Source organism: Micromonospora marincola, assembly GCF_056150385.1.
In genome coordinates this window covers 57,510-172,852 of the sequence record NZ_JAXCFT010000008.1, presented here as the reverse complement: position 1 = coordinate 172,852, position 115,343 = coordinate 57,510, and the positions used below count along the sequence as shown (strand labels likewise).

The window sequence follows — 115,343 nt, the reverse complement described above, 5'->3', positions numbered from 1 at the left end:
GATGAACGCGTTGAGCAGACCCGCGTTGGTGGAGAGCAGCAGCACCCAGCCGACCGCGCCGGCGATCGGCGGCAGCAGGAACGGGATCATCGGCATCGAGTCGGTCAGCCCGGCCACCCGGGCGTCGGTCCGCTCGTTGAGCCAGGCCAGGATCGACCCGACGACCAGCGCGACCACGCCGCTCACCACGACCGCGACCAGGGTGTTGACGATCAGCGTCACCAGATCGGGGATGGCCAGGACGTCCCGGATCGGCTCCACGGTGAGCCGACCGTCGACGTAGACCAGCCCGACCGCGACCCGCAGGATCGGGTAGGTGGCGAGGACCGCGAGCACCGTCGCCACCGTGACCGCGATCGTGGTGAACGGGGTGATCCGGCGGCGGGCCGCCTGGGCCGGCGCGGAGCTCTCCGGCTCGGCGTCCGGCCCGGGCGGAGCGAGCATCACCATCGGCGCGCTCCCATCAGCTCAGCCCGAGGTTGGCGATGACCTGCGCCTGCTTGGTCTTGGCGCCGGCCAGGTCGGGCGAGACGTACTCGGTCGGCAGGTTGGTGGTGTCGTACGGGGAGACCGCGCCGGCCGCGTCGGCGAGGACCTTGCTGCCCTCGGCGGAGAGCGCGTACTGGATGAGCAGCCGGGCCGCGTTCGGGTGTCTGCTGTTGGCCGCCACCCCGGGGACGACCTCCGCGCCGCTGGTCAGCGGCGGGGCGACGAACTCGATCGGCGCGCCCTTGGCCTTCGGGTCCACGATGTGCGAGGCGAGACCCATCACGCAGAACGCCGCCTCGCCGGCGGCCACCGCCGCCGCGGCCGGCACCCCGCTGGCGTACTTCTTGAGGTCCTGGGCGGCGAAGCGCTGGAGGAAGTCGGGTCCGCTGGCCTCCGCCACCACCAGCCACTCCCCGATGTACGACGCGGACGACGCCGGGTCGGGAATGGCGATCCGGCCCTTCCACTTCGGGTCGAGCAGGTCCTCCCAGGTCTTCGGGGCCTCGGTGGCCGGCACCAGGTCGGTGTTGTAGGCGATCCCGGCCGGTTGGATGATCGAGATGGCGGTGCCCTCGTCGGGCAGCACGAACCGCTCGTCCAGTTTGCCGGGGAAGTCGGGCAGCCCCGCGTCGGCCAGCGGCACCAGCCAGCCGCTCTCGATCGCGTCAGCGGTGAAGCCGGTGCGCGAGATCAGCAGCGCGTCGGCGGCCGGCGCCCCGGCCTGCGCCTCGGCGGCGAACCGCTGGGCGAGCTGGGCGCTGGTCAGCCGGACGACCTGCACCTCGACGTCGTACCTGTCGGTGAAGGACTTGGCGAAAGCGGCGGTGGCGTCCTCCTCCACGGAGCTGTAGAGGGTGACGGTGCCCTCTTCCTTGGCGGCGCTCTCCAGTCCGTCGGGGGCGGCGACCTCAGCGGCCTCACCACCTCGGTCGCCGCATCCGGTGATCGCGAGCAGGACGACGGCGGCAGCCGCCAGATATCTACGACGAGGGTGTGGCATCAGCGTGGACCTCTCTATCGGTGGTGGCGGTGGGTGACGGGGAGCGGGCGGCGGCGAGCGCCACGGCGACGTCGATCAGGAGGTCCTCCTGACCACCCACGTACCGGCGTCGACCGGCCTCGCGGAGGATCTCGTGGCTGGGCACGCCGTACCGCCGGGCGGCCCGTTCGGCGTGCAGCAGGAAACTGGAGTAGACGCCGGCGTAGCCCATGACGATCGAGGCCCGGTCCATCACCGGCTCCCGGTCGACGTACCGCAGGACCACGTCCTCGGCGGCGTCCAGGATCGCGCCCAGGTCGACCCCGGTGACGATGTCCAGCCGGTCGAAGACGGCGGTGAGCACCTCGGTCGGTGAGTTGCCGGCGCCCGCGCCGAGAGCCCGGGTCGCGCCGTCGATCTGCCGGGCGCCGGCCCGGACGGCGGCCACCGAGTTGGCCACCCCCATGGCCAGGTTGTTGTGCCCGTGGAAGCCGACCTGGGCGTGGTCGCCCAGCTCGGCGTGCAGGGCGGCGACCCGGGCGGCGGCGTCGTCGGGGAGCAGCGCGCCGGCGGAGTCGACGACGTAGACGCACTGAGCGCCGGCGTCCGCCATGATCCTGGCCTGCCGGGCGAGCTGCTCCGGCCCGATCATGTGCGACATCATCAGGAAGCCGACCGTCTCGGCCCCCAGCGAGCGGGCCAGCCCGAGATGCTGGGCGGCGATGTCCGCCTCGGTGCAGTGGGTGGCCACCCGGACCAGGTCGACCCCGTGGTCGACGGCGGCGCGCAGTTCGTCGGCGGTGCCCAACCCGGGCAGCAGCAGCGCGGCGATCGTGGCCGGCCCGGCCTCGGCGACGGCGACGTCGATCAGGTCGAGTTCCGGGGTGGCGGAGAAGCCGTAGTTGAACGAGGACCCGGACAGACCGTCGCCGTGGGTGACCTCGATGACCGGCACGTGCGCCGCGCGCAGCGCCCGGACCGTCGCCCGGACGTGTGCGGGCCGGAACTGGTGGCGCATGGCGTGGCTGCCGTCGCGCAGCGTGGTGTCGGTGATCCGGATCCGGGTGCCGCTCACCACGCCACCTCCGCCCGCGCGGCGGCGATCCGCTCACCGACCCGGGTGGCGGCGGCGGTCATGATGTCGAGGTTTCCCGCGTACGGCGGCAGGTGGTCGCCGCGTCCCTCGACCTCCAGCAGGACGGTCACCCGCGCCTGCCCCTGCCAGTCGGGGCGCGGGTCATCGAACTGCGGCTCGGCGACCAGGCGGTAGCCCGGCACGTAGCCGGCGACCCGGTCCACCATCGACCGGATCGACCCGGTCACCCGGTCCCGGTCGGCGTCCGGGTCGATCGCGCAGAACACCGTGTCCCGCATGATCATCGGCGGGCTCACCGGGTTGAGGACGATGATCGCCTTACCGGCGGCCGCACCGCCGATGGTCTCGACGCCCCGGGCGGTGGTGACCGTGAACTCGTCGATGTTGGCCCGGGTGCCGGGTCCGGCCGAGCGGGACGCGATGGACGCGACGATCTCCGCGTAACTGACCGGGGTGACCGCCGAGACGGCGGCGACGATCGGAATGGTGGCCTGCCCGCCGCAGGTGATCATGTTGACGTTCGGGGCATTCAGATGCTGGTCGAGGTTGACCGAGGGGACGACGAACGGGCCCACCGCCGCCGGGGTGAGGTCCACCGCCGGGATGCCCGCCTCGGCGTACCGGGCGTGGTGGGCCAGGTGCGCCGCCGCCGACGTCGCCTCGAAGACCAGGTCCGGCAGCGGATAATGGCGCAGCAGCCAGTCCACCCCCTCGGCGGAGGCCGGCACGCCCGCCCGGCGGGCCCGGGCCAGCCCCTCGGAGGCCGGGTCCACGCCGACCATGGCGACCAGTTCCAGCCCGGCGGACCGCTGGATCTTGACCATGAGGTCGGTGCCGATGTTCCCCGACCCGACGATGGCGACGGCGAGGCTCATAGGACCAGATCCCCGTTACCGGTCACGGCCTCGTTCCCGTCGCCGGTCGTGGCCCGGTTCCCGTCGTCGAGGTTGCCCGGGATCTGGAAGGGCTCCGCCATGGCCGGGCGCATCCGCTCGTCGACCCAGGTCCGGCCATAGAGGATCTCCAGCGGCAGATCCTCGTCCTGGACGTCCTGCTTCTGCTGCTCCTCCATCCGCAGGCGGGCCTCGGCCGCCTCCGCCACCTGCTCGGCGACGCCGCGTGGGACCACCACCACGCCGTCCTCGTCGCCGACGATCACGTCGCCCGGGCTGACCACGACACCGCCGCAGGTCACCGGCACGTTGACCGAGCCGACCGAGTGCTTCACCGCCGACCGGGGCACGATGCCGACGCAGAACACCGGGAACGGGATCGCCATGATCCCGGACCGGTCCCGGACGCTGCCGTCGATCACCGCGCCGACGAACCCGACCCGGTGCGCGAAGAGCGACATGTTCCGGCCCAGCACGGTGGCGTCGTAGGTCCCGCCGGTGTCCACCACCAGCACGTCACCGGGCTCGCCGAGCTGCAGCGCCTTGTGCACCATCAGGTTGTCGCCCTCCGGGCAGTGCGCCGTGACGGCGGTGCCGACGAGCTTGCTGTCGAGGTCGAGCGGTCGCATCCGATGTGACATCGCTCCGTGACGACCCATCGCGTCGGAAAGCGTGGCCGTGTCGATCCGCCCGAGTCGGTCGCGCACGCTGGGTGACACTCGTTCCGGTACGCGGTTGATGCTCTTGAACATTCACTCCCCCTCAGGGCCTGCTTCCGGCCGCGGCGCCTGACCGGGACTATGGGCCTGAACTGGGTTCGAGGTACACGACGATGTATCGGATTACGAGATGCCTGTAGTAAATTCCGCGTTACCCGCGTCACCTCCTTCCCCAAGCCAACCACCCTCCGTAGTCGGCTCCCCCCTGAAGGAAGAGGTACGAGATGAGCACCGATCCGTCACTGACCGTGCTGAAGGCGTTCCGTGTCCTCGACCTGTTCCGGACCCACCGTCAGGTCGGAGTCAGCCAGTGCGCGGAGCTGCTCGGCCTGACCAGGGCGAACGCGCACCGACTCCTGGTCAGCCTCACCGCCGCCGGGGCGGTCGAACGGACCGACAGCGGGCAGTACCGGCTCTCGATCTGGATGTTCGAGGTGGGCGCCCAGGTGCCGCTACTGCGCGCGCTCACCGAGCAGGCACAGGTGCCGATGGAACGGCTCGTAGCGGAGACCGGTTTCCAGGCCCATCTCGCAGTACGTGACGGCATCGAGCTGATCTACCTGTTGAAGATCAGTCACGTTGACGGGCGGGTCCGGACCCGCCCCGGCACCCGCAACCCGCTCTACGCCACCAGCCTCGGCAAGGTCCTCCTGGCCGGTGCGCCCGAGTCGTTGATCGAAGAGGTCATCGCGCAGGGGCTGAAGCCGCTGACCAGGTACACCCGTACCTCACCGGCGCTGCTGCGCGCCGAGCTTGCCGACGTGCGCCGCACCGGCTTCGCGTACGACCGGGAGGAGCGGCAGATCGGGGTCTCCTGCGTCGCCACCGGCCTGCACGACCACACCGGACGGGTGATCGCGGCGATCTCCGTCCCGTCCAATTCGGAACACCGCGACCTCGACCAGGGGCGGTTGCAGGCGCCGCTGCGCAAGGCGGCGCAGACCATCGAGGCCCGACTCGACCGCCGCACCGCCAACCTCCCCTGACCGGGCGGCCCCGCCCGGCCCACAGGCGTGTCCCCGGCTGGCTGCGCGGTGTGGTCGGCGAGGCGGCGGCGATAGCCGGCGCAGGCCGTGGTCAAGCGTGCTTGACCACCAGTACGCGAAACACCTGGATTGCTGCCGGTTCCTTCCCGAGCCGCTGACCCGTCGGTGCCCAACCTCTGGCCTGCTGGTGCCACCCGGTCGACACGCCGGGCAGCCGCCCGTGACGCGCCGTGTCGGGCCGGGCGCGTGTCGCGTCGGGCTTGACAGGAGCAACAGTGCCGGCGAGGCTGTCTAACAGTCCTATTGTAGTAGGACAACAGGAGGGATCATCGCGAGTGATCGAATTCGTACTGGACAGCCGGTCGAAGGTGAATACCTACATGCAGCTCGTGCAGCAGGTGAAACAGGCTCTGCGGGTCGGCCTGCTGACGCCGGGCGACCAGTTGCCGAAAGTCCGGGACGTCGCGCAATCCCTGGCGATCAACCCGAACACGGTGCTGAAGGCGTACCGGGAACTGGAGATCGAGGGTCTGGTCGGCGGTCGCCCCGGAGTGGGCACGTTCGTCCAGCGCACCCTGGCCGGCGCGTCGCTGCCCAACCAGGCCGAGCTACGCGACGACCTGGTTGCCTGGCTGCACCGGGCGCAGGCTGCCGGCCTCACCGCCGAGGACGTCGTCGCCCTGGTGGAGACCACGCTGCGCGCCACCCTCCCCGAAGACACCCCGCAGAAGGAACCTGCGTGAGCGGAACGAGAGGACAGAGAATGGACCATGTCTTGGAGGCGGACCGGCTGGGCAAGCGGTACGGCCGGGCCTGGGCGTTGCGGGACTGCTCGCTGCGCCTGCCGGCCGGCCGGATCGCCGCGTTGGTCGGGCCCAACGGCGCGGGCAAGAGCACACTGTTACACCTGGCCGTCGGGCTACTCAAGCCCGACGCGGGCACGGTACGGGTGTTCGGTCGATCGCCGTACGGCGACACGGACGGCCTCGCCGACATCGGCTTCGTCGCCCAGGACACCCCGCTCTACCGGGACTTCACGGCGTCCGAGCTGGTCGTCGCCGGCGGCAAGCTGAACAAGCGGTGGGACGCGCACCTGGCCCGCACCCGGTTGGCGCAGCTCGGCATTCCACCGGACCGACCCGTGGGCAAGCTCTCCGGCGGGCAACGGGCCCAGGTGGCGCTGGCCCTGGCGCTGGCCAAACAGCCCCGGCTGCTGCTGCTCGACGAGCCGGTCGCCAGCCTCGACCCGCTGGCCCGGCGTGAGTTTCTCCAGTCCCTGATGGGCAGCGTCGCGGATTCCGGGACCACCGTCCTGCTCTCCTCGCACCTGCTGGCCGACCTGGAACGCGTCTGCGACTACCTGATCGTGTTGAACGCCGCCAAGGTACAGCTCACCGGCGCGGTCGACGACCTGGTCAGCGGGCACCGCCAACTGGTCGGCCCACGGCACGACGGCGGCCCGATCGGGGGCGTCGCCGCCGTCGTCCGGGCCAGCCACACCGACCGGCAGTCGACACTGCTGGTCCGCACCGACGGGCCGGTCACCGATCCGGCCTGGACGATCCGCGAGGTGAGCCTGGAGGACGTCGTCCTGGCCTACCTGGCCGAGGGCACCCCGCAGACCAGTCACAGCGAGTGGGGGGTGGCAGCATGATCTGGTTGACCTGGCGACAACACCGCAAGCAGGCCCTTTTCACAGTGCTGGCATTCGCCGTGCTCGCGGCCGTGCTGGTGCCGATCGGCCTGTCGATGCGGAACACCTTCGCCGACCTCGGGCTGGCGGACTGCGTAGGCCAGCTTGCCCGTGCCGACGTGGCCGCGTCGACCCGCGAGGCATGTGACGCGGGCTTCCACCGCTTCAGCAACCAGTACGGCAGCCTCAATCTGCTGGCCGTCCTGCTGATCACCCTGCCGGTGCTGGTCGGCCTGTTCTGGGGCGCGCCACTGGTCGCCCGTGAGGTGGAGCAGGGCACGCACCGGTTCGTCTGGACCCAGGGCGTCGGCCGCACCCGCTGGGCGCTGACGAAGTTCGGGCTGGTCGGAGCCGCTGTGCTGCTCCTGGCGATCGGTTACGGGCTGGGCATGTCGTGGTGGGTCGCGCCGCTGACCCAGGCCGCTTACGAAGGTCGCCTCGGCATGATCGTCTTCGATCTGCAGGGCATCGTCCCGATCGGCTACACGCTTTTCGCCGTGGCGTTGGGCGTCTTCGCCGGCACCGTCTGGAAGCGGATGCTGCCCGCCATGGGCATCACCCTCGCCGGGTTCATCGGCGTACGAGCGGCGGTGGCGCTCCTGGGCCGGCCGCACTACCAGCCCGCCCGTACCCAGACCTTCCCGATCGAGAGGGAGGGACCCCCGGAGATCAGCCGGGGGGACTGGATCCTCGCCCAGGGCGTCCGCAACCCGGACGGGACGATGATCGCGGAGGACACCCGCATCCAGTGCCCGCCGGGCGGCAAGGGCCCGGACGGTCGGGTCTGTGGCGCCGAGCTGGGCCTCCAACCGGGCGCGTACAACTGGCAGCTGTACCAGCCGGCGGACCGGTTCTGGCTGTTCCAGGGCATCGAGACGGGCATCTTCGTCGCCCTCGCCCTGCTGCTGCTCTACCTGGCTGTGCGCCGGGTCCGCCGGATCGCGTAGGCGGGGACCTCGGATCGTGGACAGCGACGGGTGCTCGTCGGGGCGCGGGGGCCTCGGCGATCACCTGTCAGCCACACCCTCCGGGGTCAGCGAGAGCCAGGACGCCAGGTCGCCGTGTACGGCGCGGCTCACCTGCGGGGTGAAGGGCACGTCTTCTTGGACGGCGTGCACGGTGAATGTGCCGCGCCGGCGGTCGGCCGTGGCGTCCACCTTTCCGACCAGCCGTGTCGCCACCTCGGCCAGCGCTGCCAGGGTGCGAAGTCGGACCGCTCACTCACGCTGACCGCACGGCGCCACTGGTGAGAACGACACTCAGGTAGTCGGCGTGAGCGCCGCCCCACCAGGTGACGGCAGGTCAGCCAACGGCCAGCCGGAGGCCGAGTGCGATGAACGCGACCGCGCAGAGCCGGTTGATCCGCCGCGACCACCGCCGGTCGGCCAACCGGCGGGCGAGCCGGCCGGCGCCCGCGCCGAGGGTGACGTCCACGGCGAGCTGCACGGTGACGAACAGGGCGCCGAGCAGGACGAGCTGCGCCGTGGCGTCACCGGCGGCCGGGTCGACGAACTGCGGCAGGAACGCCACGCTGAACAGGATCATCTTGGGGTTGAGCAGGTTCGTCACCAGGCCGCGCAGAAACGCCCGACGGGGCGACGCGCCACGGTCCGGACCGGTGACGGCCACCGGATCGCGGTGGCGCGCGGCCCGGACACCCAACACGATCAGGTACGCGGCGCCGGCCCATCGGATCGCCGTGAACAACGTCGGCGACGCGCTGACCACGGTGGCCAGTCCCCCGACCACCGCCGCGACGTGCACGGCCTCCCCCGCGGCGACGCCCAGCGCGGCGACGACGCCCGACCGGGCGCCGTAGCCTGTGGCGTTGGCCAGCACGAACATCATGTCCGGACCGGGGGTGACCATGAGGACGGCGATCGCGGCGAGGTAGCCGGCGAGGGTCGCCACGGACAGTCCGAGCATCGCTCAGCCCTCCCCGGCGCCGTCGAGCAACGCCCGCCGTAGCGACAGCCGGTGCTCCCGCCGGATCCGCGCCTCCCGGTAGCGCCGCCGGTCACCGTCGGTCTCCGGCAACAGCGGCGGAACGGCGCGGGGGTCGCCGTGGTCGTCGACGGCCACCATCACCAGGTGCGCCGTCGCCACGTCGACCGGCGGCACCGCCCGGTCCCACCGGTCCGCGCTGACCTTCACCGCCACCTCCATCGAGCTGCGGCCGGCCCAGGTGATCCGGGCGTCGACGTGGACCACGTCGCCCACCCGGACCGCGCGCAGGAACGCGGTCTCGTCGATGGCGGCGGTGACCGCCGGGCCATCGGAGTGGCGCGCGGCGACCACCCCGGCGACCGAGTCGATCAGGTTGAGGATCCGGCCGCCGTGCACCGTACCCATCAGGTTGGTGTGGTGCTGGTCCATGATCTGCGACAGGGTCAGGTGCGACGCCGACGGTGGTCGGCCGGCGAGCGTGATGGTGTCGGGCACTGTGCGGGTCCGTCCTCGATGCAGCGGACCGCCGACCGGAGGGCGCGCGTCGAGGACACGCCGACGGATCGCGTACGACGTGTCACCCGCCCGGCCCACCCGCGAGGTCGACGGCAGCGCGCACCGGTGGTGCGCGCGGCGCGGGCAGGTCTTCGGACTCGCGGGCATGACCGGTCTCGGTCACCTACTTGCCGTCGCTTCCCAGGCCGGTGGCCCAGTGCTTCGTTGACGGCGGTCGTTCCCACTCACCGCTGCGGGGCAGTCCCGGACTTCCACCGGGTTCCCTCTTACGACACCCGGCCGTCGCCGACCGGATGAACCAGCGCTGCCGCCATCGTAGCCAGTCGTCCGAACGCGGCCCGTGTGGCAGGTCGGGGCGGGTGACGCCAGTCTCGTCGCGTCCTGATCGGTGCCGTCGAGGTGTCCCGCGACTCGGACACGCCGCCCACCCTCCGCACCGTCGGCGTACGATCATGCGCGGTGCTGGTTCGCCTTCCCGCCTCGGCGGGTGGGCGTCGTAAGAGGGAACCCGGTGCGAGACCGGGACTGCCCCGCAGCGGTGAGTGGGAACGACCGCCGTCATCGAAGCACTGGACCGCAGGGTCCGGGAAGCGACGGCCAGTAGGCGACCTCGTGTCATGCCCGCGAGTCCGAAGACCTGCCAGCGCCGCGTGCACCGTCCGGTGCGCGCCGTCGGCGGCCTCTCGGGAGGGCCAGGGCGGAAAGCCGGTACGCCCGTCGTATCCGCTTCTCCCTCCCGAGAGGTCGCCAGGCACCTCGAGGGAAGGACCACCCGTGACAACCTCATTCGGCCAGAGCACCGTGCTCGGCTACCCGCGCATCGGCGCGCGCCGCGAGCTGAAGAAGGCGGTCGAGGCATACTGGGCCGGCACGCTCGACGCCGCCGGCCTGCACGAGACCGCCGCCGAGCTACGGGCGCAGGTGTGGCGGACGCTGCGCGACGCCCGCCTGGACGCGATCCCGTCGAACACCTTCTCCTACTACGACCAGATGCTCGACACCGCCGTCGCCCTCGGCGCCGTTCCCCACCGGTTCGCCCGCCTCGGTCTCGACGAACTCGACACCTACTTCGCGATGGCCCGCGGCGTCGACGCCGAACCGGCGCTGGAGCTGACCAAGTGGTTCGACACCAACTACCACTACCTGGTACCGGAGATCGACCCCGACACCCGCTTCGCCGCCCACCCCGCCAAGGCGCTGAGCGAGTACGCCGAGGCCCGCGCCCTCGGCATCACCACCCGCCCGGTGCTGATCGGCCCGGCCACGTTCCTGCTGCTGGCCAAGGGTGCCGACCCGTTCGCCCGGCTCGACGACCTGGTCGACACCTACGCCGGCATCCTCACCGCGCTCGCCGGGGCGGGTGTGCCGTGGGTGCAGCTCGACGAGCCCGCCTACGTCGCCGACCGCACCGCGGCCGAGATCGACGGTCTCCACCGCGCCTACCGGCGCCTCGGTGACCTGCCGAACCGGCCGCGGATCTTCGTCGCCACCTACTTCGGTGACCTCGCCGACGCCCTCCCGGCGCTGCTCGACACCCCGGTCGACGCCGTCGGGGTCGACCTCGTCGCCGGTCCGGGGAACCTCGAACGGCTGACCGGTGCCGGCCCCCTGGGCGGGAAGACGATCGTCGCCGGCCTCGTCGACGGCCGCAACATCTGGCGTACCGATCTGCGGGCCGCCGTCGCCGCCGGAGCCACCGTCGCCGCGCTGGCCGACCACGTCGCGGTGTCCACGTCCTGCTCCCTGCTGCACGTCCCGGTCGACCTGAGCGCGGAGACCCGCCTGGACCCTCGGCTGTCCGAACGGCTCGCGTTCGCCCGGCAGAAGCTCGACGAAGTCGTCCTGCTCGGGCGCGCATTGCGCGACGGCACCACCGCCGTGCCGGCACCACTGCCGGCCACACCGGCGTCCTGGCGGCGCGACGAGATCCGCGGACGCCTCGCCGCGCTGCGCCCCGAGCACCGGCGGCGCGGCGACTACTCCGACCGGGCCGCCCGCCAGCAGCGCCGCCTCGGCCTGCCCGCGCTGCCCACCACCACGATCGGCTCCTTCCCTCAGACCCCCGAGCTGCGCGCGGCACGCGCCGCCCACCGGGCCGGCACCCTCGACGACGCCGGCTACACCGCGCGGATACGCGCCGAGGTCGCCCACGTCATCCGCCTGCAGGAGAGCCTGGGCCTGGACGTCCTCGTGCACGGCGAGCCGGAACGCAACGACATGGTCCAGTACTTCGCCGAGCAGCTCGACGGGTTCGCCGCCACCGACCACGGCTGGGTGCAGTCCTACGGCACCCGCTGCGTACGCCCACCCGTCATCCACGGCGACGTCGCCCGCCGGGCGCCGATGACCGTCGCCTGGTCCACCTACGCCCAATCCCTGACCAGCAAACCGGTCAAGGGCATGCTCACCGGCCCGGTCACCATCCTCGCCTGGTCCTTCGTCCGCGACGACCAGCCGCTCGCCGACACCGCCGACCAGGTCGCCCTCGCCCTGCGCGACGAGTGCCGCGACCTGGAGACCGCCGGCATCCGCGTCATCCAGGTCGACGAACCCGCACTGCGGGAAACCCTGCCGCTACGCCGCGCCCACCAGCAGACCTACCTGGACTGGGCGGCCGGTGCGTTCCGGCTGGCCATCAGCGGCGTCGCCGACGACACGCAGATCCACACCCACCTGTGCTACTCCGAGTTCGGGGAGGTCATCGCCGCCATCGACGCCCTCGACGCCGACGTCACCAGCATCGAGGCGTCCCGCTCCAAGATGGAGATCCTCGACGACCTCGCCACCATCGGCTACCACCGAGGCATCGGACCCGGCGTCTGGGACATCCACTCTCCCCGCGTACCGCCGCACGACGAGGTCGTCGACGCGCTGCGCCGCGCCGTCGCCGCGGTCCCCGCCCAGCGGCTCTGGGTCAACCCCGACTGCGGCCTGAAGACCCGCGGCTACCCCGAGGTCGAAGCGTCCCTGCGGCACCTCGTCGCGGCGGCGGCCGAGGTACGGCAGGGCTGACGTCGTCGCCGGGTGGCCACCCGACAGCGGTCACCCGGCCCGGCCGGCGGGCGGCGTCCGGGCTCACCGCGATCCCCGTGCCCTGCCCGCACGTCCCCACGAAGCCGCGGGAACCACGATCGGGTGGCCGTCCCGACTACCGGCATGTCGGATGAGCGCCGTGCCGCGACACGGGGAAGGGCCACGCGTGGAGGTTCAGGTGAGGGGCGAAGCCCGCCACGACGCGACGGCCGGACGGGCGGGCACGCGAAGGATCTGCGGGCCACCCACCGGACACCGCGCGCCGAGGCCGGTCGAGTGAGCGCCGCCGCGGTGACATTCCGGGCCGTCACCTGCCGGTACGGCCGCAGGACCGCAGTGGACGCGGTCGATCTGGCCGTCGGCCCGGGTGAGCACGTGGCGTTGACAGGCGCCAACGGCTCCGGCAAGACGACCCTGCTGCGCGCGGCGCTCGGCCTGCACCCCCTGGCCGGCGGCGGCATCGGTGTAGACGGGTTTGCGGCGCGGCGCGGCGCGGAGTGGGCTCGACGCCGGCGGGAGGTGGCCTGGGTGCCGCAGCGCCTCACCGCGGGCCGCTTCCCGCTGCTGGTCGACGAGCTGCTCGACAGCGGCGGCGGGCCCGGGGCCGCGCGGGCCCGCCGCCGCTGACCTCGGTGTCGCGGGCTTGGGCCGCCGCCCGCTGCACAGCCTCTCCGGAGGGCAGTTGCAACGGGTGTTCCTGGCCCGTGCCCTCGGCGCGGTGGCGGCCGGCGCCCGGGTGCTGTTCACCGGCCTACTGCGCTGCCGACCATGCGGCCGAAAAATGGAGTCCCACTGGATCAACCAACGCCCCGGCTACCGATGCCGCCACGGCCGCACCAGCCCCCCACCAACCACCGGCGCGAGATCCTCTACCTCAGGGAAGACCACATCATCGCAAGACTCGCGGATCATGTGGGTTATGTGCCGGCACCAGGCGTCGTACCGATACACCTGGTAGTGATCCGGTCCGACCTCGGTCTTGGCGGTCTGGAAGCACTCCTCGATCGCCCACCGGGTCCCGGCGATGCGGATCAGGTCCTCGTCGGGCGTCCCGGCCGGGCCGAAGCACAGATAGTAGGCCAGGTCCGTGGGATCGGTGATGCCGCATCGGTGAGCGAGTTGGGTCGTTTCCGCGGCCGGCCGACGCCGCCCGGGTCGGGACACACGGATCTGGTCCTGGCATCCATCGTCAACATCCTGGCATCCGTGGTCAATGTCATTGCATTGACGATATCGCTTTCTTACTGAACTGTAGATGGAGGACGTTGACCCCAACATGGGAGGCATCACATGCTCAAACATTCCCGCACAATAGGTCGAACTGCGGCAGTCGGCGCCGGCGCGGAGCCAAACCCTTACTCGGGGCGGAGTAACGGAGGAACAGGAGGGTCGTACGGTGCTCCCGACCCAAAAGCCATCTATGGCACCTGATACGACTGCTCCGGCGGTACCGGAACTGACAGGGTCAAGATCGATGTCGCGGTGAGCGATGCGGCCACAACTAATCGGCATTCTCAATTCGTGACCGCAGATCATTCCATTGCGGACGGAACTGCCATTCCGCAACACCCGGAATGACAGTTACCGCGACCAGTGAATCTCCATTAGGAAAATCCATACGGGGAAAGGATCTATTGCGATGAAGATCAAGATGAGGGCGGCCCTCCAGGCCGTCGTAGTTGGCGGCGCCCTGGCTCTGGCCGTCGCTACGCCCGCCCAAGCCAAGCCCTCGAACTGCCAGGGCTCGTACGAAATCAACGGGTTCAACACCTGGTCGGTCGTCTGCTTCCAGGGCACTGGGCAGTATCGCGCCAAGGCGCGCTGCTACTCGGGTGACACCAACTACCGGACGACCTACGGCACGTGGAAGAACGCCAACACTGGGTTCTCCGTCGCGTACTGCAGCGGAAGCGAAGACATCGCCAGCGGAACCTGGGAACTCAAGTAACACAAGACGCCACGAAATGGCGGGGCTCCTCATAGAGCCCCGCCGTTTCGCTCACACGGCCACCGCGATCAACGCCAAAGCGCCGAACGACACCAACACACGCCAGTCGACGAGAAGACCAACACCCCTGCCGCTACACCGAGCAGCAGATCATCGCCGTCGTCGAGGAACTCGGTGACCTCGTGGCCGCTCTGCGGAACGCCGAGCCGGAACACAAGCTTGAGGTCTACCGCAGCCTCGGCTGCACCTGTCGTACGATCCGGAAACACAAACGGTGCGGGCAAGTGTTGACCTTGCCGCGCACCGTTGGGATTCAGTTGGTGTCCGAGGATCGACACGAACCGATACCCAACGCGGATTGCGCCTTGTCGGGGCTATCCCGCTCGCCTAAAAATTACCCTACCTTGATGGGTCCCGAGCCTCCGCCCGGGACCCATCTCGGCACGAGAGCGGCCTCGGCCGCACGCGCCTCATCGAGCCGATCCCGCGCACGCTCATAGCCGAGATGAGTATGCCGAAGCCCGAGCCGCAGCGATGGCAGGCAACCCGGCCAGAAACCGTGAGGCGGGATCGTCTCCGACGGCGGGCTCAGATCCGAAATCAGATTCGGCGCAGCAGCGCACTCGCCAACGCCAGGTACTCGATCGCTTCCACTTCGGAGTCGGGCAGGTCCGCACCATGCGCCCGGGGATTGCGAAGGCCAGCCATCGCCCCAGCGAATAGGAATCGGAATCCCTCGCGTTCGTCCTGCGCGTTGCGGCCGCCGTGCCGGGCGACGTCGATGATCGGGCTCTGGGGGTTGAAGGCGCGATGCATGAGCGGGACACCGGTTTCGGTCAGGCCGGATTTCGTCTGGACCTGCAGCTCCACGGCTTGAAAAGCGGCCAATACGGCCTTGCTGTAGTGGCCGTCTGCGAACAACGCGCCTGCCGCCTGGGACACGGTGGGGTGCATCCCGGGGATTTCTACCCGCCGGTCAGCGGGTGCGGGCCGAGTTGTAACGGGCTCGATTTCGGCCGTTACGCGTTGGGCGGATGCCGGTAGTCCGCGCCGGCTGTGGTAGGTCACCCGTGTCGCTCGATACAGCTTGGCCTTCCCCGAGGGAAGGCGCTGCTCGATGAGATCCCCCTCCTCAAGGTCGGTGTCGAGCGGGAATGTAGCCGTCTTGGCTGACATCAGAGCGAAGACATCGACACGTGTCTCACCCCCGGAGCTGCGGCGGACGATGGCGACTTCTTCCATGTGACGCCCGAGTGGTCCGTTCAGCCGGGCGGCACGCATCTCCCCTGCGGGGGTACTCATCTTGTTCTCCTTGCCTCATCGGGGCGCGGACGGTTCGACGACATACGAACCGCCCCGGCTCTGGCGGTGTCATGCAGGCGGGGCGGTCACCAGGAGCACGTCCGCCGGGCGCAGACCCGGCTGCGTGAGCACCTCCGGAGTGTTCCCTTCGCCGGTCAGGAACTCGCTCGCGGCCTGACCTTGAGCGAGCGCCGAGGCGAGGGATTGGCCGCTCGCGATAGCGACGTAGAACTTGATCGCGAATGCCTTCGCGGCGGCGTCGCTGATCTCGTCAACCATCGCCACGATCACCGGCACGGCCTCCAGCAATGTTTCCGCGCCATCATACGAATCGCATGCGTTGAGCACGAGCAGCGTCGGCGGGTGATCCGTACCCTTCAACAGCCGCCCCAACAGTGCGAAACCGACGTCCACACCGTCGGGGTTGTCCGTGTCAGTGCCGTCGAAGAACAGCCCTGCGGCAGACCCGTGCCCCGAGAAGTGCATGACGTGCGGCCGCTGGTCGTTGAGGGCGTTGAACAGGTCGTCGAACGTCGCCGCGGGCCAGTGGTCAATCGTCACCTGGTCCCGGTGGATGGCCCGCTTGACCGCTTCCCTGACCTCGCGTACCTCCCGGTCGACCCGTAGCCGATCCTCGCCATCGGGGCTCGCGGTGAGGTACGCGACCCGCAGCGGTTCTTCCTTTGGCTGCGCGGGTTCCGAAGACCGAGGGCGGGATGCCGCCGCCACCTCCCGAGCGTGCGCTAGTTCGCGACGCCGCCGGCGCTGGTCGTCGCGGTCGCGCGCCTTCGTCGCGGTGGTCTCGGCCTGGGTGAGCGCCTTCGAGGTCGTCGCGATCTTCTTTGCCACGGCGGCCAACTTCTTGCCGTAGTCGGCAGCCTTGTCGTCGTGCTTTACAGCATCCTGCTCGGCCCGGTTGGCCTCTTTGACTAACCGCTGGATAGACGACGCGACCTTGGTTCGCTGCGCCTGGCCGGCCTTAGTAGCAGCCTTCTCCCGGAGCTTGGCGGCGGCGGTGCGTTCCGCGCCCTGCTTCTTCGACAGATCCGCTTCTTCCTTCTTCAGCTTCGCCAGCTGATCCTTCAGGTAGTCAGGTGTCGGCACGCTGCCCTCCTCGTCACGGCGATCCGATCTCCCCCACGGATAAATCATTGAAGCGCCCACACAGGCGAACACGCGTACGACACGCCGACACATGTGGGGCAGCAGTGACGCCTTGCCCACAAGATCTTGTGGGCAAGATTGCTGAGCCGAATCCGGCACCCATGCGTCCGCATCCACCTCGGCGAAGGTAGCCGACAGCACGCCTGCCAGATCACCGGCCGCGCCGACTTCACCCGACCCGACGCCGACCTCGCACACAACAAGGTCCGGACAACCGACAATGTCGACCACTGGATCCGCGAACATCGCCCCGAACCGCGCGTACTGATCTGCCGCGCCAAGCGCGCTGGTGCTCGGCTCGACGGGTGGCGGACCGTTGGGCATGACTGCCTTTGCATGCTTCCGATCAAGCCGCTACCACCTTCGACGAGGGTGTTCTCCGTGCCTCAATGGCCACCTACCTGGGCCGCCACAGCGGTCAGGCCCGCTTGCACATCGGGTCTAGTCTCAAGATCTTCCTGACCCGGTTCGCGCGGGCCGCGTCGATAATGAGCGGAATGTGCGCTGGTTGCAGGAGATTCGCTGCTACCAGCCTCGAGCCGTCACTCGCCGGTTGTCGGTCGTCGTCGGCTTACCGAGTCTGCCGTCATCGGCCAAGTCCTGCCGTACCCACCGGCCGACTACGTACGCCAGCCACCTGCACCGGTCGATTCGCCCACGCTCGGGCTGGGACACCTGCAGTTCGAAGCGTTGATCAGCACGGCGCGGCTGTCGTCGAACCCAGCAGCAAGTGGCAGCGCGGCCGGTGAAGAGACGAGCCGCAAGGTCGATCCCCGGGCGTCCGCAAAGGAGTACCACGTTGCCGGTCAGCGCCTCTTACGGCGCCGACGGGAAGCGACGCCGCGATGTCGCACGACTCGACGATCGGATCCCACTCGGTCACGGCGTCATCATGCTGAATCCTGCGACCTACACCCAGCCTTGTTCCCGCGCGAGCAGCATCGCCTCGGTGCGCCCGCCAACGCCGAGCCTTGCATAGAGGTCCCGCAGCAGTCGGAACATCATCCGCTCGGAATAGCCAGATTGGGCCGCTACCCTTGCCACCGTCGCTCCGCCCGCGAGCATCCGCAGCCAGCCCAGCTCGCGGTCATCGAGGCGCACGTCGTCGTCCCAGCGGGCGGCGCGGCGCAGCAACTCGCGGACGGTCGCGGCGGGCAGCACGGATTCATCGCGGCGGACCGCCCGGCAGGCTTCGAGTAGACGCTCAGCAGTCACGTCACGGGGAAGCACTGCGGTGGCACCGGCCCGGACGGCGCGTGTGGCGGCGGCCGCATCCGGCAGCAGGGCGACGATCCGCGCCGCCGGACGGGACCGGCCGAGGTCGCTGAGCAACTCCCACTGTGCCGGAGTGGTCAGGCCGATAACGATCAGGACCGGTGCCTCGTCGGAGCACCAGGCCAGCACATCGGCGGGCTCGTCGACCGGATGACCGTCCCGGCGCAGGGCGGCTGCGATGCCGGTACGCAGCAGTGGAAGCGGATCGGAGATTGCTGCCCGCACCATCATCGGCAAACTGTGCCGCAGTCATCGACGGTCGCCGCGCAGGCGCGCCTGATCTGGCGTCAGACCCTGCCACGGCCGACCCGGCACGGCGCCGATGCGTCATGGACCGCATGCGAACCGCCTGTTTACCGTCGGGTCGGAGGTGGGCCGATGACCGACGAGACCAACATCCCGCCGAAGTCCAAGGTCCGCCTACCCAAAACGATCAAGAAGTTGCGCAAGCGACTGCGGAGCCGCAAGAAGAAGGGCACCTCAGTCGGCAAGAAGTGAGGCGGCCGCGGTCCTGGCGCGATCCACCACCGGCGACGACAACACCGACGCAACCTGGTCGATCAGGAGCTGCACCCGGCCCACCGCCCCGGATGCGCAGGTCAGGCGACGCGCGTTCTGGAAGGCCTCGATCATGCGTTCCTCGTAGGTGAGCGGATCGTCAATCGCGCGCACCAGCAGCACGACGCCGAGGAGGTCGTAGACCTCGAAGCTCTGCTTCTCAAGGCGCAGGTAGTCGTCCGCCAACCGATAGGCCTTGTCAAAGCTGGCGCCGGCGTTCGCGTCACCCAGGCGGTACTCGACCAGTCCCCGCAGCGTGAACGCCGGCAGCCCGGTGTGCCGCTGCTCGACCGTGGTGGCGAAGCGCGCCTCCTTGAGGGCGGGTGCCAACTCGTTGCGGCAGAGCAGTGCGAGAACGATGCGGTTTTTCGCCTCACGCAGCACGCGGTTGTCGTTGCGCAGCGCCGCGCAGTCGATCGCCCGCTGGGCTGCAATGTGAGCGTCGTCGAATCGGCGAAGGTCAAGGTCTCGGGCGGACTGGGCGCAATAGGTCCAACCTTCCAGAGTCGTGTCGCGATGCCGCCGGTCGCGGCTGATCTTCCGGGCGGCCATGTAGCAGCTCTCGGCGGCGTCGGTGTCGCCCTCAAATCCCCGCAGCCACGCCTCGTTCAGCCACAGCTCCCCGGACAGCAGGGACTTGTTGTCATGGTGCTTGATCAGCAGATCGCGGGCAGCCCGGATGTGACTTTCGGCACCCGGCAGGTCGCCCGTACGAGTGGCGCAGATGGCGAGTCCCGACCGCGCCTTGACAGCCTCGTGCCATTGGTCGTCGCGGGTGGTGTGGGCAAATGCGTCGGCATAGTGACCGGCGGCTGCCTCAACTCTTTTGTACTGATAGTTGACGCTGCCGGCCTGGAGGTGGAACTCGACGACGCGATCGACCGGCAACGACTGCACCAACTCGGCCGCGGTGCCGATGCGGCTCGCCGCCTCGGCGAACTCGCCCAGCTGAAGGTGTCCGTTAGCCAGCATGGACAGCACTGGCACCTGCATCTCGGGCTCGGTGAACTCTCCTTCTAGTCGGCGCAGCCACGGTGCGAGCAGGTAGGTTTGCCCCCATCCGAAGAGCCATCCGTCGTCTATGGCCTCGATCGACTGCACCGCGCCGCTCAGGTCACCGGCCTGGATCCGCAGCTCGACCTCGCTGAACTGCGGTCCAAGGTCCTCGACGCGCTGCGGATCCTCCCGCGCCACCGAGATTTGATACTCGGCTGCCCAGACGCTGAGATCGAGCAAAGTCCAGTGGAACGACTCCTCGTCGTAATCGTCAATGTCCCCGGCCGGAACGCCGCCCAGCACGATAGCGGCGTCGTCCGCGGATGGGATGAAGTACCGGTCGCCGTCGGCACGGATGACGCGCCGCGCACTGAGCAGCTGCAAGGTGCTGGCGCTGCGGATCTTGGGATGATAAGGGCCGAGCAGGAAGTCAACCGCCACCGCGGGGACCGGCTGGCCGAAGACAGCCAGCGCGGTGAGGACCGAGCGGTCCAGGTCCGGCAGGACGTCGAGGATCCGGTCCATCAGGTACGCCGCGGGCGTCGCGTCGCCCAGCTCGGTCTCCAGCGACTCGATCAGCGTCGCGACCGTGCAACGGGCATCACTGTGCAGCAGGGCGGTCACGAGCTCCAGCGTGCGTGGGTGACCCTGCGCGAGGTGGGAGAGGAATCGGCGATCGGCGTTCGTGGCGGTGCCGAGCCCGCGGCGGTCCCGCGCGTCCATCGCCCTGAGGAGTTCCGCGCCGAAGCTGTCGTCCAGGCCGGCACCGAGCTCAATCCGGGTGGCCGACGACCGCCGGAGCGGCAGCTCGATCGGCGACGACGAGGCGAGCACCAGGACGATGGACTGCTGTTCGCGGCGGTGGATCGTCTCGATGAGTCGTCCCAGCTCAGTGTCGGTCAGCCGTCCCTCCGTGTCGACGATTCGCTCCACGTTATCGAGTGCCAGCACCACGCGGCCGGGCCGGAGGCGGTCCAGAATCTCGCTGGCCGCGCTGCGCCAGCTGACGTCGCCGTCCCGCAGCATCTCCTGACAGCGGCCGTCCTCACGGTCGTCGTCAGCCATCCGGGCGAGCGCACCCAGCACCGTCGCGGGCGACACCTCCAGCTGACCGAACGCCGGCAGGTAGGCGAACCAACGCACCTCGTCGTTCGAACCGTCCAGAGCGTCCGCCAGCTTGGACAGCATCGCCGTCTTGCCGCTGCCGGCCTCACCTGTGAGCAGGACGACGAGCGGGCTCTTGGCGTCTCGGACGGCGTCCAGCAGCGCGGCCCGCTCGGTCACGCGATCTTGGAACTCTGTCGGCGGCACGGCCGGCGGCTTGCTCAGGAAGCGGGTGCCCGGTCCGGATGTGCTGCGTGGCCGGCGCCGGACCGCGCGTTCGACGGCCAGCTCGGTCTCGAGTTCGGCGTCGTCGTCGGCGTCGAGCTCGAGACGGCGCTGCTCGTCGGCGATCTGCCGGTCGGCGAGATCGAAGAACTCGTCGTCGCCGGGGTGGTGCCGCGCCCAGAGTTCGCGTTCCCTCAGCAGCCGGGTGCGCTGATACTCCGGCGATGAGAGCTGCAGCAGCCGCTTGCGCAGAGCGGCCCAGTCGGGTGCGCGCGGTGTGAAGAGGTCGAGCCGAGTGATCTGACTCAGTTGCAACGGCGTCTCCGCCTTCGGCGTCATCCGCAGGGGGATGACCGGCCGGTCCAGCTCCCGGGCCTTGCCGACCTCCTGCGCGCAGACGACGCTGGTATCCGCCGCATAGCCCGGAGTCATCAAGGCGAGCAGGACGTTGCACTCGCGGATCGCCCGCTGAATGACGGTGGGAAAGTGCTCGCCCGGCGGCCGCTCAGTGAAGAGGAACGGGCTCGCGTTCATCGTGGTGCGCAGCCAATGCGCCAGCCGGACGGCGTGCGGCTTGCCGTCGCGGCTGGAGAATGAGACGAAGACCTTCAGGTGGTCGACTGGTGGGGACACGGCGACCTCCCCACGCTGGAATCACTTCCTGTGCTCAGGCAGTCTCGCAGTGCAACCATGGCAGGGTCAAGACACCGATGGCGTGGTCCCGCCGGCCTTGCCGCCGAGCAGGCGAGCCTGCTCCTTCTTGAGCGTCGCGAAGCCGTCCCGCACGTACGTAACGAACGGCTCGCCCGGGTGCGCGATCAACGCCTGCCGCGGCAGCGACCCCGCCGGCCGGGCCAGATGCACCTCATACGACGCCACGTGCGCGCAGAAGTCCTGTAACGGTACGGGCATGTCATCCTCGGCGATCAGGTCGGCGTGCTTGACGATCAGGTCACGCATCTGCTTGTTCGCCGGCATCAACCCTTGCTGGAGCCAACGGATCCACTCTTCGGACTCGTCGACCGTCATCGCGCTGGCGTGCCGCTTTTCCCGCTCCGGCAGGTGTGATGTTCGCATGGTGCGCCACAGGTGCTCGTTCACCGACACGAGTGCGTGCAGCGGCCCGTACAGCTCGCGCAATTGATCGCCGACCCGGCTCAGGCGCGCTTTGCGCCGGTCGTTGCGCACAGACGCGAGCTGGTTCGCGACGAAGACGATCACCGCGATCACGACACTCGCCGAGGCGGTAATGACGGCTGGTTCGATGCTCTGTATCGCGGCGGCGGCCATGACTTGATCGTCGCCGAACGGCGAATCGCCGGTCAATCGCCGGTTCACCGCCTGTCGATCCGACCAAGGAGCGACCAGACCGGGGCGAGCGGGGGATGCGCGAGGGTGGCGCGGTCCGGCGGCTGGGTCCACACGCCGACGAGATGCACGTCGCTGCCGGTGGGGAAATCGCCCCAGCAGATCGAATCGTGTAGGAATAGTCCATCTGTACCGCTGGCGGCTGGCATCGACTTCTGCCCAAAAAAGTAGAGCGACGTCACGGCGAGCGGGTTCGCCGTAGAAGCCAGGTCCTGGACCGCCACTCAAGATCGATTTACTTTTGTGCCGCTGTCCGCGCGTTGACCCCTGCCCGGCGCAGTGCCTGTCGTGCCGACGTGCGATTAGTCTTTCTGGCTCTCGGTGGCTTGCTGCCACTGCCCAACTCAGGGCGGGCGGCGCTCTGAAACGTCTCGCGGCTCTGCTCCGGTGGAGTTCGCCATCTCCACTCTACGGCCGACGCGGAGGCATATCTGGTCGAAGAGTTTACGCAGGTGGATGGCTGTTCAAGACAGCCTGAAGGGCGGCCCGTGCAGTGGCTTCCTGCTCGATCGCGTAGCCCCGGTGCAGGCATCGTTGCGCGAAGGCGCCGACCTCATCCGGGCGTTGTGCGAGCTGCTGGAGGCGGCTGCGGCTGTGGGTGTTGAAGGGCCGGCCTTCGTCGTGCGGCACGGTGCCGACGTCCACGACGTGGATGGTGGTATCCGGCGGCAGATTGTCGTGCATGCGGGCGGTGATGCGGACGCCGCCGAGGTCGGCGTCCGCGCAAATGACGACCGCGGAGGTCTGCTGCGTCGCCTGGACGATCATCGACACGACGGCGTCGGGCGGCTGCCCGTGGCACCAGATGACCGGCAGGTCGGCCCGGGTGTCACAGACCGTTTCGGCCGCCTGCCGGTTCTCCACGACCAGCAGGACATCGCCCGGTCCGGTGACGGTCAGTCGCGGCAGCATGTGGGGGCTCAGCCGGATGTCGTGCGGCCCGGGCATCGCCGACAGGTCGAGGATGGAGCCGTCGGTCGTGTGCAGCAGGATCGGGCCGCCGAGCCCGATGTACGGGTTGCGGGCCACGCCGAGTGCGATGAGTGTCTCGTGGTCGAAGCCCATCGAGGTGAGCAGATGGTTCACGTCGTCGCGGGCTTTCGTGTCCTTGGCGTGACTCTGCACGAAGGCGCGAAGCGAATCGTGGCTGCGGCCCTCGGCCAGGTCGGTGGCGGCGCGCACCGCCCACAGCAACCGGTCGGGATGATCGGTATCACGGAGTGCCCGGCTGGCATCCGGCCAGTCGTCGGCGAGCGCCGACGCGATCTGCTCCGCCCTGGCACGAAGGGTGCTGGTGTCCTCGCGACGGCGGCTTCGGCGCTTTTGCTCGGCTGCCGTGAGGTCGGGGTGCGGGTACACCCGGCGTGGCGGCTGGGCCAGGGCGTTGCCGTTGAGGTTGTAGCCGATAGTCACGCAGCCGGATTCGGCGAGTTCCAGCATGATGCGCAGCGCGTCGGTACCGAACCTGCTGCTGACACCGGCCCAGCTGTGCTCGCTGCGGATGACCCAGCTCCAGTCGCTGTCGCTGAGCAGGCCCTCCGGTCGGCGGGGGGCATCGCTCGGTTCTGCGGTGCGGAGCCGGGCCGAGCGCGGTCTCGGTCGGCCTCGGCTGTCACGGGGGTAGCGGCCGCTGGAAGGCAGTGGTGCGTAGGCGACCAGGCCCGGATAGTCGCGGATCCAGCTCAGGGTGATCTCTGGATCCGGCTCCCCGTCAGTGGTGCCGTCGGTGTCGGTCATGTCTGCGGCTCCGGCCGGAACGAGGTCATCCAGTCGGAGAGCAGTTGCACCCGGGCGGTGTCGGCTTCGCTGCCGATGACGACCGGTGCCTGGTTGTACGGCATGACGTCGGACGGGCGGCGCAGCTTGATGTAGAGGCTGGACGCACCGATCGCGTACCTCTCCATGTCGTCCTGCAGGGCGCCGACGACACTGATCGCCCGGTCGCGGCCGATGTTCTCGAACAGGGCGACGGCGTCACGGCGGTGTGCCGCGCCGAGGTTGCGGCCGAGTTCGTCGAGGACCAACAGCAGCGGCCGGTCCTGGGCGCCGGCGAGTGCCGCCGCGCAGACGAGCTTCACTGCTTTGTCGTCCATCTGGGCGGTGTTGCCGCGCAGCCGGTACGACGACGGCGGCTTGCCCTCGCCGCGCCGCCAACGTGGGGTGATCGTCCACTGCCACGGCTTCTCCGGGTCGGCGGGGGCCTCCGGTTCCGGGAAGTCGAGGTTGCCGCCGTAGCCGCCGTAGGTCTGGTCGAGCCGGTCGAACTCGTCGGACACCTGCCGCAGCTTCGCCTTGATCGCTTTGGCGGTAGTCGACCGCAACGCCTCCGACGTTCGCCGAGCCTCGTCGAGCGCGGCCTTCGCTCCAGTCAGGGTGATCGTCTTCGCCTGCCGCTCCCGCTGGATCTGGGAGGCGTTCTCCCGGTCGACACGCTCATGATCGGTCAGGAAGTTCCCAACGATCCGCAACACATCGGGGATCAGCCGCACATATGCACCTCCGGTGCGCCGGTCGGCGCGTTGCTCGTCGACGACGCGCAGTTCCTCCGGCCGGTTCTGCTCCGGGTCACCGGGCGGAAAGCACGCGGCGCGCACCTCGTTGGCCAGCCGCGCGCACACCTCGTCCCACTCCGCCGGCGACCGCATCGCCTCGCTCTCGTCGAGCGTCAGCAGGTGCTGCTCGGCGGTACCCACCGTTCCGGTCCACTGAGCGTTCAGGCGGGGAAGATCGAGATCTGTACGCTGCTGGAGCAGTGCACTCCACTGTCTGCGGTTTTCTTCGAGTTCCTTCTTCAGGGTAGCCAGAGTGCGGCTCGCCGTGTCGATCTGCTGGGCCCGGGCGGCTTTCTCACCGAGAGCGGCCTCGTAGCCGATCTTCGCCTGCCGCAACGGTCCGTCGAGTTTGCTCAGCTCCACTTCGATGGCGGAGTTGCGATCACGGAGCTTCGTCACCTTGCCTTGAACCGCACCAGCCTCGGCCTCGGCTTTCGCGCCACGCAGGTGCGCGTCAGCGCGGCTCTTGGTCCGATCGGCCTCACGGATCCCCTCGTCAGCCTCGTCGTCCTCGCCGGCGGCTTTCTCCAGTTGATCCTGAGCAGCTCGGATTCGGCCAGCACGACCGGTCAGGGCCTCCGGGAGGCCGGCGATCCCGTGCACACCAGCCACAGGATCGATATGACCGTCAGCACCGGCGCGCTCTGCCAACGCCGCGAGGAATCGACCCACCGGCAGGTCGGGATCCGCGGCGGCCGGCAGGCCTGGCTCGAGCAGGTGGTCGGCCGGGTCTGCTTCGACCAGCAAGCTTCCAGGTAACGCGGCCAGTAGTTGGACGGCTTCCTGAGCTTGGTGGTGAGCGACGGCGACCGCGTGCCGATAGGGCAGCAGCCGAGCTTCCCATACAGGCCGCTGCTGTTCGGTCAAGGAGATCGTGTCGACCAGCGGCGCAGCGGTGATGTCGTTCGCCCGTAGCAACCGGACCTGGGCGACCGCGACATCTTCGCCCTTCTCCGCCGCCGACAGCGCCGCCTTGGCAACCCGCAGCGCGTGCTCGGTACGGCCTTTGATCCGCTCCGCTGCCTGGACCATTCTCCCGGCTTCGGCGATCTCCTCCTCGGCCTGTTCAACGGTGCGCCCGTCAGCGACGGCCGCGACGGCTTGAAGGGTCCGCAGCTGTCCACTGAGGGTTTCGATCGAGCCGACGTTCTGATTCTGCTCGACCTTCAGCGCGCTCTCGACGGCCTTCTGGTCCTCGTACGTCTTGATCCGGGTTCGGCAGCTTTCGTCGAACGCCTTGTCGTCGGACAGCCGATGGACCCTCTCACCGGCTGTCTCGATCTGCGCGTCCAGTTCCTTGCGCCGACGTTCCTTCGCCTCGACGTCTTGGCCGATCCGCTCGGATTCGTGGAAGCCGTCGACCAGGTACCGGGCGCAACGGCTTCGCCAGCTGTCACGCGCCTCAGCCAGCAACGTCCGGGCACGCTCCCGTGACGCGATGCCGTCCTCCACCACCTTCATCCGGTCGTCCCACAGCTCGTACTCCTCCTCGGCCCGCGCGGCCCGCCCGGCATGTTCGTACTCCTCGGCCCGGGACTTCTGTTCCTGTTCGATCTCGGCGGTCAGGCCGGTCAGCGCACCGATGGCCTCGAAGATCCGCTCCGGGGTCAGCTCGTTGAGCGGCTGGGCGAGCAGGTTCGCGGTCGGGCTGGCCCGTACCGAGGTAGACAGGAAAGACACGCACCTGACCGTCGAGCCGTACAGGGTGCGGGCGAGCCGGTTGGCGCGGATGTCGGTGCGGCCGTTGCTGCGCGGCAGCGCGTCCCACAGGCCGTCGGCGCCGCCGGCCCGCTCGTCCTCCGTGTCACCGAACGGCACGTGCAGCCGATGGGCCCACCGCAGCTCCACATGCGGGCTCTGCCGGTTGATCCGCAGCCACACCGTCATCGCCGACGCGTCGAGTTCCTCCATGGTGGCGGCCTGCGGCGGCACGAACACGCCGATCAGGTAGCCGCGGTCGGCGTTGGCGTGCATCGCCTCCTGACCGGCGAGCTCGGCGGTGAACAGCAACTCGGCCGCTGCCTGCGCCCCAGACTGCAACCGCCATTGCTCGTCGGCGTGCAGCAGGCTCAGCCCGGCGATGAACGACGACTTGCCGGCACCGTTGGAATCCGAGGGCCCCTGTCCTGCCACGGTGATCAGCCCACGAGCGGTGATCGGCACCGGGTGAGTCGACAGCCGCGAGATGTTGACCATCTGGATGCCAGCGAGGACGCGCGCTCCGACGATGTCCTCGACGACTCCGTCCGACGGCACGGCTACAGACGTCAACGCTGCCCTCCCCCGCGGTTGTGCCGGCGTTCCCGGATCGCTGCGGCCAGCGGATGGTCTGGTGCCGCAGCGAGAATCAACTGGTCCTGCAACTGCTCGCGGGCGGCGGGAGTCAGCCGCGACAACTGCGGGCCCGGGACGTATCCGCTGTCGTGGTCGCCGCCGCGAACCGTTCGGAGCAGCCCGCACGCGGTCAACCGGCCCAGGGCCGCTCTGACCTCGCCGACCGGCACCTTGCTGTCACGGCTGACGTCTTGCAACGTGGTTGGGCACGGGCTCTCCCAGGAGTCCGCAGCGATCTGCTCATCGCTGCGCGGGATCGCCACCGAGTAGACCAGCACCAGGACCAGAACGGCCCGGTCGGCGAGCGACAGCGGCTGCCACCCCATCTCGGTGAGCTCAGTCCGTACGGCGTCGTCGAACCCGGACGTGAAATGCAACTGATCAACCGTCACCAGTGTCCGGCCGGTTCGGCGAAGTAGCTCTTCCAGCCGCACACGGCTCGTCGCATCGCTCAGCGCGGGCAGGAACTGCCGGTGCACCGGGCCACTGCTGTGCTCCAGCAGCGCGTACGCGGCTTCGACCAGCTCCCGCTGCCGATCGGGCAACGTCCCGAGCACCTCTTCGAAGATCGAATTCGGGCGGTTCACGACCCCTCCGGCCCGTCCTCAGCGGTGTCGGGGATCAACCGCCACAGCTCCCGAAGCGTGCTCAGCTCCAGCGACCCGAAGGACGCGATCCGCGGACCAATCCGCACCGTGTCCGCTCCCTCCAGCAAAACCCAACCGGATACCGAAAGGCGCCGGAGCCCCGCGGACAGCAGTTGCTGACGACTCACCTTGTTGCGGCCCGGCACCAGCCGTTGCAACACCTGACCGACATGACCGGTCGAAGCCGGCAGCCCGGGCCATGGATCCGTCGCGGGATCAGGCCAGCAACACCGCAAAGTCGCGGCCAGCACTCGCAGAGTTCCCTTGCTGTCCATCATCGAAGAGCCCGGCACCCCGTACTCGATCAGAACAGCCGGTCCCGCGCTGTCGGGCAGGTTCGGGATCAGCCACACCGCCCTGGCGTCAGCCTCCACCAGACGACGCAGCCCGGCCGGTGTCGGTCCACCAGCGGAGACCTGCTGCGGACCGCCGGACCGGATCCGCGCCCACCACAGGGCCGCATCCCGCTCGTTCACGCCGCCTCCTGCTGGTCCCGGCGGAACCAGCCGTCGGAGACCCACGTCCGCGCGGGCGTCACATCGACACGCCACCCGTCACCCCAGGTCACCGTGTACGGCAGCTCCGGGCGTAGATGAATCGCGGTCACCTCCGATAACACACGCCGACTGGTCGGCCAGTCACCCGCGTCGGCGAGAAGCTGCGCCACCGTGACCACATCCCGCCCGGCAAGCAACTCCTCCGCGCGCTGAGCCAACAGCGTCGCCTCCGGGTCGACGTCGACCTCCGTCGGCGGAGGCTCCTCGTCGACACGCGGTCGCGGCGGCGGCACCCGGCCACTGTCGGACTGCAGCCCTTCCTCCACCGCGTCCAGCAGATCGTCGGCGGTGAAGAACGGCTCCGGCGCGTCGAACAGCAAACCGTCCAGCGCCTGCGCCAGCCCCTCGGTACTGCTGTCCCGCGCGAACGTGCGCCACCGCTCGGTCGGCAGCAACCCCAACGCACGCGTCTTACCAGCGTGCGCCAGCAGCCTCCCGGCCGCGGTGTTCAACGCGTCGCGATAGGCCGCCAACGCCATCCGGAGCTGCGTGCACTCCGGCAACAACTGCGGATGCCGGTCCGCGGCCGCATTGTGATACACCCGCGCCTTGTCGACCAGGTCGCTGTTACCCAGCAGCGGCTGCGCCTGCATCCGCAAGGACTCGACCGTCGCCGACTTCGCCAACTGCATGATCGGATTCGCCAGCAGCCGGAAAACCGTCGTCATCTCCAGCAACTGCTCGCGCACCACCTCCGGGGTCGTGTCATCGTCGTCCAGCGCCAGCCGGGCCATCGACAACATCCGGTGCAGCTCCGCCTGGCCCCCGGTCTGCGACAACCGGCGCAGAAAAAGCAACATCACGTACGGCGCGAACGTCGCCTGGTAGAACATCTCGTGCGGCCGCTCGTTGACCCGGGTCACCGCACGGTACGACCGCAGCACCTCGAACCGGCGCCGGACCACATCCGCCGGCACCGCCGGACATGCAAGCACGGCCTGTTCGATCGTCATCCCGGCCGGCCCCGCGTCAGCGAACGCCTGCAAGATCGACTCGTCGACCCCGACCGAGTCCGCGTCGTCCACCATCGCGTTGGCGTTCCGCGCCAACACCGCGAAGACCTGCCGGTAGATCCCGAGAACAGCCGATTCGGCAGCGTAGTCATCGAACGTCAAGGCCGCTGCATCACTCATAGGAGGTCGACAATATCGCGGTAAGCCAGCAAGCAGGAGAACCTACGTACGCCAGAGCTACTGGATGCTCCCCCGGCCTTCGAGGGCAAGATCATCGGACGACCTCGCCCTCCAGCCACCCGGTGACGATTAGCGACGGACGGCTCGACGGCGATGCACTGAGCCTTCCCGCGCAACTGCACGGCCGATCGGGGCGACACAGCCGGACCGGCGCTACCCGCGTCGCTCGGGATATGGTGAGTCGTTTCAGTCGGTTTGGAGGCCCAAGGGGCGGGCTTGTGGGCTGGTCGACGTGGGCGTGGAGAGCGAACTGCTGGAGGAACAGGTGGCCGACCTTGATACCCTCATGCATCAGGTATGGAGCCCGGAAGTCCGCCCCTTGGCCGAGGAAGCCCTGCGGTGCTACAACGCCGGTGCGCTCAGGGCCAGCATCGCCGCCACCTGGGCAGCCGTCACCGCGGACATCATCACCAAAGTCGCGCGTCTCGCCGACGAAGGCGACACCCTCGTCGCCGACTTCCACAAGAAGATCACCGACGCGCAGGAGAAGGGCCTCACGTCCGATGGCGTCCGGGCGATGCAGACCATCGAACGTGACCTGCTGGCCAAGGCCGTCGAGTTCGAGCTAATCGACTCGGTCGACTGCCGTGAACTCGAGCGAATCCAGCAAGACCGGAACCTGTGCGTCCACCCGTCGTTGCGCACGCACGGCGGTGCGTACACGCCGTTGCCGGAAGTCGCTCGCGGGCATCTCGCCGTCGCCATGACGATCCTTCTGGTCAATCCGCCCACCCAGGGCAGCAAGGCGTTGAAGGAGTTCTGCGACCACATCTGCGACCCGCACTTCCAGCCAGCGCTGCCGCACATTCAGGTAACCTACTTCGACCGAGTCCGGGCCGCCGGCCGGCGCAGCAACGTGCAGGTCGCTGCGAAGGCGGCGCTGCTCGAGACAGACCCAGCCGGCAGGATGCCGCCGCACGAGCACGCCGACCGGATGGCAATCGCACTGGAGGCCTTCGCCAGTCGCGACCGCGACCTCGTCCGACAAACCTTCGCCGGGCTGAGCGAACGGTTCCAGCGCAGCGACGGTCTGATCCAACGCCGTGCCCTCATCCGGCTCTGCGACACCGACTACTTCTGGGAAGCGGTCAACCCGGCGCTCGCTGGCCGGCTGGAGAGCCTGGCGGTACCGCCTGCACCGTTCAGTTCAGCAGGCCCGCTATCGACCGATTACGCATACAGTCTCGCGATCGTGCGCAGCCCCTACGTTCGCGAGCAGATGCCGAAGGTCGAGGCGTCTGTCGCGGAGCTTCCCATGCATCACAAAATGCAGGTCATCGCCATCTACCCTAACCAGTACTTCGTACCGATGACCATCCAGTTCATGCACGATGCCGGTAGCTGGGTCATGGGTGGGCAGACCGGCCAACTTTTCGTACAGCACGCCACGTTCCTCACCCTCGAAACGCTGCAGGCTGGACTAACGGAATGGGCAGAGAATCACGAATGCCGCACCGCGAACCCGATGCCGGAACTCGCCATCCGCCTCTACCAGCTCACCGCCCACCTCGGCCCGGAACGCAACCGCCTCTTCCGCGACTTCGTCACCGCAGTCCAGGCCCACGAAGAGCCGGGAAGCTTCTACACCTACCCCGGCCTGACTGCGGCCCTGGATGCCGTTGCCTGAGCGTGTAACGCAAATCGCGCAGGCGACGGCTGGACAGCGTGCACCAGCGCCGCCCCGCCGTACCCGAGGCGAACCCGGCCGGCGGAGAAGCAGGGCGTTACCGACATAAGGACCGCCTTCGCCGTGCACAACTCCTGGGATGTGTACGAATTCGCAGGGGACCGATCTCGGCGGTCGCCGAGCTCATAGGCCGCGAAGGTATTTGAGGACTTCCAGGACGAGTGTCATGGTCGCGCCGAAGGCTGCGCCGCCCGCGATCACCGCCGTGGAAGGGTCAGCTCCGCTGTGGTGGAACAGCACGGCTGCGACGACCCCGACACAGCCGGAAATCACTACGGCGGCCGCGACAGACCGGTGTTCGCGGGAGAGGTTGCGTCTCGTCATCGGGCACCGCCGAACAGCCGGCGGACTGCCATATCGCGGGTCTCGGCGACCCGGGCGGCCAGGTCGCGCGCCGCCACGACCTCCTCGTCAAATGCGCGTAGCGCTGCGACCAGCGACTGCTGCCGAGCCTGTGGCGGCAACGGGATCTCCATCGCCGCGACGTCCGCTGCGGTCACGTATGCAGTGACGGTAGCCCGTACGAACGCCTTCATCCCATCCGTGCCCGCTGCGGAGCGCAGATATGCGTACAGGTAGTAGGGGTTGAGGACGTCGGGGTCTGAGACTCGCAGACGCAGCAGGTTTGTGCTCAGGAGCCAATCCGACTCGGTCGGTCGCACGATGGCGGGTGCCGTAAGTGCCCCGGTCCGCACGCAGAGCACATCGTCGGTGCGTAGCCAGTAGTCCTTCAATGCCTTAGCGGTCGCTCGCGGGGCTCGCGGCGGTTTGTCCGCCACGATTCTCCCGTCGCGCAGGTGCCGCGGCAGGACGATGGGGACTCCCTGCTCGTCGGATCGCTCTTCAGCTCGCAGCCGCGAGTATGAATAGCCCGCTTTGACGTCGCAGACGTCGCCAAGACGGACGATCTGCGCGCCGAGCGGCTGGGAGGCAACGACCGCTGCATCCTCGGCCGCCCTGCGGCAGTGGAAGGCCCGCGAGTAAGTCGCGCCCAGGCCGGCGCGGGCGGCTTCGGCGTCGGGGGCACGGAGCCCTATCGGGCCTGGTAGGTACTCCGCCGGGTTGAGCGAGTAGGACTCCGGCCGGATGACGGCCTTGGTGACGGCCGCACTCAGACCCTCGATGCCCGGGTGTGGCCGACCGGCCGCACGGTCGGCAAGGAACGACCGCCATGCTCTCAGGATGTCGGCCTGGCCTCCCTCATCGAGCAGCGTGCGACCACCGTTTGACACACCGAGGTTTACCGCGTCGACGAACAGGATCGGCTGTTCCGACCCGGGTGCCCGCCGGACGATCCAGACGCTGGTTGCAATGGACGTGCCGGCGTACAGGCCGGGTGGAAGGGCAATGACCGCTTCCACCATGGAATCGTTGACCAGCCGGCGGCGGATTTCCCGCTCGCGGGCATTGGTCGAGACGGCGGCTATCCGTGGCATGATGATTGCAGCCCGGCCATCGTCGCTCAACTGCTCGATGCAATGCAGGAGCCAGCGAAAGGCGGATCGGGCTGGCGGTGGTGGGAATGGCTGCCAGTCGGTGTTGAGGCGCCGGTCGAGCCACGAATCGCTCCCGAACGGCGGATTGGCAAGGACGTGCGTGACCGTTGCGCGCCGAGCTTGTGCCGCCGGACGCAGGTCGGCTGGTTCGCCTAGAGCCAGCAGGGTGAGTCCAGAGAGGCTTAGAGCAGCGGCATCGGGGCCGAGCCCGTGTAGCCGTAGGCTCCCCGGCCGTGCCGCCACGTCGGCCGCAGCGATGAGCAACTCGCCAGCTCGCAAGTACGGGTCGTAAACGGACTCGGCAGAATCGTCGATCACCGCCTTGGCAAGGAGGGTCGCAACCGTGCGCGGGGTGAGGAAGCCGCCCGGGGGCAGGGCGGCTTCGTACGCGTCGACGAGGGTGTGCACGTTCGCAGCGCCGAGTTCCGAGCTGCCGGACATGAGTCCCCGGACCTCAGGGACGCTTTCCGGGGTCAGCCGCCGCAATGCGGCGAAGACCTCGGGCGAGACGCTGTGACGCCGCGCCGCCTTCCCGGCGGTTGTCGCGATGCGGTCGATGAGCCATCGCGCCCCTTCGGCCCCTGCATTCGGTGTGATCAGATCGTTCAGCCCGGCCCAACCCTGCGGGTCCCGCTCGCGCAGAAAGATCAACGTGAGGCGCAGAATGAGGTTGTCGATCTCGACGGTCATGGGATCGCCGGGCAGGTTCATGCCAGGCATGTGGCTGGGCGTCGCCGCGGCGAGGCTCCGCCGGATCCGGTCGGCGTAGCTGCACTCGGTCCCGTCGTCGGCCGCGCGAATCGAGCCGTGTACCTGGCGGGACTCGAGCCACTCCAGCACCTCGGGAAGCGCAAAGCGGTTCTCCCCGACGGGACGTGGGAAGTCGCGGCGCTTGGCCCATGAGGTCACCGCCGCGCGGCTGACCCCGGCCAGCCTGGCAATCTCCGAACGTGTGACTTGCTGCATCTCTCTCCCCGGCCGTCGCTAGTGGACTTGATCGAAGGTAGAGGACACCGGGGACACCGGCAACCATGAGCACCCGCTGATGCTCACATGCCTCCTGGTCGACAGAAAGCCACGACCAGGGGCTTCGTAGGGCATTTACCGCAGAGAACGGGCACCAAAAAACTTTGTTAACTCCCCAGGTGTTAACCCGCCAAGGGGCGGGTTGCCGAAACGGTAGGTGACGCTTCGCCGCATTCAGCCCGCTTCGTCGCAGTGGGGCCGGCCGGCCCCGCCCATGCGGAGCGGCTAAAGACCGTTCCCGGCCGCTCGACATCCGGCTGTCGGAGGTACGGCCTCGGCTTGGAACCACCGGCGGCGAGCCAGGTCGCCGGGCTCAGGTTGGCGGCTGGCGAGTCGCGTCACGCGGAGACGGTTTCGTGGGGTTGGATTCAGGGCGTCGCCGTGTGTCTGGGAGCGCCGCCGTGAATCCGTATGATCAGCTTGCTGGCCTTGACCTGCCGACCCTTCAGGTGTTGGAGGCGGCTCTGGCGCTGGGTGGCCTGGTCACCGAGGCGGAGGTGTCGGCGTTGGTCGGCGCCGACGCGACGCCGTACCTGCAGCGCGCCGCCGATGCGGGGCTTGTCGCGCGGCTGCGGAGCCGGCTCACGGTGAGCGGCATCATGCGAGAGGTCTTCGCCCGTCCGCTGGGTGTCGGCCCGGCCGCTGGTCAGCTCGCCGCCGTGTTGAACGTCGATGATCTGAAGGTGGTGGCGAGCAACCTGGGGCTGCCCACGAAGGGCCGCAAGGCGGACCTGCTGGAGGCGGTGGCGGAGTTCTTCCTCGACCCGGACAACGTGCACGCTCTGGTCAAGCGGATGCCGGCCGCGACGCGGACGGTGTTGCAGGAGGCTGACCGCGACGGTGGACAGATCCGCCGCTACGGCGGCAGCGGCATCGCACACCGTGGCCGGTATCCGAACCGCTACCGGCAGGTGCATCCGCTGGACTGGGCCGAGGAGCACGGGCTGGTCTACCGCGTGACCTGGGAGGACTTTCAGCTGGCGGGTCAGGTCGCGCTCGCTGTGCGAGAAGTGGACTACCGGGCTCCGTTCCAGCCGCAGGAGCCGCCGGTTGCCTGGCACACGCCGGATCCCGCGACAGTGCGCCGCGACGCCCAGGCGCAGGGCATTGCCGTGGTCGGGCTGTTGTCAGCGCTGCTGGACGGGGCTGGACGTGAGCCGCTGGCAACGGTCAAGGCCGGCGGCGTGGGCGTGCGCGAGCTGACCCGGACGGCGAAGACGCTGGGCGTGACGGTTCCGACCGTGCGGCTGCTACTGGCGGTCGCCCATGAGGCCAGGCTGGCCGACCTCGACGAACGGGTGATCCCGACGGCCGCGTACGACCGCTGGCTCAATCTCGGTCTGGACCGGCGGGTCGCGGTGATGCTGAAGGCGTGGCACGAGCTGGAGTATCTGCCGTCGTCGCAGACTGGGCCGTGGGTTCCGGAGCACCGCCAAAGCTGGTCTCCGCAAGCCCGGATCGCCGCACTGCGCGCGTTGGGCGACCGGGCGACGACGAACCTCGAGCAGGCCGCCCAGTGGATGTGGTGGCAGCAGCCGCTGACCTTCGGCGGCACCACGACCGTGCGCGGCCTGCTGGACGAGGCCTCAACCCTGGGGATCCTCGGCGCGGGCGCTGTCAGCCCTGCCGGGCAGGCGCTGCTGGCCGACACGGACATCGCCGAGGCAGTCGGCGACCTGGGTGAAGTCGCCCGTACCGCCCGGCTACAGGCCGACCTGACCGCGGTCGTGGCGGGAACACCGAGCCCAGAGCTAGCTGAACTCCTCGGTTCGACCGCCGTCGTCGAGTCCCGCGGCATAGCCACCACCTGGCGCTTCAGCCCCGCGACGGTACGCGGCGCGTACGACGCAGGCTGGACCCAGCAGCGCCTGACCAAAGCCCTGGCGAAGATCGCCGAAGGAGAGCTGCCGCAGCCGCTGGTCTACCTGCTCGCAGACGTCGCCCGCCAACACGGGTCGGTCCGGGTCGCGCCCTCGGCAAGCACCCTGGTCAGCGACGACACCGCGCTGCTGGCGCAGATCTGCGCCGACAAGCGGCTGGACAGGCTCAAACTGCGTCTGCTCGCCCCGACCGTGCTGGCCAGCCAAGCCACCACGGCTGACACGATGGCCGCCCTGCGCAAAGCCGGCTACGCGCCCCGCCAGCAGAACGCCGACGGCCGCGACGTCATCGAGAAGGCCCGCCGCCACCGCGCCTGACGGGCTGGAGAGCACCATGCTGATCGTACGCGCGACCAAGAAACTCCTCGATCACACTCACCCGCCTCGGGCTGTCGAAGGAGACCACGACACGACCCTGCTGGGCCCGTGGTACGCCACCGCGCTGTTCTGGCGGCCCCGGCTGGCGCTGCTGGTCAACGAGCGAACCCTGCTACCGGTCCTGCTGCCCCTGGCACCAGGGCGCAGCCTTCCCGCCCGCGTCCCCGACGAGATCGCGACGGTCCTCGACGCCCACCAGGTGCCCAGGGCCTTCATCGCCGACGAGCTACGGCACATGCAGGACTGCCGATTCGGCACGACGGCCAACCGCAGCGTCGTCGGGATCATGAACGAATTTACCAAGATCGCCGAGAACTACACCGACGATTCCGCTCACCCCAACCTCGTCACACTGTCGCTCCGGCTGGCCACGACGCCTTGCAGCCCCCTGTACGCCACGAACGTCAGCCCCGATCGCGAACTGGCAGCACTGGTGGGCGCTGCCGGATCAGGGAAGGGGGTCGACGGCGTGCAACATAGCGAGTAGACCGTCGATCGCCCCCCCACTCGTTCGGGATGGGGTCCGGCGAGAAATGCATCATCTTGTTACGGATGCCGGCGACATCCTTGACCTGCTGAACGAACTGGGCGTGGTCGAGCGGCCAGTCGAGGAGCAGGAAGTGCTTCTCGTCCTTGAAGACGTGGACGTAGGCTCCGAAGGTCAAGCTGTCAGCGTCCTTGTGTCTCTTGTTCGTGGCGGTCTCGATGATGTCCGGGGCGATCCTGGACTTCACCCTACGGTGCAGTCGGCGCTCACATTCCTCGATCATCGTGAAGGGCCTGGCGATCTCACCAAACCGGTTGGTCAGGTCGGCAGCTGTCACGATCCCCGCGATCGTCTTGCCGTCTCTCGACCGGATGAAGACGAAGCCACGGCTGGAGATCTCGTCGATGCGTGGCAACACCAGCTCGTCGTAGGCGGCGTCTGGCACGGTCTGCTTCGCCTGATCGACCGTCGGCACTGCCTGATGTGCCATCTGCGCCTTTGCGATCGACTCCCAGCTGAGGGCCCCCTGGAACGTGCCGTCATCGTCGATCACTGCGAGTTGCGAGTAGTTGTACCGCAGCATCAGTGTCCGGGCCAACACGATCGAATCCGTGGGGCGCACCGATACCACTGCGGTGTCCGTCCGCAGCAGGTTACCGAACCGCAGGGTGAACGGCTTGTCCGGGACGAGTTCGTCGTCGGCAGGCTCGTCAGACTCGGTTTGAGCACTGTCCTCATCGTCGATCAGCTTTTCGGCTGCAGTCTCGTCTGTGGAGTCGTCGGCCTCGGCGCCAGACTTGAAGACGCGGATGCTGCTGCCGATCCAGCCCTCAGTGAAGGGCGGAACCGTGGTGAGACCGTTCTCGCTGAGATCGCGTTGGATGATAGCTACAGCGGAGCTTGTCCGTCGCCCGGCGTCCCACTGTCGAAGGAGCTCCCGGATGGTTAACTCCAGGCCGTCCTCAGCTGCGACGGCGCGGGCGATGAAGTCGTCCGGGGTCACCCACTCGTTGCTGGACATCTCCTCAGCGGTCGGACCGGGGTCGACGCCAGTCTCGGCGAGTGCAGCGATCCGTCTCGCGGCTCCGTTACGCCGAAGCTGACAGATGGTCAGCAGTGACCCCAGGCTGTAGAGCAGATCCTGCCCGATCGCCGATCGCGGCAGCGCCCGTTGAATCCAGATGACCGGGCGCACGTGGCGCCGATCCGCTGCGGCATCCTGGCGGTAACGGTATCCGCCGGCGATCCGGCCGATGGCGACGTGGTCCGGCACGGTCTTCAGTGGCAGCACTACGTAATCGTCGACCTCCATGACCTGGATGAGACGCCACAGCTGCCCGGTCCAGTTCGCCACCACCGTTCGGGAGCGGTTCGGGTATGCAGCGCGAACAACCGCGTGTAGTTCTCTGCGCGTCGCCACCTGGCTGAGGTCGCCCACCTCCGGCCAGCCGGCAATGACGAGGGACTGTTCAAGGGCGTCCGCCTCGCGCTCGCGGGTAGGAAATATCAGCAGCGTGCGCTATTCGTGGCCGGTAGCCTGGCTCGGTGATCGACAGCGAGGGGATGTTCCTCGGCTCGGAGGCTGCGAGGCGGCTCGCTGAGCAACGCCGTGTCGAGTTGGAGCCTGGTTTGACGGCAGCGGAGTTTGACCGTGTCGAGGAGCGGTTTGGGTTCGAGTTCGCCGATGATCACCGGGCGTTTCTCTCGGCTGGACTGCCGGTGGGCCAGGGTTGGCCGGACTGGCGTGACGGCGAGGTCGAGCAGCTACGTGGTCGCCTCGCCTGGCCGGTAGAGGGCGTGCTGTTCGATGTCGAGCACAATTCTTTCTGGCACGACGAGTGGGGAGCGCGGCCAGCTGATCGTGGTGAGGCGCTCGCGGTGGCGGGCAAGCGGTTGGTCTCGGTGCCGCAGATGGTCCCGGTGTACTCGCACCGCTATGTGCCGGCCGGGCGCGGGACGTTCGGCCACCCGGTGTTGTCCATGTACCAGACGGACATCATCTTCTACGGCGTCGACTTGGTGGACTACGTCCATCAGGAGTTCGGCGCCGACGACGGCCTCGATCGAAACGATCCGCGTTGGCAGCCACACGCGACGGTGGCGTTCTGGCGGGAGCTGGCCGGGTGATCGCCGGTGCCTGAGTACCGCGGCGACGCTGACGATCCTCGGTATGACGGGTGGTCGTACCTCGGCGACAGGTACCGCTGTCCGCTCGCTGACGCCGAATTGAGCTGTCATCACCGCGCGGGCCGGTTACTGGCCGAGCAGCGAGACAGCGAGTTGCGGCAGATGGCGGCCGAGGGACACCGGTGTGCGTTCGTCCGGTTGATGGAGCTGCTGGTCGAGGCCGAGCGGGTGGAGGATCTGCGCGAGCTTGCGCTCAGTGGGGATGAGCGTGCCGCAGTGACGTTGGCGGAGTACTGGGTGCGCCGAGATGACGAGGCGGCGCTGCGCCGAGAGACAGCGGTCCTGCCCCGCACCGGGTTGTGGCTGGCCAGCCTGCTGAAGGATCGCGACCGGAAGCGTGAGGCGGTGCAGGTGCTGACCGCGCTGGCCGCCGACGTCGGCACCGACGAGCGTCACCGCCAGGAGGCTCGGGGCATGCTCCAACGGTGGACGAGGCGGGATGCGTCGTGATGGCCGCGTCAGAGCTGGCCGACACCGTCCGCGCGGCGTGGCAGCAACGGTGGCCGCAGTGTCCTGCGCTCGCGCACCAGCTGCGGGGGTGCTATCCCGAGCGGTGGGTGCGCTTCCACAGCCTCCCCGCGTCGAAGCGATATGCCGACGACGCCAGCGAGTACGCGATCATTCTTGATCGCCACAACACGGTGCTGACCGAGCTGTCACCCGGCGTCTCGCTGATCGTCATCACCTGTGACTGGACCGGCCAGAACGGCCCTCCGCTGCAGCGTTCCCCGTTGCTGGCGCGACTCGACCCGGACGGCGTGTACTGGGCCACGGTCCAGCCAGATCCGGACGACGAACCCGACTTTCAGGTGTACTGGCATCTGTTCGCCAGCCGTCGAACGTGGCATCCGGGCGTCCTGGACGATCTGCTTCGCGCGGTAGCGGACGACGAACTGATTAATGTGATCATCGGCCCGTCGGACCTCCGGTGGCTCTATCACCCGTACGACGGCGGCGCCGACGTGATCCTTCCAAGCCCAGCTGACCGAGATGAGCTGCGGAATCGGCATCCGGAGTGGTTGTCTGGGCATCCGGCCGGACTGTGACGCCCCACCTTGCGGTTTGAGGAGTAACGGCTCAGGTCTGCCCTCAACCCGCCCACGGGTTGGGTCCCTGCCTGACCACCACGAAACCTGCTGGTTCGGGCGCTGGCCACATCTCCACGCAGTAGCGGAAATAATCACCGGGCTCGTCCGGATTCGGGCTACCACTCGGGCTGACGGCTACCGCCCGCGCCCGGAGAAACAGCACCCAACATTACGTTGCATCTGTTGCAACATCGCTCGGTTCGCCCAGTAGCCCATCGGCTCCCCGCATAGCGAGCACCTCCGTTCGACCGCGAGGCGGGTCGAGGTGGTGGTGTTGATCGTGGTGAAGTCCACGTGTGACCCGTCGCCGGTCGGGTTGGGGTGGATGTTGACCGGCAGATGGGCAGGCCGCGCCGCGCGTCGTGAGGACGCGCGGCCAGCGCGGGCGGCAGCTCTGGCACGTCGCCGGGCGGGTACGGCATGACTTGCCGCCTACGGTGCCGGGACGGCTGTCCCTGATGGCGAGGCCCGGATTGACCGCGCGCACGAGACCGGCGCTGTCCGCGTCGTCGAACACGATCAGGAGGTTCGTGCCGAGGATCGCGTACACCCGACCGTGATCGGGTGGCCAGGACAGCGAGGCGGCGCACCGGTGCGCGGCGAGCCACCGGCCGATGAGGTCGGCCGGGTCACCGTCCGGGGCGTCGGTGTCATACCCCTCGCCGTCGAGCCACGCCAGGTGATCAGTGACGGTCCAATCGGGGTGAGCGAGCCATGTCTGCCAGACGGCCTGCCGTAGGGTCAGCCGGGCCGGTACGCCCAACGGGTCGGCCGGTTGCGACCCGTGCGGGCCGGGCACCGGGCACAGCGGCGTGCCGTCGGTGTGTGACGCGGCCGGGCGCGCGGCGAACCCGTTCAGGGGCCATCACGCGGCGGCACCAGCAGAGCCGCTTGCTCGCATTCGGGGCAGCGCAGCGACCCCGGGCCGGTTGTCCGCCCGTGGTCGGGGTGATGGTGTGTGGTAGCCATCAGTCGTCGTCCCTTCCGGTTGTGGGTGGGCGTGCGGATGCCGGGGCCGGGCGTCGTGCCCGGCCCCGGCGGGGCGGTAGGTCAGGCAGCTACCGGCGCGGCGGCGGCCTCGTCGGTGCCGGCCTCGTCGCCGGTGGCGGTGTCGTCACCGGTGGCGGTGTCGTCACCGGTGGCGGTGTCGTCACCGGTGGGCGCGGCGGGAGTCTGCGGCCGGGTGAGGAACGCGCGCACCTCGGCGGTCGGGGCGGGCGCGTCGTCAGCGAGGGCGTAGGTTTCCGGGGCCTCGCGGGTCAGTACCAGCACCCCGGCCGTGGCCAGCTTCCGCATGCCGTTGCCGACCGCGCCGGGGCTGCGTCCGCCGATCTCACGGGCGACGGTGCCGGGGGTCACGTCGTGGCCGGGGCCGAGGTCGCGCATGAACGCCTCGACCCGGTTGCGCAACTCGTTCTTGCCCAACTTGACCGACCCGTCGCCGTTGATCTCCCCATTAGGGCGGCCGGTACCGGCAGCCCGGCGCACGGAGGGCCGGCGGATCTTGCGGGTGTGCCCGCACGTCGGGCACGTGGTGTGGGTCGGCGCGTTGGCCGGGTCCACCGTCGCGAGGTCACCGTCACCGATGATCCACAGCCCGGTGCCGCAGACCAGGCAGGGCCACGCCGACCGCGCCGACCACCCACCGGTCCTCGCCGGTGCGGGCTCGGATGACCAGAAGCCTCCACACGGCATCCTGTGCCGCGGCGTTGCAGGAGGGGTGCATGAGGATCGCCGACAGCTCGGTCAGCGCGATCCGGCGACACGGCAGGCCGTGACCGAGCTGCCGGCCGTCGACGGCTTGCGGCTGCGGGCCTTCGCCGCACAGCCGGAACCGGTAGTCGATCGCGTCAAGCAGTGCCCCGCCGGGCCGTGATCCCGGGTGACCGGCGAGCGTCCCGGTGGAGGAGCGAGTGTTCGCAGACATGGGGGTACTCCCTGGTGGTGTTTGTGATTGCCGGGCCGGCGATCGAAGGCCGGTCGGCGGTGCAGCACCCACGCCACCAGGGCGCTTGAACACAACTTGAACGCTGATGATCTTGTTCTAGGTTGAACTGAGCGTGATCAGCTGGAACGACGATGACAGCTCCCGATGCGATGCCTGGCAGCGGCTTCGCCGGACTCACGGCCGTGTGCAACCGACTCGCTGCCCGTTCAAGCCGCCGCCCGACGGGGACACCGGTCGCCTCGTCAAGGGCTCGGACAACCGCGTACGCACCCGAAGGCATCGACGCGAAAAAGCCCGCGCCGAAGGACTCGGGCCGGAGGTGTTCATGGTCGGTGGCAGTCCGCGAGCTACGACAGAGCGTGTTCACGGCACTCCGTTGCCGAGACGACCGTGTTCGAGGTGAAAGTTTGATCTTGTTCATGGCATCGCGAGAAGCGATGGGTCATCGCAGGACGCTGCCGGCTCAGCCGTTACACATCTCGGTCGCAGCCTGTCACGGTGGTGTTCAGCCACTGACCTGCGCGTTCAACCTCGTCACGATCTTGTTCATCCCGCTTGAACACGCCGGCCGCGTCGGACTCAGCGGCCGGCGGTCGGGCGCTGTCCTCCAAATCGAGGCCCTGATCTGTATTCCCTTAGTGTCAGCGCTTGTCGGCGGACGTGGCCCACCACCCATGCCGCAGACCCACTCGCACAATCCCGAGCCCCACACCGAACGCCCACCCGTCGGGCTGTTCCTCGTCCCCACCCACCGCCGCGACGCGCCGCTAGCCGATCCGGCCGCCTGGCACGGACTCGACCCGCAACGCCTCGCCTGGCTGATCCGGCACTACACCCGCGACGGCGACCTCGTGGCCGACCTCGACAACCACCCCACCGTCGCCAGCGCCGCCCGGTACCTGCACCGCCACTCGGGCACCATCACTCCCGACGGTGGTGACCTCCTAGCCACCGACGGACGGCCCGTCCGCGCCCGGCGCGTCGCCGAGGACGGCGTTGCGCTGTTGCTGGCTGGGCTCCCCCGCCCCGATCACGATGACCTCGGATTACGCGACACCGCCGCAGCGATGCACCGGTGGCACCGGCTACTGCGCCCCGGCGGCTTCGTCCTCGTCGCGCTGCCCATCCACGGCATTGAGTCGGGTCAGATCTCGCGGCGCAGCATCGTCATCAGCGCCGCCCGCATCGCCGGGCTGAACTACCACCAGCACATCCCGGTGCTGGTGTTCCCCCTCCCGGGCCGCGACCCGCGCACCGACGCGGCAACCGCCGCGAGCACCGTCCCCGCGCTGCTGCACGGGCGGCATGTGCGCACCCACATGGACGTTCTGGCGTTCACGGCGCCCACCCTCGACCAGGAGGACACCGATGCGTGAGCCCATCCCCACCGCCGCCTCCACCACCGACCACGACGCCAGGGACGTCGGGCGGCTGTTCGCTCTCATCGCTGCCGGGACGCAGGGCTCGGTCCTGCTGACCGGACAGACCGCCTCCCGAGACCTACGGCGCGGCCGGTACACCCCGGCCTCCATGGAGCACCCGGGCAAGATGCTGCCCACCATCCCCCGCTACCTCACCGCCACTTACACCCGGCCCGGCGATCTGGTGGTCGACCCCATGGCCGGCATCGGCACCACCCTCGTGGAAGCCATGCACCTCGGCCGACACGGCATCGGCGTCGAGTACGAGAACCGCTGGGCACAACACGCCGCCGACAACATCCACCTCGCCATCAGCCAAGGCGCGACCGGCACCGGCGAGATCTACATCGGGGATGCCCGGCGGCTCCCCGCCCTGCTGCCCGTCCGACGTTCATGGCCGGGTCTCGCTGGTCATCACCTCACCGCCGTACGGGCCGTCCACCCACGGCCACGTCCGCACCCCCGGCCCCCGCCGAGGCAAGGTCCGCAAGATCCACCACCGGTACGGTGCCGACGCCGGCAACCTCGCCTACACCGAACACGCGGAACTGGCCGAAGGATTCACCCAGATCCTCACCGGCTGCGCCGCCGTGCTGCGGCCCGGCGGGTACGTCGCCGTCACCGCCCGCCCCTACCGCCGACGCGGCGAACTCATCGACATCCCCGGCATGGTCGCCGCCGCCGGACTCGCCGCCGGACTGACCCTGGTCGAAGAACTCGTCGCGCTCATCGCCGGAGTCCGCGACGGCGTGCTGGTGCCGCGGGCCTCGTTCTTCCAGATGAAGAACGTCCGCGACGCCATCAACACCGGCGATCCGCAATGGCTCATCCAGCACGAAGATCTTCTGCTGTTTCAGCTACGCAGATGAGTGACCACCCGTCGGAGAAGCTGGCCACAACTTCCGGGACGAGACCGGCGCCGAGCGTCGAGTTTTGTACCGAACTAGAGCTGACCGATGCCGTGGCCCGCGCGCTGCTGACGCTGCTGCAACACTCGTCCACCAGCAGTCGTCAGGGTTCGGTCGAGTCCACTGACGCTTGATCCCTTCATGCCGGTATGCGTGGATCTGGCTAATGACGCGTCCGCCGGCCACCCCATGCGCGCGGTGGTCGGGGGATGCCCGCCCACAACCCCCGGAAGGCTCGTTCCGTGACCATCGACGTACGCCGCATCGAAGAAACTGCCGCTGCCCTGCTCGCTGACCATGCAGACCAGTGCTTTGCGTTCTACGGCCGCGTCTCCACTGAGGACCAGCAGGACCCCGTAGCGTCAAGGAACTGGCAGCGCACACGCGCTACCGGCCTCATCGAACCGGCTGGCGGCATCATCGTCGCCGAGTTCTTCGATATCGGTCTGTCCCGCTCCCTGCCATGGAAGCGGCGGCCCCAAGCGGCCAGGCTGCTCGACGCACTCGCCGACCCGAACCGCGGCTTCGACGCCGTCGTGATCGGCGAGCCCCAGCGCGCGTTCTACGGCAACCAGTACAGCCTGACCATGCCCGTCTTCTCGCACTACGGCGTCGGCCTGTGGGTGCCGGAGGTGGGCGGCGCGATCGATCCCGAGTCCGAAGCGCATGACCTGATCATGAGCGTGTTCGGCGGCATGTCCAAGGGCGAACGAACCCGGGTGAAGGTCCGCGTCCGCACGGCGATGACCTCCCAGGCGAAGATCGAAGGCCGGTTCCTCGGCGGGCGCCCACCCTACGGATACCACCTCGCCGACGCCGGACCTCACCCGAACCCGGGCAAGGCCGCCGACGGCCGCCGCCTACACAAACTCGAACCTGACCCGGCCACCGCGCCCGTCGTGGGCCGAATCTTCGCCATGTACCTCGCCAACAACGGCTACTTCGCCATCGCCGAGGCCCTCACCCACGACGGCATCCCGTCACCATCAGCCGCCGACCCCGCCCGCAACCCCCACCGCACCGGCGAAGGCTGGGCCAAGAGCGCCGTCAAGAACATCCTGTCCAACCCCCGCTACACCGGCCGGCAAGTGTGGAACAAACAGCGCAAGGACGAGGTACTCCTCGACGTCAACGACGTCGCCCTCGGCTACGAGACCCGGATGCGCTGGAACGACAAGACCTCGTGGGTGTGGTCCGACACGATCGCGCATCCGCCGCTCGTCACCGTCAACGACTTCGAGCTTGTTCAGACGATCATGGCGGCCAGCGGTCGGGGTCGCACCGGCACCCGGCAACGAAAGACGCGCCGCCCCTACATCCTTCGCGGTCTCATGCTCTGCGGGCTGTGCGGACGCAAGATGCAAAGCCACCAGGCACATGAGACCGCCTACTACCGGTGCCGCTACCCCAACGAGTACGCCCTGGCCAACCATGTCCAGCACCCCCGCAACGTCTACGTCGCAGAACGCGACATCGTCCCCGCACTCGACAACTGGCTCCTCAAGGCGTTCGCCCCGCACCGGCTCACCGACACGATCCGCCGACTCCACGCCGCCCAGCCCGACACCGGACCCCGCACCGTCGTTCCCGAGATCGCCGCCGCCAACAAGATCATCGCGGCATGCGACGCCAAACTCTCCCAGTACCGCGCCGTCGCCGACGCCGGAGGCGACCCGGCCACCGTCGCCGCCTGGATAGTCGAGATCAACGCCCAACGCGCCGCCGCCCTCACCCAACGCGACAAAGCCACAGCACAGGAACACGCTCCCCGTCGCCTCACCGAGGACGACATCCGACGCCTCGTCGGCAGCTTCGACAACGTCCGCAACACCCTGCGCGACGCCCGCAGCGAGGACAAGAGCACCGTCTACCGCGAGCTACGGCTCGCCCTCACCTACAACCCCGTTGAAAGCAAAATCAGCGTCGAGGCTAAGCCCGACGCTGATTACTGTGGGGTAAATGTACGTGTCCGAGGGGGGACTTGAACCCCCACGCCCTATACGGGCACTAGCACCTCAAGCTAGCGCGTCTGCCATTCCGCCACCCGGACTTGCCTATCCAGCCTACCTGGTCGGCCACGGTGACCTTCGCACCGGATCGGCCGGCCCGGCGGGCCGCACGGGGCATTACTGTACACGGCTCGAAACGATCATGCACATCACCATGAGCGCCCCACGTTTCCGCAGCTCAGGACCCACAGCTTCCGGGCGGGTAGCGCGCAACCGGCGATTCCGGGCAGCATTGCTCCCGTGTCCCACCCCGCCCCGCTGACCGCCGCGCAACACCAGGCCCTCGCCCTCCGTGCCGCGGGCGACCTGACAGGCGCCCGTCGCCTGCTCGCCGACGCGATCACCGCGGCCCGACCGGCGTACGGCGAGGATCACCAGGACGTCCTGACCACCAGTCACCTGCTCGCCCGGCTGCACCGGGAGGCCGACGACCCGGCCGCCGCCCGCCGGGTCCTGGAAGAGGCGTACGCGGCCAGCGAGCGCCGTCGCGGTGACGCCGACCCGCTGATGCTCGCACTCAGCTTCGACCTCGCCGGGGTGGCGGAGGAGCTGGGCAACCGGCACGAGGCCCGCCGCAACTACGGCCGGGTGGCCACCGCCGGCCCCGCCGTGCTCGGTCCGGACCACCCGGCGGTACGCGCAGCCCGCCAGTACCTCGGCGGCTCCGCCGCCGCTCCCACCGGTTACGGACCACCTCCCGGTGGCTTCGCCCCCGCTGCCGGCGGGCACTCCGATCCGGCGCTGTCCGGGCCCACCGTGTCGCTGCCGGCGGTCCCGCCGTCGTACCCTCCGCAGCCCACCGTGCCGCCACCCGTTGCCTCCACGACGCCCGTCGCCGCGCCGGTGCCCGGTGCCGAATGGGCGCCGCAGCCGAGGCCGGCCTCCCGAGCGCCGTGGCCCGGGACCGCATCCGACCCGGGAGCCCATTCCGCCCCGCCCCCGCCGTCCCGAAACGCCTCGGCGCCGCTGCCGCCTCCTCCGGTGATCCCCACCTCGGCGCCGCAGGCCCGGCCCCCCGGTTCGGACCGGCCGGCCAGTCCCTGGGCGCCCCCTCCGCCGCCGGCCGGGGACGCGGCCAGCCGTTTTTCGGCACCGCCCGGGCAGTCCACCGCACGTTTCCCGGCACCGCCCGCGACCGGCCCCGGCCACCCGCAGCCGGTGCCGACTCCCGGCGTGACGCCGGTGCCGCCCCGGCCCTTGGTCGTGCCACCGTCACCTCCCGGTCCGCCGGCGTCAGTCGTCGGGGCGGGTCCCCTATCGCCCGCGCCGATCATTCCGCCGCCCCGTCGACCGTCGCCGCACAACGGCGACGGTGCACCTCCCCGGGCTGCTGCCCCGCCCTCGCCATCCACCGTGCCGCCCGCGCCGCGCATCCCGACGCCTATCTCCGGCCCGCCGGGGAGTGAAGTCCTGCCGCCTCCCCCGCCCGCTCCGGCCGCCCGGCCGTTCCCAAACCCACCAATCCCAGGCGCGCCGATCTCAGGGCCGCCGATCTCCGGTCCGCCGGGGAGTGGAGTCCTGCCGCCACCGCCACCCGCCCCACCGGTTTCCACTCCGCCCGCCCCGGCACCGGCATCGGGCCCGCCGGCTGATCGGACCAACGCGCTGCCCGCGCCGGAGACCCCGACGGGGCAGCGGCCCACGGTTCCGGCCGCCACGCCGCCGTCCCGTCCGTCCGACCAACCCGCCGGACCAGCGGTGGATGGCCCCGGGCCCGGTTCGGCAACGCCCGCCCCGGGCTGGGACAAGCCGACCATTCAGGTGCAGCAGATCGGCCCGTTGCTGCGCGAGGAAGCGGAGCGGCAGGCCGCCGCCTCCGCCTCGCCCACGGTCGCCGCGACAAGCGACGCGCACGCCGCCGACGGACCGCCTGTCAGCGCGCCGCCGGTGAGCGGACGCCCGATTCCGGTCAGCGGACCGCCCGTGAGCGGAACGCCGAGCAGCGCACCTGCCGCAGACGGGCCGCCGGTGGTTGGCCCGCCTCCGAGCGCACCGCCCGCCGGCGGCCCGGAGCGGGATCACCAGCCCGATGGCCCGCATCCGCCGGCGAGCGACGCCCCGCCCGGTACTCCGACGCGTCCGGCCGCCGGACCGCATGCCGCCGCGTATCCGCCGGTTGGCTCCGCGAGCGCACCACCGCACCCCGTGAGCGGGCCGCCCGGACGAACCATCCCCGGATTCCCCGTCAGCGCACCGCCCGGACCGCCTGGAGGCGGCCCCCCGGGATACCCCGCGAGCGGACCACCCGGACCGCCCGTGAGCGGGCCACCAGTCAGCGGCCCCCCCGGATATCCCGCGAGCGGACCATCCGGACCACCCGGACCGCCGGTGAACGGGCCGGGCGGGCCGGGCGGGTATCCGGTCGGCGGCTACCCGCCGCCGGTCAGCGGACCACCCGCCGCGCCGGTCAGCGCCGCGCCGGTCAGCGGTACGTCCGCGCCGCCGTGGAGCATGGTCGCGCCGCCGTGGAGCAGCGTGGCACCGTCGCAGCCGGTCGCGGCCGAGCCGTCGTCGGATTCCAACCTGACCGCGGGCGAGGACCGGAGCCCCACCGAGGAGGACCGGCACGCCGCCGAGGAGGACCCGAGCGCCACCGGGTGGGACCGCACCATCGGGCCGAACCGTGGCGACACCGACCAGCACCGGAGCACCGAGGCGGACCGGCACCCCGCCGGGGACGTGCCGGACGAGGGTCGGCCGTTGCCGGTCTACGACGGGTTGCTGGACTTTCCCGGGCCGGCGCGGCCGGAACCGGCGGCGTACCCGGAGCAGGGCTCCTGGCCGGCGGTGCCGCAGGCGTTCCACCAGAGCGCCGCGTACCCGGTGGCGGAGGAGCCGGAGCGGCGCGGTGGTCGCAACCGGACGATGCTTGCCGTGGTGGTGGGTGGCGCGGCGGTCGCGTTGGTGGCCGTGGTCGCCGGTGGCGCGGTGTGGCTGGGCCGGGACGCGCCGCCGCCCACTCCGGCGCCGAGCGTGGCCAAGCCGAAGGTGACCGGGCCGCCCCCGGGTGACCTGCGGTTGCGGGACGACACCACCACGATCACGGTGACCTGGACCGATCCGACGGACGGCGGGGTGCCGTTCGTGGTCGCCGGTGGGCGGGCCGGGCAGAAGCTCGGGGTGATGGCCACCGTGGACGCCGGGCAGACCCGCTACACGGTGAACGGGTTGAGCGCGAAGCTGGACTACTGCTTCACGGTGCTTGCGGTCTATTCGACCGACTCGTACGCCACCTCGGGCCAGGTGTGCACGGACCGCGAGGGCGGTGGCACGCCGAACTGACCGGCCACCGGCGACACGCTCGGTGTCCACCGGAGGACGGTGCGGGTTTCACCGGCCCCGGCCGGCACCTATGATGGCTCCCGGCTCTGGGGAGGGTCGACCACGTGCGGCGCCCTCCCCCACCGACGCGGGGAGGCAGCCGGCTGTGACCACCATTGAGGACGTCACGAGCACCGCCGGGCCGGAGACGGCCCGCCCCCGCAAGCGGATGCGCGGCGGGCTGGTCACCATCGGCACCGTGGCGGCGTTGCTCGCCGCGATGGGGTTAACGGTGCTCGGGCTGGGCGCCGCCGACAACGCGGTGGCCAACTTCGACTCCTCGTCCTGGCTGTGGAGCACCACGCGCAGCGAGCTGGCCCGGGTCAACGGCATCACCGCGCGGGTGGACACCCGGATGGAGGTGCCCGGCGGGCGGCGGCACCAGATGCAGGTGGCGCAGACCGACCGGCTGCTGATCCTGCGTGACCTCAACACCGGCCAGGTCAGCTCGCTTGACCTGGCGACGCTCCAGATCACCGCGACCACGCCGACCGCGCCGGGGCTCGGGGTCAGCGTGGCGCTGCACGAGGACGCGGCGTTCGTGGTGGACGCGGTGCAGGGCATCGTCCGGCAGCTCGACCCGAGGGCGTTGACGCCTGTGGGCGAGCCGGTCCGCTATCCGCCGGGCATCACCGGCGGGGCGTTCGACGGCGACGGGAAGCTGTGGATCGCGGTGCCGAGCGAGGGCACCGTCTCGGCGGTCACGGCCGCCGACCTGCCGGCCACGCCGGGTGACGCGCCGCCCGCCGGGCTCAGCCCGAAGCGGGTCGAGACGTACGACGTGGCCGAGCCGGCGCACGAGCTTGTGGTGTCCACGCTCGACGAGGGTGTGGCGGTGCTGGATCGCACGTCGGCGTCGCTGGTGACGGTCGTCGGCGGCCGGACGCAGCGGGCCGACCTGACGGTGACCGCCCCCGGCACGCTGCCGACCCGGAGCAGCGGCCCGCAGGTGCCGGTCACCGTGGCCGGTGACCGGTCGGTGCACGTGGTCGACGACGGCCGCGAGGTGAAGACGTTCACGGTGCCGGGCGCCGGCGTCCGGCTCAGCCCGGCCGTGGCCTGGGCGGGGCGGTTCTACTGCGCCGACGAGGACACCGGGGCGGTCTACTCGTTCGACGCCGCCGGCCAACTGGTGGAGACCATCAAGGGTTCCGGCCGACCCGGGCCGATGGAGCTTGAGGTACGCGAGAACCACCTGTTCATCAACCCGCCGGACTCGTCCACGGCGCAGGTGGTCGACGACCGGAACCGGGTCCGTGAGGTCAACAAGTACGCGAACGACGTGCTCGGCGGCGACCCGCCGCCGGCTCCCCCGCCGCCGCCTCCGCCGAAGAAGCCGAAGGTCAGCAAGCCGGGCGCGCCGAAGTCGGTTCGCGCCGCCGCCGGCAACGCCTCGGCGCGGGTGAGCTGGCAGCCCGCCGCGTCGAACGGCGCCGAGATCACCAGGTACGTGGTGGAGGGCGGCGGTCAGACCCACCAGGTGGGCGCGAACCAGCGTGCGCTTGAGGTCACCGGCCTGACCAACGGCGAGTCGTACACGTTCTCGGTGCACGCGGTGAACGCGAAGGGTGACGGGCCGGAGCGGCGCAGCAACCCGGTCGTGCCGACGGCCGAGGTGCCGGATCCGCCGGCGTCGGTGACCGCCGAGGCGCGGCCGGACGGCACCGTCGTGGTGAGCTGGCCGGAGGCCGACGGGCAGGGCAACAAGGTGGCGCGGTACGCGGTGACCGCGACCTCGGCCGGGGCGAGCGCACCGGCCGGCGAGTCGCCGAAGACCGAGCTGGTGGTGCCGGCCGGGCAGTTGGAGTACGGCACGCAGTACGCGTTCACGGTGACCGCGGTCAGCGACAAGGGCGCCGGGTCGAAGGCGTCGCCGGTGAGCAACACGGTGGTGCCGTTCACGACGCCGAAGGCGCCGACCGAGCTGCGCGCGTCCACCGTGGCCGACCAGCCCGGCACCGTCGCGGTGCAGTGGTCGCCGGCGGTGGAGAACGGCCGCCCGGTGACGAAGTACGTGGTGGAGGCGGCCGGGAAGACGGTCGAGGTGACAGACGTCCAGGCCACCGTGGGCGGGCTCGGCGACGGCCAGAACGTCACGGTGAAGGTGAAGGCGGTGAACGAGGCCGGTCCCGGCGCGGAGGCCACCACCACCGCCCGTACGGTGGCCGCGCCGCGGGTCACGGTGACCGGTTCGTCGGCGGACGCCACCTCGGTGACGGTGACGTTCACCGTGGACGCCGGCGGCGGGCGGGCCACCTGCACGGCGGCCACCGGCGGCAGGACGGCAAGCGGCGGCTGTGCCAGCCTGCGGGTGACCGGGTTGTCGCCGGGTACGGCGTACACGGTGACGGTGACCGCGAGCAACGCGGCCGGCAAGGGCACGGCCACCCGAGCCCAGACCACCGACCCGGTCTATGGCGTCGCCACCTGCAAGAACGGCCCGGACGGCGACCAGCGGACGTACTGCGACAAGGATGTGCCGGGCCGCAACGGCAACGAGATCTTCGAGGTCGCCCGGCAGGACAACGACCGGCAGGCGGGCTGGGTGCCGGACGGCCACCGGCTGCGCACCTACTGCAAGGCCAAGGGCGAGAACGTCGACGCCTGGATCTACAACGACAACAAGCAGAGCACCTGGTGGATCCAGGTCGACTACAAGGGCAAGACCTACATACCGTGGGCCTGGCTCAACCTGGAGGGCGGCGACGACCTCAACGTCCTGCCCACCTGCTGACCGCGCCGGAGTCGAAAGGCACACCCGTGAACACGCACGAACCGCTGAGCCAGCCGGAGGTGCAGGGCTTCGCCGCCCTGGCCGCCCGGCTGGCCGACAACGTCAACGCGGTCGTGCTGGGCAAGCCGCAGGTGGTCCGGCTGGCGCTCACCGCGCTGTTCGCCCAGGGGCACGTGCTGCTGGAGGACGTGCCCGGGGTCGGCAAGACCACCCTCGCGCGGGCGGTGGCGGCCACCGTCAAGGGTGAGTGGCGGCGGATCCAGTTCACCCCGGACCTGCTTCCCTCGGACGTGTCCGGGGTGACCATCTTCAACCAGGCCAGCCGCGGTTTCGAGTTCCACCCGGGGCCGGTGTTCGCGAACATCGTGATCGCCGACGAGATCAACCGGGCGTCGCCGAAGACCCAGTCGGCGCTGCTGGAGGTGATGGAGGAGCGGACCGTCACCGTGGACGGCGTCCGCCATCCGGTGCCGCAGCCGTTCCTGGTGGTGGCCACGCAGAACCCGGTGGAGATGGACGGCACCTACCGGCTGCCGGAGGCGCAGCTCGACCGGTTCCTGGTGAAGCTCTCCGTCGGCTATCCGGACGAGGCGGTCGAGGTGGAGGTGCTGCGCGGCGCCACGGTCCGCTCCCCCGACTCGCTGACCGCGGTCACCGACACCGCCACGGTCGGCGAGATGGTGAAGATGGCCCGGCGGGTGCACATCGCCGAGCCGCTGTACGCGTACGCGGTGCGGCTGGCCACGGCGACCCGGACCCATCCGCAGGTGCGGGTGGGGGTGAGCCCGCGCGGGGTGATCGCGCTGACCCGGGCGGCGTGCGCGTACGCGCTCATCGACGGGCGGGGCTGGATCATGCCGGAGGACCTGAAGGCGCTTGTCGAGCCGGTCTTCGCGCACCGGCTGCTGCTGACGCCCGACGCGCAGGTGCGGGGCGTCACGCCGGCCGAGGTGCTGCGCCAGGCGGTCGCCTCGGTGCCGGTGCCGCTGCCGTCGGGCCAGCCCGCCCCGGTGCACGGCTGAGCGTGGGGATCACCGCCCGTGGCGTCGGGCTGCTCGTCGCCGCCCTGGTGCTGCTCGGGGCGGGTTTCCGGTACGCGTACCCGGAGCTGACCGTGCTCGGCGCGGCGGCCGGGGTGGCCGTCGCCTACGCCGGGGTGACCGCCGCCTGGCGGCCCCGGTTGGCCGTCGAGCGTCGGGCCGAGCCGGACCGGGTGGCCCGGGGCGAGCCGGCGGCGATGGAGTTGGAGGTGCGCAACACGGGCCGGCTGCGGGCGGCGAACCTGGTGGCCGAGGACCGCTGCGCCGGTGCGCCGGTGCCGGTGCCGCTGCTGCGGTTGCGCCCGGGGCGGGACACGCGGGTGCGCTACCCGGTGCCGACCCACCGCCGGGGCGTGGTGCCGGTCGGGCCGTTGCGGGTGGTCCGCCGGGACCCGCTCGGGCTTGTGGCGTTGACCCGCGGCTACGGCGGCACGGTCCCGGTGTGGGTGTATCCGCGGATCCATCCGCTGTCCGCGGTGCCCACCGGGGCGGGGCGCAGCCTGGACGGGCGCGTCGACAGCGTGCCGCACGGGTCGATCACGTTCGACTCGTTGCGCGAGTACGTGGTCGGCGACGAGTTGCGCCGGGTGCACTGGCGGACCAGCGCCCGGGTGGGTGAGTTGATGGTGCGGGAGAACGTGGACACCAGCCTGCCGCGTCTCGTGGTGGTGCTCGACAACCGGTCGGCGGCGCATCCGGGGCGGGTGGCGGGGGTGGCGGAGTCGTTCGAGTCGGCGTGTGAGGCGGCGGCGTCGGTGGTGGCCGCGGCGGTGCGGGAGGACCTGCCGGTGCACCTGCTGCTTGTCGCGCCGGCCGAGGTCGAGCCGGTGGGGGTGGCCGGGCCGCTGGACCGGCTCGCCGCGGTCGAGTTGGCCGGCGGCGGGGCGGAGGTGCTGTCGGCGGCGACGGGCCGGCTGCGTCAGGACCGGCTCGGCGACACGCTTGTCTTCCTCACCGGGCCGGGCGCCGCCGAGGAGTTGGGGCACGTGGGCGCGCTGCGCGGGGCGTACCCGTCGGTGGTGGTGGGGATGTTCGGCGGGTCCGCGCCGACGGCGGCCGGAGCGACGGGCCTGGTGGTGCTTGACGCGGCCGACGGCGCGGCGTTCGCCGCCGAGTGGGACGGGATCCGCAGGTGGTGACCGTGTCGCCGCCGCGCCCGGCCGCCGGGCCGCCGACCCCGACGCGGGGGCCGGGGTGGGCGGTCCGGGCGCTGCGGGCGGCGCCGGTGCCGGTGGCGCTCGTCGTGCTCGTCTCGCTGGCCGCCGTGGTGCTGGGCCGGGTGTACGCGGACCCGCTGCTGACCCGGCTGATGGTCGGCGCGGCGGCCGGTTCGGTGCTGGTGAGCGTGGCCGCCCGGCGGTTGCCGTCGTGGCAGGTGGCGCCGCTGTCGGTGGCCGCCCTGGCCGGTTGGACGCTGCTGTCGCTGCGGCTGGCGGCCAGCCACGCGGCGCTGCCCGGCGGGCTCGGCGAGGTGGCCGCGGACGCCGCCCGCAACGCGATCCCCCGGCTGCTGACCGCGATGATCCCGGTGCAGCCGGCCCCGGACACCGTGCTGGTCCCGGTGGTGGCCGCCTGGTTGGCCGGGCTGACCGCCGCCGAGGTGGCGCTGCGGGCCGGCCGGGTGTTGCTTGGTTGTCTGCCGCCGGCGCTGCTCTTCGCCGGCGCGCTCTACGTGGTCGGGCCGAACGCGGAGCCGGCGGTCGGCCCGACGGTGCTGTTCGCGGCCGTCGCGGCGGCCGGCCTGGCGGCGACCGGCCGACCGTCCGGTCCGGACGCCGCCGACCCGGTCGCCGGGCTCACCCCGGCGGTACGCGCGGCGGTGCGGCTGCGGCTGGCGGTGGCGAGCGCGGGCGGGCTGGCCGTGGTGGTGGCGCTCGCCGCGCTGCTCGCCCCGGTGGTCGCCGGTCTGGTCGACGACCACCCGGTCGACCCGCGCCGCTATGTGGAGCCGCCACGGGTGGAGTCGCTTGACGAGAATCCGCTGATCCGCATCTCGGGTTGGGCGTTGAACCCGGATCAGCGGCTGCTCGACGTGCGTACGGTCGCCGGCTCGACCGGGAGCGGGCCGCCGCGGATCCGGCTGGCGGTGCTCAGCGACTACGACGGGGTGACGTGGCGGGTGGGCGCCACGTACCGCAACGCGGGGCGGATCCTGCCGGCCGTCGAGCCGGCGCCGGGTGCCACGACCGACGCGGTGCGCCAGGAGATCACGGTGGCGGACCTGACCGGGCGGCTGCTGCCGGCCGTGCCGACGCCGCGTGAGGTGGGTGGCGCGCGGGTGGCGTACGACCCGGCGAGCGGGACGCTGATCCGGCCGGAGGGACTCGCCCCGGGGCTGCGGTACGACGTGTCCTCGGTGCGGGAGCGCCCGGACCCGAACCTGGTCGTCACCGCGAACGTGCCGGCCGGGGACGCGGTGGCCCGGGTGCTGCGGGTGCCGGACGGGGCGCCGGAGCAGTTGCGCCGGCTGGCCACCCAGCTCGCCGAGGAGAACGGGGCGCCGTACGCGCGGGCGGACGCGATCGCCACGTTCCTCGCCGAGCACTACCGGTTGACCGCCGACGCGCCGAGCGGGCACGCCTACCCGAACCTGACGTTCTTCCTGTTCGGGCCGCGCAACGGCGGCGGGCAGCGGGGCACCTCGGAGCAGTTCGCGGCGTCGTTCGCGGTGCTCGGCCGGCTCGCCGGGCTGCCCACCCGGGTGGTGGTCGGGTTCGAGCCGAAGGCGGACGGGCCGGTGCGGGCCGCCGACGCGTACGCCTGGCCCGAGGTGCTGTTCGAGGGTGTCGGCTGGGTGCCGTTCGACCCGATGCCGCGCCCGGACTCCGAGCCCCGGCCGGTGGAGGAGGACTTCCGGCCGCAGCCGGAGGATCCGCCGCCGTCTGAGGTGCCGGCGCCGACCGGGGAACCCACTGCCACTCCCCCGGCCGCGGCGTCCGCGCCGGACCGGGCCCGTGGCGGTCCGGGTACGCCGGTGCTTGTGGGCGGCGGCGTCGGCGCCCTGCTGGTGCTTGTGGGCGCGGTGCTGGCGGCGTTGGCCGCGATGCGCCGCCGGTTGAGCCGGTCCCGGTTGGAGCGGGGTGACCCCGGCGGGCGGGTCGCCGGCGCCTGGCGGGAGCTGACCGACGCGTTGCGCCTGGCGGGCCGCCCGGTGGGCGACGACCTGGCGGCGGCGGAGGTGGCCGAGCGGGCCCGTCACGCGCTCACCGAGGCCCGCGCCGCGGCACGCGGGACGTCGGCGGGTGGCCCTGGCCCGGAGGGTGGCCCTGGCCCGGCGGGCGGGGACGTGGCGGAACTGGCCGGGCTGGTCAACCAGGTGGCCTTCGCTCCGAGCACCACCACCGGCGGTCAGGCGGACCGGGCGGCGACGCTGGTCACCTCGTATGGCGACGCGCTACGCGACGCCCGGCCCCGGTGGCGGCGGCTGTGGTGGCGGATCCATCCCGGCCCACTGCGCTGGCGGCGCTGATCCCCGGACGCCGGACACGAGCGTCCGCTGCCCGGCGTGCCGTCGGTTCGCGACACCCTCGCTGGCGACGGCCGTGGTGACGGCTTCATCCGGGCCGCTGCTGCCTCGCACCTGAGGGGCGAGTGGTGGCTCCACCAACGGTCCGCCCGCCGGTCACCCGGCGGCGAGCAGATCTCCGTCGCGCGCCTTCAGAGCTGATATCACCAACGACTCAACCGTCGGCCGTGACGGGCCGGAAGCGGCCGGGCACACCGGCGCGCGATCCGCGCGGGCGATGAGCCAGCATGGCCGACGGCGATATCGCCAACGACTCAGCTCCAAAGGCGCGCGACGGAGATGGGGCCGACACGGTTGGAGATCGGCGGCGCGCAGACCCACGTTGACCCGCCAGGCCCGGTCCCAGTCGGCGTCGGGCGCGTCGTCACCCGGTCGATCGTGCCCGCCCGGCCCGGCCCGGAGCAAGATCGGAGGCGATAACGCGCGATCCGCACCGCGATGACCGGAAAGAGTGTTACGACTGCCGGGTGGACGCGACCGAGGGCGGGAGACGGCGGTGAGGATCGCCGAGCCCGCCGCGCTGCGCTCGGACGACGGCGACGGCGAGCGGGCCACGTTCCTGGAGCTGTTCTTCGACCTGGTCTACGTGTTCGCGCTGACCCGGATCTCCGCGCGCGCGTTCGAGGACCTGGCGTTGCAGGGGAACCAGAGCAACTGGTCGGCGGTGACCGGCGCCGGCAAGACGCTGCTGTTGCTGATCGCGCTCTGGATGCTCTGGCAGGGCACCGCGTGGACCACCAGCCGCTACGACCCGTACCACCTCTGGCTCCAGGTCATCGTGATCACCGCGTTGGTGGCGGCGATGGTGATGGGGGTGGCCATCCCGCGCGCGTTCACCGGCGGGGCCGGCCTGACCTTCGCCGTCGCCTACGTGGTGGCGCATGTGGGCCGCTCGGCGATCCTCATGGTGGTGCTGCGCCGGTTGCAGTACCGCCGGCTGAAGCTGCGGATGCTGCTCACGTACTGCGTGTCCGGGGTGCTCTGGCTGGCCGGCGCGGGGGTGTCCACGAACGCCCGGGTGGTGCTCTGGAGCACCGCGCTGGTGATCGAGTATCTCGGCAACCGGTTCGGCTGGCCGGTGCCGGGGCTCGGTCGCTCGACCATCTCCCGCTGGGACATCCACGGCAAGCATCTGGCCGAGCGGTACCAACAGATCTACCTCGTGGCGATCGGCGAGACGATTCTGGTCGCCGGGCTGACCTACACCCGCTCCACGGGTGGCTGGCCCAGCACCGTGGCGTTCGCCGCCGCCCTGGCCACGTCCGTGCTGATGTGGCGGATCTACGTGCAACGGGCCGGGCAGATCCTGGGCGAGGCGGTGACCGGGGCCGAGCACCCGGCCACCATCGGCCGCTCCGCCGCCGACACCCACATGGTCATGGTGATCGGCTTGGTGGCCACCGCGATCGGTTACGAGCTGACCATCGAGCACCCCACCGGGCACAACGAGCTGCCGTGGCTGGCCACGGTGCTGGGCGGCCCGGCGCTGTTCCTGGCCGGCCGGGCCCGCTTCGAGTACGAGGTGTTCGGCCGGGTCTCCCCGTCCCGGCTGCTGGCGATCGCCGCGCTGCTGCTGCCGGTGCCGCTGCTGGCGCACGTCGCGCCGCTGCTCGCGACGAGCTGGGCGGTCGTGGTGCTGGCGGCGGTGGCCGTGGCCGACCAGCGCCGGGCCTGGGGCCGCCCACCGGAGGCCCACGCGACCCCGTTCTAAGCCCCGACGACGGCCCCGTGGCCGGGCTACGATCCGCGCGTGACCTTCTCGCTCGTCGCCCGCTCCGCCGACGGGCACCTGCACGGCGTGGCCGTGGCCAGCCGGTTCCTCGCCGCCGGGGCGCTGGTGCCGGCCGCCGAGGCGCGGGTCGGGGCGGTCGCCACCCAGGCGCACGCCAACCTCGCCTACCGGGCGCAGGCGCTCACGCTGCTGCGCACCGGCGTCACCGCCGCCGACGCGGTGGCCGGCCTGGTCGCCGCCGACCCCGGGCGCGACGACCGGCAGCTCGCCGTGGTCGGCGCCGCCGGCCCCGGGGCCACCTGGACCGGGCCGCGCTGCCATCCCTGGGCCGGCGGCCAGGCCGGCGACGGCTGGGCCGCGCAGGGCAACATCCTGACCGGCCCGCAGGTGATCGACGCGCTGCGCGACGCCTGGCTCACCAGCACCGACCTGCCGTTCCCGCAGCGGATGCTCGCCGCGCTCGCCGCCGGCGACCGGGCCGGCGGCGACCGGCGCGGCCGGCAGAGCGCCGCGCTGCTCGTGGTGCAACGCCACGGCGGCTACGCCGGCACCGGCGACGAGCTTGTGGACCTGCGGGTGGACGACCATGCCGACCCGGTCGCCGAGCTGCGCCGCCTGCTCGGCCTGCACACCATGATCTTCGGCCGCCCCGACCCGGCCACCCTGCGCGACCTGACCGGCCCGCTCGCCGTCGAGGTGGCGGAGCTGCTCGCCGCCGCCGGGCACCCGGTCGGCCCGGCCGGCCTGGACGACGCGCTCGCCGCCTGGTCCGGTCTGGAGAACCTGGAGGAACGCTTCGTGCCCGGCCGGATCGACCCGATCGTGCTGGACCACCTGCGACGGGCCGCGGCGGGCTGACTCCGGCTCAGCCGCCGAAGGCGAGCCGGCGGATGCCGGCCGCCGCCAGCGCCGCCCGCTCCGCGCCGGTAAGCGGCACCCGCTCCAGCCGCTCGCACTCGGCGCGGAACGCCGCCCGTACCGGCTCCGCCGTCAGCCCTTCCAGCGGGGTACCAGCCGGTGCACCACGGCGAGGACAAGCGCGGCCACCACGGCGATCGTGCCGACGATGCCGGCCGCGCTGCCGGCGTACCCGATGAAGAGCGGACGGCGGCTGAGCTCGTCGACGGCGAACGTGGAGCGGTCGACGAGCCAGGACAGTGCCAGGGCGGAGACCAGCAGGGCCAGCGCGCCGCCGACGCCGAGCACGGCGGCGGCCAGCCGGTGCGCGTCGCCCGGCTCCACCACGGCCCGCTCCCGCTGGAAGACGAGCAGCACCAGCCCGGCGGCGGCGGCCCAGGCGCCGACCAGCAGGTACGCGGCGACCGCGTCACTGGGCCGGTGCCACCCGGCGGAGAGCGTGGCCACGCCGGCGGCGGCGGCGTAGCCGGCGCCGAGGAACGCGCCCGCCACCCGCACCTGCCGGGGCAGCACCAGGATCAGCGCGATCGCCACCGAGGCCGCCACGGTGGTGTGGCCGCTGGGCAGGCTGTTGCCGGCGGCGGCCCGTTCCGGGTCGATGCCGAAGTCAGGTCGGGTCAGGAAATGCTTGAGCACCTGGGTGCTGACGTTCGCGCCGGCGATCAGCAGCGTCGCGGTGACGGCGAGCGCCTTGCGGCCCCGGATCAGCGCGATGAAGCCGATCACGGCGGTCGCGGCCAGCAGCGACACCGCCGACATGGCGTTGAGGAGCGTGTCCACCGGACCGTCGACCCGGTCCTGCCCGATCTGGTTTCCGGTCAACGCGACCGTGTCCAGCCACTGGCCCAGGTCGGTGTGCACGGCGAAGCGCCACACCATCAGGAACGCGGCCGTCTGGGCCAGGGCCAGTACGACCAACCAGACTGCCGTCCACCCTCTTGCCGTCTCCCGCACCCGGACAACTTAGCGGTCGGGCCGGTGCGGCGCGCGTCGGAGCGCCTCGGATCTGGCGGACGGCTGGGAAAAAATAGTGGAGAGGCCGCCACGGGGGGAGCGGCCTCTCCGTCAATTACGTTACTCCGTCCGCGCCACGGATGTGATCCCGTGGAGCGCTGAATTTTCCGTGCCTTTTCGCGTCATGGGTCGCCCCGGGCGGAGTGGTGGGCCGGTCCGTCCGCTGCGTCGGCCGGACGGCCGGCCCACCCGGCCTGACCGTGGGTGTCAGACCGTCCGCCGGCCCGGCCGCTCCGTTCCCCCATCGGCCGGGTCGACCTCCTCCGTGGACGGGCACTCACCCGCCCACGGAGGAGTTGTCACCTCACCCCTGCGGGAAGTAGGTGCCGTAGTCGGCGTACGCCATGGCGACGTCCGCCTGTGCCCAGAACCGGTGGTAGTTGAAGACCGGCTCGGCGCCGCCGTTCAGGTACGCCTGAACCTTCGGCCACTCCGGGTCGTTCTTGTAGAAGGACCGGATGTCCAGGAAGCTCTTGCCCGGGGCGATCACGTCGCCGTTGGGCATCTTCCCGGTCCAGCCCTGCGGGACGTAGAGACCCTGACCGTCGGCGGCGTTGTAGACGTCGTCGAACCGCTTGTAGTCGCCACGGGTCTCCGGCATCGAGACGCCCTTGCTGTCGGCCGCCGCCGAGAGCGCGTCCAGCAGGCCCTTGGCGGTGGTCTTCGCAGCGGTGTTGCCGGACTTGGCCGCGTACGCGATGAGGGTGCGGGCGTAGGCGGCGGCGACGCCGACGTCCTGGCCCTTGACCGTCACCTCGACGTGCAGGTTGGTGTTCGGCTGCGGGCTGCTCGGGTTCCAGTTGGCCGGCTGGCCGGTCCACTTCATGTCCGACGGGATGGACCAGTTGGTGCCGGTGGTGGTGTTGGCGATCGCCCACGGCACCCACTTGTCGAGCAGGGCCTTGGCCTTGGCGTTGCCGGTCTGCAGGTACAGCTCGGCGATGCGCTCCATCGACCACGCCTGCATGCCGAACCACTGGTTCGACGGCGGGTCGTTGTAGACCGGGTCGACGTCGTAGAACATGCCGTAGAAGGTGGCGGTGCCGGACGGCGGGGTGCCGTAGTTGCCGTCCCAGCTGTTGGTGGCGCCACCGGCGATGCCGCCCTCGGCGGACTGCAGCCAGGTGTAGAACTCCAACTGCCGGTCCATGCTCTTCTGCCAGTCCGAGACCGCGGTCGGGGACTTCGGCTTCAGCTCCGAGATGTTCGTCATCGCCCAGGCCGCGAACGGGTTCTGGTAGCCGAAGTGGCTGTGGCTGGAGCCGATCCGCCACGACCAGTTCTGCGACGTGTCGTACGCGCCGCCCCAGGCGTAGTACCAGGAGAGCAGGTAGTGCGCCGAGTCACGGCCGCTGCCGGCCGGGCAGGAGGACGCGCCGACGCAGTTGCCGATCTTCTTGAAGTACTTGTCGAACAGCGCGTAGCGCAGGTAGTCGCCCATCTTGGCGGCCTTCGCCACGGTGGCCGCCACGTCGGCCTCCTTGCCCTGCGCCTTGGCCCAGGTCAGCGCCCAGTAGGCGGCCTGCACGGCACGCGCGTCGGCGTCCGGCGCGTTCGTGTACTTCCACTGCTTGGCCGGAGCGCTGGACTCCTTGACGAACAGGTCGAGGTAGCCGTTCGGGCCGCCGTGCTTGAACGTGTCGCAGGACGGCTGCGGCACGGTCTCCCACACCGACTCCTGGGTGCCCCGCTGGAACGTGTTGATGTAGGCCGGCTTGGTGGTGCCGTCGCCGCAGCGGCCAAAGCCGTAGGTGTTGTCGACGTCCATCAGCCAGTGCATGCCGTAGATGTCGCCGGTGCCGTAGGTGGACTGCAACTCCGAGCGCAGCGGGTCCTGGCCGACCGGGACGCTCGCCTCCAGGGCGGACGGGTACTGGCTGGGCAGGTTGTGCTCGGCCGCGTACTGCGGGGTGCCCGGAGCGCCCGCGGTGGGCTGATCCGCGTGGCTGGGGATGATGTACTTCTCCATCACCGTCCAGGAGTTGTTGAACGGGCTCCAGTTCTGGGTGATCCGGCCGTACTGGGCCTCCAGCCAGATCCAGAAGCTGAACGCCTCCGAGGTGGTCTCGTGCCCGTGGTCGGGCGCCTCGACGATGAGCGTCTCGATCGAGTGGTACGGCACGCCCTCGGGGCTGAAGTAGCCCGAGTTCTTGATCTTGCCGTACTGGTCGAGGAACTTCTTGATGTAGGCGTTGTCGCCGCCCGGGGTGTCGTTGTCGACCTCGGTGGCGACGACCGAGACCGGCGCGTAGCCGGTGGCCGAAGCGGTGATCGTCGCGGTGCCGCTGACGGTGTCGGAGTCCTCCGCGGCGGAGACGGTGGCGGTGACGCCGGTGCTCCAGTTGCTCGGGGTGAGCGTCAGCGTGGACGGCGAGACGGTGATGTCGCTGTCACCGGTGACGGCGAGGCTCACCGGGACGTTGCCGCTGGGCGCCGCGCTGAGCGTGTACCGGACCGTCGCGCTGCCGCCCTCGTCGACGCTCACCGCCGACGGCGTGGCGACAAGCTTCGGCCCGGTGGCCGCGGTCACCGTGAACGACTTCTCCGCGGTCGCGGTGCCGCCGGCGTTGTCGTACGCCTTGGCCTGCACCGTGTAGCTGCCGGCCGGCAGGCTCAGCAGGTCGTAGCCGTACGGGGCGGTGGTGTCGGTGTTGACGAGCATCCCGTTGCGGTAGAACTCGACCTTGCTGATGGTGCCGTCGGGGTCGCTCGCGGTCGCGGTGAGCGGCACGTCCGCCGGGGCGGTGAACGGGCCGGCCGGCACGCCGAGGGAGACCGTCGGCGGCTGGTTGGTGGACGCGCCGTTGCAGGCGACGCCGTTGAGCGTGAACGCGGTGGGCTTCGGGTTGCTGCCGCTGAACGTGCCGTTGAAGCCGATGTTCGTGGACGCGCCGCTGGGCAGGCTGCCGTTCCACGACTCGTTCGTCGCGGTCACGTCACTGCCGGACTGGCTCCACTTGGCCGACCAGCCCTGGGTCACCCGCTGGCTGCTGTTGGGGAAGGCGAACTTCAGCGACCAGTTGTTCAGCGCGTCACCCAGGTTCTTGATGGTGACGTTGGCGGTGAACCCGTTGCTCCAGTCGCTTGTCGCGTAGGTCACGTCGCAGGCGGTGGCGGCCTGTGCGGCGCTCGCGGGCAGGCTCACCCCGCCGATGGCGAGGGCGGTGGCGGCGAGCATCGCTATGCGGCGACGCCTGGCCATGAGTCTCATCTGGGCGGTGTCTCCTCGGACCGGGCCGGGACTCTGGGGTCCCGGCTGGGCGCCTCCACGCGCCGACAGGCGTACGCGGGGGGACGGAGGCGTCCGGAAAGGTGGTCGTCCCGGCCGTGCCGGGGATCGGGCGCCGCACCGGTTGTCACCGGGTGCCCTCGGCGGCCCGCGCTCGCGCGAACTGGCTCCGCTTCGCGTATCGAAAGTCTGCCATGGAAGCGCTCCCACCACAATGCCCAGGGCGGACACCCACTTCCATGTTTCGATCTCGTTTAGGGGCTTTCACAAAGCCGTGACGGGCGTTACAGTCGCAGCATCGCCGATGGGAGCGCTTCCATCGACGGAGATTGTAAGTACTGAATCGCCGGGGACACCCGTGCTCGGCGTATCGGCCCAGTGGCCGACGGCGATACCAGCCCGGACGCCGCCGCCGGCCATCACCCGCCATACGGAGGGAGGTGGAACCAGAGCCACTCGCGTGGCCCGGCTCCCGCGCGACACACACGACGGACGCCAATTCCATGTCGTGTGTGTGTGCATCTCGGTGGGGACGGGGGTTGCCCTCCCCCGTCCCCACACTAAACCCCCGTTGTCGACGGCAAAAGAGGCCGACGGGACAGGCGTGTGACGCCACCCGGACGGCCTTTCTCGTTATCCGCTCCACCTCGCCGCTCGCCCCCCGCCCCCCGAGCGACACCCGCCCACCCACTCCGGCCGCCCGCCGGCCGCGCCGCGCCCTGCGCCGCGACCGCCGGAATCGAGGCCGGCCGCCTCCGGCCTATGCTGGGAGCGCTCCCGGCCCCCCGGGCGGCCCGTCACTCCGAGGAGAGACCCCATGTCGTTACTCACCCGACGGCGCCTGCTCCGCCGCGCCGCCCTGTCCGCGACCGCCGCCGGCGCGGTCCGGACCGGGCTCGCCGGCGCCACCGCGGCCGGGATCGCGGCCTCCGCCACCGCCCTCGGCGGCTGCGAGTCGCCGCCCGAGCGTCGCACCGACCAGGACTCGGACCGGGGGCTGAGCTTCCCGCCCGACTTCGGTTGGGGCGCGGCGACCTCGGCGTACCAGATCGAGGGGGCCGCCAAGGAGGACGGACGGGGCGAGTCCGTCTGGGACACCTTCAGCCGCACCCCGGGTCGCACCCGCAACGGCGACACCGGCGACGTCGCGGCCGACCACTACCACAGGTACGCCGAGGACCTCGACCTGATGCGCGAGCTGGGGCTGCGCAGCTACCGGTTCTCCATCGCCTGGCCGCGGATCCAGGCCGACGGCTCCGGCCGCCCCAACCAGCGTGGCCTGGACTTCTACCGCCGGCTGGTGGACGGCCTGCACGAGCGGGGCATCGCGCCGATGGCCACCCTGTTCCACTGGGATCTCCCCCAGGCCCTCCAGGACGACGGCGGCTGGGAGAACCGCGACACCGCCGAACGGTTCGCCGACTACGCCGACATCGTGTTCCGCGCCCTCGGCGGGCAGGTGCCGGTGTGGCTGACCGTCAACGAGCCGAAGACCGTGGTGCAGAACGGGTACATCTGGGGTCATCACGCGCCCGGCCACCAGGACGAGGCGGCGGCGTACCTGGTGGCCCACCACCTTCAGCTCGGCCACGGCCTCGCCGTGCAGGCGCTACGCGCCTCGGGGGTGCCCGGCCGCATCGGCCCGGCGCTCAACCTGCACCCCTGCTATCCCGCCGACGACACCGCCGAGGCCGCCGCCGCGACCCGCCTCTACGACGGCTACGAGAACCGCCTCTACCTCGACTCCATCTTCAAGGGCGCGTACCCGCAGGACGTGCTCGCCGACCTGGGCGCGGACAGCCGGATGGTCCGTGGCGTCCGGGACGGCGACCTGAAGATCATCGCCAGCCCGGTGGACCTGCTCGCGGTGCAGTACTACACCCCGATCTACGTCACCGGCGGCGGTGACACAATCCGCAAGTTGCCCACCACCGAGGCGGAGTGGCAGCAGATCTACCCCGAGGGCATGTACGACATCCTGACCCGGGTCACCCGCGACTACGGCCCGGTGCCGATCACCATCACCGAGAACGGCCTGCCCTGCCCGGACGTCCCCGGACCGGACGGCACCATCGACGACGCCGGCCGGGTCACCTTCCTGCGCGACCACTTCGCCGCCGCGCACCGCGCGATCCGCGACGGGGTGCCGCTGGAGAGCTACCACGTCTGGTCGCTGCTCGACAACTTCGAGTGGGACCAGGGCTTCGAGCAGCGCTGGGGCCTGGTCTACGTGGACTACCGGACCCAGCGGCGGGTGTTCAAGCGCAGCGCCCACTGGTACCGCGACGTGATCCGCCGCAACGGACTTTGAGGATCTGTCCCGGCCGGCGGCGCCGCCGGCCGGGCACCCGTCAGCGGGGCAGCGCCTGTTGCAGTTCGGCCCGCAGCGCCGGGGTGAGCATCTCGCCGGTCTGCTTGGCCAGCCGCGCCATCTCGTAGCCGACCACGCCGATGTCGGCGTCCGCGCCGGCAAGCGTGGCCAGGATCGAGCCGTCCCGGATCTGCATGACCAGGAAGTAGCCCCGGCCCATCTCGACCACGGTCTGCTTGACGATGTCGCCGTCGAACATCTGCGCCGCGCCCGCGGTGATGCTCATCAGGCCCGAGGTGACCGCGGCCAGCTTGTCGGCGTGGTCGCGGGGCAGGTGCGCGGAGATCGCCACCAGCAGCCCGTCGGAGGACACCACCACGGCGTGCGCCACGCCGGGAACCCGCTCGGCGAACCCGTTCACCAGCCAGCTCAGGTCCCGTGCCTCCTGACTCAACGTCGTCACTGTCGTCGTCCCCCTTCGTCGCGCGGCAGGTACATCTCCGTGGTCTCCTCGATCTCGGCCCGCCGCACGCCACCGTAGAAACGGGAGAGCATGCCGCCGACCGCCTCCGGGTCCGGGTCGTGCCGCGCCGCCGCCCGCTGCGGCCGGTCCGCCGAGGAGACGGCGCTGAGCTGGGCCATCGGCACGCGAACCGGCAGGCCCCGCTCGTTCGTCCCTCCGGTCACCGGCGTCCGTGCCGGCGGGGGTGTCACACCGAGCACCGACGACGTGGGTCCCTGCCGCGAGAACCAGCCGCCGCCGGCGGCCGGTCCGGCGGCCGGGGCGAGCACGTCCTCGGCCCGGCCGGGCACCGGCCGGGGGCGCGGGACGACCCCGGGCGGGCCGGCGGGCGGCGGCGGGCCGGCCGGGACGGCCTCCGGCGCGTCGCCGAGCGGCCGACCGGTCAGCGGCGACACCGGCAACGCCGGCGGACCCGGCGGCGCCATCCGCGCGGTCGTCTGCGGCGTCATCTGCGGCCGGACCGGGTGTCGGCCGGCCACCGGCAGCTCGGCGGTGGCCGCGCCGAGCGCCCGGGACCCCGCGGCGGCATGACCGGTCAGCATCCGCGCCGGCACCGGTGGGTCCAGGCCCGGCGCGGACGCCTCCGCCAGCAGGCCGGCCGGGATCCGGACCCGGGTGACCAGGCCCTCCCGGCCGGGGCGCAACTGCACCCGCACCCCGTGCCGGGCGCCCAGGTGGCTCACCACGAACAGGCCCATCCGCTCGGAGGCGCCCACGTCGGCCGCCGGCGGCTCGGCCAGCACCGCGTTCGCCTCGGCCAGCGCGGCCTGGCTCATGCCGAGGCCCCGGTCCATGATCTCCACAAGCGCGCCCGGCCCGTCCGCCTCGACCACCACCCGCACCGCCGTCTCCGGCCGGGAGAACGCGGTGGCGTTCTCCAGCAGTTCCGCGAACAGGTGCACCAGGTCGCCCACGGCGTGCCCCACCACGTACAGGTCGGCGCGGTTCTCGTGGCGTATCCGCTGATATTGCTCGATCTCCGCGCTGGCCGCGAGCAGCACCGCGCCCAGCCCCACCGGGCGGTTCCACCGCCGGGTGGACTCGGTGCCGGCGAGCACCAGCAGGCTCTCGTCGTTGCGGCGCATGCGGGCGGCGAGGTGGTCCAGCTTGAACAGGTTCTCCAACTGGTCCGGGTCGCTCTCCTCGCGTTCCAGGTCGTCGAGGAGTTCCAACTGCCGCTCGACAAGCACCTGGCTGCGCCGGGCCAGGTTGACGAACATGGCGTTGACGGTGTGGCGCATCGTCGCCTGCTCGACCGCGACGCCGACGGCGCTGCGGTGCACCGCCACGAACGCCTCCGCCAGCTCGCCGATCTCGTCCTGCGAGTTGATCACCGCAGGGGGCACGGCGATCGCGCTCACCGGGCGGTCCACCGCGCGCAGCCGTTCCAGCGTCATCGGCAGCTCCACCTGCGCGATGCGCAGTGCCTGGCCACGTAGCTGACGCATGGCGCGGGCCACCGACCGACCCACGAGCAGCGAGATGAGCACCGCCACCAGGAGCACCGTGACGATGCCGCCGGCCACCAGCAACGTCTCGCGCAACTGCCGGGCGCTCGCGTCGTCGGCCCGGCTCACCGCGTCGTCGACAATCTCGCCCTCGAGCTGGCCGAACAGCTTTTGCCGCTGCTCGGTGGCGGCCCACCACTGCGACGCGGAGGGCAGCACCGGTTCCGCGTCGCCGGCGGGCAGGGTCCGCTCCTCCAGCCGGGTGGCCGCGACGAACGCCGGGTCCACCGACGTGCGGTCGTAGCGGCGGACCTGCTCGTCGGTGGCCGCCACCCGGAACGCGCCGAGCGCGGTGAGCTGCTGGGCGCGCAGGTCGCTCAGGGTCACCTGGGTGTCCGAGGTGTACCGGCCGGACCGGGCGGCGGCGTAGAGCTCGCCGCGGATCCGCGAGGACAGCTCCTTGACCCGGGACAGCTGCACGTACCGCAGCACCGCCTCGGTCAGCTCCTGCCGGCCGCCGCCGGGCGACGGCTCGGCCAGCAGGCTGATCAACGCCGCGACCGAACGGTGGTAGTTGCTGAGGATGGTGTCGCTGGAGAGCACCGCGGGCGGCACCGCGGCCCGGATGATCACCACCTGGTCGTACGCCTCAAGCGCCTCCGAGTAGGAGATCCGCCAGGCGGCGTCGGCGTCGGCCAACGGCGCCGCCGCGGTCCGCAGCTCGTTCACCGCCCGGTCGGTGGCCTCCTGGAACGGCCGCAGCGCGGCCACCGCGGCATCCCGGTCGGCGCCGGTGCCGGCCCGGCGGAGCGCGGCCAGCTCGCCGGCGGAGCGGTCCCGCTCCTGCTGGAGCCGATCGATCACGGTGGTGATCTGGCGGCCGATGCCGACCTGCTCGGCGAAGTCGCTCAGGGTGGTGGTCCTACCCACGAGACTCCGGGTCTGCACGCCGGCGAGAACCAGGAACGCCAGCGTGGGAATCACCAGCACGGTGGCGAGTTTGGTCCCCATCCGCCAGTCCCGCAGCCGGAACCCCGAGCGCCGCCGGTGCGGCGCTGGGGCCGCGCCGCGGGCCGGGTCGGGACCTGCGCCCACACTCGCCTCCTCGGTCCGCTCCACCACGTCGGGGAGCGGGCTCCATCCAACCAGGTCAGCGGGCCGTGTCAACGGCCGCCCGGACGGCATGAGCAGGACGGTCAGCGTTCACACGTCCGTCGCCGCGTCCCCGTCGGTCGGGCCGACGCCGACGATGCCGGCCGCCTCCGGGACCCGGCCGAGAGCCACGAACGCGGCCCCGGTCGCCCCGATCTCCGGGTTGCGCTGCCACCGCACCGTACGCGGGACGAGCGCGTCGGCGAAGGCCGCGCGCCACCACGGCGAGGCGGTCAACGCCCCGCCGCCGAGCACCACCTCCACCGGGTCGCCGCCGCCCGACTCGAGCAGCGTCAGGTCGTCGGCGACGAACCGGCACAGCCCGTCCATCAGCCCGGCCAGGATCTCGACCGCGGTGGTGCCGAAGCTCAACCCGCGCAGCTCGCCCGAGCCGGCCGGGGCGGTGCCCGGGGGCCGGTCGCCGCCGAAGCGGGGATCGGCCCGCACCCGCCGGGAGCCGGTGGCCCGGTGCAGCGCGGCCTCCAGCTCCGCGTCCTTCGGCAGCCGCAACTCGCGGACGGCCCAGGCGAACAGGTTCCCGCCGCTGGAGTACGACGCCCCGGTGACCACGTGGTCGTGGTCGACCCGATAGCGCCAGAGCTGGTCCGGCAGCGGCGGCAGCTCCGCGCCGGCCGGAACCGCGTGGATCACGCGGACCGCGGCGGAGGTGCCGATGGTGACCGCGGCCCGGGACTCGTCGACGCAGCCGGAACCCACGTTGGACGCTGCTCCGTCGCCGACCGGCGCCGCCCAGCGCGCGTCGGCGAGCGCCGGCCAGCGCCTGGCGTGTTCGGCGTTCAGCCGGCCGTGCCAACCCGCCGGGGCCAGCGGTGGCAGCCGCCGCGGGGACAGACCGGCAAGCGCCAGCGCCTCCGCGTCCCAGTCGAGGCGACGCAGGTCGAGCAGCCCGGTGCCGGAGGCCAGCGACGTCGACATCGGCGCGTCGTCGAGCAGCGCGCCGAGGACGTACTCGGCCAGGCCGGCGAAGCGGGCGGCCGAGTCGCCGCCGCGCTCCCGCAGCCAGGGCAGCCGCGTCGACCAGTAGCAGCGGTGCCACCAGGTGCCGGTACGCCTGTGGTAGTCGTCCGGGTCGGCCGGACCGGCCACCCCGGCGGGCGGCGCCGCCCGGGTGTCCAGCCAGGTCAGCACCGGACCGGACGGGGTCCCGTCGAGGGTCAGCGGCAGCACCGAGTGCCACTGCGCGGACGTCGCCACCAGCCCGACCCGCCGCAGGTGCCCGCCGGCGGCCAGCTCGTCCAGGCACTCGACCAGGCACGCCAGGTAGCCGGGGCCGTCGAGCGTCCCGGCGCCGTCGTCGCCGGTGACGAGGTGCACCTTCCGGCGGGCCAGCGCGCCCGGACGCGGCACCGCGTCCGCGTCCAGCACCAGCCCGCGTACCGAGGAGGTGCCCAGGTCCAGAGCGAGAATGTCCATCGCCGGTCAACCTACCCGGCGCGGGCGGCGACTCCGATCGGGTTCCGCGGCACCGGACGATCGCGTAGGGTGATCGTCATGCTCGCGCACCTGTCCTCCTGGTGGCCCGCCGACCCGGCGGCCCACCCCCGCGCGTAGCTCTTCCCACGCGGCCGTCCGACGAGGCGGCCGCCGGTCTCTCCCGGGATCCTCAGGTCGCCTCACCGGCGGCCACCGGCCCACCGAGGAGACCCGATGACCCGCCCGTCAGACCCGCTCGCCGCCGTCGCCGCCGGCCGCGACCCCGGCCCCTTCGCGCTCGTCCGCCGCGAGGGCGCCGACCACGTCGACCTCTACGCCGGTCCGGTACGCCGCGCCGACCGGCTGGCCGACCTGCCGCTGCCCGACGGCCCGGCCGGCCCGCGCACGTTGGCCCTGGTGCCGTACCGGCAGATCGCCGAACGCGGCTTCGCCTGCGTGGACGACGGCCTGCCGCTGGAGTTCCTGGAGGTCGAGCGACACCGGCGGATCCCCCTGGCGGACGTGCTGGACGCGCTGCCCGACGCGCCGGTGCGCACCCGCGACGCCGGCTTCGACCGCACCGACGACGAGTACGCGGCGGTCGTCGAACGGGTGCTGACCGACGAGATCGGCCGCGGTGAGGGGGCGAACTTCGTCATCCACCGCACCCTGCGCGCGACCGTGCGGGGTGAGCCGCTTGTCGCGGCCCTGGCCGCGCTGCGCCGGCTGCTGCTGGGCGAGCGCGGCGCGTACTGGACGTTCCTGGTGCACACCGGCACCCGGATCCTGGTCGGCGCCAGCCCGGAGCGACACGTGAGCGTCGCCGACGGACTTGTGGAGATGAACCCGATCAGCGGCACCTTCCGGCACCGGGGCGAGACGGCCGACCGGTCCGCGCTGCTGCGCTTCCTGCACGAGGAGAAGGAGGTGGAGGAGCTCTACATGGTGCTCGACGAGGAGCTGAAGATGATGGCCGTGGTCGCCGAGCACGGCGGCCAGGTGGTCGGGCCGTACCTGAAGGAGATGGCGCACCTGACGCACACCGAGTACCTGCTGGCCGGGCGGTGTTCCCGGGACGTGCGGGAGGTGCTGCGGGAGACCATGTTCGCGCCCACCGTGACCGGCAGTCCGATGGAGAACGCCTGCCGGGTGATCGCCCGGCACGAGCGCGCCGGCCGGCGCTACTACGCCGGCGTGCTCGCCCTGCTCGGCCGCGACGAGCAGGGCCGGCAGACGCTTGACGCCCCGATCCTGATCCGCACCGCGGAGATCACCCCCGACGGCGAGCTGCGGGTGCCGGTCGGCGCCACCCTGGTCCGGCACTCCACCACCGCCGGCGAGGTGGCCGAGACGCACGCCAAGGCCGCCGGCGTGCTGGCCGCGCTCGGCCTCGGCCCGGAGGCCCCACGGCCGAACGCCGAGGCCACGGTCCGGTACGCCGACGATCCCGAGGTACGCGCCGCGCTCGCCGCCCGCAACGCCCCGCTGGCCCGGTTCTGGCTGCGGCAGCGGGAGCCGGGGGCGCTCACGCTGCGCGGCCTGGCCGGGCGCCGGGCGCTCATCGTCGACGGCGAGGACACGTTCACCGGGATGCTCGCCCATCAGCTCGGCGCGCTGGGCCTGGCGGTCGACCGCCGGGACTGGTCACGCCCGGGCCCGCTCGACGGGTACGACCTGGTGGTGGTCGGCCCCGGGCCGGGCGACCCGCGCGACGCGGGCGCGCCGAAGATGGCGGCGCTGCGGGCGCTGCTGACCGAGCTGCTCGTGTCGGGCCGGCCGACCCTGGCGGTGTGCCTCGGTCACCAGTTGCTCGCCGGGCTGCTCGGCCTGCCGCTGCACCGCCGGGACGCGCCCTACCAGGGGTTGCCCCGGGACGTGCCGGTGTTCGGGGTGACCCGGCGGGTGGGCTTCTACGCCACCTTCACCGCCCGGGCCGACGCCGACCGGCTCACCGGCCCGTACGGCACTGTCGAGTTGTCCCGCGACCCGGCGGACGGCGCGGTGCACGCGATGCGCGGGGCGGGCTTCGCCGGGGTGCAGTTCCATCCGGAGTCGGTGCTCAGCCGGGACGGCACGGCGGTCCTGGCCGACCTGCTCGGGCATCTGCTCGACCGGCCGGCGCTGAACGCGCACGGCGCGGCGGATCGGGGGTAGGGCAACGGTGGGCCGGGCGGGTTCGAGAGCCGCGTCCGGCCCACCACCGGGCCGGGTCAGCCGGCCATGCCCCGCTTGAGCGCGGCGCCCGTCAGCACCGCCCGCTTGGCGGTGAGCGCGGTGGCGGCAAGCGCGACGTGGTCCGGGGCGATCTCCCCGTTGTTGCTTGTGTGCGACGCGCCGTACGGGTTGCCGGCGACGAACTGGCTGGAGTCGGTGTAGCCGGGGGTCACCACGATGCCGCCCCAGTGGTAGAAGACCGTGTACAGCGACAGCAGCGTGGCCTCCTGGCCGCCGTGCGAGGTCGCGGTCGAGGTGAAGCCGGTGTAGACCTTGTCGGCGAGCAGGCCGTTGGCCCAGAGCGGGCCGGTGGTGTCGATGAACTGCTTGAGCTGCGCGGCGATCATGCCGTACCGGGTGGGCGATCCCATGATCACGACGTCGGCCCAGGACAGGTCGTCCGGCTCGGCCTCCATCACGTCCTGGGTCTCCAGCCGGTGCGCCTGCCAGCCCGAGTTGGAGCGGATCGCCTCGTCGGGCGCCAGCTCACGTACCTTGCGCAGGCGGACCTCGGCGCCGGCCTCCCCCGCCGCCTCGGCCGCCGACTGCGCCATCTGGTAGGTGATACCGGTCGCGCTGTAATAGATCACCGCGACCTTGACCTGGCCATCCATCAGACGTTCTCCTCCTCGAATCGGGGTAAGCTCCGGCGACTACCCGTTAGTTGCCTGGTCAAACGCCGCTCAAGATTTGCGCAAGTTCCGCGGGGAACCGCTCGCCCGGCCGCGCGCACCGAGGATCCTGTTCACACCGGCGCCGGCCGATCGCCGCCCCTGCGCCGGGAACCTGAACGGGGGATCGCGCTCCGTCGGCACCGGTGCCGGCGTAGCGCGATCAGGGGTCCACTCCCGCCCGGCGCTGTCGGAGCCCGGCCCTATGCTGACCGTCCAGCCGCTGACGGGAGGCCGCCGTGACCGTACGCCTCGATCGCGCCGAGGCGCTCGCGCTCCGCATGACAAGCCTGCTGCTGCGCCCGCATCCGGCCATCCGGCCGGAGAGCGTGTCCGATGTGGTGGAGTGGTTCGGCGCCATGCAGTCGCAGGACGCGGCAAGCGGCCTGTGGTCGCTCGGCGTACGCCTGCCCGGCCGCACCCGGGGCGACGTCCACGCGGCGCTGGAACGACGTGAGGCGCTGCGGACCTGGCCGATGCGGGGCACGGTGCACCTGGTGCCCCCGCGCGACGCGCACTGGATGCTCGCCGTGACCGGGGTCCGCGCGCTGGGCGGGCTGGCGGCCAGGTGGCGGCAGCTCGGGCTCACCCTCACCGACGGCGACCGCGCCGGTGACGTGCTCGGGGCGGCGCTGAGCGGCGGTGGCCGGCTCACCCGGGCCGAGTGCCTGGCCGCGCTGCGGGCCGCCGGGCTGGACACCGCCGGCCAGCGTGGCTACCACCTGCTCTGGTATGCCAGCCAGCGCGGCATCACCTGCATCGCCCCGCAGGTGGGCAACGAGCAGACGTTCGCGCTGCTCGACGAATGGGTGCCCGACCCGCACCGCCCGGAGCGCGACGAGGCGTTGGCGATGCTCGCCCACCGCTACGTGCGCGGCCACGGCCCGGTGACCCGGCACGAGCTGGCCCGGTGGAGCGGGCTGACCGTCACCGACGCGACCCGGGCGCTCACCCTGGCCGGTGACCTCCTCGCCCCGGTCGAGGTCGACGGCGAGCCGGCGACTGTCGACGCCGCGCTGCTCGACGCGCCCCGCGCGCCTGTCGACGACCTGCACACGCTGCCCGGCTTCGACGAATACCTGCTGGGCTTCAAGGACCGCGCGCTGATGCTCGACCCGGCGCACGCCGCCGCCGTGGTGCCCGGCAACAACGGAATGTTCCAGGCCACCGTGGTGCGCGGCGGCCGGGTGGTCGGCACCTGGAAGCGGACGCTCACGGCGAAGACGGCGACGGTGACCGTGCGGCAGCTCGTGCCGTTCGACGCCGGGCTGCGGGCCCGCGTCGACGCGGCCCTGACCGGTTACGCCGCCTTCCTCGGGCTGGAGCTGCGTCACTCCTGGTGACCCGGCAGGGCCGGTGGCCGGCCGGCCGCCGGCCCTGCCGGGCGCGGGTTCGCTCAGTCGGCGAGCGCGCCGGCCGACCGCCCCTCGTGCAGGGTCAGGTTGCGACCGCTGCCCGGGTCGAACAGGTGGATCTTCTCCAGGTTGAACCACACCCGGCGCGACTCGCCCTCCCGCACCGGCGACTCCGCCGACAGCCGGGTGACCAGGCTGGACCCGCCGCCGGCGAAGTCGGCGGCCCCCGCGTCGGCGGCCAGCTCCTCCAGCTCGGCGGCGGTGGCCCGCTCGCCCTCGACGGTGAAGTAGACGTACTTGTCCGAGCCCATCGACTCGACGATGTCGACAGGCGCCTCGAACTCCACCCCCCGGCGCCGGGTCTCGTCGTCGATCAGCGCGGCGTCCTCGAAGTGCTCCGGACGCACGCCGAGGATCAGCTCGCGCGGCGCGTCGCCGGCCTCCAACTCGCGGCGGATCCGCTCGCCGATCGGCACGTCGCCCAACGCGGTCCGCAGCTTCCCCTCCTCCACCTTGGCGTGCAGGAAGTTCATCGACGGCGAGCCGATGAACCCGGCGACGAAGAGGTTGCGCGGGTGGTCGTACAGCTCCTGCGGCGGGCCGACCTGCTGCACCGCGCCGCCGCGCATGATGACCACCCGGTCGCCGAGCGTCATCGCCTCCGTCTGGTCGTGGGTGACGTAGACGGTGGTGGTGCCGAGCTGCTTCTGCAACCGGGACACCACCGTGCGCATCTGCACCCGCAGCTTGGCGTCCAGGTTGGACAGCGGCTCGTCCATCAGGAACGCCTTGGGCTGGCGGACGATCGCCCGGCCCATCGCCACCCGCTGCCGCTGGCCGCCGGAGAGGTTGGCCGGCTTGCGGTCCAGCAGCGCGGTCAGCTCCAGCACCTTGGCGGCCTCGTCCACCTTCTGGTTGATGGTCTCCTTGTCCATCTTCGCCAGCCGCAGCGGGAAGGCCATGTTCTCCCGCACCGTCATGTTCGGGTAGAGCGCGTACGACTGGAAGACCATGGCGATGTCCCGGTCCCGGGGCGCCTTGTCGTTGACCCGCTCCCCCGCGATGCGCAGCTCACCGGAGCTGATGTCCTCCAGCCCGGCGATCATGTTGAGGGTGGTGGACTTCCCGCAGCCCGAGGGGCCGACCAGGATGACGAACTCGCCGTCGGCGATCTCCAGGTCGACGTCCTGCACGGCGGTGGTCCCGTCCGGGAACCGCTTGCTCACCTTGTCCAGCACGATGTCAGCCACTGTTACCACCTATCCCTTGACTGCGCCGGAGGTCAGGCCGGAGACGATGCGGCGCTGGAAGAAGAGCACGAACAGGATGATCGGTACGGTGATCACCACCGCGGCGGCGCAGATCGCCCCGGTGGGGTCCTCGAACTGCGACTCGCCGGTGAAGAACTGCAACGCCACCGGGACCGTGCGGGAGCGCTCGGTCGAGGTGAGCGTGATCGCGAACAGGAAGTCGTTCCAGCAGAAGATGAAGACCAGGATGGCCGTGGTGAACACGCCCGGCGCGGCCAGCGGGGCGATCACCCGCCGGAACGCCTGGCCCTGGGTGGCGCCGTCCATCTTCGCCGCCTTCTCCAGATCCCACGGGATCTGCTTGAAGAACGCCGACAGCGTGTAGATCGCCAGCGGCAGCGCGAACGTGATGTACGGCAGGATCAGGCCCGGCCAGGTGTCGAAGAGGCCGAGCTGCCGCTCGATCTCGAACAGCGGCGACACAAGCGACACCTGGGGAAACATCGCGATCAGCAGGGAGACCCCGACCAGCAGCTTCTTGCCGGGGAAGTCCAGCCGGGAGATCGCGTACGCGGCCATCGTGCCGAGCACCACCGCGATCGCGGTGGCGATCAACGCGATGCCGATCGAGTTGATCAGGGCCCGGACGAACTGGTCGGTGTCGAAGATCGTCCGGTAGTTCTCAAGCGTCCACTCCCGCGGCCAGAACTTGCCGTCGGTGAGCGTGGCCGGGGTCTTGAACGACAGCGAGGCGATCCAGAGCACCGGGACGAGCGCGAAGACGACGACCACGACGTCCAACACGCCCCAGCGCAGCTTCGCCCGTGTGGTGGTTTCCACGGCCATGTCAGCGCCTCTCCCCATCGTCGCTGCCGGGGGCAGCGGTGCCGAACAGCTTCACGAAGACGAAGGCGATGATCGCCACGGTGATGAAGATCAGCACCGACATCGTGGAGCCGATGCCGAGGTTCAGGCCCCGGATCAGGTTGTTGTAGGCGAGCATCGACACCGACGAGGTCTCGTTGCCGCCGTTGGTGAGCACGAAGATGTTGTCGAAGACCCGGAACGCGTCGAGCGTGCGGAACAGCAGCGCGACCAGAATCGCCGGCTTCATCACCGGCAGCATCACCTTGGTGAACCGCTGCCACGCCGTGGCGCCGTCAGTGGAGGCCGCCTTGAGCAGGTCCTCCGGCACCAGCGCCAGCCCGGCCATCAGCAGCAGCGCCATGAACGGGGTGGTCTTCCAGATCTCCGCCAGCATGATGATCGCCAGCGAGCTGGCCCGCTCGGTGAGCGGCGCGCTGCCGTCGAACAGGTTCGCCAGGTAGCCGGTGCCCGGCGTCCAGGCGTACCGCCAGGAGAACGCCGCGACCACGGTGACGATGCCGTACGGGATGAGCGCCGCGGTGCGGACGATGCCCCGGCCGACGAGCGTCCGGTGCATGACAAGCGCCAGGCCCATGCCGAGCACCAGCTCGACCGCGACGGTGACCACCGTGATCAGCACGGTCACCCCGAACGCGGTCCACCAGAACTGGTTGCTCAGCACGGTGATGTAGTTCTCCAACCCGACGAACTTCCGCTCGTCGGGAAAGCGCAGGTCGAACCGCTGGAGGGAGAGCCAGATCGAATACAGGATCGGGTACGCGGTGACAAGCACCATGACAAGCGCGGCGGGCGCGCACAGCAGCCAGCCGAGGCGACGCTCGGCGCGCTTGTTGTCGCTCAGCGGGGCGGCGGAGCCGCGGCGGGACCGCTGGGCGGGGACCGCGGCGTGCCCGCCGGTCGGCTGCTCCGCCTCGGCGGCGGCCTCCGCGCCGGCCGGAGTGGCGTTCACGCTCATGGCAGGACCCCCTTCGACTCCAGCGCGTCGGCGATGGCCTTGCGCAGCTCGTCCGCGGTCTTCTCGGGGTTGATGCCCGACGGCGGCGAGAGGATCGCCGACATCACCGTGGAGATGCTCTGGTAGGCCGGGGTCAGCGGGCGCACCGCCGGCTCCTTCAGCTCATCCAGGATGGTTTCCTTCATCGGGTACGCCTCGGCCATCTCCGGGTCGTCGTAGACCGACTCGATGGTCGGCGGCACGCCGTCGTTGACCGCGGAGAACTTCTGGTGCTCCGCGTCGCGCAGGCACCGGGCCACCTCGAACGCCTCGGTCGGGTGCTTCGAGTACGTGCTCACCGCCAGGTTGACCCCGCCGATGGTGACCTTGCTCGGGGTGTTCGCGTCGATGCCCGGCACCCGCGCCCACTTCACGTCCTTGGCCAGCTCCGGGCTGGCCTCCTGCATGGCCGGGTAGACGAACGGCCAGTTCACCTGGAACGCGCCGCCGCCGGACTGGAACTCCAACCGGACCGGGTCCTCGGTCGCGTTGCTGAACGACGGCGAGGTCACGCCCGACGTGGCGAACGTCTTGAGCTGTTCCAGCGCGCGTACGGTGCCGGCGTCCATCACCGCCTTCTTGCCGTCGTCGCTCAGGATCTTGCCGCCGGCGCTCTCGGCAAGCGTGTTGTAGAGCACCACCAGGCCCTCGTACTGCGCGCCCATGGTGAGCACCCGGTAGGGCTTGTTCTGCTCCTTGAGCCGCTGGGCCGCCGAGATCATCTCGTCCCAGGTCTTCGGCGGCTCCTGCACCAGGTCGGCGCGGTACCACAGCAACTGCACGTTCGTGTTCTTCGGCGCGGCGTAGAGCTTGTCCTCGTACCGGGCGGTGTCCAGCGGCCCGGCGAGCGTGCCCTGCTCCGCCTCGGCCTTGTCCTGGCCGGTCCACTCCCGGATCCAGTCCGCGCTCGCGAACTCCTGGGTCCAGGTGACGTCCAGGCCGAGCACGTCCATGCCGCTGTCCTGCGCCGCCAGCCGCCGGACCATCTGCACCCGCTGCTCGTCGGCCTCACGCGGCAGCACCCGGTAGGTGATCCGGTACCGCCCCTGCGCCTGCGCGTTGCAGTCGTCGACCACCTTCTGCAGGTTCTGCTCCGGCGGGTAGTACAGGTTGATCGTCGGCGGGCCACCGTCGCCGCCGGACCCGCAGGCGGCCAGCGGGGCCACAAGCGCGAGCACGGCGGCTGCCGCCACCGCGCGTCCGGCCGGCCGCCGTGCGGCCGTGTCGGGGACTGTCGTCATCACCCTCCCCCTCTCTTCGGCGAGAGCCGGGGAGTTCACCCGTGCCCCGGCGCACGGCGATACGGCGAGGCACCGGCCCGTGCGCCCGACGCCTCGGGCGTTTCGTGCGGCTGAACGTGCCCGACCTGCCACGACGCGAAACATCACGGTCACGTGACGGTCACGCCGCGCTGCGCGCCGCCGCGACCGCGCCCCCCGGCGCACGGCGATACGGCGAGGCACCGGCCCGTGCGCCCGACGCCTCGGGCGTTTCGTGCGGCTGAACGTGCCCGACCTGCCACGACGCGAAACATCACGGTCACGTGACGGTCACGCCGCGCTGCGCGCCGCCGCGACCGCGCCTAGGTTGGGGGGATGGACGCCACCTTCTTCTTCGACCCCGTCTGCCCCTGGACCTGGCGGACCTCCCGCTGGCTGGTCGCCGTCGCGCAGGCGCGCGGGCTGCGCGTGCAGTGGCGGGCGTTCAGCCTGGCGATCCTCAACGACGGGCAGGTTCCCCCGGAGTTCGCCGAGCCGATGGCGGCCTCCCACCGGGTGCTGCGGCTGGTGGAGGCGCTGCGCGCGCAGGACCGGCACGACGACGCGGGCCGGCTCTACACCGAGGTGGGGGCGCGCAGCCACGACGCGGGCAACCCGCTCGGCGACAAGATCGTCGCGGCGGCGGTGGAGGCGGCCGGGCTGACGGACGCGGCGCCGGCGCTCGACGACGAACGCTGGGACGCGGCGGTGCACGAGTCGCACGCGCTGGCGTACGGCTCGGCCGGACCGGACATCGGCTCGCCGGTGCTGATGGTGCCGGACGCCTCCCGGGGCATCCACGGTCCGATCATCACCGAGGTCCCGGGCACCGAGGACGCGCTGACGATCTGGGACTCGATGCTGCCGCTGATGCGCCTGGACACGTTCCACGAACTCAAGCGCGCCCGCCGCTGACCACTGGCGTTTTACGCGTTGTACGCTGCCCTCGTGATAGAGCGTGAGTACGCGTGGACCGACGCCGGCAAGGCAAGCGCCGCCCGCCACGACGTCTCGGAACAGGAGGCGGTCGAAGCGCTCTACTCACCGCAACGGATCGAGACCCACATCGGAACCTTGCTGCTGGCCGTGGCGGGCTTGGCGGACACCGCCCGAGTGATCATGGTTCTCTGCGAGCGGATCGGGAAGGTCAACAGCTACGGGATCCTCGCCGTACGGTTGGCCACCCCCGATGAGGTCAAGCAGTGGATGGAGGGAACGCGATGAGCGCTGACCGTGATCCGCGGACGATGAGCCGCGAGGAGTTGGTGGCCTACTTCGACCGGGGCGGCGACATCTCCGTGCTGCTGCGGGACGCGACCCGCGGACCCGACCTCGGGCCGGCGCCCGCGCCGGAGAGCGTGCCGATGGTGGTGACCGGAGTCAGGCTTCCCTCGACGATCGTCCGGCGGCTCGACGAACTTGCCGGCAACGACAAGGGTGGCCGTTCCGGCCTGATCCGCAGGGCGATCGACGAGTACCTGGCCCGGCACGCCGGAGAGGCGGCGTGAGCGTCGTCCCATCAGGTGAACGGTGAGACTACCCAGCGTCAACGGACTGGACTAGCGTTTCCCTTACTCCGTGGCCAGCGCGTCGCCGTCGATGTCGACCCGCCGCCGGCTGTCCCCCACAGCCCGCCCGATCGGTTGGTTCTCCCCCGAACCTCCGCCTGCGCGCGTACCGGTTGGGCAGGATTCTCCCCAGGAGGAGGTGCCGTCGTGCAGGACACCCGCGTTCTCACCCTGACGTTCGAGGTGAGCGGCCTGCCCCCGGTCAAGACCGAGGCCCTGTCCATCTTCGCCGCCGGGCACCGACAGGCGACGAGGGTCCGCACCCTGCTCCAGGCCGCCTGCACGGCGGCCCAGCGCACCGGGTGGACCCCGCTCGCCGGGCCGATCGAGGTGGACCTGACCCTGCGTTGCCCGCCCGGGCACCGCACCTCCGACGCCAGCACCCTGCTCGGCGGCGTGTGCGCGGTGCTCCAGGACAAGAAGCGAGTCGCGAACATCGGCCTGGCCCACCTCGGGGTGCTCGTCGACGTCGCCCTCTGGTCCGACGACAGGCAGATCCGCCGACTGTCGTACGCGGAGGAGCCGGCGGAGGAATTCTCGTACCTGGTCCGGTTGGCGGCCGTACCGACGATGGTTTGACCGACGTCCGCGGTGGGGTACCGCGGACGCCGACGAAGGGAGCGCCGATGTCGGAGCCACATGTCACGCTCGATCCGAGCGGGCTCGATCCGGTGCAGCAGAAGCTGCGCGGCCCGCTTGAGGATCAGCTGACCTCGGCCCTGCAGGCGGCCACAGAACGGGTCCGCGCCAGCTACGCGGGCGAGCCCGTGGAGGACGTCTGCCGTCGGCTGCTCGACGAGACCCGCTCCGGCCTGCACCCGGACATCGCCGCCGGCTTCACGCCGGACATGGACGAGTTCTGCCGGGTGGCGGTGGCGATCGTCCGAGGCGAGATCAACTGAGTTCGTCCGCACCGGGCGGTGGTCAACTCCGTCGGACGTCGACGGAGACGACGTGGGCGCCGTCCGGGCGGGTGGACTCACCCAACCGCACCGGCACCGGCCCGCCCTCCGGCATCCGCAGGCCGAGCCCGAAGCTGAGGTGCCCCTCGAAGTCGCCGGCCGCGGCCCAGCCGAGCAGGGTCGGATAGTCGATGACCGCCGGCGGTACGTGCGCGGTCCCGCCACCGCGCGCGTCGTGCGCCTGCGCCGGGGAGAACCGCACCGACAGGAACGCCGTGCCGGGCAGCTCGACGGGCGCGCCCCGCCCCTCGGTCACCACCTGCGCCACGTATCCGACCTGGTAGGACGGGGTGGGGCCGCGGAAGGCGAAGGTGATCCGGCTGAACCCCTCCGCCGGATGGTCCCCGGCCTCAACCGCCACCAGGACGGGCAGCGGCTTCCCCGGGGTGACCGGCGCCCGCACCTGGTGCGTCACCCGGGCGGGGCGGTCGGGCACCGCCCAGCCCCAGGTCACCCGCGGGGACGCGGCGGGCGCGGCGGCGTCGGTCGGCACCGGCGGGGCGGCGGCGGAGGGCGGCGCGACGGTTGTCGTGGCCGGCGCCGAGGTCGCCGGCGGTGCGCCGTCGTGGCCGGTCGTCGTGCAGGCCGCCGCGAGCAGCACGACCAGGCCGGCGAGCAGCGGTACGCGCGGAAGTGCCATGACTCAGTGTCGCTCCGTGACGACCAACGCACCAGAGGGTGACGCCCGACGTCGGCCGGACGGGTCAGGGCCGGGTCCGCAACTCCCCGGCCCTGACCCCGGCCGTCCGACGTGGTATCGGTCTTCGCCGTGAAGAGACGCGGCGGGCGGGGCACGCCGCGCACGCCGGGCCCTCACGGCGAGCCGGTCTGCCCGCACTCAGCTCCACGGTGCTGTCACCACCGGACTCCGGTGCGCCCCCGACTCACCCCGACGAGGCGTGGACGCCGGCCCAGGTTAAGCAGGTCCGGGTAGGTCGGACAAGCGTCGGCAGGCATCGCACGACTGTGATTGATATCTATGCCGAAGTGCGGCATGTCGACGTAACGGGGTCAGCAGACGGGGCGCTGTTCGTTGTCGAGAAGGTGGTCCCGGTCGGTCTCCCGGTGCGGCGCGGACCGCGCCGCGGCGGCGCCGGCGATGAGCGCCAACGCGCCGAGATGCAGCACGCGTACGCCGGCCGGCGCGGGGACGGTGGCCGACGGCAACCCCGGCAGCAGCAGCGCCCCGAGGCCGGTGACCGCAAGCGTCACCCGCCAGAACACGAGCGGGTTCGCCGCCGGGGCGGGTGGGCGGGGCCCGTCGAGGACCGCGCCGCGCCGGGCCGCGTCCAGCGCCAGGGCGAGCACCAGCAGCCCGCCGCCGAGACTTGTGAACACGTCCGCGAACAGCCACCAGTACAGCCCGGTCAGGGCGTGGAAGTCGGCGATGCCGAGCAGCCGCGGCAGGCGCTCGCTGTGGCTGATCCGGTCCCAACCGACGTGGCTGAACGCGCCGATCAGCGCCGAGCAGACGGTGACCTGCCACGGGTGCCGCACCCCGGCCAACGCGGCGTACCGCGGCCAGCCGAACAGACGCGGCGCGGGCAGGTGCACGGCGATGCCGGCGACCACCCGGCGGACGAGCCAGGCGTACCCGAGCGCGACCGGCAGGCACCACCACAGCAGCCCGCCGAGCGTGTGCGTCCGCATCCCCACGTCGAAGCGGGTGCCGCTGAACAGGTAGCCGACGTCCGGCGCCACCGCGCCGGTGGCCAGTGCCACCCCGTCGAACCAGTGCGGTCGCCACCGCTTCAGCGGCAGCACCGGCGCCAGGTGCGAGGGAAACGTGAGCGGCACATTCCGGACGGTACCGGTCGACTCAGAAGTGCCGGAGCAGGTCGGGAAACGCGGCGAGCCGGATCACCCCGCCGTCGGTCGGGTCCAGTTCCTCGTGCTCCAGCACCCAGGTGTTCTCATTGGGGATGAAGACCGCGTTCATGCCGGCGGCCCGGGCGGGCAGGATGTCCGAACGCGGGGAGTTGCCGATCATCCAGGCGTCGGCCGGGTCGAAGGCGTGCTCGCGGGCCAGCCAGCGGTAGGTGTCCGCGTCCTTCTCCGGCACGATGTGCGCCGCGCGGAAGTGGTGCAGCAGCCCACAGGCGTCGAGCTTGCGCTGCTGCTCCTCGCGCTCACCCTTGGTGAGCAGCAGCAGGTCGTGGCGGGTGCCGAGGTCGTCGAGCGTCTCCGCGACCCCCGGCATCAGCTCGACCTGGTGCCCGGCCAACGCCGCCGCGAGTCGCTCGATGTCGGCGCGTTCCGCCTCGGTGGCAGGACGCTCGCGCAGCTTCTCCAGGCACTCGCCCAGGCTGCGCAGGAAGATCTTGCTGCCGTAGCCGTGCGCCACGGCGTTGGCGCGCTCGACGTCGTCGAGCACGGCCCGGATCTGCGCCCGGTCCAGCGTCGGATGATCGAGCCAGGTGAGGAAGTCCTCGATCACCCGCTCGAAGAGGACGTTGTTCTCCCAGAGCGTGTCGTCGGCGTCGAAGACAAGCACGGATCGCATCGGACTCCTCCCCCAGAACCCCGCACACCCTACGTGTAAGGCGGGGGCCCCGCTTAACGCTTTTGGTAGAGGAACGGCACCCGCTTACCGCGAGGTGTTAAGCGGGGGCCCCGCCTAACCGCCGGACGGACCGCGCGGACCAGCCGATCGTCGGGCGGCGGAAGGCGGCTACCCGACTGTGAAATCCCTGGTCAGGCGGGATTCTTTGGCCATGACTCCCGCATCCGCCCCACCACCTCCGAAGCGGGCCCGGCATCGGCGACGCGCGGCCATCGCCGTGGCCGCCGCGCTCGCCACCACCGCCGGCGCGCTCTCCGCGTCCCCGGCCCTCGCCGTCAACGCCACCCACGCCACAGTGGTAAGCGCGAAACCCGTGGCCTGGACCCCGCACGCCCTCGACGGCACGGTCTACCGGATCCTCCAGGTCGGCAACCGGGTCTACGTCGCCGGCTCGTTCACCAAGGTGCGCAACGCGAACACCACCGCGCAGCTCGCGATGCCCCGGCTGGTGGCGTTCGACGCCACCACGGGCCGGATCGACACCACGTTCAAGCCGGCGGTCAACGGCACGGTGAAGGCGCTCGCCGCCGCCGCGGACGGCCGCTCGATCTATCTCGGCGGCGCGTTCACCACGGTCAACGGCGTCGCCGCGCCCCGGGTGGCCCGGATCGACGCGGCCACCGGCGCCCGCGTCGCCGGGTTCGCCCCCGCCGCGCTCAACAACCAGGTGAACGACATGCGCCTGGTCGGCACGCGGTTACTCGTGGGAGGGGCGTTCCAGACCGTCGGCGGGGTGACCCGCCGTGCCCTGGCCGCCCTGAACGCGACCACCGGAGCCGCCGACGCGTCGGTGAACCTGCGCCTGGAAGGCGCCCGGGTCACCGCCACCGGGGTCACCGCGCCGGTCAAGATCGAGGCGCTGGACGTCTCGGCCGACGGCACGCGGCTGGTCTTCGTGGGCAACTTCAGCTCGGTCGCCGGGCAGGCCCGGCACCAGCTCGCGGTGGCGAACCTGAGCGCCACGGGCGCCACGCTGTCCGGCTGGTCGACGACCCGTTACCAGCCGCAGTGCGCCCGGACCATGCCCACCTACATGCGCGGGGTGGACATCTCCGCGGACGGCGCCTGGTTCGTGGTCGTCACCACAGGCGCGGCGTTCCCGGGGACGCTGTGCGACTCCGCGTCCCGCTTCGAGTTCGGCACGGAGACCGCCGGCAAGCAGCCGACCTGGGCGAACTACACCGGCGGGGACACCCTGCTGTCGGTGGCGATCACCGGGGCGGCGGTCTACGTGGGTGGCCACCAGCGCTGGCTGGACAACCCGCTGGGCCGGGACTCGGCAGGCGCCGGGGCGGTGTCCCGACCCGGCATCGGGGCGATCCACCCGACCACCGGCAAGGCGCTGGCCTGGAACCCGACCAAGGACCGTGGGGTCGGCACCGGCGAGCTGTACGCCACCGACCGTGGCCTGTGGGTCGGCAGCGACACCGTGACGGTGGCCGGCGAGTATCACGCCCGGCTGGCGTTCCTGCCGCTGCCCTGACCGGAGCGGGGCACGGCGGCGACCCGTCGTGCCCCGCGACCGGCGGCGCGGGACAAGAGCGGCCGGGGACAAGAACGGCCGGGGACAAGAACGGCCGGGGACAAGAACGGCCGGGGACAAGGACGGCCGGGACAAGAACGGCCCGGGGCTCAGCGACGCCGGGTGAGGATCAGGTCGGCGACCAGGGCCGTCCAGCCGGTCTGGTGCCAGGCGCCCAGCCCGGCGCCGTTGTCACCGTGGAAATACTCCGGGAAGCAGATCAGGTCCCGCCAGTCCGGGTGGGTCTGGAACAGTTGCGCCGCGCCGTAGATCGGTCGCCGTCCCCACCCGTCCCGGGTGAACAGCGAGATCAGCCGGGCGGAGAGGTCGTCGGCGATCTCGTCCAGGGTGCGCTTGACCCCGGAGCGGGTCGGATACTCGACCTGGAGGTCGTCGCCGAAGAACGCGGCGTGGTCGCGCAGCGCGTTGATCAGCAGGAAGTTCGTCGGCATCCAGATCGGACCGCGCCAGTTGGAGTTGCCGCCGAACAGGCCGCTCGTCGACTCGGCCGGTTCGTAGCCGACGCTGAACTCCTGCCCGCCGAACGTGACAGTGAACGGCTTGTCCAGGTGGGCGCGGGACAGCGTCCGCAGGCCGTACTCGGAGAGGAACTCGTCGGTGTCGAGCATCCGGGCCAGCAGCCGCACCACCTGCTCCGGGCCGACCATGGACAGCAGCCGCTGCTGGCGGCCGTCGGGGCCGAGCCGCCGGGCGCCGATCACCTCGGCGTACTCGGGACGGTTGGTGAGGAACCAGCGCAGCCGGGCGCCCAACTCCGGCAGCCGGCGCAGCGTCCGCGCGGTGAGCCGGGTGACCGCGGCCAGCGGCAGCAGCCCGACCACCGAGCGGACCTTCAACGGCACCTTCGTGCCGTCGGCCAGCCGCAGCACGTCGTAGAAGAAGGCGTCCTCGGCGTCCCACAACCCCTGGGAGTACGCCGCCGCGGCGATGTACGCGAAGTGCTCGAAGAACTTCGTCGCGGTGTCCACGTACGCGTGGTCGTGCTCGGCCAGCACGATGGCCATGTCGAGCATGTTCAACGCGTACATGGCCATCCAGCCGGTGCCGTCGGACTGTTCGAGCGTCCCGGCCACCGGCAGCGCGGCCGAACGGTCGAACGGGCCGACGTTGTCCAGCCCGAGGAAACCGCCCTCGAAGACGTTGTTGCCGCCGGTGTCCTTGCGGTTGACCCACCAGGTGAAGTTGAGCAGCAGCTTGTGCATCACCCGGGCGAGGAACTCGTGGTCGCGGGCGCCGTCGATCTCGAAGACCTTCAACGCGGCCCAGGCGTGCACCGGCGGGTTCACGTCCCCGAACGCCCACTCGTACGCCGGGATCTGCCCGTTCGGGTGCAGGTACCACTCGCGGAGCAGGAGCAGCAGTTGCTCCTTGGCGAACCCCGGGTCGACCCGGGCGATGGTCACGCAGTGGAAGGCCAGGTCCCAGGCGGCGTACCAGGGATATTCCCACGGGTCCGGCATGGAGAACACGTCGAAGCTGGTCATGTGCCACCAGGCGCTGTTGCGCCCGTGCCGCCGCCCGGCCGGCGGCGGCGCCGAACCGGGATCGCCCTCCAGCCAGCGTTTGACGTCGAAGTGGTAGAACTGCTTGCCCCACATCAGCCCGGCGATCGCCTGCCGGGCGACCAGGGCCTCGTCGGCGGTGGCCGTGGCCGGGATGACGCTGTCGAAGAACCGGTTCGCCTCGGCGCGGCGGGCCCAGAGCACGGTGTCGAATCCGTCACCGAGGTCGGCCGGCGCGGGCGGGCCGGCGGCCGGCGGCGGCGCGGTGCGGGTCAGCCGCAGCCGGATCCGCCGCTGCCCGCCGGCCGGCACGTCGAGCACATAGTGCAGCGCGCCCTTGGTGCCGGTGCGGTCCGGGTTGACGGTGGCGGCGCCGGCCACCACGTGGTCGTTGATCCCGTCCTTCGGGTACGCGGACCGGCCGGGCAGCCCCCACAGCCGCTCGGCGTTCGTCTCGTTGTCGCACAGCAGCGGCGTCGGGTCGCCGTCGCCCTCCAGCAGCAGTTGACCGAGCACCCAGTGGTCACCGACCAGCCGGGAGCCCGCGCCGTGGATGGTGGGGACCCGGTCGGCGCCGGGCAGCCCCCACGCCCACGTGTTGCGGAACCACAGCGTGGGCAGCACGTGCAGGGTGGCGTCCCGGTCACCCCGGTTGGCCACGGTGACGAGCACGCACATGTCGGTCGGGGACGCCTTGGCGTAGTCGACTGTCACCGCCCAGTAGCGGTCGTCGTCGAAGATGCCGGTGTCCACCAGCTCGTACTCGGTGTCGTCCCGGCCACGCAGCGCGTTGACCGCGACCAGTTCGTCGTACGGGAAGGCGGCCTGCGGGTAGTGGTAACGCCAGCGCATCCAGGAGTGCGTCGGCGTGCTGTCGAGATACCACCAGTATTCCTTGACGTCCTCGCCGTGGTTGCCGCCGTCGCCGCCGAGGCCGAACATGCGCTCCTTGAGGATCGGGTCCCGCCCGTTCCACAGTGCCAGCGCGAAGCAGAACGTCTGCCGGTCGTCGCAGACGCCCGCCATGCCGTCGTCGTTCCACCGGTAGGCTCGGGACCGCGCGTGATCGTGGGGGAAGTAGTCCCACGCCGTGCCGTGTTCGCTGTAGTCCTCCCGTACCGTCCCCCATGCCCGCTCGGACAGATAGGGGCCCCATGCGCGCCAGTCCTGCTCCCCGGCATCGGCCTGGGCGAGCCGGTGCCGTTCGGGGTCGGAGGCCACGGAGGTCGGGCGGTCGGTGATCACCGGAACATCTTCGACGCCGCCGCGGTACTTCTCCACAGCGACCATTGTCGTCGTGGCATGTCACACCTCGCTGCCGGTGGAGGAAAGTTGATCGACATCCGTTTCGGTCCGCTGTTCTGCGCGGACCTGTCCACCGCCGCCGAGCGGGAATGGCTGGTCACGGACGGGCGCGGTGGTTACGCCATGGGCACCGTGGCCGGGCTGCGCACCCGCCGCTACCACGGGTTGCTCGTGGTGTCCGGCGAGACACCGGCGTCCCGCAAGGTGGGACTCGCGAGTCTCGACCCGGCGGTGACCCTGCCGTCGGGCGCGCGGGTCCGGCTCGGCGCGCACGAGTGGTCCTCGGGTGTCGTCGACCCGCGCGGCTTCGAGCTGCTGGAGCGCTTCGACCTGACCGACGGGGTGCCGCGCTGGCGGTGGCGGATCGGCGACGTGGTGATCGAACGGGAGATCGCCATGGCGTACGGCCGTTCGTGCGTCGCCGTGGTCCACCGGCTGGTCTCCGGCGGCCCGGTCCGGCTGGACCTGGCCGCGGCCTGCACCTGGCGGGACGCGCACGGCGAGCGGCGGGCCGACGGACCCGCGCCCCGGCTGGAGCCGGTGGCCGGCGGCGCGGTCGTCGACGGCGCGTACCGGCTCGCCGGGCCGGGCTGGACCCCGGAGGGCCAGTGGTGGCTCGGGGTCCGCCACCGCGCGGAGGCGGACCGCGGCCTGAACCCGGACGAGGATCTCTGGTACGCGGGCCGGTTCTCCGGCGCGCTCGACGAGCCGGGCGCGACGGTGGCGGTGCTGGCCTGGGCGGACGACCTGGGTGCGGAGCCACCGCCGGCGACGGCGGTGGTCGAGGCCGCCCGTCGGCGCAACCGGGCGGTGGTGGCCGCGGCCGAGCCGGACGACGCGGTCTCCTCGACGCTCGCGCTTGCCGCCGACGCGTTCGTGGTCCGCACCCCCACCGGCCCGGACGTGGTGGCCGGCTACCCCTGGTTCGGCGCCTGGTCGCGGGACACCATGATCTCCTACGAGGGGCTGTTCCTCTGCGCCAACCGGGCCGACGAGGGCCGGGAGCTGCTGCGGGCGTACGCGGGCACGCTGTCCGAGGGCATGCTTGCGAACACCGCCGACACCGGCCGGGTCGAGCACAACACGGTCGATGCCACGCTGTGGTTCCTGCACGCGGTGTCCCGACACGTCACGGTCACCGGCGACACCGACCTCGGCGACGAGCTGCTGCCGGCGCTGCACGGCGTGGTCGAGGCGCACGTGGCCGGCACCCGGTACGGCATCGGCGTCGACCCGGCCGACGGGCTGCTCACCCAGGGCGGCCCGCCGGACGTGGCACTGACCTGGATGGACGCCCGGGTGTACGGGGTGCCGGTGACCCCGCGTACCGGCAAGCCGGTCGAGGTGAACGCGTTGTGGATCAACGGGTTGGCCGGGCTTGCCGAGCTGACCGAGCTGGCCGGCCGGGACGCCACCGCGCTGTGGGGCCTGCACGGCCGGGCCACCACCGCGTTCCGCGACCGGTTCCCGTCACCGGCCGGCTGGCTGCACGACGTGGTGGACGCCCCGGCGCCCACGTACCCGCTCGGCGGCGCCCCGCACCACGACGACGACCTGCTGCGCCCCAACCAACTGCTCGCCTGGTCCCTGCCGTACGCCCCGCTGGAGCCGGACGAGGTCACGCTGCGCCGGCTCACCGAGGCGTTGTTCACCCCGCTGGGCCCGCGCAGCCTCGCCCCGGGCTCCGCCGGCTTCACCGGCCGGCACCGGGGCGGCCCGGCCGAGCGGGACTCCGCCTACCACCAGGGCACGGTGTGGCCCTGGCTGACCGGGCCGCTGCTCGACGCGTACCGCCGGGCCGGCCTGCCCACCGACGACCTGCTTGTGGGGTTGGTGGGCCACCTCGTCGAGGACGGCCTCGGCTCGGTGAGCGAGACCGCCGACGGGGCCGCCCCGCACGCCGCCACCGGCTGCCCGTTCCAGGCCTGGTCGGTGGCCGAGCTGCTGCGGGCGCGGCGAGCCCGCCGGTAACGCGTTACAGACCGGCAACCGGCGTGTCGCCGCCGGTTATCGACACCTGGGCAGGATGGGTGGCGAACCCCGGTGGTGACATCGGGCGGGACGACCACAACTCAAAGGGGGCCGCGTGCCAGCTGACGCCGAAGTGATCGACATCCAGCCCGCCCGGCGCCTGCGGGTGCTGCTGCTCTCCTGGGAATACCCGCCCGTGCTCGTCGGTGGCCTCGGCCGCCACGTGCACGCGCTCTCCGTCGCCCTGGCCGCCGCCGGGCACGAGGTCACCGTCGTCACCAGGCACGCCGAGGGCGCGCCCCTGGAGGAGTACGCCGACGGCGTGCGCGTGCTGCGCGCCGCCGAGGATCCGGTGCGCTTCCCCCTCGCCACCGACTCCCTGCTCGCCTGGACCATGGCGTTCAACCACACCCTCACCCGCGCCGCCCTACGCGCCGCCCAGTCCGGCGCGTACGACGTGATCCACGCCCACGACTGGCTCGTCGCGCACACCGCGGTCACCCTGGCCGAGCACCTGGACGTGCCGCTCGTCACCACCATCCACGCCACCGAGGCCGGGCGGCACCAGGGCTGGCTGCCGGCGGAGATGAACCGCACCATCCACGGCGTCGAGCACTGGCTGAGCAACGCCTCGTCCCGGGTGATCGCCTGCTCCGGCTACATGCGGGACCAGGTGGCCCGGCTGTTCGACGTGCCGGCCGGGCGCGTCGACGTGGTCGCGAACGGCGTGGACGACCGGGCCTGGCGGGCCCGTCCGCACGCGGTCGCCTCCGCCCGCGCCCGCTTCGCCGGGGACGGGCCGCTTATCGGGTACGCCGGCCGGCTGGTCTACGAGAAGGGCGTGCAGCACCTGGTGCACGCCGTGCCGCGCCTGGCCGACCGGCACCCGGGCCTGCGCGTGGTGATCGCCGGCGACGGCCCGTACAAGGACGAGTTGGTGGACCAGGCGCACCGGCTGCGCCTGCACGACACCGTCCGGTTCGCCGGCTTCATGGACGCCACCCAGCTCCCCGCGGTGCTGGCCGCCACCGACGCCACCGTGATCCCCAGCCTCTACGAGCCGTTCGGCATGATCGCCCTGGAGGCCGCCGCCGCCGGAGCGCCGCTCGCGGTGGCCCGCACCGGTGGGCTGGCCGAGATCGTCGAGACCGGGGTGACCGGGGTGACCTTCCCGCACGGCGACCCGGACGCGCTCGCCGGCGCCGTCGACCGGCTGCTCGACGACGAGGTCTTCGCCCGCCGGGTGGCGCGGAAGGCGCGCGCCATGGTGACCCGGCGGTACGCCTGGTCCGCGATCGCGGCCCGCACCGCCGTCAGCTACGCCGCCGCCCGCCGGGAGCACCACTCGTTCCAGGCCCGGCGGGCCGCCGCCATGCTGGCCGGAGGTCGGCCGGCCGTCACCATTCCGGAGGGAAATCTGCTGGCCGGCGCGGCAAGCTGAGGTCTGCCGCCCCGAGAGGATAGGTACCGTCCGATCCGTTGGCTATTGTGGACCACGACCAGCGGTGAGGAGTGCGGTGCGTAAGGTTGTGATCGCCGGACGGTACCGCCTGATCGAGCTGGTCGGCCGCGGTGGGATGGGCCAGGTATGGCTCGCCCGGGACGAGGAGCTCGAACGCGAGGTCGCGGTCAAGCAGGTGCTGCCGCCCAACTGGCTCGCCGAGAACGAGCGGGACGAGCTGCGCGCCCGCACGCTGCGCGAGGCGCGGACGGCCGCGCGGCTCAACCACCCCAACGTGGTACGGGTCTACGACGTGGTCCGGGTCCAGGGCGACCCGTGGCTGATCATGGAGTACGTCCCGTCCCGTTCGCTCCAGGAGATCATCGAGGCCGACGGTCCGCTGCCGCCCCGGCGGGCCGCCGAGATCGGGCGGGCGGTGCACGCCGCGCTGCGCGCCGCCCACGTGGCCGGTGTGCTGCACCGGGACGTGAAACCCGCGAACGTGCTGCTGGCCCGGGACGGACGGGTGCTGCTCACCGACTTCGGGCTGGCCGTGTTCGAGGGCGGCGACGGCGCGATGACCCGTCCCGGGCTGGTCCTCGGCTCCCCGCAGTACGTCGCGCCGGAGCGCGCCGCCGAGGGGGTGTCAAGCGTCGAGGCGGACCTGTGGTCGCTCGGCGCCACGCTGCACGCCGCCGTGGAGGGGCGCTCGCCGTACGCCCGCAGCACCGCCATGGCCACGCTCGCCGCGCTGGCCAGCCAGCCACCGGACCCGGCGCCGCACGCCGGCCCGCTGATGCCGGTGCTGGTCGGGCTGCTGCGCCGCGACCCGCGCAACCGGCTCGGCCACGACGACATCGCCCGGCTGCTCGCCTCCGCCGCCGCGCCGGCCGCCGACGTACCGGCCGCCGACGCGCCGGACCGGCCGGCGTCCGACACCGCCGGGCCGGGCCGGGCCGGCCGGAACGCTCCGCCCAGGCACGCGGCCGGATCCAGCGTCGCACCGGTGAGCGGCGACCACCCTCCGGTCCCCCGGCCCACGCCCACCGTCCCGCCGCTGAGCGGCTCCCACATCGCCGTCCCACCGGTCCCCCGGTCGGCACCCGGCGTCGTGCCGCCGGGCGGCTCCGGCATCGCCGTCCCACCGGTCCCCCGCCCCGGATCCGCCGTCCCGCCCGGAACCCGGGCCGGGCCCGGCGACCCGCCCGGAACCGGATCGGGCGTCCCGCCCAGGACGGCGACCGGACGCGCCGTGGTGTCGGGCGGCGGTTCCGGCGGGATGCTCGCACACCCGACCCCGGACGCACCGGCCCGGCCCGGCTCGGCCGACCGACCGGGCTCGGCCGACCGGCCCGGGTCAGCCGACCGGCGCGGCTGGGACGACTGGGACGGCACGCGCGGCTGGGACGGCGGCGACCGCACGCAAGGCTGGGACGGCGGCGACGACACGGATGGCGGGGCCGGCCCGGGCGCGGCGGACCGGCCGACCGTCGGCTACCCGGACATGATGCCGCCGGCCGCCGCCGCCCGGGCGTGGAGTCGGGCGGCGCGGCGCAGCGAGTGGGCGCGGCCGGCCGAGGACGATCCGACCCCGCCGGCCAAGCCGGCGGACGAGCGCCACCCCGACGAGCCGGACCAGCCGGAGCACGACCCGGTCCGAGGGACCCCCGACCGTCCGGTCGGCGTGTTCGGCCCGACGGTCCTGACCAGCTTCGTCGACCCGGGTAGCCCCACCGGTCCCGAGGGCCCGGCCCACCGGGCCGACGCCGTCAGCCCGGTGCACCTTCCCGGGTCCGGCGGCGCCGCCCCCGCCGCGAGCCCACCGCCCGTCACCGCCAGCAGTCCGGTCGACACCGGTTCGCTGCGCGGCGCGACGGGCAGCGGCGCGCTCCACGACCTGCGCGCCCCGCACGGCGACGCCCGCGAGAAGGCCGCCGACGGCGGCGCCACCGGCGACCCACCTGCCGACGCCACCGACGACGAGCGGAGGCGGGCGGCGCTGCGGCGCTGGGGCCTCGCCGCGACGGTCGCGCTGCTGGCCCTGGCGGCCGGCGTCGGCACCGCCCTCGCCGTCGACAGCGACCCGCCATCGGACGGTGACGGTGACGGGCACGGCACGGCCATCGGCCAGCCCTGGGATCATCCGCCCGGCCCGCCCGGCGGCGTGCCACCGCCGCCGTTCCCCTGCATCCGGCCGGACGTGGCCGGCACGCCGGTGCAGAAGGGCCCGCCACCGGCCGACCCGGCGGTGACCGTGCCCGCCGACTGGGTTTGGCCCGCCGACACCGGCGGGTTCCACATCGCCCTGCCCGCCGGCTGGCTCCAGCTCCGCTCCGGCGACACCACCTGCTTCCAGGACCCGGCCACCCGGCGCATCCTGGGCGTCGAGCCGTACCCCGGCGGGGACCCGGTCGGCCGGCTGAAGTCCGCCGAGCGGGACCTCCGCTACGCCGGCCGGCTGCCCGCGTACGACAAGGTACGGCTCGCCGCCGCCGGTGACGGCGCCGAATGGGAATGCCGCTGGACGGCACCGAACGGCGAACGGATGCACGCCCTGCGGGTGCTCCCAGGGGAGAAGGCCGGGTGGACGCTGGGCTGGACCACCTCGGACGCCGACTGGGCCGCCGCCGACGGGCAGTTCGCTCTGATCCGGGACAGCGTCCGTCCGATCCGGCCCACCCGCACGGCGGGCTGACGGCGCCACCGTCCCATCGCCGACAGACCGCACCGCCGTGCCCGCCTGGGCCGACATACTTCCTCATGCCCCACCGTCGCACCGACTGACTACAGTGGCGTAGTTTCGTCGATCAAGATCTTTGGGGAGGGCGAGCCGAGATGATGGGACCGTCCCATGCGTTGTCCGGTGCGGCCGTGTGGCTGACCGGCTCCTGGGCGCTGGACCAGTTCGCCGACTATCACCAGACGCCGCTGGCGCTGGCCGTCGGCACCGCGGTCTGCGCGGGCGGGGCGCTCTTCCCCGACCTCGACCTCTCCGGAAAGGTCACCCGGAACCAGGGTGGCGCCACCGTGGCCCGGACCTTCGGCGTGTTCAGCCTCTTCGCCGCCGAGGTGATGGAGAAGATCTCGCTCGGCGTCTACTACGCGACCAAGCTGAGCAAGGATCCACGCCGCAACAACGGGCACCGCACGCTCACCCACACCGTCCCGTTCACCGTGCTCGTCGGGTGGGGCACCACCGCGCTCTGCGGCCACTACGGCAAGTGGGCGGTGGTGAGCATCCTGTTCTTCATGATCGGGCTGGCGCTGCGCGGCCTGTTCGACGAGTGGGCCGAACGGGCCGGCTGGGTCGTGGTCACGCTGGTGTCCGCCGCCGCGGCCTGGTTCACCTTCGCCAACCTGCCCGGCGACCGGGGCTATCCGATGCTCGGGCTCGCCGTCGGCGTGGGCTGCTTCGTACACATCCTCGGTGACATGATCACCCGAGCCGGCGTCCCCATCCTCTGGCCGATTCCGATCAAACGGCGGATGTGGACGATGATCGGGCTGCCCGACAGCATCGCGCTGCGCACCGGCAGCAAGGCGGAGACGGTCGTGCTGCGGACCGTGCTGACCGTGCTGACCGCGCTGGCCACGCTGGGTCTGGTCGCGCCCTCGGTGCTGCAACGCTTCGACATCCAGGTGTGACTGCGGCCGGGGCGCGGTCGGCGTGCTTCCGGAGCTGACCCGGAAGGTGTTCAGCAGGCGCCGACAAACGTGATGGTGTGGAAGGCTCACGCCGCTGTCGGCCTGAGCCGTCCACACCGCGCTTCCTGGGACGACGTCAATCTTGGTACGGGAGCGCCCCTGTGGGGGCTGTTCCGTACCAAGATTCAGGCGGCGTCCGCCGGCGCACGGGACCGTCAGCGGGGCGTCAGGACGCAGAACTCGGTGCCGTCGGGGTCGGCAAGCACCACGTCGTCGGCGGTGTGCCGGCCCGCGCCGACCCGGGTCGCCCCGAGCGCGAGCAGCCGGTCGATCTCCGCCTCCCGGTCCGCGCCGACCGGTGGCGCGAGGTCCAGGTGTACGCGGTCCCGGCCGTGCCTCGGCATCAGCGGCGGGCCGCTCCAGGTGACCTTCGCCCCGCCGCGCGGGGACTGGATCGCCGTCTCCTCGTCCTGGTCCCAGACCAGCGGCCAGCCCAGCGCCTCGCTCCAGAAATAGCCGGCGGCCTGCGTACCGTCGCAGTTGACCGCGCCGACGAACCCGCAGCCGGCGAGGAACCTGTTGCCCGCCTCGACGACGCAGAACTCGTTGCCCTCCGGGTCGGCGAGCACCACGTGCCCCTCGTCGGGGCCCTGGCCGACGTCGGCGTGCCGCCCGCCCCGCTCGATCACCCGGGCCACCGTCTCCCGCTGGCCCTGCGGCGTGGCGCTGGTCAGGTCGAAGTGGATCCGGTTCTGCCCGACCTTGGGCGCCTCGGTCGGAAGGAACCGGATGCGGAAGCCGGAGTCACCGTCGGGTCGGAGTGCGATCCCCTCGTGCGGGTCGTCGACCACCTCCCGGCCCAGCACCGCCGCCCAGAAGCGCGCGAGCCGCAGCGGCTCCCGCGCGTCGACGCTGATCGCGAAGAGGTCGATCGTCATCGCGGCGTTCGTCTCCCATCCGCTGCCCGGCCCGAGGACGGCCCGGCCCCGAAGGCGGCCCGGCCGGCCACGCGAGCAGCGACCCGGCCGGCTGGGTGCAGACCCTAGGACCCAGCGGCCGGCGGCGCAGCCGATTAACCGGGCGGATCACTTCGCCGGCAGTGCGCCCGCGAAACGCACCCCGCGCTCGACCCAGCGGGCCAGGTCGGCGTCCTGCTCGCAGGCCGCGGAATCCACCGTGATCCAGCCACGCATCGGCCGCCCGCGCATCACCGTCGGCTCGGCGCCGGGCTCGGCAAGCGCCCGCTCGGACTCCGCCGGGTCGACGCGAACCATCAGGCCCCCCGCGCCGCGGATCACCACGGCCATGTTGCCGCGCAGCATCATCGCCAGGCCGCCGAACATGCGTCGCTCGGCGATGCCGGGCTCGCGCCCGACCAGCTCACGCACCCGGTTCGCCAGCTCCTCGTCATACGCCACGACGGCATCCTGACATCCGGGTACGACAGCCACCGTGACGGCCCGGCCTCACGCCGACGCGGTGTGTCGAAACCACCTACGGCTTCCGGACGAGCTTCATGCGGAGCCGCCACTCAAGCAGATCGGGGGCCAGCCGAGGAGGACGCGCCCTAACTCCCCGACTCGACCCTGAACCCGGCCACGAAGGTGGCCCAGGATCGGCTGTCGAAGGCGAGCGTCGGGCCGGTGCGGTCCTTCGTGTCGCGGACGTCCACCGCGCCACCGGCGAACCGCACCTCGACGCAGTTGGCGTTGTTGGAGCTGCGGGAGGACTTGAACCAGCCCTGCCCGGGGAGGCGGTGCGACGAGGTCACGTCATCTCCTTGGCGATCCGGCGGATCAGGTCGAGCGAGTCGTCCGAGCCTAACGCGCGTTCCCGCGCCTCGGCGAACGTCACCTGATAGTCGGTGACCCGGATGGACTGGTCGATGATGTCGATCGACGTCAGCACCTCCTGCCACACCAGGTCGGGCAGTCGCGGCGACGGGAACGACAGGATCTGGAACGACCCACCAAGCGCCGGATGCGCCCCGGCGGCGAACGGCAGCACGCGGATCTCGACCTGCTCCGGCCGCCCGGTCGCCAGCCGGACGAGGTGATCGAGTTGGGCCCGCATCACCGCCGGCCCACCGACCTGCTGGCGCAGCGCGCTCTCGGCGAGCAACGCCGTCAGCCGGATCGGCTCGGCGTCGTCGAGTCGCGCCTGGCGGGCCATCCGGGCGGCGACCCGCCGCTCGACCTCGGTGAGCCGGATCGTCGTCGTGCCGCCGGCGATGACCGCCCGCGCATAGTCCTCGGTCTGCATCAGACCGGGCACCAGCTCGCTGTCGTAGAAGCGGATGTGTCCGGCGCCTGCCTCGTAGCCGAGGAACCGGATGAACTCGGCCGGGAAGAGCTGGGCGTACTCGTGCCACCAGCCGCGCCGACTGGCGCCGACGCGCAGTTGTTCAAGCTCGGCCGCCTCGTCGGGCTCCAGCTCGTAGACCTTGACGATCTGTGCCAGCCGGGCGGCGGGAAGCTTGACCTTGCCGGTCTCCACCCCGGTGACGTACGCCTGGATGATGCCGATCGCGCGGCCGGCCGCCGTCGCGGTGAAGCCGATCTCCTCGCGGCGCTGGCGCAGCCGCATTCCAAGTTCCCACGCCTGCACGACAGGTGAGCCCTCCACCGGTGCTGGAGATCGAGATGGTACAGACATGGACACTCCTCCGACTCGTCGCGACAACCACGAGTATCCATGTCGGCACCCTTGATATCAAGTACGACCTGATGCATCCTCTCAGGAGCGAGCCACTTCAGTAATGAGCTTGGAGGCACCATGCGCAGACAGGTCACGTGGATCGACTCGGAGCCGCCGGTGCGGCACGCGTTCTCACTCTGCCGGGTGGTCGACGCCGGCACGGTCGACGAGTGGTACGACCTGCTCGGCGTCGTCCGGGTGCCGGTCGACCGACGTGCGCCGGACAAGCTGCGCGACCAGTTGCGGCCGTGGGCGCTGGCCACGCTGAAGGCCGGCGGGTACGGCTTCGGCCGCTACCTCGCGGACTACTCCACCCTGGACGAGGAGGACGAGCCCGACAAGGCGATCTCACACGAGGACATCAACTGGTCCGGCAGCGGCGTCCTGGTCCCGGCCGAGCAGTCGCCACTGTCGTTGTTCTGACGCCGGCCGGTACGGAAGTTGCGCCCCCGGCGAGGCCGAAGAAGACTGCTCGTGCCGCGCTGCCACGGTGGGCAGTCGGATGTTACGTGTCGGTCGGGCGAAGTGGAGGGGGCTGCGGGTGCAGGCAGGGCAGGGGCGGGTGGCGCGGGTCGAGTCCGGCGGGACCGAGTTCTTCGTCAAACTCGCCGACGGCGGTGGCCCGCAGACCGTCGCTCTGGACCGGGCGTTGTCGTTCGACGGCGTACGGGACACCGTGGAAGCCGTCGCCAGCGAGTTGGGGCAGGTGTGGGAGCAGGTCAAGCCGTCGGAGGCGACCGTCGCGTTCGGACTGGCGTTGACCGCGAAGGCCGGCAAGCTGACCGGCCTGCTCGTCGAGGCCGACGGTCAGGCGAGCCTGACGGTCACCCTCACCTGGAAGCGGCCCGAGTCGACCTGAGACCCGGGGCAGGCGGATGCGCACACGAGTCGACTCGCGGCAACTACGCCGCCACGTCGTACGCGTCGAGCAGGCGGACGATCGGGCGGTGCTGGGCACGGGTTTCTTCGTCGCGCCCGGTTGGGTCCTCACCGCGGCGCACGTCGTCCACGACGCCGCCGAGGGTGTGGCGCTCGGCAGGGTGATGGTGGTGCCCGCCGACGCGGGGGTCGGCGTCGACGCGGTGGTCGCGGATGTGCTGGCCCGATCGGTGCCTCCGGTCGACACGGCGTTGTGGCCGTACCCGGATCTGGCACTGCTGCGTCTGCGGCACACGGCCGGATGGGTCGACACCCATCCGTGTGTGTGGCTGGCCGGGGCCCAGCCGCAGGCCGGGCAGTGTCACGCGTACGGATTCCCACCCCGCGAGGAGGGTGCGGTCCCGGTGGGGGCACCGGCGTCGTTCGTGTTCGAGGGCGTCACCGGTGACGAGTTCTTCCAGTTGAAGGCGGGGCAGGCCGCGCCGGGGCTGTCGGGAGCGCCGTTGGTGTGTCCGGCGCGCAGGGCGGTGGTGGGTGTCGTCACCGCCACCCGTGACCGCGGCAGCGACCTCGGCGGCTGGGCCGCGCCGGTCGCCGCCCTGTTGTCAGGCGGGCCGGGTGTGCCCGAGGACCTGACCGCGTACGGCGAGCAGGTCGCCGCGGCGGGTGCCGCGGCGGTGTTGGCCGACCGAACCGGCTGGCACGCCGTTCTGCCTGTCGACGGTGCCGACGATCTGGTCGAACAGCCCTGGACCGATGCGCGCGTGCAGCCCGGCACGGGCCAGCCCTCGACGATGCTGCGCCCCGAGTTCGCCGTGGTGGACTACCTGTTCCGGGACGGCATCCTGGCGACCGTCAGCGACTGGTGCGACCGGCCGGAACGATTGTCGATGCGCTATGTCGAAGCCGGTGGCGGCGCCGGCAAGACCCGCTTCGCGGTCGAGGCGTGCCGGGCACAGCGGGCACGCGGATGGGTGGCGGGGCTGCTGCCTGCCGACGACAGTGGCGTCGACAGGCTGCCCGTACCCCGGCTGCTTGTGGTGGATTACGTCGAGGAACGCGACGCCGTGGTGTTGGCCGCCCGGCTCGCCGCGCTGACCCGTTCGGCGTCGCCGCTGGCGCCGGTACGCGTGTTGCTGCTCGGCCGTCCCTCCGCCACCGCGCTGGCCGGGCAGGCATTGGCGCCGTTGGCCGAGGCCGCTACCGGTGCCACGCTCAGCGCGTTGGACAGCGCGGTGGACACCGCTACCGCCGTGGCCGACCTGACCGGCCCGCAGCGGGACACACTGTTCAACGCCGCGCTGGCCGCGTTCGGCCGTACCTGGAATGGTCCGGATTGGGCTGCCCCACCTGCGGAGGTGGACCTGTCCGACCCCCGCTACCGCCGGCCGCTGGATGTGCTGCTGGAGGCGTTCGACGCGGCGCTGTCCGGGCCGGACTGGCGATCCGGGGAGCGGCCTCCGGTGGATCGGGCCCTCGACCACGAGGCGCGGCGCTGGTATCGCCGCATGCCGGACATCGACCAGGCGACGGTGCGTCTGTGCGTGGCCCTGTCCACCCTCGCGGGAGCCCGGGACGACGCCGAAACCGCAGCGTTGCTGGATTTGGTGGCCGACGCCACCGCTGCGCCCGTACGCGCTCGGGTCGATCGATGGCTGCGCGACCTGTACGACGGGCCGGACCGATGGAATCCGCTGCGCCCCGACCGTCTTGGTGAAGCCCTCGTGGCCAGAGTCCTGGACGAGCACGACGACCACGGTTTGGCACTGCTGAACCGCGTGTTGGCCATGCGCTCCGACGCGCAGGTCGAACGGGTCCTCGACGTGCTGATCCGGCTGGCCGGCACCCCGGCCGTCACCGATGTCGCCGCGGTCGCTCTCGCCGGCAGCTATGCCGGCCTGGCGCGACGCTGCGCTGGCCGGTCGCCCGCCGTTGACCAGCCGTCGCAGGGGGTGCGGGTCAGCCTCCTCGACAGCCTGTGCCGCGCCCACACCGCGCTGCTGACCGCCGACCGCGTCGCCGGCCTGCCGCTCGCTGTCCAGGCTGAGCTGAGCGCCGCCGGCGACACGCTCGGCGCACTCGCCCGCGATCACGGCCGCTCGGCCGACGCCCGCAGCATCTTCACCACCTGCCTAATTGTCGATCAACGCAGGCACGAACGGGAACCGGACAACGCCGACTGTGTCCGTAACCTGTCAATCTCCTACAACAAGTTGGGTGATCTGGCCCGCGACAGTGGGCAGGGTGAGACGGCCCGACAGCTCTACCAACAGGCCCTGACCATCCGCGAACGGCTGGTCACCGCCCAACCGAACAACATCAACTACGCCCGTGACCTCTCGATCTCCTACGAACGGTTGGGTGAGCTGGCCCGCGACAGTGGGCAGGGTGAGACGGCCCGACAGCTCTACCAACAGGCCCTGACCATCCGCGAACGGCTGGTCACCGCCCAACCGAACAACATCAACTACGCCCGTGACCTCTCGATCGCCTATGAACTGTTGGGTGAGCTGGCCCGCGACAGCGGACAGAGTGAGACGGCCCGACAGCTCCACCAACAGGCCCTGAGCATCCGCGAACGGCTGGTCACCGCCCAACCGAACAACACCAACTACGCCCGTGACCTCTCGGTCTCCTACAACAGGTTGGGGGACCTGGCCAGTGCCAGCGGGCAGAGTGAGACGGCCCGACAGCTCTACCAACAGGCCCTAAGCATCCGCGAACGGTTGGCCGCCGCCGAACCGGACAACACCAACTACGCCCGTGACCTGTCGATCTCCTACGAACGGTTGGGGGACCTGGCCAGTGCCAGCGGGCAGAGTGAGACGGCCCGACAGCTCTACCAACAGTCATTGGCCATCGTTGAACTGTTGGCCGCCGCTGAACCGAACAACACCAACTACGCCCGTGACCTCTCGGTCTCCTACAACAGGTTGGGGGACCTGGCCAGTGCCAGCGGGCAGAGTGAGACGGCCCGACAGCTCTACCAACAGGCGCTGACCATCGTCGAACGGTTGGCCGCCGCCGAGCCGGACACCACAATCTACGCCCGTGACCTGTCGATCTCCTATGAACGGCTGGGCTACCTTGCGCAGCGAGCTGAAGACATCGAGACAGCCGAGACCCTACTCGGCGCTGCGGCCAGCATCCGCCGGGCGCTTCACCGCCAAGAGCCGAATCGCATTGACCTCGCCGAGGAGTTGGGCGTCACGCTCACCCAGCTGAGCGTGGTCAACGACGGCCTTCAGGTTGTCTTGATGGCGGAGATCGTAGAACTGCTCGAACCGTTCGAACGGGCCGGCACCATGACACCGCAGAGCGCCGCAGTGCTCCGTTGGGCCCGGCAGTAGCAAAACTGACTTCCGCCGGACCGGCTTGTTCGCTTCCCCGCCCGGCCTCAGGCGCCGATGCGCTGCTCGGGCACCGACAGGCCGTAGAGCGCCATCAGTTCCGGGCTGTCGATCCGGCTGCCGTCGGCCACCGAGTCGCAGGAGATGTCGACGATCTGGTCCTTGTGCGCCAGCAGGTAGGGCCGGGCGCCGACGTCGGCGCTTGCCAGCGTGGCGATGCCGGGCCAGTGCCGGCGGCCGAAGAGCATCGGGTAGTTGCGCAGGCCGTCGTAGGTGGCGCAGACGAGCGCGTCCGGATAGGGCAGGGCGGCCACCCGGCGTACCGCAGCCGCGGTGAGCCCGGGCATGTCCACCGGCACCACGACGACCGCCTCGACGGTGTCGTCGGTGAGCGCGGCGAGCCCGGCCCGGATCGACGAGCCCACCCCGGTCCCCCAGGCCCGGTTGACCACGACTGTGGCGCCGGTCAGGTCGGTGGTCCGCCGCACCTGCTCGGCCGCCGCGCCCAGCACGACCACGACCTGCGCGCAGCCCGCGTCGGCCATCGTGTCGATCATCCGGCTCACCAGCGGCTTCTCGCCCAGGTGCAGCAGCGCCTCGGGTCCGCCGATGCGGCGGCCCCCACCAGCGGCGATGATCATTGCAGCGATCCGGTTCAGCGGTGCCCCCTCGACCAGGGGGACGGACCGGGCACAGCAGCGCCCGGTCCGTCCCGTCGTACGCACACCGGGCCCAACGAGCGCGCTCGGGGCCGGGTAGCGGGGCAAAACGGAAAATTGTGTGACTATGCCGCATCCGCGTAGCAGTCCACCGTGGACAGGTCGAGCGGGAAGCGGACCGGAGTGTCGCCGAACAACAGCCGGGAGGCCCGCTCCCCGGCGGCGGTGACCGCCTCGGCGACCGCGCCGGCCCGACCGACCGGGCAGTGCACCACCACCTCGTCGTGCTGGAAGAAGACCAGCTCGGCCTCGGTGCAGGCCAGCTCGGTGCGGAGCGTGGCCAGCAGCGTCGACGCCCACTCGGCGGCGGTGGCCTGGATGACGAAGTTGCGCGTGAACCGCCCACGCGAACGGGCCGCGCGCGCCGACGGGCTACGCGGATCCGCCTCGCCGTCCGGCGTCACCTCGTCCGCGTCGGCGAACCCGACCGCGCCCGGCGGGCAGGTACGCCCCAGCCACGACCGGACCAGCCCACCCACCTCACCGGTGCGGGCCGCCGCCTCGACGTAGCCGAACGCGGTCGGATAGCTCTTCCGCAGCACCGCAAGCGCCGGCACCGCCGCGCCGCCGGTCTGCCCGTACATCGCGCCGAGCAACGCCACCTTGGCCCGGGACCGGTCACCGGCGAACGCGTCCCGGGCCAGCGCGGCGTACAGGTCGCCGGCGCCACCGGCCGCCGCCAGCCGCTCGTCGCCGGAAACCGCGGCGAGCACCCGCGGTTCGAGCTGGCCGGCGTCGGCCACCACGAACGTCCAGCCCGGATCGGCCACCACCGCACGCCGGATCACCTTCGGGATCTGCAACGCCCCGCCGCCCCGGGTCGCCCAGCGGCCGGAAACCACGCCGCCGGGCACGTACTCCGGGCGGAACCGGCCGCCGGACACCCAGGCGTCGCGCCAGGCCCAGCCGTGCGCCGTCCAGATCCGGTAGAGCTCCTTGTATTCCAGGACCAGCGGCACCGCCGGGTGCTCCACCCCGCGCAGCACCCACGCCCGGGTGTTCGGCAGCTCCACCCCCGCCCGGGCGAACGCCCGCAACAGCTCCGCGGGCGACTCGGCGTGCAACAGGCGTACGCCGAACGCGGTGGCGATCCGCGCCTGGAGGTCGGCCAGCCGGCGGGGTGGCCCGCCCACCGGGGACGCCTCCCCGAGCAGCTCGGCCAGGATCGCGTCGTGCACGTCGACGCGCCAGGGCAGGCCGGCCGCGCCCATCTCGGTGGCGACCAGGACGCCTGCCGACTCGGCGGCCACCAGCAGCCGGAACCGGCCGGGGTGGGTCGTCGCCGCGATCCGGGCGAGTTGGTCTTCGTACACCCGGGTCAACGCCGTGAGGCCCGGGCCCGGCGGGCCGGACGGCGGGTCGAAGAGCGCGCCCTGGCCGTGGCCGGGCGGCTCCGGCGGGCGGGGCGGCGGATCCGGTGGGACCGGCGCCCCGGTCAGCCGGGCCCAGGCGGCGGGCAGCGCACGTGGCTCGCCCCAGCGGCCGGCGTGCCCGAGCAGCAACGCCTCGGTCAGCTCGACGTCGTGGCAGCGGTCGAGCCGGACCCCGGCGCGCAGCAGCGCCGGGTAGACGCCGGCGCCGGCGGCCCACACCCAGCGGGGCCGCTCGGCCGCCTCGCGGGCACCCACGGCGGCGGCCAGGTCCGCCACCTCCTCGGCCGGCCCCGCCGGGCGCCCGTCGACGTCGAGCGGTTGCAGCACCCCGCCGCCCCGCTCCCCCGCCACCACCGCCACCACCCGCACAAACGCGATTCTGCCTCCCCCCACCGACAGGGTGAGGTGTAAGGCGGGGGCCCCGCTTAACAGCGCGGTGTTAAGCGGGGCCCCCGCCTATGCAGAAAACGTTAAGCGGGGCCCCCGCCTTACTTGCTGACGCCTGCGGTGAGGCCGGACTGGACCTGGCGCTGGAAGACGATGTACACGATCAGCACCGGCAGCATCGCCATGGTCACGCCGGCGAACAGCCCGGACCAGTCGGACTTGTAGCCCTGGTTGACCGACAGCTCGATCAGCCCCTGCGCGATGACCTGGCGCTTCGGCTCACCGGCGACCGACTGCATGAGCAGGGTCGGCAGGTACCACTGGTTCCACTGGCCGAGCACGTTGAAGATGCCGATGCTGATCAGGCCCGGCTTGGCCATCGGCAGCATCACGCTGAAGAACGTGCGGGTGTGCGAGGCCCCGTCGACCGAGGCCGCCTCCGCGATCGTGTCGGGCAGCGTCCGGAAGAACGAGTGCATGAAGAAGACCGTGAACGACAGCGACCAGGCCACGTAGACCAGGATCAGCATGACGTGCTTGTTCGGGCCGAGCAGCGGGAAGGTGACCCCGGTGTTGTAGACGCCCTTGAACAGCGGCACCGCGGCCAGGTAGATCGGCAACGTCAGCCCGGACAGGAACATGTAGTAGATCAGCCGGTTGCCGCGGAACTCGAACCGCGCCAGCGCGTACGCGGCCATCGAACCGAGCAGCATGGTCAGCGTGACGCTGCCGGCCAGCACCAGGAGGGTGTTCAGGAAGAACGACCCGAGGTGCCCCTCGGTCCAGGCCCGGCCGAAGTTCTCGAAGTGCAGCTTGTCCGGGATCAGGGAGAGCGGCTCGCGGATGACCTCCGAGTCGTCCTTGAGCGCGGACATCACCACCCACAGCAGCGGGTAGATGACCATCACGGCCCAGACCACCAGGAAGATGTGGGAGAAGCCGTTGAAGATCCGGGAGCCGACCCCGGCCCGGTGCCGCTCCCTCCGGGGTACGGGGGCGGCGCCCGATCCGGTGGCGGCCTGTCCGGCCCGGTCGAGACCGTGTGTCGCCGTGCTCATCGCCGCGCCTCCTTCAGTACTCGATACGGTCACGACGGGTGATCCTCAGCTGCACCGCGGCGAGCAGGATCGTGAAGATGGCGAGCGCGACACCCATCGCGCAGGCGTATCCGAACTGGCCCTTCTGGAACGCGGTGAAGTTGAGCACCGACGCGAAGATCTCGCTTGCGTGGTTCGGCCCGCCCTGGCTCGGCGTCATGACGAAGACCAGGGCGTACATGTCCAGCGCGATGAAGCCGAGGTAGACCCAGGCCACCGAGATGCTGTCCCGCAGCAGCGGCAGGGTCACCCGGAAGAAGGTGTGGAACCGGCCCGCGCCGTCGAGGATCGCGGCCTCGTAGATGTCCTTCGGGATCGACTGCATGGCGGCGGAGAAGAGCACCATGTAGAAGCCGGCGCCGCTCCAGACCGCGATGAGCAGCAGCCACCACAGCACCGCCGGCACGCCGAGGAACGGCTCCGGGTCGGCGGTGAAGGCGATCGGGTTGTCCGCGTCCACCAGACCGATCTTGATCAGCAGGCCGTTGATCAGGCCCTGCCCGTCGGTGCGGTAGATCTGCTGCCACATCACGGCGATGACCACGAGCGACAGCACCTGCGGGAAGAAGAAGATCACCTTATAGAGCGCGGAGCCGAACACCCCGCGGATGCCGGCCCTGTCCTCGCGTCCGCCCACGTTGAGCAGGAACGCGAGGAACAGGGCCAGCGCGATCGTGAACAGCGGCACGGTGACCAGGAAGAACACGTTGTGCCAGAACGCCTTCCGGATCAGTTCGTCGGAGAACAGCCGGACGTAGTTGTCCAGCCCGACGAAGCGCTGGGAATCCGAGTACCCACCCCAGTCGGTAAGCGAGTAACCCGCCGCCTGGGCGAACGGCCACACCACGTAGAACAGGTACAGCGCGACGGGCAGGGCCAGGAAGCCCGTGACGAAACGCGCGACTCCGTGCCGCATTGAACTCACTTCCTCGACAACGTCAGGCGGTGCGGGTCTGCTTCTTGATCGACGAGTCCTTGGCGACCTTGTCGGCGGCAGTCTGCATCTTGTCGACGAACTGCTGCGCGGTCAGCCGGCCGGCCATCAGCTCCTCGGAGAGGTTCTGGCTCTCCTTGTCCAGGTCGGCGTAGAAGTCCGGGAACTTCACCGAGATCAGCTCCCCGCTACCGCCCTTGACCAGGGCGTTCGCGCTGGCCAGCGCGGTGTCCTGGACCTTGTCGCCGGAGCCCTTGGTGGACGCCAGCGACTTGGTCAGCTCGGCGAACTTCGCCGACCCGGCCTTGGACAGGATGGCCCGCAGGAACTCCTTCGCGGCCTCCTTGTTCGGCGCCTTGCTGGGCACCACGAAGCCCTCGCCGGAGGAGGCGAAGACGTCCTTGGCGGCCTTGTCGCCCGGCTTGCTCCAGTAGTCCGAGATGGTCAGCTCGAAGCCCGGCGGGATGGTCGACGCCATCTCGTTCTTCAGCCACGTGCCGACCTGGATGAACGCCGCCTTGCCGTCCAGCCACGCCTGCTGCGACTGGGTGTGGTCGAGCTTGCCCGGCAGCAGCAGCTTGTCCTTGACCAGCTTCTCCCACGGCTCCAGCGCCCCGACGATGCCGTCGGCCTTCCAGGCGCCGTCCTTGAGGTTGTCGATGTCGACGACGGCCTGCTTGCCGACCGCCTTCCAGATGCTGGCGAACAGCGCCCAGCGCGGGTAGTAGCCGTGCGCCGCGTCGTGCACGTACGGCGCCATGCCCTTGGCCTTGATCTTCGGCGCCAGGGCGAAGAACTCGTCCCAGGTGGTCGGCGCCGTCCACCCCTCCTTCTTGAACAGGGCGGCGTTGTACCAGTTGCCCCAGACCGTGTAGGCGACGTTCACCACGTAGAACTTGCCGTTCTGGGTGCCGTCGGCGACGGTGCCCGGCAGCAGCGAGTCGGCGACCGTTCCCTCACCGTCCCACGCGGGCGCGGTGAGCAGGTCGTCCAGCGGCTCGATGGCGCCCTCGTTGATCAGGGTGCTGCGGTCCATCATGTCGGCGCCCGAGTTCATCACCAGGTCGCTCGGCTGCGTCGCCATCTTGGGCTGCTCTTCGGTCTTGATCTTCTGGGTGGAAGACATGTTGACCGTGACGTTCGGGTGCTTGGCGTTGAAGACGACCTTGTCCTCCTTCGCCCACTGGTCGCCCAGGCCGCCGTTGAAGACGACCACCTTGACGGCGCTGCCGTCCTTGACACCGAACGGGTTGTCGTTGCTCTTGGCCGCGCCGCCGCCGTTGTCGGACTTGCTCGGCTCACTGCCGGCGCAGGCGCTGAGCAGACCGGCCGCCGGGATGGCCAGCAAACCGGCCGCGCCGGCGCGCTGGAGCAGGGTCCGACGGCTGAGGTCGGACTTCTCGGGGGTAACCGACATCTTGTCTCTCCTTGTGGTGTCGGGTCAGGCGGTCCGCCGGAGGCGCCCGGCGTACCGCGACTCGAGGGCGAGGTTGTGCTCGTCCCCACCGGGGACGTTGGCGGAGAGGTAGATAGGGGGCACCTCTCCGGCCTGGTGGAACCGTCGTACGACCTCGGCGGTCAGCAGCTGCGCCAGCAGCGCCGCGGTGACCGATGAGACCGCACAGACCGCGCCGCCGCCCTCGAGCGGCAGCAGTGCGTCGCCGTACGGCGCGCCGTTGTCCAGCACGACGTCGGCGAGGTCGACGAGCCGGCGCCCGGAGGGATGCCGAGGGGCGACCCGGGCCGTGTGCTCGACCGACGTGACCGCGATCAGGGGGTGGCCGCCCCGCTTGACGAGCGTCGCCAGCTCGACCACCGAGCCGTTGATGCCTGACTGCGAGGCGACCACGAACACGTCCGCCGGCTGCGGCGCCGCCAGGGCGAGGAGATCATGCGCCACCGCCGGGTCGCGTTCCAGCTTGGGATCGGCGAGCACGTCGCGGGGCGCGTCGCCGTGCAGCACGAGGTCGTGCAGGGAGAGTCGGTTGGCGGGGACCAGGCCGCCGGCCCGGGCCACCAGCTCGGCGGCGAACGCCTCCGAGTGGCCGGCGCCGAACGCCTGGAGCACGCCACCGGCGCGCAGGCCGCCGGCGATCAGGTCCGCCGCCCGGTCCACCGCCGTCGCCTGGCTGTCCACGAGCCGGTCGAGGACCGGGCGGACGGCGTCCGCGTACCCCTGGGCACTGATCATGAGAGGGCCCCCTTCGCGGCCTTGTGCCCGTCGACGGCCTGGGCGGTACGCCGGAAGGCCGCGTGGGCGCGGTCGTGGGTGCGCTGCGCCACCGCGATGTAGAGCAGGTCGAGTACGACGAGCTGCGGGTGCCGGGCGGAGAGCGCGTCCGGCCGGAACGTGGTGGCCTGGCTGGCGGTGACCAGGACGATGTCGGCCAGCTCGGCCAGCGGCGAGCGAGGGAAGCCGGTCAGCGCGACGGTGGTGGCCCCGCGGCTGCCCGCCTCGGCGAGCAGTTCGATGGTCTCCCGGGTCTGCCCGCTGTGTGAGATGCCGAGCGCGACGTCGCCGGTGCTCAGCAGCGCGGCGCTGGACAAGCCCTCGTGCACGTCGTTCCACGCCCAGGCGGCCACCCCGATGCGGTGCAGGCTGAACTGCATCTCCTCGCCGACCAGGGCGCTACCGCTGGCGCCGAAGATGTTCACCCGGTTGGCTCCGGCGATGGCCACCGCGGCGCGTTCCACCTCGGCCAGGTCCAGCAGCGCGGCGGTGTCGTGCATGGCCCGGGTGTCGGCGGCCATGATCTGGTCGAGCACCCGGGACAGCGGGTCGCCTGGTTGGATCTCACGGCCGATGTCGACGGTCCAGCCCGCGGAGCGGGCTCGGCCGGTCTCGGCGGCGATGCCGAGTCGCAGGTCGGCGTAGCCCTCGAAGCCCATCGCCCGGCAGAACCGGGTGATGGTCGCGGGTGAGGTGCCGCTCCGCTCGGCCAGCTCGACGATCGTCGCGCGGGCCGCTGCCTCCGGGTCGCTGAGCACGTGCTCAGCGACCCGGCGCAGGGCTCCCGTCAGCTCCGCCGCGCCGGCCCGGACCCTGGCCAGCACCCCGTCGACGCCCCGCCGGTCGGCCGGAGCGGCGTCGACCACCGCGGTCCCCGCGGACGTCTCGACTTCGTGCTCGGCCATCGGCGGGCGCCTTTCGGAAAGGAGTGTTAACTGTTAGTGGTAAAAGTTCTTACTGAAGGCCCCTCCGTGTCAAGTCTGTGGGCGAAGTTTTCAAACTGTTACCTGACGCCGGGCCGCGATCTTGCGCCGGGCGGACCGGCCCGACCAGCATGGTGACCATGTCGGACACCGTCGTGGTCGGCCTCGACATCGGGGGTACGTCCACCCGCGCCACCGCCCTGAGCCTCGACGGCGTACGCCTGGGCACCGGTCGCGCGGGCGGCGGCAACCCGACCAGCCACGGCGCCGAGCGGGCCGCCGCCGAGCTGCTGGCCGCCCTGCGCGCGGCGCTCACCGGCGTCGACCCGACCCGGGTACGCGCCGGCGTGATCGGCCTCGCCGGCGCCGGCCGCCTCCTCGCCGACCCGACCGGCCGCGCCGCCTTCGACCGGGCGTGGGCCGAGGCGGGGCTCCGGTGCCCGTACACGGTGCACGGCGACGCCCTGGTCGCCTACGCCTCCGGCACCGCCGCCCCGGACGGCACGGTGCTCATCGCCGGCACCGGCGCGATCGCCGCCCAGGTGCGCGAAATGCGCCTGGACCGCACCGCCGACGGTCACGGCTGGCTGCTCGGTGACGCGGGCTCCGGGTTCTGGCTCGGCCGGGAGGCGGTCCGCCGGCTGCTGGCCGACCTGGACCGGGCCGACGCGCCAGGGGAACTGGCCCGCCGCGTCCTGGCGGAAGTGACCGGTAGCAGCGAGGTGGCCGCACGTCCCAGGGCGACCGTCGACGCCGTGGTGCAGGCGGTGACCCGGCGCCCACCGGTGGAGCTGGCCCGATTCGCGCCACTTGTCGTCACGGCGGCCCGCGCGGGTGAGCCGACCGCCGCCGCCCTGATCGCCGAGGCCGCCGCGCTGCTGGCCGGGAGCGTCGCCCGCATCCGCCCCACCGGCGCGACCGACCCGCTGGTGCTCGGTGGCGGCCTGCTCACCGGCGACACCCCGCTCGCCGACGCGGTCCGGGCCGAACTGGCCCGCCGCTGGCCGGCCGCCCCGGTGCGCACCGCCGGTGACGGCGCCGCCGCCGCGGCCTGGCTCGCCGCCCGCGACCTGCCCGAGGTGGCCGATCCGACCGCGCTGCACGCCCGGCTCGTCCCGCCGCCCGCCTGACCCGAGCGCTGGTCCCCGCGCTCTGCCCTCCGCGCCCTGCCCTCCGCGCCACGCCCTCCGCACCGACGGATGGTGACTCCCACGCTCCCTTTGGAGCTGAGAGCAACCACGACTCACCACCATCGAAAGTGACGGCCGGTGACGCGAGTCGTTCCTGCGCTCAGCTCGAAAGGCACCCGTGAGCGACCGGCCGCCTCGTCAAGCGCCCGCGCGCGGGAACGCCCCCGGGCGCCTACAAACTTGATGACATGGATGATTCACCGACGGTCGGCTGCCACGAGTCGTCCGTGTCATCAAGTTTCTAGCCGCCGATCGGCCGTTGCCGCCGCCTCGCTTCAGCCGCGTCAGGCGCGAGGCCGCTGTCGGTCGGCGGGGCCGCTGTGGTCGGCGACTCCCGGGAGATCTCCGCGACGACCCGGAGACCGTGGCGCAGGGACCGCCGAGCCGGGCCCGCCGAACCGTTCGGCGCGCCCGGCGGCAGCAGACAGCACGGCGGGCCACCGGCCAAGACCAGGCCAGGCCAGGCCAGGACGGATCAGGGCAGCGCGGCCAGTGTGTCGGCGAGACGGGTCCAGACCGTGGTGCGCCAGCCGCCGTCCAGCAGCGTGAACGTCCGCCGCTGGAGCGGGTCGTCCGGGTCGAAGCCGGCGTGTTCCAGGAACAGGCGGGTGCCCCGGCCCTCCGGCGCCAGCGTCCAGGTGACCACCGTGTCGAGCGGGCCGCCGCGCCAGGCCCACCGCATCCGGCGTGGCTCGTCGAGCTCCAGCACCTCGCAGTGGACCGTCCCGTCGAAACCCTGCCCGGGGCGCGGGACGGTCCGCAGGGTGAACCGGTGCCCACGGGCCGGCCGGAAGTCGTTCGGCATGAGCCAACGGCCGATCAGATCAGAATCGGTCAGCGCGCGCCACACCTTTGCCGGCGGATGAGGCAGGAACTGGTCCACCGCGATGCGGGCCGGCTCACCCATCCGGCATCCCGTCCAACACGTCGCGCAGGCCCGCCAGGCGGGACCGCCAGAACCGCTCGTACGGGGTGAGCCAGTCGGCCACCTCGCGCAGCGGCTCGGGGCGCAGCGCGTAGAAGCGCTGCCGGCCGACCGGCTGCTCGGTGACCAGGCCGGCGTCCTTCAGCACCCGCAGGTGCTCCGACAGGCTGGGCCGCCGCATGTCGAAGCGGTCGGCGAGTCGCTGCACCGGCTGCTCCCCCTCCTCGCGGAGCAGCCGGAGCAGCTCCCGTCGGGTGGGGTTGGCGAGGGCCGCGAACACGTCCGGCTCAGACACGGGTCTCCTGGAGCACGATGCCGTTGCCGTCCGGATCGGCGAACGTGACGTAGCGGCCCCAGGGCGCGACCTGGACGCCGTCCTCGGCGAACACCAGGCCCCGCTCGCGCAGCCGGGTGACGTCGGTGTCGAGGTCGTCGGTCTCCAGGACCAGGCCACGCAGCGAACCGGGCGGCATGCTGTCGAACCAGGTGACGAGCGTCAGCGTGGTCGCGGCGCCCTTCGGGGCCACCTGGACCCAGCGGCCACCGGGCCCCATCGGGTTGTCCCGGACCAGGTCGAGGCCGAGGACGTCGACGTAGAAGTCACGGGCCCGGTCCTGGTCGCGGACGGGCACGGAAACGATCTGCACATGGGTGACGGACATGACCGCCAGCATAGGTAGGAGATTCCCTACCGGTCAAGCAATTCCGTTATCCGTATCGGTCGTGGTCGGCTGCAATAGCCTGAGACCATGCGCCGCCTGCGGCAGCTCGCCGAACGTACGCCGCCGGGGCGGGAGCGCTACGTCGACCTGCTCCGGGCGCTGGCGATCACCCTGGTCGTGCTCGGCCACTGGGGCGTGACCGTGATCGGGTACGACCACGGCCGTCCGGCCGGTCACTCGGCGCTCACCGACCTGCCCTGGGCCTGGCCGCTGACCTGGCTGGCCCAGGTGATGCCGGTGTTCTTCCTGGTCGGCGGCTATGCCAACGCCGCCTCTCTCACCGCCCGCCGAAGCCGGGGCGGGACCCCCACCGGTTGGCTTGTGGACCGCAGCGCCCGGCTGGTCCGACCGACCACCATGCTGCTGCTGGTGCTGACCGCCGGCGCCGCGGTCGCCACCGTACGCGACGCCGAGCCGGCCCAGATCCGTACCGTGGTCTGGTTCGCCACCATCCCGCTCTGGTTCCTGGTCGCCTATCTCGTGGCGGTGGCGCTGACCCCGCCGATGTACGCGCTGCACCGCCGGTTCGGGCTGGCCGTGCCGGCGGTTCTCGTCGGTCTCGTCGCACTCGGTGACCTGGGCCGGCTGCTCGGTCCGGCCGGGCGGGCCGACGGCAACTACCTGTTCGCCTGGCTGGCCCTGCACCAGCTCGGCTTCGCCTGGTACGACGCCCGCGTACCCGAGCTTCCCCGCCGCCGCCGGCTGCCGCTGTCCCGCCGGGCCGGCGCGGTCCTGCTCGCCGGCGGCCTGGTCGCGCTGGTCCTGCTGACCGTCGTCGGGCCGTATCCGGTGGCGATGCTGCACGTGCCGGGCGAGCGGCTGGACAACGCCGCGCCGCCGAGCCTGGCGCTGCTCGCCGCAGCCACCACCCAGCTCGGGCTGATCCTGCTGCTGCGCCGCCCGGCCGCGCGCTGGCTGCGCCGGCCCGGCCCGTGGCAGGCGGTGATCGCGGTCAACGCGGTGGTGCTCACCGTCTTCCTGTGGCACCTGACCGCCGCGATCCTGCTTGTCGGCCTGCTGGACGCGCTCGGTGTGCTGCCCACTCCCCCGGTCGGGTCGCCGGCGTGGTGGGCCTGGCGGATTCCGTGGCTGCTGGCCCTGGCCGTGGTGCTCTCGGCCCTGATCGCCGTCTTCGGCCCGGTCGAGGCCCGCACCCGCCGCCCGGCCGGCTCCCGGGCGGGGCGGCCCGACGGCGAGCACGGCGCGGTGTGGACCGTGCTTGCCGTCGCCGGGTACGCCGGACTGGTCGCCGGACTGCTGCTGAACAGTGTCGCGCCGAAGAGCGCGCCGGAACCGCTCGGCCTACCCGTACCGGCGCTTGTGGCGTACCTGGCCGGCGCGGGACTGCTGCGGCTGCTCAGATCCGGATGGGGCAGCCGTGGTCGGCCCCCGCCGCGACGCGGGTCCGGGGCGCGGGGCGGGGCCGGTGCCCGGCGAACCGCCGGGCACCGGCCGTGAGCCCGGCGGTCAGTTGACGTAGACGCCCGGGCTGCCGGTCTTGCTGGTGTCCCGCACCGGCGAGTAGGTGGCGGTGAAGTAGGCGGTGCCGAAGCAGAGCGACGGCCCGGAGAACTTGGTCAGGGCCTGGTTGGTGAAGGCGATCGAGTTGGTGGCGTTCGCGGCCACGCCGGTGAGCTTGTTCGCGCTGGTCCGGTAGACGCAGGTGATCGCGCCGAGCAGCGAGTTCAGCACGACGGTGCTCTGGATCGGCGCGGCTGCGGTGCCGGAGATGGTGACCACGCCGGCGCTGGTGACCGCGGTGGTGTACGGCAGGTTGTTGACGGTCACGCTCTGCACGCCTGTGGTGCCGAGGACGTTCGTGGTGCAACTGGTGAACGTCTGCGCGGTGAGGCTCTCGGTGGCGGTGCCGGACGCCGTCGGGTTGGTCAGCACCTTCGCGCTGAAGCTTGACGCGGCGCACTTGATGCCTGTGGTTCCGCTGGCCGAGGAGTAGAACGTGGCGTTGGTGCCACTCTTCAGGCTGGCCTGGATCACGTCACCCACCGAGACGGCGGTGCCGGCGGGGGCGGGATAGGTGAGCACGGCGCTGGCGAGCGCGGTGGCGGGGGCGGCGGTGGCGGGGGAGGCGCCGACCAGACCGGTCAGCAGCGCCAGGGCGGCGAGGCCCGCGCCGATACGTCCGTACCTGGGCATGGTTGTTCCTTCCGGCGGTGGGACGGAGTGGTGGATGGAGCCGGGAGGGCGGGGACGGGCGGCGATAATGACAGCCGTTCGGGCCCTCGGTGGAGATCACCAATGGTGACGGTGGGCGAACTAAGCGTGTCGAAAGTTATAAACCTCAGAGGGTCGTAAAG

At 71.4% G+C, this 115,343-nt stretch carries 95 protein-coding genes, 1 tRNA gene, 4 pseudogenes and 2 riboswitches (1 of these 102 only partly in view); of the genes and pseudogenes, 44 read left to right on the top strand and 56 right to left on the bottom strand.

Features of this window, described 5'->3' with window-relative positions; genetic code table 11:
- The 5 genes in view from SM450_RS19170 to SM450_RS19150 are tightly spaced (at most 13 nt apart) and all read right to left on the bottom strand, a layout consistent with a single transcriptional unit that may run on beyond the window.
- On the bottom strand, nucleotides 1-450 hold the start of the coding sequence (locus SM450_RS19170) for an ABC transporter permease (RefSeq protein WP_474621108.1). 1,332 nt of this gene lie to the left of the window's left edge; only the first 450 of its 1,782 coding nucleotides appear in the window; it begins with the start codon at nucleotides 448-450; its stop codon lies beyond the left edge, outside the window.
- A gap of 13 nt (nucleotides 451-463) precedes the next feature.
- The gene (locus SM450_RS19165) at nucleotides 464-1,489 is read right to left on the bottom strand and encodes an ABC transporter substrate-binding protein (protein WP_474621107.1); all 1,026 of its coding nucleotides are present in this window, start codon (nucleotides 1,487-1,489) and stop codon (nucleotides 464-466) included.
- Nucleotides 1,470-2,543: a 4-hydroxy-2-oxovalerate aldolase gene (gene dmpG / locus SM450_RS19160; protein ID WP_474621106.1), complete on the bottom strand. Its 1,074-nt coding sequence runs from the start codon at nucleotides 2,541-2,543 to the stop codon at nucleotides 1,470-1,472. The genes SM450_RS19165 and dmpG overlap by 20 nt, the downstream gene beginning before the upstream one ends.
- Nucleotides 2,540-3,439 carry an acetaldehyde dehydrogenase (acetylating) gene (locus SM450_RS19155; RefSeq protein ID WP_474621105.1) on the bottom strand — a complete coding sequence of 300 codons (900 nt, stop codon included), beginning with the start codon at nucleotides 3,437-3,439 and terminating at the stop codon, nucleotides 2,540-2,542. The genes dmpG and SM450_RS19155 overlap by 4 nt, the downstream gene beginning before the upstream one ends.
- Nucleotides 3,436-4,209 (bottom strand): RraA family protein, encoded by a 774-nt coding sequence (locus SM450_RS19150; RefSeq protein ID WP_474621104.1) that lies wholly within the window; start codon nucleotides 4,207-4,209, stop codon nucleotides 3,436-3,438. The genes SM450_RS19155 and SM450_RS19150 overlap by 4 nt, the downstream gene beginning before the upstream one ends.
- 191 nt (nucleotides 4,210-4,400) lie before the next feature.
- Here SM450_RS19150 and SM450_RS19145 point away from each other — a divergent pair, with 191 nt between their 5' ends.
- The 4 genes from SM450_RS19145 (at nucleotide 4,401) to SM450_RS19130 (ending at nucleotide 7,802) form a co-directional block, all read left to right on the top strand.
- Nucleotides 4,401-5,162, top strand: coding sequence for an IclR family transcriptional regulator (locus SM450_RS19145; RefSeq protein ID WP_474621103.1), 762 nt, complete (start codon nucleotides 4,401-4,403; stop codon nucleotides 5,160-5,162).
- 335 nt (nucleotides 5,163-5,497) lie between these two features.
- Complete coding sequence (locus SM450_RS19140; RefSeq protein WP_474621102.1) at nucleotides 5,498-5,905, top strand: GntR family transcriptional regulator; 408 nt, start codon at nucleotides 5,498-5,500, stop codon at nucleotides 5,903-5,905.
- A gap of 20 nt (nucleotides 5,906-5,925) precedes the next feature.
- Complete coding sequence (locus SM450_RS19135) at nucleotides 5,926-6,816, top strand: ABC transporter ATP-binding protein (RefSeq protein ID WP_474621101.1); 891 nt, start codon at nucleotides 5,926-5,928, stop codon at nucleotides 6,814-6,816.
- Entirely contained in the window at nucleotides 6,813-7,802 is a 990-nt protein-coding gene (locus tag SM450_RS19130; protein ID WP_474621100.1) for an ABC transporter permease, read from the top strand. Before SM450_RS19135 ends, SM450_RS19130 begins: the two co-directional genes overlap by 4 nt.
- Before the next feature lie 60 nt (nucleotides 7,803-7,862).
- Here the strand turns inward: SM450_RS19130 and SM450_RS19125 are convergent, their stop codons facing one another.
- The 3 genes from SM450_RS19125 to SM450_RS19115 all read right to left on the bottom strand — a co-directional run bounded on the left by SM450_RS19125 (nucleotide 7,863) and on the right by SM450_RS19115 (nucleotide 9,297).
- Nucleotides 7,863-8,036 carry a hypothetical protein gene (locus tag SM450_RS19125; RefSeq protein ID WP_474621099.1) on the bottom strand — a complete coding sequence of 58 codons (174 nt, stop codon included), beginning with the start codon at nucleotides 8,034-8,036 and terminating at the stop codon, nucleotides 7,863-7,865.
- A 121-nt stretch (nucleotides 8,037-8,157) separates the two neighbouring features.
- Nucleotides 8,158-8,781 carry a LysE family translocator gene (locus SM450_RS19120; protein ID WP_474621098.1) on the bottom strand — a complete coding sequence of 208 codons (624 nt, stop codon included), beginning with the start codon at nucleotides 8,779-8,781 and terminating at the stop codon, nucleotides 8,158-8,160.
- A 3-nt stretch (nucleotides 8,782-8,784) separates the two neighbouring features.
- Entirely contained in the window at nucleotides 8,785-9,297 is a 513-nt protein-coding gene (locus SM450_RS19115; RefSeq protein ID WP_474621159.1) for an acyl-CoA thioesterase, read from the bottom strand.
- A 126-nt stretch (nucleotides 9,298-9,423) separates the two neighbouring features.
- A riboswitch (cobalamin riboswitch) is annotated at nucleotides 9,424-9,636 on the bottom strand.
- A gap of 128 nt (nucleotides 9,637-9,764) precedes the next feature.
- A riboswitch (cobalamin riboswitch) is annotated at nucleotides 9,765-9,977 on the top strand.
- 115 nt (nucleotides 9,978-10,092) lie between these two features.
- Here SM450_RS19115 and metE point away from each other — a divergent pair.
- The 3 genes from metE to SM450_RS19100 all read left to right on the top strand — a co-directional run bounded on the left by metE (nucleotide 10,093) and on the right by SM450_RS19100 (nucleotide 13,309).
- Nucleotides 10,093-12,330 (top strand): 5-methyltetrahydropteroyltriglutamate--homocysteine S-methyltransferase, encoded by a 2,238-nt coding sequence (gene metE, locus SM450_RS19110; RefSeq protein ID WP_474621097.1) that lies wholly within the window; start codon nucleotides 10,093-10,095, stop codon nucleotides 12,328-12,330.
- 297 nt (nucleotides 12,331-12,627) lie between these two features.
- Complete coding sequence (locus SM450_RS19105; RefSeq protein WP_474621096.1) at nucleotides 12,628-12,978, top strand: ATP-binding cassette domain-containing protein; 351 nt, start codon at nucleotides 12,628-12,630, stop codon at nucleotides 12,976-12,978.
- Nucleotides 12,979-13,132: 154 nt separating this feature from the next.
- A complete protein-coding gene (locus tag SM450_RS19100) occupies nucleotides 13,133-13,309 on the top strand; it encodes a hypothetical protein (protein ID WP_474621158.1) in 177 nt (58 codons plus the stop codon).
- Here SM450_RS19100 and SM450_RS19095 read toward each other — a convergent pair.
- Nucleotides 13,267-13,437: pseudogene (locus SM450_RS19095) on the bottom strand (IS701 family transposase); the annotation flags it as partial. The gene SM450_RS19100 and the pseudogene SM450_RS19095 overlap by 43 nt on opposite strands.
- A 553-nt stretch (nucleotides 13,438-13,990) precedes the next feature.
- Between SM450_RS19095 and SM450_RS19090 the strand changes: the two are divergent.
- Nucleotides 13,991-14,299, top strand: a complete 309-nt coding sequence (locus SM450_RS19090) for a hypothetical protein (RefSeq protein WP_474621095.1) — start codon at nucleotides 13,991-13,993, stop codon at nucleotides 14,297-14,299.
- 68 nt (nucleotides 14,300-14,367) lie between these two features.
- On the opposite strand, the gene SM450_RS19085 is transcribed toward SM450_RS19090, so the two are convergent.
- From SM450_RS19085 to SM450_RS19030, 12 genes are all read right to left on the bottom strand, one after another.
- A complete protein-coding gene (locus SM450_RS19085) occupies nucleotides 14,368-14,637 on the bottom strand; it encodes a hypothetical protein (RefSeq protein ID WP_474621094.1) in 270 nt (89 codons plus the stop codon).
- 262 nt (nucleotides 14,638-14,899) lie between these two features.
- On the bottom strand, nucleotides 14,900-15,601 hold the full coding sequence (locus tag SM450_RS19080) for a TIGR02391 family protein (RefSeq protein WP_474621093.1): 702 nt from the start codon (nucleotides 15,599-15,601) through the stop codon (nucleotides 14,900-14,902).
- Nucleotides 15,602-15,670: 69 nt separating this feature from the next.
- Entirely contained in the window at nucleotides 15,671-17,089 is a 1,419-nt protein-coding gene (locus SM450_RS19075; RefSeq protein ID WP_474621092.1) for a CHAT domain-containing protein, read from the bottom strand.
- 585 nt (nucleotides 17,090-17,674) lie between these two features.
- Nucleotides 17,675-18,271 carry a helix-turn-helix domain-containing protein gene (locus SM450_RS19070; protein ID WP_167944527.1) on the bottom strand — a complete coding sequence of 199 codons (597 nt, stop codon included), beginning with the start codon at nucleotides 18,269-18,271 and terminating at the stop codon, nucleotides 17,675-17,677.
- A gap of 249 nt (nucleotides 18,272-18,520) precedes the next feature.
- Nucleotides 18,521-21,556 (bottom strand): TIR domain-containing protein, encoded by a 3,036-nt coding sequence (locus SM450_RS19065; protein WP_474621091.1) that lies wholly within the window; start codon nucleotides 21,554-21,556, stop codon nucleotides 18,521-18,523.
- 66 nt (nucleotides 21,557-21,622) lie between these two features.
- Nucleotides 21,623-22,261, bottom strand: a complete 639-nt coding sequence (locus SM450_RS19060) for a hypothetical protein (protein WP_474621090.1) — start codon at nucleotides 22,259-22,261, stop codon at nucleotides 21,623-21,625.
- Nucleotides 22,258-22,515 (bottom strand): hypothetical protein, encoded by a 258-nt coding sequence (locus SM450_RS19055; protein WP_474621089.1) that lies wholly within the window; start codon nucleotides 22,513-22,515, stop codon nucleotides 22,258-22,260. The genes SM450_RS19060 and SM450_RS19055 overlap by 4 nt, the downstream gene beginning before the upstream one ends.
- 220 nt (nucleotides 22,516-22,735) lie before the next feature.
- The gene (locus SM450_RS19050; protein ID WP_474621088.1) at nucleotides 22,736-24,028 is read right to left on the bottom strand and encodes a Wadjet anti-phage system protein JetD domain-containing protein; all 1,293 of its coding nucleotides are present in this window, start codon (nucleotides 24,026-24,028) and stop codon (nucleotides 22,736-22,738) included.
- Entirely contained in the window at nucleotides 24,025-27,114 is a 3,090-nt protein-coding gene (locus SM450_RS19045; RefSeq protein WP_474621087.1) for a coiled-coil domain-containing protein, read from the bottom strand. The genes SM450_RS19050 and SM450_RS19045 overlap by 4 nt, the downstream gene beginning before the upstream one ends.
- The gene (locus SM450_RS19040; protein WP_474621086.1) at nucleotides 27,111-27,764 is read right to left on the bottom strand and encodes a hypothetical protein; all 654 of its coding nucleotides are present in this window, start codon (nucleotides 27,762-27,764) and stop codon (nucleotides 27,111-27,113) included. The genes SM450_RS19045 and SM450_RS19040 overlap by 4 nt, the downstream gene beginning before the upstream one ends.
- Complete coding sequence (locus tag SM450_RS19035) at nucleotides 27,761-28,300, bottom strand: hypothetical protein (RefSeq protein ID WP_474621085.1); 540 nt, start codon at nucleotides 28,298-28,300, stop codon at nucleotides 27,761-27,763. The genes SM450_RS19040 and SM450_RS19035 overlap by 4 nt, the downstream gene beginning before the upstream one ends.
- The gene (locus tag SM450_RS19030) at nucleotides 28,297-29,496 is read right to left on the bottom strand and encodes a hypothetical protein (RefSeq protein ID WP_474621084.1); all 1,200 of its coding nucleotides are present in this window, start codon (nucleotides 29,494-29,496) and stop codon (nucleotides 28,297-28,299) included. Before SM450_RS19030 ends, SM450_RS19035 begins: the two co-directional genes overlap by 4 nt.
- Before the next feature lie 310 nt (nucleotides 29,497-29,806).
- Here SM450_RS19030 and SM450_RS19025 point away from each other — a divergent pair, with 310 nt between their 5' ends.
- Nucleotides 29,807-31,201 (top strand): hypothetical protein, encoded by a 1,395-nt coding sequence (locus SM450_RS19025; protein WP_474621083.1) that lies wholly within the window; start codon nucleotides 29,807-29,809, stop codon nucleotides 31,199-31,201.
- A 183-nt stretch (nucleotides 31,202-31,384) separates the two neighbouring features.
- Here the strand turns inward: SM450_RS19025 and SM450_RS19020 are convergent, their stop codons facing one another.
- Together SM450_RS19020 and SM450_RS19015 are read right to left on the bottom strand one after the other, a co-directional pair.
- On the bottom strand, nucleotides 31,385-31,585 hold the full coding sequence (locus SM450_RS19020; RefSeq protein ID WP_474621082.1) for a hypothetical protein: 201 nt from the start codon (nucleotides 31,583-31,585) through the stop codon (nucleotides 31,385-31,387).
- Nucleotides 31,582-33,723, bottom strand: coding sequence for an N-6 DNA methylase (locus SM450_RS19015; protein ID WP_474621081.1), 2,142 nt, complete (start codon nucleotides 33,721-33,723; stop codon nucleotides 31,582-31,584). The genes SM450_RS19020 and SM450_RS19015 overlap by 4 nt, the downstream gene beginning before the upstream one ends.
- A gap of 461 nt (nucleotides 33,724-34,184) precedes the next feature.
- Here SM450_RS19015 and SM450_RS19010 point away from each other — a divergent pair, with 461 nt between their 5' ends.
- Nucleotides 34,185-35,981 (top strand): helicase-associated domain-containing protein, encoded by a 1,797-nt coding sequence (locus tag SM450_RS19010; RefSeq protein ID WP_474621080.1) that lies wholly within the window; start codon nucleotides 34,185-34,187, stop codon nucleotides 35,979-35,981.
- A 16-nt stretch (nucleotides 35,982-35,997) separates the two neighbouring features.
- Entirely contained in the window at nucleotides 35,998-36,528 is a 531-nt protein-coding gene (locus SM450_RS19005; protein ID WP_474621079.1) for a DUF6933 domain-containing protein, read from the top strand.
- Here the strand turns inward: SM450_RS19005 and SM450_RS19000 are convergent.
- The gene (locus SM450_RS19000; protein ID WP_474621078.1) at nucleotides 36,446-37,840 is read right to left on the bottom strand and encodes a CBS domain-containing protein; all 1,395 of its coding nucleotides are present in this window, start codon (nucleotides 37,838-37,840) and stop codon (nucleotides 36,446-36,448) included. The genes SM450_RS19005 and SM450_RS19000 overlap by 83 nt on opposite strands.
- A 233-nt stretch (nucleotides 37,841-38,073) precedes the next feature.
- On the opposite strand from SM450_RS19000, the gene SM450_RS18995 reads away from it, so the two are divergent.
- Genes SM450_RS18995 through SM450_RS18985 form a run of 3 tightly spaced genes read left to right on the top strand, consistent with a single transcriptional unit; the run spans nucleotide 38,074 to nucleotide 39,761 of the window.
- Nucleotides 38,074-38,655, top strand: coding sequence for a hypothetical protein (locus SM450_RS18995; protein ID WP_474621077.1), 582 nt, complete (start codon nucleotides 38,074-38,076; stop codon nucleotides 38,653-38,655).
- A gap of 6 nt (nucleotides 38,656-38,661) precedes the next feature.
- Nucleotides 38,662-39,165: a hypothetical protein gene (locus SM450_RS18990; protein WP_474621076.1), complete on the top strand. Its 504-nt coding sequence runs from the start codon at nucleotides 38,662-38,664 to the stop codon at nucleotides 39,163-39,165.
- The gene (locus SM450_RS18985; protein WP_474621157.1) at nucleotides 39,162-39,761 is read left to right on the top strand and encodes a DUF3885 domain-containing protein; all 600 of its coding nucleotides are present in this window, start codon (nucleotides 39,162-39,164) and stop codon (nucleotides 39,759-39,761) included. The genes SM450_RS18990 and SM450_RS18985 overlap by 4 nt, the downstream gene beginning before the upstream one ends.
- Before the next feature lie 1,092 nt (nucleotides 39,762-40,853).
- Here SM450_RS18985 and SM450_RS18980 read toward each other — a convergent pair.
- Both SM450_RS18980 and SM450_RS18975 read right to left on the bottom strand, forming a co-directional pair.
- On the bottom strand, nucleotides 40,854-41,366 hold the full coding sequence (locus SM450_RS18980; protein ID WP_474621075.1) for a hypothetical protein: 513 nt from the start codon (nucleotides 41,364-41,366) through the stop codon (nucleotides 40,854-40,856).
- A gap of 31 nt (nucleotides 41,367-41,397) precedes the next feature.
- Nucleotides 41,398-41,730, bottom strand: a pseudogene (locus SM450_RS18975) (hypothetical protein); the annotation flags it as partial.
- 428 nt (nucleotides 41,731-42,158) lie between these two features.
- Here SM450_RS18975 and SM450_RS18970 point away from each other — a divergent pair.
- The 4 genes and pseudogenes from SM450_RS18970 (at nucleotide 42,159) to SM450_RS18955 (ending at nucleotide 46,065) form a co-directional block, all read left to right on the top strand.
- Nucleotides 42,159-43,127, top strand: coding sequence for a hypothetical protein (locus SM450_RS18970; protein WP_474621074.1), 969 nt, complete (start codon nucleotides 42,159-42,161; stop codon nucleotides 43,125-43,127).
- Nucleotides 43,120-44,032, top strand: a pseudogene (locus SM450_RS18965) (TRM11 family SAM-dependent methyltransferase); the annotation flags it as partial. The gene SM450_RS18970 and the pseudogene SM450_RS18965, both read left to right, overlap by 8 nt.
- A 5-nt stretch (nucleotides 44,033-44,037) precedes the next feature.
- Nucleotides 44,038-44,214: a hypothetical protein gene (locus tag SM450_RS18960; protein WP_474621073.1), complete on the top strand. Its 177-nt coding sequence runs from the start codon at nucleotides 44,038-44,040 to the stop codon at nucleotides 44,212-44,214.
- Between the two features lie 108 nt (nucleotides 44,215-44,322).
- On the top strand, nucleotides 44,323-46,065 hold the full coding sequence (locus tag SM450_RS18955) for a recombinase family protein (RefSeq protein ID WP_474621072.1): 1,743 nt from the start codon (nucleotides 44,323-44,325) through the stop codon (nucleotides 46,063-46,065).
- Here the strand turns inward: SM450_RS18955 and SM450_RS18950 are convergent.
- Nucleotides 46,047-46,130 (bottom strand) — tRNA-Leu (locus SM450_RS18950). The genes SM450_RS18955 and SM450_RS18950 overlap by 19 nt on opposite strands.
- Before the next feature lie 199 nt (nucleotides 46,131-46,329).
- Here SM450_RS18950 and SM450_RS18945 point away from each other — a divergent pair.
- The 8 genes and pseudogenes from SM450_RS18945 to SM450_RS18910 all read left to right on the top strand — a co-directional run.
- Nucleotides 46,330-46,747, top strand: a pseudogene (locus tag SM450_RS18945) (tetratricopeptide repeat protein); the annotation flags it as partial.
- A gap of 1,670 nt (nucleotides 46,748-48,417) precedes the next feature.
- A complete protein-coding gene (locus SM450_RS18940; RefSeq protein ID WP_474621160.1) occupies nucleotides 48,418-49,371 on the top strand; it encodes a hypothetical protein in 954 nt (317 codons plus the stop codon).
- A 145-nt stretch (nucleotides 49,372-49,516) separates the two neighbouring features.
- Nucleotides 49,517-52,144, top strand: a complete 2,628-nt coding sequence (locus tag SM450_RS18935; protein WP_474621071.1) for a fibronectin type III domain-containing protein — start codon at nucleotides 49,517-49,519, stop codon at nucleotides 52,142-52,144.
- A gap of 26 nt (nucleotides 52,145-52,170) precedes the next feature.
- A complete protein-coding gene (locus tag SM450_RS18930; RefSeq protein WP_474621070.1) occupies nucleotides 52,171-53,166 on the top strand; it encodes an AAA family ATPase in 996 nt (331 codons plus the stop codon).
- Nucleotides 53,167-53,168: 2 nt separating this feature from the next.
- Nucleotides 53,169-54,323, top strand: a complete 1,155-nt coding sequence (locus SM450_RS18925) for a DUF58 domain-containing protein (RefSeq protein WP_474621069.1) — start codon at nucleotides 53,169-53,171, stop codon at nucleotides 54,321-54,323.
- Nucleotides 54,299-56,653: a transglutaminase TgpA family protein gene (locus SM450_RS18920; protein ID WP_474621068.1), complete on the top strand. Its 2,355-nt coding sequence runs from the start codon at nucleotides 54,299-54,301 to the stop codon at nucleotides 56,651-56,653. The genes SM450_RS18925 and SM450_RS18920 overlap by 25 nt, the downstream gene beginning before the upstream one ends.
- A 553-nt stretch (nucleotides 56,654-57,206) precedes the next feature.
- On the top strand, nucleotides 57,207-58,421 hold the full coding sequence (locus tag SM450_RS18915) for a low temperature requirement protein A (RefSeq protein ID WP_474621067.1): 1,215 nt from the start codon (nucleotides 57,207-57,209) through the stop codon (nucleotides 58,419-58,421).
- A 39-nt stretch (nucleotides 58,422-58,460) separates the two neighbouring features.
- On the top strand, nucleotides 58,461-59,300 hold the full coding sequence (locus SM450_RS18910; protein ID WP_474621066.1) for a DUF1028 domain-containing protein: 840 nt from the start codon (nucleotides 58,461-58,463) through the stop codon (nucleotides 59,298-59,300).
- A 132-nt stretch (nucleotides 59,301-59,432) separates the two neighbouring features.
- Here SM450_RS18910 and SM450_RS18905 read toward each other — a convergent pair whose 3' ends face one another.
- Together SM450_RS18905 and SM450_RS18900 are read right to left on the bottom strand one after the other, a co-directional pair.
- On the bottom strand, nucleotides 59,433-60,314 hold the full coding sequence (locus tag SM450_RS18905) for a phosphatase PAP2 family protein (protein WP_474621065.1): 882 nt from the start codon (nucleotides 60,312-60,314) through the stop codon (nucleotides 59,433-59,435).
- Between the two features lie 364 nt (nucleotides 60,315-60,678).
- Complete coding sequence (locus SM450_RS18900; RefSeq protein ID WP_474621156.1) at nucleotides 60,679-63,576, bottom strand: glycoside hydrolase family 48 protein; 2,898 nt, start codon at nucleotides 63,574-63,576, stop codon at nucleotides 60,679-60,681.
- A gap of 844 nt (nucleotides 63,577-64,420) precedes the next feature.
- On the opposite strand from SM450_RS18900, the gene SM450_RS18895 reads away from it, so the two are divergent.
- Nucleotides 64,421-65,914: a GH1 family beta-glucosidase gene (locus tag SM450_RS18895; RefSeq protein ID WP_474621064.1), complete on the top strand. Its 1,494-nt coding sequence runs from the start codon at nucleotides 64,421-64,423 to the stop codon at nucleotides 65,912-65,914.
- Between the two features lie 40 nt (nucleotides 65,915-65,954).
- Here SM450_RS18895 and SM450_RS18890 read toward each other — a convergent pair whose 3' ends face one another.
- The 3 genes from SM450_RS18890 to SM450_RS18880 all read right to left on the bottom strand — a co-directional run bounded on the left by SM450_RS18890 (nucleotide 65,955) and on the right by SM450_RS18880 (nucleotide 70,471).
- Nucleotides 65,955-66,377, bottom strand: coding sequence for a roadblock/LC7 domain-containing protein (locus SM450_RS18890; protein WP_281587778.1), 423 nt, complete (start codon nucleotides 66,375-66,377; stop codon nucleotides 65,955-65,957).
- The gene (locus tag SM450_RS18885) at nucleotides 66,374-68,980 is read right to left on the bottom strand and encodes a sensor histidine kinase (protein ID WP_474621063.1); all 2,607 of its coding nucleotides are present in this window, start codon (nucleotides 68,978-68,980) and stop codon (nucleotides 66,374-66,376) included. Before SM450_RS18885 ends, SM450_RS18890 begins: the two co-directional genes overlap by 4 nt.
- A 108-nt stretch (nucleotides 68,981-69,088) precedes the next feature.
- Nucleotides 69,089-70,471, bottom strand: coding sequence for an FGGY family carbohydrate kinase (locus tag SM450_RS18880; protein WP_474621062.1), 1,383 nt, complete (start codon nucleotides 70,469-70,471; stop codon nucleotides 69,089-69,091).
- 234 nt (nucleotides 70,472-70,705) lie between these two features.
- Here SM450_RS18880 and SM450_RS18875 point away from each other — a divergent pair, with 234 nt between their 5' ends.
- Complete coding sequence (locus SM450_RS18875) at nucleotides 70,706-72,625, top strand: chorismate-binding protein (RefSeq protein ID WP_474621061.1); 1,920 nt, start codon at nucleotides 70,706-70,708, stop codon at nucleotides 72,623-72,625.
- A 56-nt stretch (nucleotides 72,626-72,681) separates the two neighbouring features.
- On the opposite strand, the gene wrbA is transcribed toward SM450_RS18875, so the two are convergent.
- On the bottom strand, nucleotides 72,682-73,299 hold the full coding sequence (wrbA, locus tag SM450_RS18870) for an NAD(P)H:quinone oxidoreductase (protein WP_474621060.1): 618 nt from the start codon (nucleotides 73,297-73,299) through the stop codon (nucleotides 72,682-72,684).
- Between the two features lie 296 nt (nucleotides 73,300-73,595).
- Here wrbA and SM450_RS18865 point away from each other — a divergent pair, with 296 nt between their 5' ends.
- Nucleotides 73,596-74,699 carry a winged helix DNA-binding domain-containing protein gene (locus SM450_RS18865; RefSeq protein WP_474621059.1) on the top strand — a complete coding sequence of 368 codons (1,104 nt, stop codon included), beginning with the start codon at nucleotides 73,596-73,598 and terminating at the stop codon, nucleotides 74,697-74,699.
- 53 nt (nucleotides 74,700-74,752) lie between these two features.
- On the opposite strand, the gene SM450_RS18860 is transcribed toward SM450_RS18865, so the two are convergent.
- Genes SM450_RS18860 through SM450_RS18845 form a run of 4 tightly spaced genes read right to left on the bottom strand, consistent with a single transcriptional unit; the run spans nucleotide 74,753 to nucleotide 79,084 of the window.
- Nucleotides 74,753-75,961 carry an ABC transporter ATP-binding protein gene (locus SM450_RS18860; RefSeq protein ID WP_474621058.1) on the bottom strand — a complete coding sequence of 403 codons (1,209 nt, stop codon included), beginning with the start codon at nucleotides 75,959-75,961 and terminating at the stop codon, nucleotides 74,753-74,755.
- Between the two features lie 9 nt (nucleotides 75,962-75,970).
- The gene (locus tag SM450_RS18855) at nucleotides 75,971-76,807 is read right to left on the bottom strand and encodes a carbohydrate ABC transporter permease (protein WP_091066581.1); all 837 of its coding nucleotides are present in this window, start codon (nucleotides 76,805-76,807) and stop codon (nucleotides 75,971-75,973) included.
- A gap of 1 nt (nucleotide 76,808) precedes the next feature.
- Complete coding sequence (locus SM450_RS18850; protein WP_474621057.1) at nucleotides 76,809-77,804, bottom strand: carbohydrate ABC transporter permease; 996 nt, start codon at nucleotides 77,802-77,804, stop codon at nucleotides 76,809-76,811.
- Nucleotides 77,801-79,084, bottom strand: a complete 1,284-nt coding sequence (locus tag SM450_RS18845) for an ABC transporter substrate-binding protein (protein ID WP_474621056.1) — start codon at nucleotides 79,082-79,084, stop codon at nucleotides 77,801-77,803. Before SM450_RS18845 ends, SM450_RS18850 begins: the two co-directional genes overlap by 4 nt.
- A gap of 354 nt (nucleotides 79,085-79,438) precedes the next feature.
- Between SM450_RS18845 and SM450_RS18840 the strand changes: the two genes are divergently transcribed.
- From SM450_RS18840 to SM450_RS18820, 5 genes are all read left to right on the top strand, one after another.
- Nucleotides 79,439-80,017: a DsbA family protein gene (locus SM450_RS18840; protein ID WP_474621055.1), complete on the top strand. Its 579-nt coding sequence runs from the start codon at nucleotides 79,439-79,441 to the stop codon at nucleotides 80,015-80,017.
- 33 nt (nucleotides 80,018-80,050) lie between these two features.
- Nucleotides 80,051-80,326 carry a hypothetical protein gene (locus SM450_RS18835; protein ID WP_474621054.1) on the top strand — a complete coding sequence of 92 codons (276 nt, stop codon included), beginning with the start codon at nucleotides 80,051-80,053 and terminating at the stop codon, nucleotides 80,324-80,326.
- On the top strand, nucleotides 80,323-80,610 hold the full coding sequence (locus SM450_RS18830; RefSeq protein WP_474621053.1) for a ribbon-helix-helix protein, CopG family: 288 nt from the start codon (nucleotides 80,323-80,325) through the stop codon (nucleotides 80,608-80,610). The genes SM450_RS18835 and SM450_RS18830 overlap by 4 nt, the downstream gene beginning before the upstream one ends.
- Nucleotides 80,611-80,817: 207 nt before the next feature.
- Nucleotides 80,818-81,249: a RusA family crossover junction endodeoxyribonuclease gene (locus tag SM450_RS18825; protein ID WP_474621052.1), complete on the top strand. Its 432-nt coding sequence runs from the start codon at nucleotides 80,818-80,820 to the stop codon at nucleotides 81,247-81,249.
- Between the two features lie 47 nt (nucleotides 81,250-81,296).
- The gene (locus SM450_RS18820; RefSeq protein ID WP_474621051.1) at nucleotides 81,297-81,572 is read left to right on the top strand and encodes a hypothetical protein; all 276 of its coding nucleotides are present in this window, start codon (nucleotides 81,297-81,299) and stop codon (nucleotides 81,570-81,572) included.
- A 22-nt stretch (nucleotides 81,573-81,594) separates the two neighbouring features.
- Here the strand turns inward: SM450_RS18820 and SM450_RS18815 are convergent, their stop codons facing one another.
- From SM450_RS18815 to SM450_RS18805, 3 genes are all read right to left on the bottom strand, one after another.
- Nucleotides 81,595-82,272: an AMIN-like domain-containing (lipo)protein gene (locus tag SM450_RS18815; RefSeq protein WP_474621050.1), complete on the bottom strand. Its 678-nt coding sequence runs from the start codon at nucleotides 82,270-82,272 to the stop codon at nucleotides 81,595-81,597.
- Nucleotides 82,273-82,643: 371 nt separating this feature from the next.
- A complete protein-coding gene (locus SM450_RS18810) occupies nucleotides 82,644-83,429 on the bottom strand; it encodes a DUF4184 family protein (protein ID WP_474621049.1) in 786 nt (261 codons plus the stop codon).
- A gap of 22 nt (nucleotides 83,430-83,451) precedes the next feature.
- A complete protein-coding gene (locus tag SM450_RS18805; protein ID WP_474621048.1) occupies nucleotides 83,452-84,135 on the bottom strand; it encodes an HAD family hydrolase in 684 nt (227 codons plus the stop codon).
- A gap of 211 nt (nucleotides 84,136-84,346) precedes the next feature.
- Between SM450_RS18805 and SM450_RS18800 the strand changes: the two genes are divergently transcribed.
- A complete protein-coding gene (locus tag SM450_RS18800; protein ID WP_474621047.1) occupies nucleotides 84,347-85,678 on the top strand; it encodes a hypothetical protein in 1,332 nt (443 codons plus the stop codon).
- Between the two features lie 149 nt (nucleotides 85,679-85,827).
- On the opposite strand, the gene SM450_RS18795 is transcribed toward SM450_RS18800, so the two are convergent.
- A complete protein-coding gene (locus tag SM450_RS18795; RefSeq protein ID WP_474621046.1) occupies nucleotides 85,828-88,530 on the bottom strand; it encodes an MGH1-like glycoside hydrolase domain-containing protein in 2,703 nt (900 codons plus the stop codon).
- Nucleotides 88,531-88,572: 42 nt separating this feature from the next.
- On the opposite strand from SM450_RS18795, the gene SM450_RS18790 reads away from it, so the two are divergent.
- The 4 genes from SM450_RS18790 to SM450_RS18775 all read left to right on the top strand — a co-directional run bounded on the left by SM450_RS18790 (nucleotide 88,573) and on the right by SM450_RS18775 (nucleotide 95,602).
- Nucleotides 88,573-90,516, top strand: coding sequence for an amylo-alpha-1,6-glucosidase (locus SM450_RS18790; protein ID WP_474621045.1), 1,944 nt, complete (start codon nucleotides 88,573-88,575; stop codon nucleotides 90,514-90,516).
- A 115-nt stretch (nucleotides 90,517-90,631) separates the two neighbouring features.
- A complete protein-coding gene (locus tag SM450_RS18785) occupies nucleotides 90,632-91,957 on the top strand; it encodes a glycosyltransferase family 4 protein (RefSeq protein WP_474621044.1) in 1,326 nt (441 codons plus the stop codon).
- Nucleotides 91,958-92,033: 76 nt separating this feature from the next.
- A complete protein-coding gene (locus tag SM450_RS18780) occupies nucleotides 92,034-94,652 on the top strand; it encodes a serine/threonine-protein kinase (RefSeq protein ID WP_474621043.1) in 2,619 nt (872 codons plus the stop codon).
- Between the two features lie 140 nt (nucleotides 94,653-94,792).
- Nucleotides 94,793-95,602: a metal-dependent hydrolase gene (locus tag SM450_RS18775; protein ID WP_474621042.1), complete on the top strand. Its 810-nt coding sequence runs from the start codon at nucleotides 94,793-94,795 to the stop codon at nucleotides 95,600-95,602.
- A gap of 215 nt (nucleotides 95,603-95,817) precedes the next feature.
- On the opposite strand, the gene SM450_RS18770 is transcribed toward SM450_RS18775, so the two are convergent.
- From SM450_RS18770 to SM450_RS18755, 4 genes are all read right to left on the bottom strand, one after another.
- Nucleotides 95,818-96,540 (bottom strand): VOC family protein, encoded by a 723-nt coding sequence (locus SM450_RS18770; RefSeq protein ID WP_474621041.1) that lies wholly within the window; start codon nucleotides 96,538-96,540, stop codon nucleotides 95,818-95,820.
- 147 nt (nucleotides 96,541-96,687) lie between these two features.
- Nucleotides 96,688-97,020, bottom strand: a complete 333-nt coding sequence (locus SM450_RS18765) for a TfoX/Sxy family protein (protein ID WP_474621040.1) — start codon at nucleotides 97,018-97,020, stop codon at nucleotides 96,688-96,690.
- A gap of 149 nt (nucleotides 97,021-97,169) precedes the next feature.
- Nucleotides 97,170-97,373, bottom strand: a complete 204-nt coding sequence (locus tag SM450_RS18760; protein ID WP_474621039.1) for a DUF397 domain-containing protein — start codon at nucleotides 97,371-97,373, stop codon at nucleotides 97,170-97,172.
- Nucleotides 97,370-98,257 (bottom strand): helix-turn-helix domain-containing protein, encoded by an 888-nt coding sequence (locus SM450_RS18755; RefSeq protein ID WP_474621038.1) that lies wholly within the window; start codon nucleotides 98,255-98,257, stop codon nucleotides 97,370-97,372. The genes SM450_RS18760 and SM450_RS18755 overlap by 4 nt, the downstream gene beginning before the upstream one ends.
- 120 nt (nucleotides 98,258-98,377) lie before the next feature.
- On the opposite strand from SM450_RS18755, the gene SM450_RS18750 reads away from it, so the two are divergent.
- The 3 genes from SM450_RS18750 (at nucleotide 98,378) to SM450_RS18740 (ending at nucleotide 102,528) form a co-directional block, all read left to right on the top strand.
- Nucleotides 98,378-98,722: a hypothetical protein gene (locus tag SM450_RS18750; protein WP_474621037.1), complete on the top strand. Its 345-nt coding sequence runs from the start codon at nucleotides 98,378-98,380 to the stop codon at nucleotides 98,720-98,722.
- Between the two features lie 118 nt (nucleotides 98,723-98,840).
- Complete coding sequence (locus tag SM450_RS18745) at nucleotides 98,841-99,158, top strand: CU044_2847 family protein (RefSeq protein ID WP_474621036.1); 318 nt, start codon at nucleotides 98,841-98,843, stop codon at nucleotides 99,156-99,158.
- A 16-nt stretch (nucleotides 99,159-99,174) separates the two neighbouring features.
- A complete protein-coding gene (locus SM450_RS18740; RefSeq protein ID WP_474621035.1) occupies nucleotides 99,175-102,528 on the top strand; it encodes a tetratricopeptide repeat protein in 3,354 nt (1,117 codons plus the stop codon).
- Between the two features lie 47 nt (nucleotides 102,529-102,575).
- On the opposite strand, the gene SM450_RS18735 is transcribed toward SM450_RS18740, so the two are convergent.
- The 7 genes from SM450_RS18735 to SM450_RS18705 form a co-directional block, all read right to left on the bottom strand.
- Nucleotides 102,576-103,169: a nucleotidyltransferase family protein gene (locus tag SM450_RS18735; RefSeq protein ID WP_474621034.1), complete on the bottom strand. Its 594-nt coding sequence runs from the start codon at nucleotides 103,167-103,169 to the stop codon at nucleotides 102,576-102,578.
- A gap of 143 nt (nucleotides 103,170-103,312) precedes the next feature.
- The gene (locus SM450_RS18730; protein WP_474621155.1) at nucleotides 103,313-105,019 is read right to left on the bottom strand and encodes a bifunctional 3'-5' exonuclease/DNA polymerase; all 1,707 of its coding nucleotides are present in this window, start codon (nucleotides 105,017-105,019) and stop codon (nucleotides 103,313-103,315) included.
- Nucleotides 105,020-105,108: 89 nt separating this feature from the next.
- Nucleotides 105,109-106,065 (bottom strand): carbohydrate ABC transporter permease, encoded by a 957-nt coding sequence (locus SM450_RS18725; RefSeq protein WP_474621033.1) that lies wholly within the window; start codon nucleotides 106,063-106,065, stop codon nucleotides 105,109-105,111.
- A 13-nt stretch (nucleotides 106,066-106,078) separates the two neighbouring features.
- Nucleotides 106,079-107,020 carry a carbohydrate ABC transporter permease gene (locus SM450_RS18720; protein WP_474621032.1) on the bottom strand — a complete coding sequence of 314 codons (942 nt, stop codon included), beginning with the start codon at nucleotides 107,018-107,020 and terminating at the stop codon, nucleotides 106,079-106,081.
- Nucleotides 107,021-107,042: 22 nt separating this feature from the next.
- A complete protein-coding gene (ngcE, locus tag SM450_RS18715; RefSeq protein ID WP_474621031.1) occupies nucleotides 107,043-108,455 on the bottom strand; it encodes an N-acetylglucosamine/diacetylchitobiose ABC transporter substrate-binding protein in 1,413 nt (470 codons plus the stop codon).
- A 24-nt stretch (nucleotides 108,456-108,479) separates the two neighbouring features.
- Entirely contained in the window at nucleotides 108,480-109,229 is a 750-nt protein-coding gene (locus SM450_RS18710; protein ID WP_474621030.1) for a sugar isomerase domain-containing protein, read from the bottom strand.
- On the bottom strand, nucleotides 109,226-110,173 hold the full coding sequence (locus SM450_RS18705; RefSeq protein WP_474621029.1) for a MurR/RpiR family transcriptional regulator: 948 nt from the start codon (nucleotides 110,171-110,173) through the stop codon (nucleotides 109,226-109,228). Before SM450_RS18705 ends, SM450_RS18710 begins: the two co-directional genes overlap by 4 nt.
- Before the next feature lie 158 nt (nucleotides 110,174-110,331).
- Between SM450_RS18705 and SM450_RS18700 the strand changes: the two genes are divergently transcribed.
- Nucleotides 110,332-111,321 carry an N-acetylglucosamine kinase gene (locus SM450_RS18700; protein ID WP_474621028.1) on the top strand — a complete coding sequence of 330 codons (990 nt, stop codon included), beginning with the start codon at nucleotides 110,332-110,334 and terminating at the stop codon, nucleotides 111,319-111,321.
- A gap of 535 nt (nucleotides 111,322-111,856) precedes the next feature.
- Here the strand turns inward: SM450_RS18700 and SM450_RS18695 are convergent.
- From SM450_RS18695 to SM450_RS18685, 3 genes are read right to left on the bottom strand one after another with little or no spacing between them, the layout of a single operon-like run.
- Nucleotides 111,857-112,288 (bottom strand): SRPBCC family protein, encoded by a 432-nt coding sequence (locus SM450_RS18695; RefSeq protein ID WP_474621027.1) that lies wholly within the window; start codon nucleotides 112,286-112,288, stop codon nucleotides 111,857-111,859.
- Entirely contained in the window at nucleotides 112,281-112,601 is a 321-nt protein-coding gene (locus SM450_RS18690; RefSeq protein ID WP_474621026.1) for an ArsR/SmtB family transcription factor, read from the bottom strand. The genes SM450_RS18695 and SM450_RS18690 overlap by 8 nt, the downstream gene beginning before the upstream one ends.
- Nucleotides 112,594-112,968 (bottom strand): glyoxalase superfamily protein, encoded by a 375-nt coding sequence (locus SM450_RS18685; RefSeq protein ID WP_474621025.1) that lies wholly within the window; start codon nucleotides 112,966-112,968, stop codon nucleotides 112,594-112,596. Before SM450_RS18685 ends, SM450_RS18690 begins: the two co-directional genes overlap by 8 nt.
- An 87-nt stretch (nucleotides 112,969-113,055) precedes the next feature.
- Here SM450_RS18685 and SM450_RS18680 point away from each other — a divergent pair, with 87 nt between their 5' ends.
- Nucleotides 113,056-114,486: an acyltransferase family protein gene (locus SM450_RS18680; RefSeq protein WP_474621024.1), complete on the top strand. Its 1,431-nt coding sequence runs from the start codon at nucleotides 113,056-113,058 to the stop codon at nucleotides 114,484-114,486.
- Nucleotides 114,487-114,495: 9 nt separating this feature from the next.
- On the opposite strand, the gene SM450_RS18675 is transcribed toward SM450_RS18680, so the two are convergent.
- Entirely contained in the window at nucleotides 114,496-115,182 is a 687-nt protein-coding gene (locus SM450_RS18675) for a Tat pathway signal sequence domain protein (protein ID WP_474621023.1), read from the bottom strand.
- Nucleotides 115,183-115,343: the final 161 nt, after the last annotated feature.

Excerpts from the sequence above, each read along its gene's own strand:
- SM450_RS19165 (WP_474621107.1), bottom strand. The coding sequence starts at position 1,489 with ATGCCACACCCTCGTCGTAGATATCTGGCGGCTGCCGCCGTCGTCCTG.
- SM450_RS19155 (WP_474621105.1), bottom strand. The coding sequence starts at position 3,439 with ATGAGCCTCGCCGTCGCCATCGTCGGGTCGGGGAACATCGGCACCGAC.
- SM450_RS19150 (WP_474621104.1), bottom strand. The coding sequence starts at position 4,209 with ATGTTCAAGAGCATCAACCGCGTACCGGAACGAGTGTCACCCAGCGTG.
- SM450_RS19145 (WP_474621103.1), top strand. The coding sequence starts at position 4,401 with ATGAGCACCGATCCGTCACTGACCGTGCTGAAGGCGTTCCGTGTCCTC.
- SM450_RS19135 (WP_474621101.1), top strand. The coding sequence starts at position 5,926 with ATGGACCATGTCTTGGAGGCGGACCGGCTGGGCAAGCGGTACGGCCGG.
- SM450_RS19130 (WP_474621100.1), top strand. The coding sequence starts at position 6,813 with ATGATCTGGTTGACCTGGCGACAACACCGCAAGCAGGCCCTTTTCACA.
- SM450_RS19120 (WP_474621098.1), bottom strand. The coding sequence starts at position 8,781 with ATGCTCGGACTGTCCGTGGCGACCCTCGCCGGCTACCTCGCCGCGATC.
- SM450_RS19100 (WP_474621158.1), top strand. The coding sequence starts at position 13,133 with ATGGAGTCCCACTGGATCAACCAACGCCCCGGCTACCGATGCCGCCAC.
- SM450_RS19090 (WP_474621095.1), top strand. The coding sequence starts at position 13,991 with ATGAAGATCAAGATGAGGGCGGCCCTCCAGGCCGTCGTAGTTGGCGGC.
- SM450_RS19080 (WP_474621093.1), bottom strand. The coding sequence starts at position 15,601 with ATGAGTACCCCCGCAGGGGAGATGCGTGCCGCCCGGCTGAACGGACCA.
- SM450_RS19075 (WP_474621092.1), bottom strand. The coding sequence starts at position 17,089 with ATGCCCAACGGTCCGCCACCCGTCGAGCCGAGCACCAGCGCGCTTGGC.
- SM450_RS19070 (WP_167944527.1), bottom strand. The coding sequence starts at position 18,271 with ATGATGGTGCGGGCAGCAATCTCCGATCCGCTTCCACTGCTGCGTACC.
- SM450_RS19050 (WP_474621088.1), bottom strand. The coding sequence starts at position 24,028 with ATGACCGACACCGACGGCACCACTGACGGGGAGCCGGATCCAGAGATC.
- SM450_RS19020 (WP_474621082.1), bottom strand. The coding sequence starts at position 31,585 with ATGACGAGACGCAACCTCTCCCGCGAACACCGGTCTGTCGCGGCCGCC.
- SM450_RS19015 (WP_474621081.1), bottom strand. The coding sequence starts at position 33,723 with ATGCAGCAAGTCACACGTTCGGAGATTGCCAGGCTGGCCGGGGTCAGC.
- SM450_RS19005 (WP_474621079.1), top strand. The coding sequence starts at position 35,998 with ATGCTGATCGTACGCGCGACCAAGAAACTCCTCGATCACACTCACCCG.
- SM450_RS19000 (WP_474621078.1), bottom strand. The coding sequence starts at position 37,840 with ATGGAGGTCGACGATTACGTAGTGCTGCCACTGAAGACCGTGCCGGAC.
- SM450_RS18960 (WP_474621073.1), top strand. The coding sequence starts at position 44,038 with ATGAGTGACCACCCGTCGGAGAAGCTGGCCACAACTTCCGGGACGAGA.
- SM450_RS18900 (WP_474621156.1), bottom strand. The coding sequence starts at position 63,576 with ATGGCCAGGCGTCGCCGCATAGCGATGCTCGCCGCCACCGCCCTCGCC.
- SM450_RS18895 (WP_474621064.1), top strand. The coding sequence starts at position 64,421 with ATGTCGTTACTCACCCGACGGCGCCTGCTCCGCCGCGCCGCCCTGTCC.
- SM450_RS18880 (WP_474621062.1), bottom strand. The coding sequence starts at position 70,471 with ATGGACATTCTCGCTCTGGACCTGGGCACCTCCTCGGTACGCGGGCTG.
- SM450_RS18875 (WP_474621061.1), top strand. The coding sequence starts at position 70,706 with ATGACCCGCCCGTCAGACCCGCTCGCCGCCGTCGCCGCCGGCCGCGAC.
- wrbA (WP_474621060.1), bottom strand. The coding sequence starts at position 73,299 with ATGGATGGCCAGGTCAAGGTCGCGGTGATCTATTACAGCGCGACCGGT.
- SM450_RS18855 (WP_091066581.1), bottom strand. The coding sequence starts at position 76,807 with ATGGCCGTGGAAACCACCACACGGGCGAAGCTGCGCTGGGGCGTGTTG.
- SM450_RS18850 (WP_474621057.1), bottom strand. The coding sequence starts at position 77,804 with ATGAGCGTGAACGCCACTCCGGCCGGCGCGGAGGCCGCCGCCGAGGCG.
- SM450_RS18845 (WP_474621056.1), bottom strand. The coding sequence starts at position 79,084 with ATGACGACAGTCCCCGACACGGCCGCACGGCGGCCGGCCGGACGCGCG.
- SM450_RS18840 (WP_474621055.1), top strand. The coding sequence starts at position 79,439 with ATGGACGCCACCTTCTTCTTCGACCCCGTCTGCCCCTGGACCTGGCGG.
- SM450_RS18830 (WP_474621053.1), top strand. The coding sequence starts at position 80,323 with ATGAGCGCTGACCGTGATCCGCGGACGATGAGCCGCGAGGAGTTGGTG.
- SM450_RS18820 (WP_474621051.1), top strand. The coding sequence starts at position 81,297 with ATGTCGGAGCCACATGTCACGCTCGATCCGAGCGGGCTCGATCCGGTG.
- SM450_RS18815 (WP_474621050.1), bottom strand. The coding sequence starts at position 82,272 with ATGGCACTTCCGCGCGTACCGCTGCTCGCCGGCCTGGTCGTGCTGCTC.
- SM450_RS18805 (WP_474621048.1), bottom strand. The coding sequence starts at position 84,135 with ATGCGATCCGTGCTTGTCTTCGACGCCGACGACACGCTCTGGGAGAAC.
- SM450_RS18800 (WP_474621047.1), top strand. The coding sequence starts at position 84,347 with ATGACTCCCGCATCCGCCCCACCACCTCCGAAGCGGGCCCGGCATCGG.
- SM450_RS18795 (WP_474621046.1), bottom strand. The coding sequence starts at position 88,530 with ATGGTCGCTGTGGAGAAGTACCGCGGCGGCGTCGAAGATGTTCCGGTG.
- SM450_RS18775 (WP_474621042.1), top strand. The coding sequence starts at position 94,793 with ATGATGGGACCGTCCCATGCGTTGTCCGGTGCGGCCGTGTGGCTGACC.
- SM450_RS18770 (WP_474621041.1), bottom strand. The coding sequence starts at position 96,540 with ATGACGATCGACCTCTTCGCGATCAGCGTCGACGCGCGGGAGCCGCTG.
- SM450_RS18755 (WP_474621038.1), bottom strand. The coding sequence starts at position 98,257 with ATGTCTGTACCATCTCGATCTCCAGCACCGGTGGAGGGCTCACCTGTC.
- SM450_RS18750 (WP_474621037.1), top strand. The coding sequence starts at position 98,378 with ATGCGCAGACAGGTCACGTGGATCGACTCGGAGCCGCCGGTGCGGCAC.
- SM450_RS18740 (WP_474621035.1), top strand. The coding sequence starts at position 99,175 with ATGCGCACACGAGTCGACTCGCGGCAACTACGCCGCCACGTCGTACGC.
- SM450_RS18735 (WP_474621034.1), bottom strand. The coding sequence starts at position 103,169 with ATGATCATCGCCGCTGGTGGGGGCCGCCGCATCGGCGGACCCGAGGCG.
- SM450_RS18725 (WP_474621033.1), bottom strand. The coding sequence starts at position 106,065 with ATGAGCACGGCGACACACGGTCTCGACCGGGCCGGACAGGCCGCCACC.
- SM450_RS18720 (WP_474621032.1), bottom strand. The coding sequence starts at position 107,020 with ATGCGGCACGGAGTCGCGCGTTTCGTCACGGGCTTCCTGGCCCTGCCC.
- ngcE (WP_474621031.1), bottom strand. The coding sequence starts at position 108,455 with ATGTCGGTTACCCCCGAGAAGTCCGACCTCAGCCGTCGGACCCTGCTC.
- SM450_RS18710 (WP_474621030.1), bottom strand. The coding sequence starts at position 109,229 with ATGATCAGTGCCCAGGGGTACGCGGACGCCGTCCGCCCGGTCCTCGAC.
- SM450_RS18705 (WP_474621029.1), bottom strand. The coding sequence starts at position 110,173 with ATGGCCGAGCACGAAGTCGAGACGTCCGCGGGGACCGCGGTGGTCGAC.
- SM450_RS18700 (WP_474621028.1), top strand. The coding sequence starts at position 110,332 with ATGTCGGACACCGTCGTGGTCGGCCTCGACATCGGGGGTACGTCCACC.
- SM450_RS18695 (WP_474621027.1), bottom strand. The coding sequence starts at position 112,288 with ATGGGTGAGCCGGCCCGCATCGCGGTGGACCAGTTCCTGCCTCATCCG.
- SM450_RS18685 (WP_474621025.1), bottom strand. The coding sequence starts at position 112,968 with ATGTCCGTCACCCATGTGCAGATCGTTTCCGTGCCCGTCCGCGACCAG.
- SM450_RS18680 (WP_474621024.1), top strand. The coding sequence starts at position 113,056 with ATGCGCCGCCTGCGGCAGCTCGCCGAACGTACGCCGCCGGGGCGGGAG.
- SM450_RS18675 (WP_474621023.1), bottom strand. The coding sequence starts at position 115,182 with ATGCCCAGGTACGGACGTATCGGCGCGGGCCTCGCCGCCCTGGCGCTG.